Source organism: Sandarakinorhabdus sp. FBCC-B8862, assembly GCF_059745315.1.
The window spans coordinates 3,035,371-3,149,438 of sequence record NZ_CM185574.1; the positions used below are offsets into that span (position 1 = coordinate 3,035,371).

The 114,068-nt window shown below is 66.6% G+C and carries 96 protein-coding genes and 2 tRNA genes (2 of these 98 only partly in view); 56 read left to right on the plus strand and 42 right to left on the minus strand.

The window, feature by feature from the left end:
* The 3 genes in view from AC6BOR_RS14570 to rpmF are tightly spaced (at most 32 nt apart) and all read right to left on the minus strand, a layout consistent with a single transcriptional unit that may run on beyond the window.
* Positions 1–10 carry the 5' portion of a beta-ketoacyl-ACP synthase III gene (locus AC6BOR_RS14570; protein WP_498059084.1) on the minus strand. Its footprint begins 980 nt before the window's first position, so only the first 10 of its 990 coding nucleotides appear in the window; its start codon is at positions 8–10; its stop codon lies beyond the left edge, outside the window.
* Positions 7–1,077 carry a phosphate acyltransferase PlsX gene (gene plsX / locus AC6BOR_RS14575; protein WP_086117515.1) on the minus strand — a complete coding sequence of 357 codons (1,071 nt, stop codon included), beginning with the start codon at positions 1,075–1,077 and terminating at the stop codon, positions 7–9. Before plsX ends, AC6BOR_RS14570 begins: the two co-directional genes overlap by 4 nt.
* 32 nt (positions 1,078–1,109) lie before the next feature.
* Positions 1,110–1,289 (minus strand): 50S ribosomal protein L32, encoded by a 180-nt coding sequence (gene rpmF, locus AC6BOR_RS14580; RefSeq protein WP_086117514.1) that lies wholly within the window; start codon positions 1,287–1,289, stop codon positions 1,110–1,112.
* Positions 1,290–1,538: 249 nt separating this feature from the next.
* On the opposite strand from rpmF, the gene recN reads away from it, so the two are divergent.
* From recN to AC6BOR_RS14600, 4 genes are all read left to right on the plus strand, one after another.
* Positions 1,539–3,191 (plus strand): DNA repair protein RecN, encoded by a 1,653-nt coding sequence (gene recN, locus AC6BOR_RS14585; protein ID WP_498059085.1) that lies wholly within the window; start codon positions 1,539–1,541, stop codon positions 3,189–3,191.
* Positions 3,192–3,271: 80 nt separating this feature from the next.
* Complete coding sequence (locus AC6BOR_RS14590; RefSeq protein ID WP_498059086.1) at positions 3,272–4,519, plus strand: serine hydrolase domain-containing protein; 1,248 nt, start codon at positions 3,272–3,274, stop codon at positions 4,517–4,519.
* Positions 4,509–4,916: a DoxX family protein gene (locus AC6BOR_RS14595; protein WP_498060670.1), complete on the plus strand. Its 408-nt coding sequence runs from the start codon at positions 4,509–4,511 to the stop codon at positions 4,914–4,916. Before AC6BOR_RS14590 ends, AC6BOR_RS14595 begins: the two co-directional genes overlap by 11 nt.
* On the plus strand, positions 4,916–5,554 hold the full coding sequence (locus tag AC6BOR_RS14600) for a hypothetical protein (RefSeq protein ID WP_498059087.1): 639 nt from the start codon (positions 4,916–4,918) through the stop codon (positions 5,552–5,554). The genes AC6BOR_RS14595 and AC6BOR_RS14600 overlap by 1 nt, the downstream gene beginning before the upstream one ends.
* On the opposite strand, the gene AC6BOR_RS14605 is transcribed toward AC6BOR_RS14600, so the two are convergent.
* Complete coding sequence (locus tag AC6BOR_RS14605; RefSeq protein ID WP_498059088.1) at positions 5,551–6,153, minus strand: TetR/AcrR family transcriptional regulator; 603 nt, start codon at positions 6,151–6,153, stop codon at positions 5,551–5,553. The two genes, AC6BOR_RS14600 and AC6BOR_RS14605, sit on opposite strands and share 4 nt — an antisense overlap.
* A 142-nt stretch (positions 6,154–6,295) precedes the next feature.
* On the opposite strand from AC6BOR_RS14605, the gene AC6BOR_RS14610 reads away from it, so the two are divergent.
* The gene (locus AC6BOR_RS14610) at positions 6,296–8,656 is read left to right on the plus strand and encodes a TonB-dependent receptor (RefSeq protein ID WP_498059089.1); all 2,361 of its coding nucleotides are present in this window, start codon (positions 6,296–6,298) and stop codon (positions 8,654–8,656) included.
* Positions 8,657–8,989: 333 nt separating this feature from the next.
* On the opposite strand, the gene pgmG is transcribed toward AC6BOR_RS14610, so the two are convergent.
* From pgmG to AC6BOR_RS14625, 3 genes are read right to left on the minus strand one after another with little or no spacing between them, the layout of a single operon-like run.
* Positions 8,990–10,357 carry a phosphoglucomutase/phosphomannomutase PgmG gene (pgmG, locus tag AC6BOR_RS14615; protein WP_498059090.1) on the minus strand — a complete coding sequence of 456 codons (1,368 nt, stop codon included), beginning with the start codon at positions 10,355–10,357 and terminating at the stop codon, positions 8,990–8,992.
* A gap of 8 nt (positions 10,358–10,365) precedes the next feature.
* Complete coding sequence (locus tag AC6BOR_RS14620; RefSeq protein ID WP_498059091.1) at positions 10,366–10,776, minus strand: hypothetical protein; 411 nt, start codon at positions 10,774–10,776, stop codon at positions 10,366–10,368.
* A complete protein-coding gene (locus AC6BOR_RS14625; RefSeq protein ID WP_498060671.1) occupies positions 10,776–11,561 on the minus strand; it encodes a division plane positioning ATPase MipZ in 786 nt (261 codons plus the stop codon). Before AC6BOR_RS14625 ends, AC6BOR_RS14620 begins: the two co-directional genes overlap by 1 nt.
* 73 nt (positions 11,562–11,634) lie before the next feature.
* Between AC6BOR_RS14625 and panC the strand changes: the two genes are divergently transcribed.
* The gene (gene panC / locus AC6BOR_RS14630; protein ID WP_498059092.1) at positions 11,635–12,483 is read left to right on the plus strand and encodes a pantoate--beta-alanine ligase; all 849 of its coding nucleotides are present in this window, start codon (positions 11,635–11,637) and stop codon (positions 12,481–12,483) included.
* A gap of 6 nt (positions 12,484–12,489) precedes the next feature.
* On the opposite strand, the gene AC6BOR_RS14635 is transcribed toward panC, so the two are convergent.
* From AC6BOR_RS14635 to AC6BOR_RS14655, 5 genes are read right to left on the minus strand one after another with little or no spacing between them, the layout of a single operon-like run.
* Complete coding sequence (locus AC6BOR_RS14635; protein ID WP_498059093.1) at positions 12,490–13,041, minus strand: hypothetical protein; 552 nt, start codon at positions 13,039–13,041, stop codon at positions 12,490–12,492.
* Positions 13,042–14,193 (minus strand): GNAT family N-acetyltransferase, encoded by a 1,152-nt coding sequence (locus AC6BOR_RS14640; RefSeq protein WP_498059094.1) that lies wholly within the window; start codon positions 14,191–14,193, stop codon positions 13,042–13,044. It abuts the gene before it with no gap.
* Positions 14,193–14,651: a RidA family protein gene (locus AC6BOR_RS14645; protein ID WP_498059095.1), complete on the minus strand. Its 459-nt coding sequence runs from the start codon at positions 14,649–14,651 to the stop codon at positions 14,193–14,195. Before AC6BOR_RS14645 ends, AC6BOR_RS14640 begins: the two co-directional genes overlap by 1 nt.
* 4 nt (positions 14,652–14,655) lie before the next feature.
* Positions 14,656–15,267: an HAD family hydrolase gene (locus AC6BOR_RS14650; protein WP_498059096.1), complete on the minus strand. Its 612-nt coding sequence runs from the start codon at positions 15,265–15,267 to the stop codon at positions 14,656–14,658.
* On the minus strand, positions 15,264–15,545 hold the full coding sequence (locus AC6BOR_RS14655) for a DUF3572 domain-containing protein (protein WP_498059097.1): 282 nt from the start codon (positions 15,543–15,545) through the stop codon (positions 15,264–15,266). Before AC6BOR_RS14655 ends, AC6BOR_RS14650 begins: the two co-directional genes overlap by 4 nt.
* A 156-nt stretch (positions 15,546–15,701) precedes the next feature.
* Here AC6BOR_RS14655 and AC6BOR_RS14660 point away from each other — a divergent pair, with 156 nt between their 5' ends.
* Positions 15,702–16,691, plus strand: coding sequence for a glutathione S-transferase (locus AC6BOR_RS14660; protein ID WP_498059098.1), 990 nt, complete (start codon positions 15,702–15,704; stop codon positions 16,689–16,691).
* A 64-nt stretch (positions 16,692–16,755) separates the two neighbouring features.
* Here AC6BOR_RS14660 and rpmG read toward each other — a convergent pair whose 3' ends face one another.
* Entirely contained in the window at positions 16,756–16,923 is a 168-nt protein-coding gene (rpmG, locus tag AC6BOR_RS14665) for a 50S ribosomal protein L33 (RefSeq protein ID WP_086117499.1), read from the minus strand.
* 171 nt (positions 16,924–17,094) lie between these two features.
* Between rpmG and ygfZ the strand changes: the two genes are divergently transcribed.
* From ygfZ to AC6BOR_RS14690, 5 genes are all read left to right on the plus strand, one after another.
* Entirely contained in the window at positions 17,095–17,877 is a 783-nt protein-coding gene (ygfZ, locus tag AC6BOR_RS14670) for a CAF17-like 4Fe-4S cluster assembly/insertion protein YgfZ (protein WP_498059099.1), read from the plus strand.
* On the plus strand, positions 17,877–19,040 hold the full coding sequence (locus AC6BOR_RS14675) for a mechanosensitive ion channel family protein (protein ID WP_498059100.1): 1,164 nt from the start codon (positions 17,877–17,879) through the stop codon (positions 19,038–19,040). The genes ygfZ and AC6BOR_RS14675 overlap by 1 nt, the downstream gene beginning before the upstream one ends.
* A gap of 29 nt (positions 19,041–19,069) precedes the next feature.
* Entirely contained in the window at positions 19,070–19,534 is a 465-nt protein-coding gene (locus AC6BOR_RS14680) for a MaoC family dehydratase (RefSeq protein ID WP_498059101.1), read from the plus strand.
* Between the two features lie 30 nt (positions 19,535–19,564).
* The gene (locus AC6BOR_RS14685) at positions 19,565–20,740 is read left to right on the plus strand and encodes an acetyl-CoA C-acyltransferase (RefSeq protein ID WP_498059102.1); all 1,176 of its coding nucleotides are present in this window, start codon (positions 19,565–19,567) and stop codon (positions 20,738–20,740) included.
* A gap of 106 nt (positions 20,741–20,846) precedes the next feature.
* Entirely contained in the window at positions 20,847–22,553 is a 1,707-nt protein-coding gene (locus AC6BOR_RS14690) for a DEAD/DEAH box helicase (RefSeq protein ID WP_498059103.1), read from the plus strand.
* Positions 22,554–22,739: 186 nt separating this feature from the next.
* Here AC6BOR_RS14690 and AC6BOR_RS14695 read toward each other — a convergent pair whose 3' ends face one another.
* The 4 genes from AC6BOR_RS14695 to AC6BOR_RS14710 are packed head-to-tail and all read right to left on the minus strand — an operon-like array spanning position 22,740 to position 28,898.
* Complete coding sequence (locus tag AC6BOR_RS14695; RefSeq protein WP_498059104.1) at positions 22,740–23,729, minus strand: DUF2891 domain-containing protein; 990 nt, start codon at positions 23,727–23,729, stop codon at positions 22,740–22,742.
* Entirely contained in the window at positions 23,726–24,667 is a 942-nt protein-coding gene (locus AC6BOR_RS14700; RefSeq protein ID WP_498059105.1) for a DUF979 domain-containing protein, read from the minus strand. Before AC6BOR_RS14700 ends, AC6BOR_RS14695 begins: the two co-directional genes overlap by 4 nt.
* A complete protein-coding gene (locus tag AC6BOR_RS14705) occupies positions 24,664–25,311 on the minus strand; it encodes a DUF969 domain-containing protein (protein WP_498060672.1) in 648 nt (215 codons plus the stop codon). The genes AC6BOR_RS14700 and AC6BOR_RS14705 overlap by 4 nt, the downstream gene beginning before the upstream one ends.
* Positions 25,312–25,325: 14 nt before the next feature.
* Positions 25,326–28,898: a hydantoinase B/oxoprolinase family protein gene (locus AC6BOR_RS14710; protein ID WP_498059106.1), complete on the minus strand. Its 3,573-nt coding sequence runs from the start codon at positions 28,896–28,898 to the stop codon at positions 25,326–25,328.
* A 94-nt stretch (positions 28,899–28,992) separates the two neighbouring features.
* Between AC6BOR_RS14710 and AC6BOR_RS14715 the strand changes: the two genes are divergently transcribed.
* The gene (locus AC6BOR_RS14715; protein ID WP_498059107.1) at positions 28,993–29,967 is read left to right on the plus strand and encodes a glycoside hydrolase family 16 protein; all 975 of its coding nucleotides are present in this window, start codon (positions 28,993–28,995) and stop codon (positions 29,965–29,967) included.
* Positions 29,968–30,032: 65 nt separating this feature from the next.
* Here the strand turns inward: AC6BOR_RS14715 and mutS are convergent, their stop codons facing one another.
* Positions 30,033–32,684 carry a DNA mismatch repair protein MutS gene (gene mutS, locus AC6BOR_RS14720; RefSeq protein WP_498060673.1) on the minus strand — a complete coding sequence of 884 codons (2,652 nt, stop codon included), beginning with the start codon at positions 32,682–32,684 and terminating at the stop codon, positions 30,033–30,035.
* Positions 32,685–32,808: 124 nt separating this feature from the next.
* On the opposite strand from mutS, the gene AC6BOR_RS14725 reads away from it, so the two are divergent.
* The 6 genes from AC6BOR_RS14725 to AC6BOR_RS14750 all read left to right on the plus strand — a co-directional run bounded on the left by AC6BOR_RS14725 (position 32,809) and on the right by AC6BOR_RS14750 (position 40,506).
* On the plus strand, positions 32,809–35,070 hold the full coding sequence (locus AC6BOR_RS14725; RefSeq protein WP_498059108.1) for an NADP-dependent malic enzyme: 2,262 nt from the start codon (positions 32,809–32,811) through the stop codon (positions 35,068–35,070).
* Complete coding sequence (locus tag AC6BOR_RS14730; protein ID WP_498059109.1) at positions 35,064–35,831, plus strand: alpha/beta hydrolase; 768 nt, start codon at positions 35,064–35,066, stop codon at positions 35,829–35,831. Before AC6BOR_RS14725 ends, AC6BOR_RS14730 begins: the two co-directional genes overlap by 7 nt.
* Positions 35,810–36,856, plus strand: a complete 1,047-nt coding sequence (gene queG / locus AC6BOR_RS14735) for a tRNA epoxyqueuosine(34) reductase QueG (protein WP_498059110.1) — start codon at positions 35,810–35,812, stop codon at positions 36,854–36,856. The genes AC6BOR_RS14730 and queG overlap by 22 nt, the downstream gene beginning before the upstream one ends.
* The gene (locus AC6BOR_RS14740; RefSeq protein ID WP_498059111.1) at positions 36,853–37,773 is read left to right on the plus strand and encodes a carbon-nitrogen hydrolase family protein; all 921 of its coding nucleotides are present in this window, start codon (positions 36,853–36,855) and stop codon (positions 37,771–37,773) included. Before queG ends, AC6BOR_RS14740 begins: the two co-directional genes overlap by 4 nt.
* A 24-nt stretch (positions 37,774–37,797) precedes the next feature.
* The gene (locus tag AC6BOR_RS14745) at positions 37,798–39,357 is read left to right on the plus strand and encodes a helicase HerA-like domain-containing protein (RefSeq protein WP_498059112.1); all 1,560 of its coding nucleotides are present in this window, start codon (positions 37,798–37,800) and stop codon (positions 39,355–39,357) included.
* A 138-nt stretch (positions 39,358–39,495) separates the two neighbouring features.
* Positions 39,496–40,506 carry an NADP-dependent oxidoreductase gene (locus AC6BOR_RS14750; RefSeq protein WP_498059113.1) on the plus strand — a complete coding sequence of 337 codons (1,011 nt, stop codon included), beginning with the start codon at positions 39,496–39,498 and terminating at the stop codon, positions 40,504–40,506.
* A 71-nt stretch (positions 40,507–40,577) separates the two neighbouring features.
* Here AC6BOR_RS14750 and AC6BOR_RS14755 read toward each other — a convergent pair whose 3' ends face one another.
* The gene (locus tag AC6BOR_RS14755; protein ID WP_498059114.1) at positions 40,578–42,029 is read right to left on the minus strand and encodes a S41 family peptidase; all 1,452 of its coding nucleotides are present in this window, start codon (positions 42,027–42,029) and stop codon (positions 40,578–40,580) included.
* A 189-nt stretch (positions 42,030–42,218) separates the two neighbouring features.
* Between AC6BOR_RS14755 and groES the strand changes: the two genes are divergently transcribed.
* Both groES and groL read left to right on the plus strand, forming a co-directional pair.
* Complete coding sequence (groES, locus tag AC6BOR_RS14760) at positions 42,219–42,506, plus strand: co-chaperone GroES (protein WP_086117485.1); 288 nt, start codon at positions 42,219–42,221, stop codon at positions 42,504–42,506.
* 52 nt (positions 42,507–42,558) lie between these two features.
* Positions 42,559–44,205 carry a chaperonin GroEL gene (gene groL / locus AC6BOR_RS14765; protein ID WP_094472220.1) on the plus strand — a complete coding sequence of 549 codons (1,647 nt, stop codon included), beginning with the start codon at positions 42,559–42,561 and terminating at the stop codon, positions 44,203–44,205.
* 315 nt (positions 44,206–44,520) lie between these two features.
* Here the strand turns inward: groL and AC6BOR_RS14770 are convergent, their stop codons facing one another.
* On the minus strand, positions 44,521–44,658 hold the full coding sequence (locus AC6BOR_RS14770; RefSeq protein ID WP_498059115.1) for a hypothetical protein: 138 nt from the start codon (positions 44,656–44,658) through the stop codon (positions 44,521–44,523).
* Between the two features lie 56 nt (positions 44,659–44,714).
* Here AC6BOR_RS14770 and AC6BOR_RS14775 point away from each other — a divergent pair, with 56 nt between their 5' ends.
* Positions 44,715–45,344, plus strand: a complete 630-nt coding sequence (locus AC6BOR_RS14775; protein ID WP_498059116.1) for a class I SAM-dependent methyltransferase — start codon at positions 44,715–44,717, stop codon at positions 45,342–45,344.
* Here AC6BOR_RS14775 and AC6BOR_RS14780 read toward each other — a convergent pair.
* Positions 45,334–46,125: an MlaA family lipoprotein gene (locus tag AC6BOR_RS14780; RefSeq protein WP_498059117.1), complete on the minus strand. Its 792-nt coding sequence runs from the start codon at positions 46,123–46,125 to the stop codon at positions 45,334–45,336. The genes AC6BOR_RS14775 and AC6BOR_RS14780 overlap by 11 nt on opposite strands.
* 77 nt (positions 46,126–46,202) lie before the next feature.
* On the opposite strand from AC6BOR_RS14780, the gene AC6BOR_RS14785 reads away from it, so the two are divergent.
* The 5 genes from AC6BOR_RS14785 to AC6BOR_RS14805 are packed head-to-tail and all read left to right on the plus strand — an operon-like array spanning position 46,203 to position 52,475.
* A complete protein-coding gene (locus AC6BOR_RS14785) occupies positions 46,203–47,144 on the plus strand; it encodes an ArsR/SmtB family transcription factor (protein WP_498059118.1) in 942 nt (313 codons plus the stop codon).
* On the plus strand, positions 47,138–48,064 hold the full coding sequence (metF, locus tag AC6BOR_RS14790) for a methylenetetrahydrofolate reductase [NAD(P)H] (RefSeq protein WP_498059119.1): 927 nt from the start codon (positions 47,138–47,140) through the stop codon (positions 48,062–48,064). Before AC6BOR_RS14785 ends, metF begins: the two co-directional genes overlap by 7 nt.
* Positions 48,061–49,110, plus strand: a complete 1,050-nt coding sequence (locus tag AC6BOR_RS14795; RefSeq protein WP_498059120.1) for a homocysteine S-methyltransferase family protein — start codon at positions 48,061–48,063, stop codon at positions 49,108–49,110. Before metF ends, AC6BOR_RS14795 begins: the two co-directional genes overlap by 4 nt.
* Positions 49,107–51,716 (plus strand): methionine synthase, encoded by a 2,610-nt coding sequence (gene metH / locus AC6BOR_RS14800; protein WP_498059121.1) that lies wholly within the window; start codon positions 49,107–49,109, stop codon positions 51,714–51,716. Before AC6BOR_RS14795 ends, metH begins: the two co-directional genes overlap by 4 nt.
* Positions 51,717–51,758: 42 nt before the next feature.
* Positions 51,759–52,475 (plus strand): hypothetical protein, encoded by a 717-nt coding sequence (locus AC6BOR_RS14805; RefSeq protein WP_498059122.1) that lies wholly within the window; start codon positions 51,759–51,761, stop codon positions 52,473–52,475.
* Positions 52,476–52,480: 5 nt separating this feature from the next.
* On the opposite strand, the gene AC6BOR_RS14810 is transcribed toward AC6BOR_RS14805, so the two are convergent.
* Positions 52,481–52,903 carry a PaaI family thioesterase gene (locus AC6BOR_RS14810; RefSeq protein WP_498059123.1) on the minus strand — a complete coding sequence of 141 codons (423 nt, stop codon included), beginning with the start codon at positions 52,901–52,903 and terminating at the stop codon, positions 52,481–52,483.
* Between the two features lie 65 nt (positions 52,904–52,968).
* Positions 52,969–53,835 (minus strand): glutathione-dependent disulfide-bond oxidoreductase, encoded by an 867-nt coding sequence (yghU, locus tag AC6BOR_RS14815; protein ID WP_498059124.1) that lies wholly within the window; start codon positions 53,833–53,835, stop codon positions 52,969–52,971.
* A 112-nt stretch (positions 53,836–53,947) separates the two neighbouring features.
* On the opposite strand from yghU, the gene AC6BOR_RS14820 reads away from it, so the two are divergent.
* Positions 53,948–54,253, plus strand: coding sequence for a GNAT family N-acetyltransferase (locus tag AC6BOR_RS14820; RefSeq protein WP_498059125.1), 306 nt, complete (start codon positions 53,948–53,950; stop codon positions 54,251–54,253).
* A gap of 3 nt (positions 54,254–54,256) precedes the next feature.
* On the opposite strand, the gene AC6BOR_RS14825 is transcribed toward AC6BOR_RS14820, so the two are convergent.
* Together AC6BOR_RS14825 and AC6BOR_RS14830 are read right to left on the minus strand one after the other, a co-directional pair.
* Entirely contained in the window at positions 54,257–55,477 is a 1,221-nt protein-coding gene (locus AC6BOR_RS14825; protein WP_498059126.1) for an RNA polymerase sigma factor, read from the minus strand.
* Positions 55,478–55,831 carry a YciI family protein gene (locus AC6BOR_RS14830; RefSeq protein ID WP_086117237.1) on the minus strand — a complete coding sequence of 118 codons (354 nt, stop codon included), beginning with the start codon at positions 55,829–55,831 and terminating at the stop codon, positions 55,478–55,480.
* Positions 55,832–55,991: 160 nt separating this feature from the next.
* Between AC6BOR_RS14830 and AC6BOR_RS14835 the strand changes: the two genes are divergently transcribed.
* Both AC6BOR_RS14835 and AC6BOR_RS14840 read left to right on the plus strand, forming a co-directional pair.
* Complete coding sequence (locus AC6BOR_RS14835) at positions 55,992–57,452, plus strand: DUF4139 domain-containing protein (protein WP_498059127.1); 1,461 nt, start codon at positions 55,992–55,994, stop codon at positions 57,450–57,452.
* Positions 57,452–59,083, plus strand: coding sequence for a DUF4139 domain-containing protein (locus AC6BOR_RS14840; RefSeq protein ID WP_498059128.1), 1,632 nt, complete (start codon positions 57,452–57,454; stop codon positions 59,081–59,083). Before AC6BOR_RS14835 ends, AC6BOR_RS14840 begins: the two co-directional genes overlap by 1 nt.
* Positions 59,084–59,218: 135 nt before the next feature.
* On the opposite strand, the gene AC6BOR_RS14845 is transcribed toward AC6BOR_RS14840, so the two are convergent.
* The 3 genes from AC6BOR_RS14845 to AC6BOR_RS14855 are packed head-to-tail and all read right to left on the minus strand — an operon-like array spanning position 59,219 to position 62,164.
* Positions 59,219–60,433, minus strand: coding sequence for a serine hydrolase domain-containing protein (locus AC6BOR_RS14845; protein ID WP_498059129.1), 1,215 nt, complete (start codon positions 60,431–60,433; stop codon positions 59,219–59,221).
* A 20-nt stretch (positions 60,434–60,453) separates the two neighbouring features.
* Complete coding sequence (locus AC6BOR_RS14850; protein WP_498059130.1) at positions 60,454–60,675, minus strand: DUF6356 family protein; 222 nt, start codon at positions 60,673–60,675, stop codon at positions 60,454–60,456.
* Positions 60,676–60,700: 25 nt separating this feature from the next.
* Positions 60,701–62,164: an SLC5 family protein gene (locus AC6BOR_RS14855; protein ID WP_498059131.1), complete on the minus strand. Its 1,464-nt coding sequence runs from the start codon at positions 62,162–62,164 to the stop codon at positions 60,701–60,703.
* A gap of 58 nt (positions 62,165–62,222) precedes the next feature.
* Here AC6BOR_RS14855 and AC6BOR_RS14860 point away from each other — a divergent pair.
* The 8 genes from AC6BOR_RS14860 to AC6BOR_RS14895 all read left to right on the plus strand — a co-directional run bounded on the left by AC6BOR_RS14860 (position 62,223) and on the right by AC6BOR_RS14895 (position 73,624).
* Positions 62,223–62,294 (plus strand) — tRNA-Val (locus AC6BOR_RS14860).
* A gap of 585 nt (positions 62,295–62,879) precedes the next feature.
* Positions 62,880–66,134 carry a TonB-dependent receptor gene (locus tag AC6BOR_RS14865; protein WP_498059132.1) on the plus strand — a complete coding sequence of 1,085 codons (3,255 nt, stop codon included), beginning with the start codon at positions 62,880–62,882 and terminating at the stop codon, positions 66,132–66,134.
* Positions 66,135–66,203: 69 nt separating this feature from the next.
* The gene (galE, locus tag AC6BOR_RS14870; protein WP_498059133.1) at positions 66,204–67,247 is read left to right on the plus strand and encodes a UDP-glucose 4-epimerase GalE; all 1,044 of its coding nucleotides are present in this window, start codon (positions 66,204–66,206) and stop codon (positions 67,245–67,247) included.
* Positions 67,248–67,309: 62 nt separating this feature from the next.
* Positions 67,310–68,242: a UDP-2,3-diacylglucosamine diphosphatase gene (locus AC6BOR_RS14875; protein ID WP_498059134.1), complete on the plus strand. Its 933-nt coding sequence runs from the start codon at positions 67,310–67,312 to the stop codon at positions 68,240–68,242.
* Positions 68,243–68,254: 12 nt separating this feature from the next.
* Positions 68,255–69,343, plus strand: coding sequence for a glycosyltransferase family 4 protein (locus AC6BOR_RS14880; protein WP_498059135.1), 1,089 nt, complete (start codon positions 68,255–68,257; stop codon positions 69,341–69,343).
* A gap of 60 nt (positions 69,344–69,403) precedes the next feature.
* Positions 69,404–70,672, plus strand: coding sequence for a Xaa-Pro dipeptidase (locus AC6BOR_RS14885; protein WP_498059136.1), 1,269 nt, complete (start codon positions 69,404–69,406; stop codon positions 70,670–70,672).
* Entirely contained in the window at positions 70,672–72,720 is a 2,049-nt protein-coding gene (locus tag AC6BOR_RS14890; protein WP_498059137.1) for a penicillin acylase family protein, read from the plus strand. The genes AC6BOR_RS14885 and AC6BOR_RS14890 overlap by 1 nt, the downstream gene beginning before the upstream one ends.
* A gap of 37 nt (positions 72,721–72,757) precedes the next feature.
* Positions 72,758–73,624: a MurR/RpiR family transcriptional regulator gene (locus AC6BOR_RS14895; RefSeq protein ID WP_498059138.1), complete on the plus strand. Its 867-nt coding sequence runs from the start codon at positions 72,758–72,760 to the stop codon at positions 73,622–73,624.
* On the opposite strand, the gene AC6BOR_RS14900 is transcribed toward AC6BOR_RS14895, so the two are convergent.
* Entirely contained in the window at positions 73,563–74,225 is a 663-nt protein-coding gene (locus AC6BOR_RS14900; RefSeq protein ID WP_498059139.1) for an RluA family pseudouridine synthase, read from the minus strand. The two genes, AC6BOR_RS14895 and AC6BOR_RS14900, sit on opposite strands and share 62 nt — an antisense overlap.
* 81 nt (positions 74,226–74,306) lie before the next feature.
* On the opposite strand from AC6BOR_RS14900, the gene AC6BOR_RS14905 reads away from it, so the two are divergent.
* The 3 genes from AC6BOR_RS14905 (at position 74,307) to AC6BOR_RS14915 (ending at position 77,898) form a co-directional block, all read left to right on the plus strand.
* Complete coding sequence (locus tag AC6BOR_RS14905; protein WP_498059140.1) at positions 74,307–76,499, plus strand: flagellin N-terminal helical domain-containing protein; 2,193 nt, start codon at positions 74,307–74,309, stop codon at positions 76,497–76,499.
* Between the two features lie 124 nt (positions 76,500–76,623).
* A tRNA-Ser gene (locus tag AC6BOR_RS14910) sits at positions 76,624–76,714 on the plus strand.
* 197 nt (positions 76,715–76,911) lie between these two features.
* Complete coding sequence (locus AC6BOR_RS14915) at positions 76,912–77,898, plus strand: alpha/beta fold hydrolase (RefSeq protein ID WP_498059141.1); 987 nt, start codon at positions 76,912–76,914, stop codon at positions 77,896–77,898.
* A gap of 10 nt (positions 77,899–77,908) precedes the next feature.
* On the opposite strand, the gene AC6BOR_RS14920 is transcribed toward AC6BOR_RS14915, so the two are convergent.
* On the minus strand, positions 77,909–78,697 hold the full coding sequence (locus AC6BOR_RS14920) for an SDR family oxidoreductase (protein WP_498059142.1): 789 nt from the start codon (positions 78,695–78,697) through the stop codon (positions 77,909–77,911).
* A gap of 41 nt (positions 78,698–78,738) precedes the next feature.
* Positions 78,739–79,983, minus strand: coding sequence for an acyl-CoA dehydrogenase family protein (locus AC6BOR_RS14925; protein WP_207759245.1), 1,245 nt, complete (start codon positions 79,981–79,983; stop codon positions 78,739–78,741).
* 658 nt (positions 79,984–80,641) lie between these two features.
* On the opposite strand from AC6BOR_RS14925, the gene AC6BOR_RS14930 reads away from it, so the two are divergent.
* The 9 genes from AC6BOR_RS14930 (at position 80,642) to AC6BOR_RS14970 (ending at position 95,980) form a co-directional block, all read left to right on the plus strand.
* Positions 80,642–82,396: an amidohydrolase gene (locus AC6BOR_RS14930; RefSeq protein ID WP_498059143.1), complete on the plus strand. Its 1,755-nt coding sequence runs from the start codon at positions 80,642–80,644 to the stop codon at positions 82,394–82,396.
* 241 nt (positions 82,397–82,637) lie between these two features.
* Positions 82,638–85,058 (plus strand): glycogen/starch/alpha-glucan phosphorylase, encoded by a 2,421-nt coding sequence (locus AC6BOR_RS14935; protein WP_498059144.1) that lies wholly within the window; start codon positions 82,638–82,640, stop codon positions 85,056–85,058.
* Positions 85,055–87,217 carry a 1,4-alpha-glucan branching protein GlgB gene (gene glgB, locus AC6BOR_RS14940; RefSeq protein ID WP_498059145.1) on the plus strand — a complete coding sequence of 721 codons (2,163 nt, stop codon included), beginning with the start codon at positions 85,055–85,057 and terminating at the stop codon, positions 87,215–87,217. The genes AC6BOR_RS14935 and glgB overlap by 4 nt, the downstream gene beginning before the upstream one ends.
* A gap of 27 nt (positions 87,218–87,244) precedes the next feature.
* Entirely contained in the window at positions 87,245–88,507 is a 1,263-nt protein-coding gene (gene glgC / locus AC6BOR_RS14945; protein ID WP_498059146.1) for a glucose-1-phosphate adenylyltransferase, read from the plus strand.
* On the plus strand, positions 88,507–89,937 hold the full coding sequence (gene glgA, locus AC6BOR_RS14950; RefSeq protein WP_498059147.1) for a glycogen synthase GlgA: 1,431 nt from the start codon (positions 88,507–88,509) through the stop codon (positions 89,935–89,937). The genes glgC and glgA overlap by 1 nt, the downstream gene beginning before the upstream one ends.
* Positions 89,934–91,565, plus strand: a complete 1,632-nt coding sequence (locus AC6BOR_RS14955; protein ID WP_498059148.1) for an alpha-D-glucose phosphate-specific phosphoglucomutase — start codon at positions 89,934–89,936, stop codon at positions 91,563–91,565. Before glgA ends, AC6BOR_RS14955 begins: the two co-directional genes overlap by 4 nt.
* Entirely contained in the window at positions 91,565–93,334 is a 1,770-nt protein-coding gene (gene glgX / locus AC6BOR_RS14960) for a glycogen debranching protein GlgX (RefSeq protein WP_498059149.1), read from the plus strand. The genes AC6BOR_RS14955 and glgX overlap by 1 nt, the downstream gene beginning before the upstream one ends.
* A gap of 79 nt (positions 93,335–93,413) precedes the next feature.
* The gene (locus AC6BOR_RS14965) at positions 93,414–95,126 is read left to right on the plus strand and encodes an alpha/beta fold hydrolase (RefSeq protein ID WP_498059150.1); all 1,713 of its coding nucleotides are present in this window, start codon (positions 93,414–93,416) and stop codon (positions 95,124–95,126) included.
* An 11-nt stretch (positions 95,127–95,137) separates the two neighbouring features.
* Positions 95,138–95,980, plus strand: coding sequence for an alpha/beta fold hydrolase (locus AC6BOR_RS14970; RefSeq protein WP_498059151.1), 843 nt, complete (start codon positions 95,138–95,140; stop codon positions 95,978–95,980).
* Positions 95,981–96,063: 83 nt separating this feature from the next.
* Here AC6BOR_RS14970 and AC6BOR_RS14975 read toward each other — a convergent pair whose 3' ends face one another.
* The 3 genes from AC6BOR_RS14975 to AC6BOR_RS14985 are packed head-to-tail and all read right to left on the minus strand — an operon-like array spanning position 96,064 to position 97,654.
* Positions 96,064–96,837 carry a sulfite exporter TauE/SafE family protein gene (locus AC6BOR_RS14975; RefSeq protein ID WP_498059152.1) on the minus strand — a complete coding sequence of 258 codons (774 nt, stop codon included), beginning with the start codon at positions 96,835–96,837 and terminating at the stop codon, positions 96,064–96,066.
* On the minus strand, positions 96,816–97,349 hold the full coding sequence (locus AC6BOR_RS14980) for a rhodanese family protein (RefSeq protein WP_498059153.1): 534 nt from the start codon (positions 97,347–97,349) through the stop codon (positions 96,816–96,818). Before AC6BOR_RS14980 ends, AC6BOR_RS14975 begins: the two co-directional genes overlap by 22 nt.
* The gene (locus tag AC6BOR_RS14985; protein WP_498059154.1) at positions 97,346–97,654 is read right to left on the minus strand and encodes an ArsR/SmtB family transcription factor; all 309 of its coding nucleotides are present in this window, start codon (positions 97,652–97,654) and stop codon (positions 97,346–97,348) included. Before AC6BOR_RS14985 ends, AC6BOR_RS14980 begins: the two co-directional genes overlap by 4 nt.
* A 64-nt stretch (positions 97,655–97,718) precedes the next feature.
* Between AC6BOR_RS14985 and AC6BOR_RS14990 the strand changes: the two genes are divergently transcribed.
* Entirely contained in the window at positions 97,719–98,582 is an 864-nt protein-coding gene (locus AC6BOR_RS14990; protein ID WP_498059155.1) for an MBL fold metallo-hydrolase, read from the plus strand.
* A gap of 56 nt (positions 98,583–98,638) precedes the next feature.
* On the plus strand, positions 98,639–101,857 hold the full coding sequence (locus tag AC6BOR_RS14995) for a glycosyl hydrolase (protein WP_498059156.1): 3,219 nt from the start codon (positions 98,639–98,641) through the stop codon (positions 101,855–101,857).
* A gap of 118 nt (positions 101,858–101,975) precedes the next feature.
* On the opposite strand, the gene AC6BOR_RS15000 is transcribed toward AC6BOR_RS14995, so the two are convergent.
* From AC6BOR_RS15000 to AC6BOR_RS15010, 3 genes are all read right to left on the minus strand, one after another.
* Entirely contained in the window at positions 101,976–102,434 is a 459-nt protein-coding gene (locus tag AC6BOR_RS15000) for an Lrp/AsnC family transcriptional regulator (RefSeq protein ID WP_498059157.1), read from the minus strand.
* Positions 102,435–102,532: 98 nt separating this feature from the next.
* Entirely contained in the window at positions 102,533–102,814 is a 282-nt protein-coding gene (locus AC6BOR_RS15005; protein ID WP_498059158.1) for a hypothetical protein, read from the minus strand.
* A gap of 107 nt (positions 102,815–102,921) precedes the next feature.
* Complete coding sequence (locus AC6BOR_RS15010; protein WP_498059159.1) at positions 102,922–104,883, minus strand: TIR domain-containing protein; 1,962 nt, start codon at positions 104,881–104,883, stop codon at positions 102,922–102,924.
* Positions 104,884–105,098: 215 nt separating this feature from the next.
* Here AC6BOR_RS15010 and hppD point away from each other — a divergent pair, with 215 nt between their 5' ends.
* A complete protein-coding gene (gene hppD, locus AC6BOR_RS15015; protein ID WP_498060674.1) occupies positions 105,099–106,193 on the plus strand; it encodes a 4-hydroxyphenylpyruvate dioxygenase in 1,095 nt (364 codons plus the stop codon).
* Positions 106,190–106,729 carry a VOC family protein gene (locus AC6BOR_RS15020; protein WP_498059160.1) on the plus strand — a complete coding sequence of 180 codons (540 nt, stop codon included), beginning with the start codon at positions 106,190–106,192 and terminating at the stop codon, positions 106,727–106,729. Before hppD ends, AC6BOR_RS15020 begins: the two co-directional genes overlap by 4 nt.
* Positions 106,730–106,895: 166 nt before the next feature.
* On the opposite strand, the gene AC6BOR_RS15025 is transcribed toward AC6BOR_RS15020, so the two are convergent.
* Genes AC6BOR_RS15025 through AC6BOR_RS15035 form a run of 3 tightly spaced genes read right to left on the minus strand, consistent with a single transcriptional unit; the run spans position 106,896 to position 108,942 of the window.
* Positions 106,896–107,360 carry a YybH family protein gene (locus AC6BOR_RS15025; RefSeq protein WP_498059161.1) on the minus strand — a complete coding sequence of 155 codons (465 nt, stop codon included), beginning with the start codon at positions 107,358–107,360 and terminating at the stop codon, positions 106,896–106,898.
* Positions 107,361–107,374: 14 nt separating this feature from the next.
* Positions 107,375–108,352, minus strand: coding sequence for a quinone oxidoreductase family protein (locus AC6BOR_RS15030; RefSeq protein WP_498059162.1), 978 nt, complete (start codon positions 108,350–108,352; stop codon positions 107,375–107,377).
* Complete coding sequence (locus AC6BOR_RS15035; protein ID WP_498059163.1) at positions 108,349–108,942, minus strand: hypothetical protein; 594 nt, start codon at positions 108,940–108,942, stop codon at positions 108,349–108,351. Before AC6BOR_RS15035 ends, AC6BOR_RS15030 begins: the two co-directional genes overlap by 4 nt.
* 80 nt (positions 108,943–109,022) lie before the next feature.
* Here AC6BOR_RS15035 and AC6BOR_RS15040 point away from each other — a divergent pair, with 80 nt between their 5' ends.
* Complete coding sequence (locus AC6BOR_RS15040; RefSeq protein ID WP_498059164.1) at positions 109,023–109,757, plus strand: hypothetical protein; 735 nt, start codon at positions 109,023–109,025, stop codon at positions 109,755–109,757.
* Complete coding sequence (locus AC6BOR_RS15045) at positions 109,754–110,044, plus strand: DUF1330 domain-containing protein (protein ID WP_498059165.1); 291 nt, start codon at positions 109,754–109,756, stop codon at positions 110,042–110,044. Before AC6BOR_RS15040 ends, AC6BOR_RS15045 begins: the two co-directional genes overlap by 4 nt.
* Positions 110,045–110,053: 9 nt before the next feature.
* Here the strand turns inward: AC6BOR_RS15045 and AC6BOR_RS15050 are convergent, their stop codons facing one another.
* Positions 110,054–112,132: a penicillin acylase family protein gene (locus AC6BOR_RS15050; RefSeq protein WP_498059166.1), complete on the minus strand. Its 2,079-nt coding sequence runs from the start codon at positions 112,130–112,132 to the stop codon at positions 110,054–110,056.
* A 7-nt stretch (positions 112,133–112,139) separates the two neighbouring features.
* Positions 112,140–114,068 carry the 3' portion of a S9 family peptidase gene (locus tag AC6BOR_RS15055; protein WP_498059167.1) on the minus strand. It continues 105 nt past the right edge of the window, so the window shows 1,929 of its 2,034 coding nt (coding positions 106–2,034); its start codon lies off the right edge, out of view; it ends in the stop codon at positions 112,140–112,142.

Here is a 114,068-nt window from a genome sequence, read left to right on the forward strand (position 1 = left end):
GGCTGGTCATGCGGCGTCGGGTTCCGTCGTGGAGTCGCCAATGGTCGGGCCCATGCTGATGCCGGCCAGATCGGCGCTGATGCGGCGGCCCACATCATCGCGAACCAGATCATGCGCCACCCCGATGGCATTGGCCAGTCCGCGCGCGTTGGCACTGCCGTGGCTTTTCACCACCAGGCCATTGAGACCGAGGAATACCGCACCGTTGTGGGCGTTGGGATCGAGATGGTTGCGCAGCGACTGCAGGGCGCTGCGGGCGATGAAATAGCCGAGCTTGCCCCAGATGGAGGAGCGGAAGGCGTTGCCGAGCAGGCCGGTGACGAGCCGGCTGGTGCCTTCGGCGGTTTTCAGCGCGATGTTGCCGGAGAAGCCATCGGTGACGACGACATCGACATCTCCGGTGCCGATCTTGTCCCCCTCGACAAAGCCAACGAAGTCCATTGGCAGCTGGGCAGATTTGAGGATGGTGGCGGCGGTGCGCAGCTCCTCGGTGCCCTTCAGTTCTTCCTCGCCGATGTTGAGTAGGCCAAGCCGCGGGCGTTCGAGGCCGAGCACGGTGCGCGCAAAGGCCGCGCCCATCACGGCGAACTGCACCAGGTTGGTGGCATCGCATTCGGTGTTGGCGCCCAGATCGAGCATAACCGATTCGGATTTCAGCGTAGGCAGGATCGCGGCCAGCGCCGGTCGATCAATGCCCTTCATGGTGCGCAGGGCAAATAGCGCAATGGCCATCAGGGCGCCGGTGTTGCCGGCGGACACGGCGGCGTGCGCCTCGCCCTGCTTCACGGCATCGATGGCCATGCCCATGGAGGTGGTGCGGGCGCGGCGCAGCACCTGGCTGGGCTTGTCGCGCATGGACACCACATCATCACTGTTGATGATGCGGGCGCGGCCGGCCAGGCGCGGGTGGCGCGCCAGCTCAGGGGCGATGGCTGCTTCCTGCCCGAACAGCAGGAACGACAGGCGCGGATAGCGTTCCGCCGCAATATCGGCGGCGGCAACGGCTTCGGCCACACCGGATTCGCCGCTCATCACATCGAGGGCGATGATCGGGCCCGCAGGCGGCGTGGCGGTCATGATGCGCGGGCCAAACCGGCGTTGGCCAGCAATCAGGCTTCGACGGCGACGACTTCGCGGCCGTTGTAGAAACCGCAAGCGCCGCACACATTGTGGGGCAGCTTCAGTTCACCGCAGTTCGGGCATTCCTGGAACTGGGTGGCGGTGAGCGCATGATGGCTGCGACGCATGTTGCGGCGGGAAGGCGAGGTCTTGCGCTTGGGAACGGCCATGGGGCACCTGTATCAATCAATCTGGTTCGGCGAATTTCCGGGAACCGATGCGAACCATGGCCAGCTTGCGCAGCGGCCATGCGAAATGGCCGGGCCGGTTCATCCCGGAACAACGGAAGAAGCACGCGCCTATATTCGATTTTCGCCGGCATGCAAGCGGGAATGGCGCAGGCCGCGGTTGCGAGGCGGCGCGGCGGGCCCTGAAAATGCCTCTCGCTTGGGGTGTGGGCAATCGGCTAACAGGGCCAGGTGCTGACCGGGCTTGCCATACAGAATATCGTGCTGATCGAGGCGCTGGCGCTGGATCTGGCGCCGGGGCTGGTCGTGCTGACCGGCGAAACCGGGGCCGGCAAGTCCATCCTGCTGGATGCGCTGGGGCTCGTGCTGGGCAATCGTGCCGATGCCGGGCTGGTGCGCGCGGGCTGCGAAGCGGCGCGGGTGGTGGCCGAATTCGAGGTTGCGGCGGACCACCCGGTGCGGGCGCTGCTGGCCGAGCATGAGCTGGATGGTGATGGCCCGATCATCCTGCGCCGCCAGTTGAAGGCCGATGGCGGCAGCCGGGCCTTTGTGAACGACCAGCCGGTCTCGGCGGCGCTGCTGCGCGAACTGGGCGGCGCGCTGGTTGAAATCCATGGCCAGCATGACGAGCGCGGCCTGTTGAGCCCCAAGGGCCATCGCGCGCTGCTGGACCAGTTTGGCGGGCTGGCAGACGTGCTGGCGGCCTGCAGGGCGGCCTGGGCGGCGTGGAAGGCCGCCGATGCCGAGGCACATGCCGCGCGGGACCGGCTGGCGGCAGACCAGCGCGACCGTGAATGGCTGGAGCATGCGGTGGCCGAGGTGCAGGCGCTGGCGGCCCAGCCGGGTGAGGAGGCGGAACTGGCGCTGGCCCGCGCCGCCATGCAGAAGGGCGCACGCATCGCCGATGATCTGGGCGCCGTGGCCGGCCAATTGGCCAGCGGCAGCGCGACCTTGGCCCAGGCGGCCCGACGGCTGGACCGGATCAGTGGGGAGCATGACCTGCTGGCCGAGGCGCTGGCAGCGCTGGACCGGGCGCTGGTGGAGGCCGGCGAGGCCGAAACCCGCCTTGCCGAGGCGACGCAGGCGCTCGATGCCGATCCGGCCCGGCTGGAGCAGGTCGAAGCACGGCTGTTCGAGCTGCGGGCGATGGCGCGCAAGCACAAGGTGGAGGCCGATGCGCTGCCGGCTTTGGCCGAAGCGTTGCAGGCAAGGGCCGCGGCGCTGGTGGCAGGCGAAGCGAGCCTGGTTGCGCTGGAGGCGGCAGTAGAGCAGGCACAGGCGGCCTATTTGGCAGCGGCGGCTGTCGTGTCAAAGGCGCGGGCGGCGGCTGCGGTGCGGCTGGACGCGGCGGTTGCCGGCGAACTGGCCCCGCTGAAGCTGGATGCTGCCCGGTTCCGCACCGCGTTGGCGGCCCTGCCAGCGAACGACTGGGGGCCGGAGGGGCAGGAACGCGTGGAGTTCGAAATTGCCACCAACCCCGGTGCCGACTTCGCGCCGCTGATGAAGATCGCTTCGGGCGGGGAATTGTCCCGCTTCATTCTGGCGCTGAAGGTGGCGCTGGCCAGCACGGGCAGCGCCGGCACGATGATCTTTGACGAGATTGACCGTGGGGTTGGCGGTGCGGTCGCTTCGGCCATCGGGGACCGCCTGGCGCGGCTGGCGGGCCAAGCCCAGGTGCTGGTGGTGACCCACAGCCCACAGGTGGCAGCGCGCGGCGACAGCCATTGGCGGATCGAAAAGGCCAGTGACGGCGGCCTGGCGCGGACCAGCCTGACGCGGCTTGACCCGGCCGCCCGGCAGGAAGAGATTGCCCGCATGCTGTCGGGCGCGGATGTGACGCCGGAAGCCCGGGCCCAGGCCCGCCGCCTGCTGGAAGGGGATTGATGATGCACGCGTTTGACCGTCGCCAGATGTTGCAGGCCATTGCCATTGCGGCAGCGGGAACAGGTGCAGCCGGCCGCGCCATGGCCAAGGTTGGTGATGGGGCATTGCCGCCGTTGCGCCATGATGCAGTGCAATCCCTGATTGATGCCTATGTCGCGCAGGGCCGGGTGCCGGGGGCCGTGGTGGCGCTGGTGGAGCCTGGCAAGCACAAGCCGGTATTTGTGTCGTCAGGCGTCACGGCCTTTGGCGGCAGCACCAAGGTGACTCCCGACACGCTGTGGCGGGTCTATTCCATGTCAAAGCCGATCACGGCGATGGCGGTGATGCAGCGGGTGGCGACGGGCGAGTTGAAGCTGGACCAGCCGATTGCCGACATCATGCCGGAATTTCGCGACATGCGGGTGCTGGTTGATCCGGCCGCCGGGCTGGAATCGCGGCCGGCGACGCGGGCGATCACGGTGCGCCACCTTTTGACCCACACGGCCGGGTTTTCCTATTCGATCAATGGCAACGGCCCGCTGGAGCGCGAGTACAAGCGGATGGGCATCCAGCCGGGCAGCGTGCCGGCCTTTCTGCAACCGGGCGAGGGGCCGCTGCCCGACCTGCAGGTGATGGCGACCGCTTTGGCCGGGCTGCCGCTGGCACTGGAACCGGGGACGGCGTGGAAATATTCGGTGGGCCTGGATGTGGCCGGCGCCCTGCTGGAGCGGCTGACCAGCATGACGTTTGACAAGGTGCTGCAGCAGCAGATCCTGGGCCCGCTGGGGATGGCGGACACGGGATTCTGGGCGCAGGACAAGGCGCGGCTGGCGGCGAATTATCTGTGGACGGCGCCCGGCACCACCAAGCGGCTGGACAAGCCGATCCCGATATCGGTGCTGGAAAAGGATGGCTTCACCACCCGGCCCAAGCTGCTTTCGGGCGGCGGCGGGCTGGTGAGTTCGGCGCGCGATTATGCAAAATTCGCACAAATGGTTCTGAACGAAGGGCAATTTGAAGGCCGTACCATCCTGCCGCGCGGCACCGCCCGGCTGGCGACCAGCAATCTGATGCCACCGGGCGTGTTTTTCGATGGCACCAACGGCTTTGGCGCCGGCGGCCGGGTGACCCTGTTTGATAGCCGTGCTGGTGGGGCCGCGGCGGCGTCCGCCTGGGGTGGCAGCACCGCCGATGCCTATGGCTGGGGCGGGGCGGCCGGCACCTTGTTCATGGCGGACCGGGTGCGGCAGTTTGGCGTGGTGCTGATGCTGCAGACCATGGGGGATTCGACCCTGCCGCGCGACAGGGATCTGGCTGCGGCGCTGGCGCGGGATGCGGATGGGCGCTGAGGCGCCTGCCCGCAGGATTGCACGGGCCGTGCTGGCCATCGCTTATGCGGCGGTTGGTGTTATCCATTTGAAAAGCCCGGATGGTTTTCTGCCGATCATGCCGGATTGGGTGCCATATCCGCGCGGCGTGGTGCTGGCGACGGGGGTGGCGGAAATTGCCGGCGCGATTGGCCTGTTGATCCCGCGCCTGCGGGTAGCGGCGGCCTGGGGGCTGGCAGCCTATGCGGTGTGCGTGTTCCCGGCCAATATCAAGCATGCCGTGGAAGGCATTGCGATCAATGGGCAAATATTGGGTTGGGGTTATCATGGTCCGCGGTTGCTGGCCCAGCCCATCATCGTCTGGTGGGCGTTGTGGGCGGGCGGCGTCACCAACTGGCCGTTCAGGGGCAAGCGCTGATGTTCATCGGGCATTTCGCGGCATCGGTGGCGGTGAAGACGGTGCGGCCGCAGCTGCCGTTCTGGGCCTGTGTGGGGGCGGCGCAGCTGATGGACATTGGCTGGGCCGGGCTGGTCTGGGCCGGGGTGGAGAAGTTGCGGGTGGTGCCCGGCCTGCCCGGATCGCCGCTTGATCTCTATCACATGCCCTGGACGCACAGTCTTTTGGCGGCGATTCTGTGGTCGCTGGCGGCGGTTGCGGTGACCGCGCGCTGGTATGGCGTGACCGCAATGTGGCTGGGCGTGGCGGTTTTCTCGCACTGGGTGGCCGATTTCGTCGTGCACCGGCCTGATCTGTTGCTGTGGCCGGGCGGCACGCTGAAACTGGGCCTGGGGCTGTGGAATCTGCCGGCGCTGGAGATGCTGGTGGAGGTGGGCCTGCTTGGCTTGGCGGTGGCCTGGTGGGTGGGCCGGCGTGCGTCGGCGGGGCAGGCGGCGCGACCGGCGCTGGGCTGGTTCTTTGGCTTGCTGGTGCTGGGCGCGGTCAATGCCGTGCCGGGCGAACCGCCGAGCCCGGCCGGCATGGCGGCACTGGCGTTGATGGGCTATGCCGTCGCCATCGGATTGGGCTGGCTGGTGGACCGCGCTGATCGCGCCTAGCGCGGGGCGATGCCGTCGCTGATCAGGGCGTGGGCGGCGGCGGCGATGTCGGCGGTTGAGCGGCTTTCATCCCAGACGCCGAATTTCAGGCCCAGGAACACGTTCATGCCCATGATGGCCCAGGCGCGCACCTGCCAGTCGCCGTCTGATACCTCACCCTTGCCGAACGCCTGTTCCAGGCTGGTGGCATAGCCTTCGGCGACGCTGACATAATGGGCGCGATAGGCGTCTTCGGCGACGAAAGCGCTTTCATCGATGATGCGATAGAGCGCCTTGTGGGTGCGGACGAATTCGAGAAAGGCGGCAAGGCCGGCGCGTTCGCCGGACAGGCGATCGGGCGCCGCCAATATGTGCGGCACGACATGCTCGCGCACCTGGCGGCTCATGTCCGCCACCAGGGCGCGGAACACGGCCTCTTTCGAATCGAACCAGGTGTAGAAGCTGCCGATGGCCACGCCGGCGCGCTGGGCGATGCGGGCGATGCTGCCGTCGTGATAGCCGCGCTCACCAAATTCGGCGGCGGCGGCATCCAGGATGATGCGCACGGTGCGCTGGCCGCGGGCGGTGCGCGGGGTCTTGTCGGCGGCGGCCGCCGGCAAGGGGGGCGCTTGTTGCTGCAAAGTCACATCCTCAGCCAATCCTGCCCCCTGATAGCCGCATTCTGCCGGCCTGTCTTGTTCCAGAGTTGAATCCTGGTTCAGGTTTCAGTATTCCATTGCCCAAGCAGAAACAAGCCCGGCCATGAGAAGCGGCCTGGCCCTGATGGGGAGAGCGATGATGACGATGCACATGCGCATGCTGCTGTTGGCCGGAGCCAGCCTGATGAGCGCGCTGCCGGTGGCGGCGCAGGCCGATCAGGCTGCGGCGACCGTGGCGGCAGACGACAGTGTTGAGTCGGCCGAAATCGTGGTGTCGGCACGCCGCCGCGAGGAAAAGCTGATCGACGTGCCGGTGGCGGTCACCGCCTTTGGTCAGGCCGATCTGCAGAAATTCCAGGCGGTTGACCTGTCGGGCCTGCAGGGTGCGGCGCCCAACCTCAACCTGGTGCAGGGCCGTGGTTCGGCGGCCAGCGCCAATATCTTCATCCGCGGCCTGGGCCAGCCGGATGCGCTGCAAACCTTTGATCCGGCCGTGGGCATCTATGTCGATGGCGTCTATCTGTCCCGCATCCAGGGCGCGCTGCTCAATCTGTTTGACGTGGAGCGGATCGAGGTGCTGCGCGGGCCGCAGGGCACGCTCTATGGCAAGAACACCACGGGCGGCGCCATTTCCATCGTCAGCCGCAAGCCCAGCTTCACCGACACGCGCGCCGAAGCCTCGGTGCAATATGGCAGCTACAACCAGTGGGTGCTGAACGGCTATGTCTCTGCCCCGCTGGCGGGTGACAAGGTGGCGCTGAGTGTGGCGGGCCAGTGGGACAAGCGCGATGGCCTGGTGACTGATCCGCGCACGGGCCGCAAATACAACGACCGCGACAGCCTGACCTTCCGTTCGATCCTGCGCGCCCAGCCGACCGATACACTCGAGATCCTGATGTCGGGTGATTACAACCGGCAGCGCAATGCGCTGACCCTGGGCTATCCCACCGCGCCGCTGATCCAGACCAGCCTGTTCCCGGCCGGGGTGACAACGGTGGTGCCGGCCGAACCCTATGGCCGCTATGATTTCAAGGCCTCCACCAGCTTCCGCGGCAACGAGGGCCAGAAGCTGGATCACTGGGGCGCCAACATCACCGCCAACTGGACGTTGAGCGACGCCATCACGCTGACCAGCATCACCAGCTGGCGCAAGCTGGACCCGGACCTGTATATCGATATCGATGCCGCCCAGACCGAGATGGGCGATGTGTTCGTGGGCATTGACCAGCGCCAGTTCAGCCAGGAAGTGCAGCTGAAGTGGAACACGGAGAGATTCTCCGGCGTGTTCGGGCTGTTTTACCTGAACGAGCGGGTGCGCTCGCACCAGGAAGCCTATGCCGATGACCTGTTCACCTTCCTCGGTGGCCCGGTGACGTTCACCCGCTTCATCGATGATGCCCAGCGCACGAAGAGCTATGCCGCCTTTGGCCAGGCGACCTACAAGTTCACCGATGCGCTGAGCTTCACGGCCGGCCTGCGCTACACGAAGGAGGAGCGGACCTACAATCGCTTTACCACCACGGCATCGAACCAGGCGTTCCTGAACAATGTCGCGTTCCGCTTCCCGGACAATCTGCCGGCGCCGCTGAACCTCGACAACAAGGCGGACTATGGCGCGTGGACGCCCAGTTTCACCCTGTCGTACAAGCCGGGGGACGACAGCCTGCTCTATGTTTCGGCCAGCCGGGGCTTCAAGTCGGGCGGGTTCAACGGCCGCGCCAACAGCCTGAATGATCTGACGCTGGTGGTGAACGGCACGCCGACGCTGGTGACGCGCTTCAACCCGGAGACGGTGTGGACCTATGAGGGCGGCGCCAAGGGCAGTTTTGCCGATGGCAAGCTGTTTGTCGCGGCCAGCCTGTTCTACAGCGATTTCCGCGATTTCCAGGCGCGCGTGGGCGGCGGCACCGTGGGCTCGACCGGGGTGTTCCCGGTGCTGAACGCCGGCAAGATGTCCATCTGGGGCTTTGAACTTGAGGCGACGGCCAAGCCGACCAAATATTGGACCCTGCGCGGCAGCCTTGGCTATCTCGATGCCAAATATGATGTGTTCAACGACGGCCGCCGGGTGCCGCCGCAAAGCTTCAGCTGCAACCCGACCGGCAATGCCGTGACCTGCGAGCCGGCCTTTGCGCCGCCGGTGACGCTGAACCTGGCCACCGATTATCGCATCCCGGTGGGCGAGGGCAGCATCACGCTGGGCGTGGATGCCCGCCATGTTGGCAAGCATTTCCTGAGCGTGGACAACCGTCCGGGCCTGACCGAGCCGGGGTACTGGCTGGCCAATGCGCTGGTGCGTTATGATGCGGCTGGCGGGCGCTGGTATGGCCAGGCCGGCGTGAAGAATCTGTTTGACCGGCTGTACCGGACGGACGGGCAGGAGTTCAGCTCGGTGGGGAATATCCAGACGGTTTATTATGGTGACCCGCGCACGTTCAGCGTGATGGTTGGGGTCAGGTTCTAAGCGCAGCGCGGCGTGTGGCTATCGCAACGCGATAGCCACCGACTCGCGCAAGCTCGGGCAGCGAGCGAAACGGGCGGCCCTCAGGCCGCCCTTTTTGACTCGTCTGACGGCGCGGCTCTGCCGCGCTCTTTTCTGTCTTTCCTTTCCATGTTCAGCGGACTCGGCGGCTTTGCCGCCGGCCGCGCGGCCTTTGGGCCAACCAAGTGGCAAAGGCGCGGCCCCCTCCGCCCTGCGGGCACCTCCCCCAAGAGGGGGAGGATCGGGGTAGCGGACCCCTCCGTCGCCTGCGGCGCCACCTCCCCAAACACGTTTGGGGAGGACCTGACGCCCACCTCAGCCCCAATCCACGCCGGACAGTGCCAGCTGCGCCGCCAGCTCTGCCTGCAGCCGGGCGAGCGCGGCGGCGTCGCGGGCTTCGACGCGGGCGGTGACGGCTGCTTGGGTGTTGGAGGCGCGCAGCAGCCACCAGCCGTCGTCGCGCATGACGCGGGCGCCGTCGGTTTCATTGATGCGCGCGTTGGTGGCGCGCAAACGGGCCAGCACCTCGGCGACCACGGCGAATTTGCGATTCTCGGGGCAGGGGATGCGCAGTTCGGGCGTGTTGACCATCACCGGCATGGCGGATTTCAGCGCGGTGAGGCTGGTGCCGGCGGCGCTGACGGCCTCCATCAGGCGCAGCGCGGCCAAAATGCCGTCATCCACACCGTACCAGCGGTGGCCAAAGATGATGTGGCCGCCCATTTCGCCGGCCAGCGGCGCATCCAGCGCCTGCAACCGGGCCTTGACCAGGCTGTGGCCGGATTTCCACATGTCGGGCCGGCCGCCCAGGGCGGCGATGCGATCGAACAGGGCCTGGCTGGCCTTCACATCAGCGATGATGGCAGCGCCTGGCTGGGCCTTGAGCACCGGTTCGGCCAGGATGGCCAGCAGTTCATCGCCCCCCAACATGCGCCCCTGGCCATCGACAGCGCCGATCCGATCGGCGTCGCCATCGAAGGCGACTCCAAAATCGCAGCCGCGGTCGATCACCAGCCGTTTCAGATCGGCCAGATTGGCTTCGATGGTGGGATCAGGTTCGTGATTGGGGAAGCGGCCGTCAACTTCGCTGTGCAGCAGATGGTGGGTGCCGGGCAGCAGGCGGATCAGCCGCTCCACCACCGGGCCGGCGGCGCCGTTGCTGCAATCCCAGGCGATGGTGAAGGCACCGCCCTGATAATCGCCGGCCAGCCGGGCGACATAGCGATCGATCATGGGGGCATGGCTGAGCCTGCCGGCGCCGCTTTCCCAGTTGCCGGCGGCCGAGATCGCGCCCAGTTCCGCGATATCCGCGCCATAGAAGGGGCGATGGCGCAGGATAAGCTTGATGCCATTCCATTCCGGTGGGTTGTGGCTGGCGGTGATCATCAGCCCGGCATCGGCGCCGGTGTCGAACACGCTGAAGTAGAGCATGGGTGACGGGGCAAGGCCGATGTCGGTGACATCGCAGCCGCTGGCCAGGAGGCCCTTGGTGGCGGCAGCGGCGAGTTCGGGCGAGGTGAGACGGCCATCCCGGCCCAGCATGACGCGGCTGCCGCCATAGCGCCTGACCATGGTGCCGAAACTGCGGGCGGCGGCTTCGACATCAGCGGCATCGAGATCGGTGCCGACGACACCACGGATATCATATTCGCGCAAAGCGACGGGGTTCAGGCGGTGGGCCATGGCTGGGCTCAATCCCGGCTGTCGCGGCGCTTTTCGGCGGCGCTGATCAGCAGGTCGCGCGCGGCGGTAAGGGACTGTGCCTGATCATCGCTGCCGCCGGCATCGGGGTGGGCGCTGGCCATTTTCTGCCGCCAGGCCTGCCAGATCACCTCGGCCGGCGCGTCGCTGGCGATGCCGAGCAGACGGGCGGCGCTGGTGAGGCGTTGGTCGGCACTCTCGCTCTTGCTGTGCCAGACCCACCAGCCAAAGGCGATGGCTGCAGCCAGGGCGGCCATCAGGATGCGGCCGCTGGTGAGGAAACGCACGGCGAGCAGCCCGGCTGCGCCGGTGCCGCCCAACCGGATGAGATTGGGCAGCAGCAGGCCTTCGCGGTGCAGCCACCAGGCCAGCGCGGCGACGGCAAGGATCGCCAGCAGCATCAGGCGGCCAGTTCAACGCCGCCGGGCAGGTTGAGGCCGGCGATGAGCGCGCGCAGTTCGTTGCGGGCGGCGACGTGGGACAGCGAGAAATCGGTGAGGGCGGCGCGATCCAGCAGCGTGAGGCCGCGCGGGAAGAATTCGCGGTAGATCACGCGTTCGGTCAGCCCGGGCAGCACGCGGAAGCCGATGCGTTTGGCGAGGCCATCAAGGGCGGCGCCCACGCGCTGCTTGTTGCGGGCATCAAGGGCGGAGAGGCGGTTGCGCAGGACCACCCAATCCATCTGCTTGCCCTGTTCGCGGGCACGCCGGGTGCGGGCTTCCCAGACGAGTTCGGCGTAGAAGCTGGGTTTCTTGACCGCAAATGTCTCGCCATCGACTTCGCCGATCAGGTCGAAATCGACGAAACTGTCGTTGATCGGGGTGACCAGCGTGTCAGCGCGGGCCATGGCGGCGCGGGCCAGGGCCGAATCGCGGCCGGGGGAATCCACCACGATGAAATCGAGCACGCTGGCCTGGGAAAAGCGCAGCGCCAGCTCATCGACGGCGCCATCCCCGTCGGCGACCACGGCCACATCGGGCGCGGGCAGGGTGAGGCCGTGACGCTGGGCATGGTGCCAGCGGTTTTCGAGATAGCGGGTGGAGGTGCGCTGCCGGCTGTCGAGATCGATCAGCGCGGTGCGATGGCCGGTGAGCGCCAGCGCGACGCCGATATGGACGGCGGTGGTGGATTTGCCGGTGCCGCCCTTTTCATTGGCGAGCACGATCACATGTGCGGTCACGTTGATCCCTTGTTGTGGCTTGCAACTGGCGCTCGTATCGCCCACAGCCGGGCGCGCAAGTCAACCGCGTGAAGTGTTTATGACCAACCCGCTGCCCATCGTGCGAACCCCCGCCGCGCTGCGCGCCCAGGTGCGGGCCTGGCAGCAGGCGGGCAAGCGTGTGGCGTTTGTGCCGACCATGGGCGCGCTGCACGCCGGGCATCTGGCGCTGGTGGGCAAGGGGCTGGAACAGGCCGATGTGGTGGCCGCGTCGATTTTCGTGAACCCCAAGCAGTTTGGCCCCGGCGAGGATCTTGACCGTTATCCGCGTGACGAGGCCGGCGATGCCGCCAAGCTGGCGGGGGCGGGGTGCAGCCTTTTGTATGCGCCGGATGTGGCGACCATGTATCCGCCGGGCTTTGCCAGTTTCGTGCGGGTGTCGGGCCTGCCCGATCTGTTGTGCGGGCGGGTGCGGCCGGGGCATTTCGATGGTGTGGCGACCGTGGTGGCCAAGCTGCTGAGTGCCGCTGGCGCCGATGTGGCGGTGTTTGGCGAGAAGGACTGGCAGCAGCTGGCGATCATCCGGCGCATGGCGGCCGATCTCGACATTGCGACGCGGATCATCGGTTGTGCCATCGTGCGCGATGCGGACGGGTTGGCGCTTTCGAGCCGCAATGCCTATCTGTCGGCCGATGAACGGGCCCGCGCGCTGGCGCTGCCCCGGGCGCTGGTGGCGACGCGCGATGCGATATTGGCTGGCATGCCGGTGGCCGCCGCACTGGCCGCCGGGGAGCGGACGATCAAGGCCGCCGGATTCGTGCGGCTGGATTATCTGGAGCTGGTCGACGGCGAGAGCCTGCACAGCCTGGGCGTGGCCCAGCCCGGCGCGCGGCTGATGGGGGCCGGGGTGATCGGCACGACGCGGTTGATCGACAATATCGCGTTGTAGGGCGGATTAGCGCCAGCGGCGGTGCGGGCGGCCAAACCCGCCAATCATGCCGCTTCCGAGGCCATAGCCGAAGCGGCCATAGCCGGGCGGCGCCAGGCCGAACGGGCCATAGCCGCCAAAGCCGTTGTAGCCGATGTCGGCGGTGAAATTGCGCTGGGCATCGCCGGTGGCAAAGCCGAAGCCAAAGCCGCTGATGTTGCCGAAACGGCTGGTGCCCTGGGTGATGGAAACGGCGGCGGTGCTGCTTTCGCCGACCGGGATGATGGCGGTGCCGGAAAAGCCGGCGGTGCCGCCGCTGCCGGCAAACATGGTCATTTCGCCATGCACCTTGCGATCGGCCGCGGGCGCAGCCCCGCCGGGGGCGAAGAATTCGGGATAGAGCGAGCGGTCGAGGACCGATTGGCGCTGGGCCTGTTCGGGGGTGACGACCAGCGGCTTTTCCGGACCGTTGGCAGCCGCCGCGATCACCGCGTCACGCTGCGCATCCGTCAATCGCACCACATCGGTGGCGGCGGCTGGTGCAGCGATCAGGGCGAGGATCAGGGCATAACGCATCATTCAGCCTTGCGCTTCCTTTGCTTGCACTTGCCTGAACGGGCCGTGGCTGTCGAGATATTCAATCTCTTCAATCATCGCCCGGGTTTCGCGGGCGAGATAATCGGCAACGGCCTGGCGGAAGCCGGCATTGGCGATGAAATGTGCCGAAATCACCGGGGTGGGGCGATAACCGCGCGCCAGCTTGTGCTGACCTTGCGCGCCGGCCTCCACGCGGGCGCGGCCATTGGCGATGGCCCATTCGATGGCCTGGTAATAGCAGAGCTCGAAATGCAGGAAGGGCACATCCTGGGTGCAGCCCCAATAGCGGCCATAGAGGCATTCATCGCCGATGAAGTTGAGGGCGCCGGCAATCGGCTGGCCGGCGCGGGCCGCGAACATCAGCAGGATGCGATCCCCCATCGTCTCGCCGATCTGGCTGAAAAAGCGGCGGGTGAGATAGGGCTGGCCCCATTTGCGCGCACCGGTGTCCTGATAGAAGGTCCAGAACGCGTCCCAATGGCTTTCCGTGATCTCGGCGCCGGTCAGGTGGATGATGTCGAGGCCGGCGACCGCGCGCTCCCGCTCCTTGCGGATCATCTTGCGGCGGGAGGAGGAGAGGGCGGCCAGAAAATCGCCGAAATCGCGGTAATTGTCGTTCTGCCAGTGGAATTGCTCGCCCATGCGGATCAGCCAGCCGGCATCGCGGAACAGTGCCTGTTGTTCGGGCGTAATGAAGGTGGCGTGGGCGCTGGAGAAATTGTTGGCCGCCGTGATCTGTTCGGCCGCCGCGATCAGGGCCGGGGCACAAGCCGCGTCGCGCAGCAGCAACCGTGGCCCGGTGGCCGGCGTGAAGGGAAAGGCCGCCTGCAGCTTGGGATAATAGCGGCCCCCGGCGCGTTCCAGCGCATCGGCCCAGGCATGATCGAAGACATATTCGCCCTGGCTGTGGGTTTTCAGATAGCAGGGCAGGATGCCGGCCGGGCGGCCATCCTCACCGTCGGCGACCAGATGCACGGGTTGCCAGCCGGTGCGCGCCGTGGCGCTGCCCGAATCCTCCAGCGCGCGGAAAAATTCACCTTGCGCAAAGGGATGGCCATTGCCGGCGCAGGTGTTCCAATCGGCCAGCGCGATCTCGCTGGCCTTGCCCACCACACGCACCTGCCATTCGGCCATCAGGCGATCTCGATCACCGCATCCACTTCCACCGCGACCCCACGCGGCAGCACGGCGACGCCAACGGCCGAGCGGGCGTGGCGGCCGGCATCGCCAAACACCTCGACCATCAGGTTGGAGGCGCCGTTGCCCACCTCGGGCTGATCGGTGAAATCGGGGTGGCTGGCGACGAACACGCCCAGCTTCACGATGCGCTTCACCCGGCCCAGATCACCGAGCGCCGCCTTCATCTGGGCAATCAGGCCCACGGCGCAGCGGCGGGCGGCGGCCTGCCCAAAGGCGACATCCACCGTATCCCCCAGCCGGCCCTTCATCAGGCTGCCATCCTCGGCAAAGGGGATCTGGCCGCTGATGTGCATCAGCTGGCCAGCGGTGACGGTGGGCACATAATTGGCGGCCGGGGCGGCGGCATTGGGCAGGGTGATGCCGAGTTCGGCGAGCTTTTGTTCCGGGGTCATGGGATCAGCCTTTCAGGATGGTTTCGATGTGGGACAGCATCGCCGGCCAATCATCATGGCGGGCGTGGGCATCGGGGCTCATCGGGATCAGGTGGCGCACTTCCGGTTCGGCCACCATGTGCAGGCGGTGCACATGGGGCACATGCGCCTTCACCGATGTGTGGTTGGGCGGCAGATCATCGATGAAGATGGTTTCCGTCGGCTGGAATTCGTCGAGCAGCTTCTTCAGCGGCGCGCCCTTGCCGCCCTGGTTGCCGATGACGCGATAGGGCATGCCGAGCCGGGCCAACTCGGTGGTGCGCCGCGCGGCGTGATGATCAGCGATGTTGGTGAGCACCACCACATCGCAATCCTTGGCCAGCTGGCCCAGCGCATCGGCGGCGCCAATGATCGGGTGCTGGTTGTGCATCCAGTCGGCAAAGAAGCCGTTCAGGAGCGGCGGGAAGTCCTGCGCCGGCACGGCGGTGCCGTCGGGGCGCTTCACATTGCCGGTCAGCGCGAAGGTGTCGAGGCTGAGGGTGAGGCCGTGCACGGCGCGCAGATAATCGATGAACGGCGCGATGAAGTGCAGCAGCACGCCATCGCAATCGGAAACGATGAGCGGCCGTTGTTTCACCAGTCAGTCCCTCCCAGCTGGCGGGCGGCGCCGGCCAGGGTTTCGGGCTTCACGCCCAGCGCCTCGGCCGTGGCGAGCAGATCAGGCTCGTTGGCCATCAGATAATCCATCAGCGCAATCAGCGTGGCGGGTTCGCCGGCGTGCGCGCGCAGTTCCGCCACGTCCATGCCGGTCAAGGCCAGGAAGCGCGGGCCCATTGCCTCGTCACCGGCGACATGGGCCAGCGCCTGCAGCGCCAGCACGGCCGGATCGGTGGAGGAGGGGCGGTCACGCAGCACGCAGCAAGCCCTACCGGCTGGCGCGGGCGCTGCCAAGCGGACAGCGATGGTTGTGATGGTCGCGGCCAGGGCGGCATGGCGAAATCTGGGAGTGGTCGTGGCCGCCAACCGGGCCTAGCCTTTGCCGCAGATCAGCCCGGGCAGAGGGAGTGGCGGATGTACAGGCTTCATGGCGCGTTGGCGTCCCCCTATTCGATGAAGATGCGGGCCGTGTTGCGGGCGCGGCGCATTCCCCATGTCTGGGTGCATGGCCGCGAAACCCACCAGGCCGCGACCAGCAAGGTGAAGGCGCCGGTGATCCCGGTGCTGGAATATCCCGAGGGCCATTTTGCCAATGATTCGACGCCGCTGATCCATGATCTGGAAGCGCGTCATCCCGAGCGGTCGATCGTGCCCGATGATCCGGGTCACGCCTTCCTTGCGCATCTGGTCGAGGATTTTGCCGATGAATGGCTGACCAAGGCGATGTTTGGCTATCGCTGGCTGGAGGCGGTGGACCAATTGCAGATGAGCCGCTGGCTGGCCTTTGATGCCTTCAAGGGTGGCGGCGAGCAGGCCGAACAATTTGCGGCGCAATTCCGCGAACGGCAGGTGGGGCGGATGGCGCTGGTAGGGTGCACGCGTACCAATTTCCCGTTGATCGAAGCATCCACGCGCCGCGTGCTGGCGGCGCTGGAACAGCATGTGGTGAACACGCACTGGCTGTTCGGATCACGGCCGTCGCTGGCGGAGTTCGGCCTTTATGGGCAATTGTCGCAACTGGGGGTGGACCCGACTCCCCAGGCGATGATGCGGGCCGATTATCCGGGCGTCTATCGCTGGCTGCTGCATGTGGATGATGCATCGGGCATCGAGGGCGAATGGCAGGCGGCCGATGCGCCACTGGCGCCGGTGGTGACCAGCCTGCTGGCCGAAATTGGCCGTGTCTATGGCCCGTTCCTGCTGGCCAATGCCGCCGCCGCAGCGGCCGGTGAGCCGATGTTCCGCATCAGCGTCGATGGCTTGCCCTATGAACAGGGGGTGTTCAAATATCAGGTGAAATGCCTGGCCGATCTGCGGGCGCGCCATGCTGCGCTGCCGGCGGCCGTGCGGCAACGGCTTGATCCGGCGCTGGACGCGGCGGGCTGCCTGGCGTTCCTGGCGTGAGCGGACATGCAAAAAGGGCCGGCGTTGCCGCCAGCCCTCTTGTTCGTTCAGCGCTGCGGGGCGCTTACTTGATCTTGGCTTCCTTGAAGTCCACGTGCTTGCGGGCGACCGGGTCGTACTTGCGGAACGACAGCTTCTCGGTCTTGGTGCGCGGGTTCTTCTTGGTGACATAGAAATAGCCGGTGTCGGCGGTGGACACGAGCTTGATCTTGATGGTCGTCGGCTTGGCCATGGTTCCGTTTCCGCGTAAATCAGTTGCTGCGCGGGAGGCATGGCCACCGCGACGAAGGCGGCCCCAATGCGAGAAATGGGCGGCAGAGTCAAGCAGGCAGCGTGGCGCTTTTCGCCCATGCCGGCAGCACGGCCATTGGCAGGGCCCGGCCAAGCCCTTATCTGACGTTGCATGACCCCCTTCATCCTTGAAAATCGCGCTGTTCTGTCTGTCACCGGCGCCGATGCTGCCAGTTTTCTGCAGGGCATGATCACCCATGATGTTGGGCTGCTCGGCCCCGGCCGGCCGGTCTTTGCCGGGCTGCTGAGCCCGCAGGGCAAGGCGCTGTTTGATTTCCACCTTCACGCCGGTGACGATGGAGACATCTTCATCGATGTGGCGGCAGAGCGGGCAGAGGCGCTTTTGAAGCGGCTTTCGATGTACAAGCTGCGCAAGGCCGTGGTGCTGGCGCGGCGGGATGATCTGGCGGTGCTGGCCAGCTGGCCTGGCGGCGAACCGGCCGATGCCCGGCTGCCGGCGCTGGGCGCGCGCTGGATCGGGCCGGCCGGCAGTGCGGCCAACGGCGCCGATGCCTATGACGCGCACCGCCACGCCGTGGGCGTGCCCGACAGTGCGGACATCGGGCAGGACGAGCTGCTGTGGCTGGAAACCGGGGCGGACCTGTTGAACGGGGTGAGCTTCACCAAGGGCTGTTATGTCGGCCAGGAAAACACCGCGCGCATGCACCACCGGGACAAGGTGCGGCGGCGGCTGGTGCCGGTGACCATCCTGGGCGATGCCGGTGAGGCGGTGGAGGTGAAGGACGCCGAGGGCCGCGCCTGTGGCAAGCTGCGCAGCCGGCGGGGCGACAATGCCATCGTGCATCTGCGGCTGGAGGCGGCCGCCGGGCCGTTGTTCCTGGGCGATGCCAGCGTGACGGTGCGGCAGCCGGCCTGGTTGGACGGCTGCTGGTGATGAACGATCCCATCGGCCGCGCCGGCGCCCGCATCGAGGCGACACTGGGCGACAGCTGGCGCTGGGTGACGCAGGACAGCGGCGAGGCGCTGTTTGGTGCCGGCGTTGCGTTGGCGATCTTTGTGGGGCTGGAAGGCCTGCTGCTGCTGGCGCGGCGGTTGCTGCCGGTGGGCGCGGACGGCTGGCGGGGTATCGCCCGCGGCCTTGTTGATCGCACGCTGACCATTTTCCTGATCGCGGTGGCGCTGGATGGGGCCACCCATGCGGTGGCACCGCCGGGGCCGTTGCTGCGGCTGGTGGACAATCTGTTCACCATCGCAGTGGCGGTGCAGGGCGCGCTGTGGCTGCGCGAGCTGGTGCTGGGCCTGGTGCGCCGCCGGGCCGATGCTAGCCCGGACGATGCCCGCGCGCTGGGCAGCGCCATGGGCGTGATCAGCGTGCTGGTGAATGTGGTGGTCTGGCTGCTGGCGGCGATCCTGATCCTCGACAATCTGGGCGTGAACGTGACTGCGCTGGTGGCCGGCCTGGGCGTGGGCGGCATTGCCATTGGTCTGGCCGCCCAGGGCATATTTTCCGATCTGTTCGCCGCGCTCGCCATCTTGTTTGACCGGCCGTTCCGGGTGGGGGACGTGATCAGCTATGGCACCTCGACCGGCACGGTGGAGCATATCGGGCTGAAGACCACGCGCATCCGGGCGCTGTCGGGCGAGCAGTTGGTGATGGCCAACACCAAGCTGCTGGAGCAGCAGGTGGCGAACCTCAGGCGCATCGAGGAACGGCGCGTGGTGCTGCAGTTCGGCATCATCTATCAGACGCCGCCGGCCGTGCTGGAGGCGCTGCCGGGCGAACTGCAGCGGCTGGTGGAGGCGGTGGCCGACACGCGCTTTGACCGGGCGGTGTTCACCGGCTTTGGCGCATCCAGCCTGGATTTCGAGCTGGTGTTCTTTGTGACAGTGCCCGATCTGGCGGCGATGCTGGCCGCGCGCCAGGCGGTGGGCTTTGCCATGGTGCGGCGCTTTGCCGAGCTGGGCGTGGATTTCGCCTATCCCACCCAGACCAGCTTCACCGCCGCGCCCGATGGCCGGCTGGTGGACCCGACGCAGATCAGCGAGCGGCGACCGGGTTCAGGGCGCGGGTTGACGCAAACGGAAAGCGAGGCCTAGGGTTGCGCAAACATGTTGGGGAGAGAGTCATGGCCGGAAAATCGCTGACGCTGGACGAATATCGCGCCCTGGTGGGCCAGGAAGTGGGCGTTTCGGATTGGGTAGACGTGCCGCAATCCAAGATCGACGCCTTTGCCGAAGTGACCGGCGATCATCAGTTCATCCACGTGAACCCGGAACTGGCGGCGCAGACGCCGTTTGGCACCACCATCGCCCATGGCTATCTCACGCTCAGCCTGTTGTCGGTTATGGCCTATCAGGCGATGCCGGGCATCAAGGGCACGCGCATGGGCGTGAACTATGGCCTGAACAAGGTGCGTTTCATGGCGCCGGTGAAATCGGGCAAGCGCGTGCGCGGCCGCTTCACCATTGCCGACGTGACCCAGCGCCCGGATGGCGCCTGGCAGACCACGGTGAATGTGAGTGTCGAGATTGACGGTGAAACCAAGCCGGCGCTGGCCGCCGAATGGATCACCCTGGCGTTTGTTGGCTGAGCCGCCAAATTTTCCTGAAAGGACCTTCCGATGCGTGAAGCCGTTATCGTTTCCACCGCCCGCACCCCGATTGGCCGTGCCTATCGCGGGGCGTTCAACGCCACCCCGTCGCCGACGCTCGCCGGCCATGCCATTGCCCACGCCGTGAAGCGCGCCGGGATCGAGGGCGCCGAGGTGGATGATGTGGTGATGGGCTGCGCCCTGCAGCAGGGTGTGCAGGGTGGCAACATCGCCCGCCTGTCGCTGCTGCGTGCTGGCCTGCCGGTGACGGTGTCGGGCCAGTCGATGGATCGGCAATGCTCGTCGGGCGTGATGTCGATCGCCACGGCGGCCAAGCAGATCATCATCGATGGCATGCAGATCTGCGTTGGTGGCGGTGTCGACAGCATCTCGATGGTGCAGAACGACAAGATGCGTGTGGGGTCCGATCCCAGCCTGGTGGCCATGCATCCCAATATCCACATGCCGATGCTGCAGACCGCCGAAGTGGTGGCCAGGCGTTACAACGTCAGCCGCGACCGGCAGGATGAATATGGCTATCAGAGCCAGATGCGCACCGCCGCCGCCCAGGCTGCTGGCAAGTTTGACGATGAAATCGTGCCGATGACCGCGCAGATGGCGATGGTGAACAAGGAGACCAAGGAGGTCACCACCCACGAGATCACCCTGACCAAGGATGAAGGCAACCGCCCGGAAACCACGCTGGAAGGGCTGAAGGGCCTGAAGCCGGTGATCGAAGGCGGCTGCATCACTGCCGGCAACGCCAGCCAGCTTTCGGATGGCGCCTCGGCCAGCGTGCTGATGGAAGCCAAGGAAGCCGCCCGCCGCGGCCTGACCCCGCTGGGCGCCTATCGCGGCATGGCGGTGGCCGGCCTGGAGCCGGACGAGATGGGCATTGGCCCCATCTATGCCATTCCCAAGCTGCTGAAGGCCAATGGCCTGACCATGAACGACATCGGCCTGTGGGAGCTGAACGAGGCGTTCGCGGTTCAGGTGCTGCACTGCGCCGACGTGCTGGGCATTGATCCCGACCTGCTCAACGTCAACGGCGGCTCGATCTCGATCGGCCACCCCTATGGCATGACCGGCGCGCGCTGCACCGGCCACGCCCTCATCGAAGGCAAGCGCCGTGGCGCCAAATATGTGGTCGTCACCATGTGCGTGGGCGGCGGCATGGGCGCGGCGGGCCTGTTTGAAGTCTACTGAGACAAGCCACAAACAGGAAGTGCAGGCGGCTGGGTGACCAGCCGCCTGTGCTTTGTTTAATGCCGGGCGATTCGCCTTTTGGCGCCAGTTGCGCCATAGGCCGCCGATGACAATGGAATCACTCCCTGCGCCGCTGGCCCAGGCGATTGCCGCGCGCGGCTATGAAGAACTCACCCCCGTCCAGTCTGCCGTGATCGCTGATGAAGCGCGCGGCCGCGATTTGCTGGTTTCGGCCCAGACCGGTTCGGGCAAGACGGTGGCCTTTGGCCTGGCCATGGCCGATGAACTGCTGGGCGGCGGCGATGTGCTGCCGCCGGCTGGCCGGCCGCTGGCGCTGGTCGTGGCGCCAACGCGCGAGCTGGCGCTGCAGGTCGCCAAGGAATTGACCTGGCTTTATGGCCCGGCGCGCGGTCGCATCGCCACCTGCGTGGGCGGCATGAACCAGCAGGTGGAACGGCGCGCGCTGGCCGCCGGCGCCCACATCGTGGTTGGCACCCCCGGCCGCCTGCGCGACCATCTGGAGCGCGGCGCCCTGATGCTGGACCAGGCCCGCGCCGTGGTGCTGGATGAGGCCGACGAAATGCTCGACATGGGCTTTCGCGAGGATCTGGAAGAAATCTTGGATGCCGCAGCGCCCACCCGGCGCACGCTGCTGTTTTCCGCCACCATGCCCAAGGGGATTGCCGAACTGGCGCGCGATTATCAGAAGGATGCGCTGCGCCTCGCCACCGCCGGGCGGGCGGCGGCGCATGCCGATATCGCCTATCAGTGCGTGACGGTGGCGCCGGCCGATATCGAGGCGGCGGTGGTCAACCTGCTGCGCTTCCACGAGGCGCCGACGGCGATGCTGTTCTGCGCCACGCGTGACAATGTCCGCCGGCTGCACGCGTCGCTGGTGGAGCGCGGTTTTGCCGCCGTGGCGCTTTCGGGTGAGCACAGCCAGTCCGAGCGCAACCAGGCGCTGCAGGCGCTGCGTGACCGGCGAGCTCGGCTGTGCGTGGCAACCGATGTCGCGGCGCGCGGCATCGATCTGCCGGGGTTGAACCTTGTCATCCATGTCGAGCTGCCGCGCGATCCGGAAACGCTGCAACACCGGTCAGGCCGCACCGGCCGGGCGGGCTCGAAGGGCACGGCCGTTCTCGTGGTACCCTATCCGGCGCGGCGGCGGGTGGAGCGCATGCTGCACAGCGCCGGGGTGAAGCCGGAATGGCTGCCGGTGCCCTCGCTCGAGGCCATTGCCGCGCAAGACCGGGTGCGGCTGCTGGAATCCATCGGCGAAGGCATTGGCGGGTTGGACGATGAGGACAAGCGGCTGGGCGAGGAACTGCTGACCCGGCATGGCGTGGACGAGATTGCCGCCGCGCTGGTGCGCATGCACCGGGCCCGGCTGCCGCAGGCGGAAGAGCTGGTGGATGCCGGGCCGCTGCAGCGGCCAGAACGGCGTGACCGGCGTGAGAGCAATGACGCCGGCCGTGGGCCCGATCGCGGCCGCGGCGGCGAAGGTGTGTGGTTCCGCCTGGATGTTGGCCGGCGTGACAGCGCCGATCCGCGCTGGATCATCCCGCTGCTGTGCCGGCGTGGCGGCGTGACCAAGCCTGATATCGGCGCCATCCGCATTTTCCCGGCGGAAACGCTGGTGGAAATCGCGCCCGACATGGCGGAACGCTTCATGGTGGCGCTGAAACGGCATGCGACCCGCAAGGGCAACAGCGCCGAGGATCAGATTGCGATCATTCCGGCCGGTGGACCGCCGCGCCCGCCGGAGCGGCGCGGACCGCCGCCACAACGCCGGGGCCCGCCGCCGCGCCGTTAGAGCGGTTTCCGACCAATCTGAACCACCGTCATCGCCCTTGCGGGCGCCCCCTTGCGGGGCGGGCCGATTTTGGCCCGGTGCAGCGTCGCTGCGTCGGTTGCAATGCGCTGCATTGCGCCCTCCTTGCTTCTTGCGCCGAACCAAAATCGGCTCCGTGCCGGCGATCCAGATGGGTGGGAAACCGCTCTAGGCCATCAGGGCCAGTAGCGCGAAGCTGGCCAGCCAATGTTCGCCGGCATAATCGCCGGCGATGTGGGGCAGGGCGGCGGCCAGATGGTTGTCGGCCGCTGCGCGCAGCACGGGCGTCGTGGTTTCATCAGGCCCCAGCGCTGCCGCGATGCGCCGGAAGGCCCAGGCGCGCGACAGGTTGAGGCCATCCAGATGGGCGATCTTGCCGTCGCTGCGATCAGAGACCGTGGCCGGCGTGAAGATGCTGGCCGGCAGCTGCTGGCCGGCGTGGGGCAGGAAGGACTTGAACCAGCGGCGGAACTCGTTTGCCGGCAGCAAGGTCGCCATGGCCAGCGCTTCGGTGAGGGTGGGGGAGAGGAAGGCATCGCCGTCTGGCTCCCAGGCCTGGGCGTACGTGTCGTTGCCGAACCAGGCGCAGGCGCGGGACTGCATCAGGCCCAGCAACGGCCGGTCGTGATCGGCGGCCCAATCGGCGATCAGCGTCAGGGCAAAGGCGGTGTTGGCGTGGGAGCCGGTGCGGATGGGATAGGTGAGCAGCGGCAGATGGGCGGCCCAGGCGGCGGCGAAATCATCGGCGAGCGGTTTGAACATGGCGGCCAAGGGGTTGGCAGCGCCGGATAACTCCGCCTGCAGCATCAGGATCCAGGCCCAGCCATAGGGGCGTTCAAAGCCCTTTGCGGTCGGCCGGGCGAAATAGGCGCGTTCGGCGGCGACATTTTCGGGCGTGAAGATGGTGGCGGCGAGCGCCCGTGTGTCTGCGGCGCGGGCATGGCCGGGGAACAGGTGGAGCAGCCGGAACAGCAGCCACCAGCCGTGCACGCAGCTGTGCCAATCAAAGCTGCCAAAGAACATCGGGTGCAGCGCGCGCGGGCCCAGCGCATCGGCATCGCTGGTCAAGACATGATCCAGCTTGTGCGGATATTCGCGGGTGACATGGCCCAAGGCGATGCCGGCCATGCGGGCGGCCTGTGGTTCATCAAGGATCATCGAAAGGCGAATCCCCAGATCAGCGCGGTGTTGAACAGCCACAACGCCACAGCCGTGGGCCATTGCGCGCGGATCACGGCGTAACGGTCGGGCAGGCCCAGCAAGGCCGCCGGCACGATGTTGAAATTGGCCGCCATTGGCGACAGCAGGGTGCCGCAGAAGCCGGCGAGCATGCCAACGGCGCCGATCACCACCGGATCGCCGCCCAGGCCGTGCACCAGCACCGGCAGGCCGATGCCGCCCATCAGCACCGGGAAGGCGGCAAAGGCATTGCCCATCAATATGGTGAACAGCGCCATGCCGCCGGTGAAGGCCAGCACGGCGGCCAGCCGGCTGCCTTCGGGGATGGCGAGCGGGGCGACGGCGCCGACGATATCGCCCACGCCGGCCAGGCCGAACACCATGCCCAGGCTGGCCAGCAGTTGCGGCAGGATCATCGCCCAGCCGACCCCTTCGGCCAGCCGGCGCCCTTCCTGCACCGCGGCGCTGGCCGGCGGGCGCAGCCAGGCCAGCAGCACGGCGACCGCGATGATGGCGCCGAGCCCGAGGCAGATCAAAGTCACCTGCTTTGGATCGACCAGATCGCCGAGGCGCGGCAGCGCCAATGTGCCGGCCAGCGCCACCATCGGCACGATCAGGGCGGGCAGGAACAGGCGGTTGCCGCGCGCCGCCGCACTGGCCTGACGATCAGCCGTGCTGGTGGTGGCCGGCTGGCCCTTGCCGGGGGCGCCGGCCAGGGCGAGGCTAACGAGGGCCAGCACGATCAGGCCATTGTGAATGTCGCTCAACACATCGCCGGCCAGAAATTCCAGCGAAATCAGCGCCCAGAAGGCGGAACCGCGCAACCTGGCCATGTGCCGGCGATCCAGCAGCGTGGCGATGGCCCAGCCGGCAAACACCAGCCCGGCCAGCAGATAGAGCTGCGGCAGGCCGATCATCGCCGGCCCATCCGCCACAGCCGCAGCCCGTGCACGGCAAAGGCGGCCAGCGCTGTGGGGATGGCCCAGACCGACAGTTGCAGCGGCTCCACAAGGATGCCGGCGCCTTCGAGGAAGCCCTTGATCAGCAGGATCGAGGCGATGGCGAGGAAGATATCCTCGCCAAAGAAGATGCCGACATTGTCGGTGGCCGCGGCCATGGCCTTGGCGCGGTTGCGGCCGCCTTCATCGATGGCGGGATCATCGCGCACCACGGCGGCTTCGACCATGGGGGCGATCAGCGGGCGGACGCTTTGGGCATGGCCGGCGATCTGGGTGAGGCCAAGCGCGGCGGTGATCTGGCGAAACGCAAGATAGATCAGCAGGATGCGCGAGGCGGTGGCGCTGCGGGTGCGCTGGATGAGGGCGGTTGCCGCTTCGCCGAGGCCGCCGCGCTCCATCAGGCCGATGACCGGCAGCAGCAGCCAAGGCACCGAGACATAGCGGTTCTGGTGGAAGGCCTTGCCCAGCGCGGCGATGATGTCGGGCACGGCCATGCCGGCGCCAAGGCCGGAGCCAAAGGCGGCAGCCACCACCACGGCCAGCGGATTGGCGCGGATGGCAAAGCCGGCGACGACGATGGCGATGCCGATCAGCGGCCACAGGCTGGGCAGGGTGGTCATGCGCCGAAGCCGCCGCCGCCGGGGGTCTCGATGATGATGGCATCGCCGGCGGCAAGCTCGACGCGGGCGCAGGGGCCGAGGATTTCGCTTGTGCCGTCAATGCGTTGCACGCGGGCGTTGCCGGGCAGGGCCGGGCCACCGCCGGCAAGGCCGAATGGCACGGTGGCGCGGCGGCCGGAAAGGAGTGAGGCGGTCATCGCAGTGCAGGCGGTGATGTGGCGGATGACGCCATCGCCGCCCGGCCAGCGCCCGGCGCCGCCGGAGCCGTGGCGGACGGCAAAGCGGGTGACGAGCACCGGGAAGCGGCTTTCCAGCACTTCGGGATCGGTGAGGCGGCTGTTGGTCATGTGCGTCTGCACGGCGCTGGCGCCGGCGAAGCCCCCCCCCGAACTATCGACGCCGGCGCCGGCACCGCCGCAGATGGTTTCATAATATTGGAAATCCTTGTTTCCAAACGTGAAATTGTTCATCGTGCCCTGTGATGCCGCCAGTTTGCCGACGGCGCCGAACAGGGCATCGGTGATGATCTGGCTGGTTTCGACGTTGCCCGCGACCACGGCGGCGGGCGGGGCCGGGCGCAGCAGACAGCCATCGGGGACGATGAGGGTGAGCGGGCGCATGCAGCCATCGTTCATCGGCAGATCATTGCCGGCCAGACAGCGGAAGACATAGAGCACGGCGGCCTGGGCAACGGCATAGGGCGCGTTGAAATTGCTGGGCAATTGCGCCGAGGTGCCGGTGAAATCGATGGTGGCGGTGCCAGCGGCGTGATCGATACGGACGGCGACGCGGATGGTGCCGCCATTGTCCATGGCGACGCTGCATTCGCCGTCGGTCAACCCGGAAATGGCTGTGCGAACAGCGGCTTCGGCATCATCCTGCACATGGGCCATGAAGGCGGCGACGGTCTTAGCGCCTTCGCTGGCGCACAGGGCCTTGAGTGCGGAGGCACCCCGGGCGCAGGCGGCGGCCTGGGCCTTGAGATCGCCCAAGCAACGGGCCGGATCGCGCGCCGGCCAGGGGCCGGAGGCCAGCAGCGCCAGCATCTCGGCCTCAAGGAAGTTGCCCTGATCGATCAACAACTTGTTGTCGATCATGACGCCTTCCTGTGCAATGTCGGTGCTGTCGGGCGGCATGGAACCGGGTGTGATGCCGCCGATATCGGCCTGGTGGCCGCGCGCCGCCACCCAGAAGGCGGGGCCGGCCGCGCCATCGAGAAAAACCGGTGCAACCACAGTGACATCGGGCAGATGGGTGCCGCCGGCATAAGGGTTGTTGAGCACGAACATGTCGCCCGTGCGAATCCCGCGCGGGCTGGTCTGCCAGCCCTGCATCACGGTGCGCACGCTGTCGCCCATACTGCCGAGATGCACCGGCATGTGTGGCGCGTTGGCCACGAGATGGCCGGCGGCATCAAAGATGGCGCAGGAAAAATCCAGCCTTTCCTTGATGTTGACTGACCATGCGGTGGTCTTCAGCGCCTCGCCCATATCCTCGGCGATGGCCATGAAGCGGTTGGCGAACAGCTCCAGCCGGATCGGATCGACGGTGGTGGCGCTGGCCGGGCGGGCGAGTGGCGTGGTGCGGGTGAGGAGGAGATTGTGGGCGGCATCAACGCCGAGAGTCCAGCCCGGTTCGACGAGGGTGGTGGCGCTGTCATCGAGGATCAGGGCAGGGCCGGGCAGGGTGCAGTCGGGCGCAAGATCGTGGCGGTGGAAGATTGGCGTTTCGGCTGCGCCCGTGGCGAAAAAGAGGGGCCGCGTGGCCGCCGGTGGCGGCGCGGTGACCGCAGATGGGCCGGTGGTGACCGCATCCGATGCGATGGTGACAAGTTCAGGGCTGTGGCCAACGGCTTCGGCAATCAGCGTATCCACCACCAGATCGGCATCGTCGACCACGAAGCCGAAGCGGCGCGATTGAACGTCGGCAAAGGCGGCGGCCATGGTGTCGGCACTGGCCAGCGGCAGTTCGATCCCGCTGTCGGACCCGGCATAGCGAACGAGGGCGGAGAGGCGGACATCGGCCACGGCCTCCCCTTGGGCGGCCAGCACGGCGCGGGCTTCGGCGGCCAGCGCTGCGGCTTCGGCGGCCAGATCCTGGCCCAGCGGCCAGTTGAGGCTGCGCTGCCGCACGGCGCGGTTTTCAGCCAGGCCAATGCCGAAGGCGGAGAGCACGCCGGCGAGCGGGTGGATGAGCACGCGGGTCATGCCCAGCGCATCGGCCACCTTGCAGGCGTGCTGGCCGCCGGCGCCGCCGAAGCAGGCGAGGGCATAGCGGGTGACATCATGGCCGCGCGCGATCGAGATGCGGGCGATGGCCTGGGCCATGGTTTCAACCGCGATGGCGAGCGCGCCCTGGGCTGCGGCTTCGGGAGTGCAGCCGAGTTCGCGGCCCAGCGCGGCGAATTTTTCCCGCACCGCATCGGCATCCAAAGGCTGGTTCCCATCAGGGCCGAACAGCGCCGGGAAATAATCCGGTTGCAGCACGCCGAGCATGACATTGGCATCGGTGACGGTGAGCGGCCCGCCGCGACGGTAGCAGGCCGGGCCGGGCACGGCGCCGGCGCTTTCGGGGCCGACCTTCAACCGGCCGCCGACCACCGAGATGATGGAGCCGCCACCGGCGGCCACCGTGTCGATCTTGAGCATCGGCACGCGCATCGGCACACCGGCGATCATCACCTCCTCCGCGCGTTCGAACTGGCCATCAAACAGCGAGACATCGGTGGAGGTGCCGCCCATGTCGAACCCGATCAGGCGGGTTTCCCCGGCGCTGCGCCCGGCGGCGGCCATGCCGACAATGCCGCCGGCCGGGCCGGACAATATGGCATCGCGGCCACGGAAATGGCCGGCGCGGGTAAGGCCGCCGTTGGACTGCATGAAATCCAGCCGCACGCCATTCAGCCCGGCCGCGACCTGGTTCACATAGGCGGCGAGCGGCGGCGACAGATAGGCATCGACCACGGCGGTGTTGGCGCGCGGCACGAGGCGGATGACGGCGCCGACATCATGGCTGCAGGTGATCTGGGTGAAGCCAAGGCTGCGCGCGATGTCGGCCACCTGCCGTTCGTGGGCCGGGTGGGCATGGCCGTGCAGGCAGGCGATGGCGATGCTGCGCCAGCCATCGGCGAAGGCCTGTTGGAGCCGGGCGGTGGTCGCCGCCGCATCAAGGGGCTGCAGCACCGCGCCATCGGCCGCCACCCGTTCGGGGATTTCGACCACGGCGCCATAGAGCGGCGCGGGCTTTTCGATATTGAGGGCAAAGATGCGCGGCCGGGCCTGGTGGCCGATGATGAGGGCATCGGCATGGCCGGCGGTGATGGCGAGCAATGTGGGCTCGCCCTTGCGTTCGAGAAGCGCGTTGGTGGCAACCGTGGTGCCCATGCGCACGGCGGCAATGGGGGCGGGATCGCTCCCACGCAGCCGGGCAATGCCTTCCAATGCGGCATCCTGGTAGCGATCGGGCGCGTTGGACAGCAATTTGGCGGTGACCAGCCGGCCATCGGGGCGCAGCGCCACGATATCGGTGAAGGTGCCGCCACGGTCGATCCAGAATTGCCAGCCTGCCATGGCCGTGTGGTGGCGGCATGGGCCCTGTCGGTCAAGCGTGAAGCGTGGGGAGTGAGGCTTGCCCTTTGCGGCCAAGCGGCCTAGCGTTGGATAAATGCGAACGTTCACATGGCGCGGGGAGGGTGCGATGCGCAGACGACTGGGCGTGACGTCGGTGGTGGCGCTGGCCTTGCTGGCGGGGTGTGGCGGCGGCGGGGCCGGTGGCGCGGTGGCGGCCATCCCGGCGCCAAGCCCGGCACCAGCGCCCGCGCCCGCGCCAGCGCCAACCCCGACCCCAAGCCCGGCACCAACCAGCCGCCTGATCTTTGCCGATGAATTCAACGCCGGCACGCTGGATCGCAGCCGCTGGAATGTCGAAGGGCCGGCCCTGTGGGTGAACAACGAGCTGCAGGCCTATGTCGACAGCCCGGAAACGATCAGCTTTGCCAATGTGGCCGGGGCCGATGGCGGCGCGCTGGTGCTGAAACCGGTGCGGCGCGCGGGGTTTGTGACGCCCAGTGGCCGGCGCACCGATTATGTTTCGGGCCGGATCAACACCGCCGACAAGGTGGATGTGACCTATGGCAAGGTGGAGGCGCGTATCCGCCTGCCTGATGCCGTGGGCGTGTGGCCGGCCTTCTGGTTGCTGGGCTATGGCAGTTGGCCCGACAGTGGCGAGATCGACATCATGGAGAACGTGGGGGACAAGGCGTGGACCAACGCCGCCATCCACGGCCCCGGTTATTCCGGCGACACGCCGCTGCTGCAGCGCTTCGTCTTTCCGGCCGGTGAAGATGTGACCGGCTGGCATGTCTATGGCGTGGAGCGCACCGCCGATGCGGTGATCTTCACAGTGGATGGCCGGGAATATTATCGTGTCAGCCGGGCGATGGTGGAAACCTATGGCGCCTGGCGGTTTGACCGGAAGCAGTTTTTGATCCTGAATTTTGCCCTTGGCGGCGTGTATCCGGCCAAGGTGAACGGCGTGACATCGCCCTGGCCCGGCCTGCCGCAGACAACGTTGGACAGCATCGACCGCGGCGAAGTGGCAATGGCGGTGGATTGGGTGCGCGTCTGGACGGCGAATTGAGGGCGTGATGCTGCAAGCCATGCGGCGAGCTGGGGCTGCGCGCCTGCCCGCGCAGGCGCTTCCTCCTACCCCTTCTGTGACGCCAACGCCTTCAGATCCGCCAGCAGGTCGAGTGCTTCGCGGGGCGTGATGTTGTCGGGATCGATGGACCCGAGTTTTTCGCGCAGCTCGTCGGTGGTGGCGGCGGCGGTGGGGGCGGCGAAGAGGGGCAGGCTGTCCACCCCGGCGGCGATGCCGCCCGTCTGCTCGCGGCGGGATTCAAGCCGGGCGAGGATGGCGCGGGCGCGGGTGAGGACGGGCGCGGGGATGCCGGCGAGGCGGGCGACGGCGAGGCCATAGCTCTTGTCGGCAGCGCCGGGTGCGACCTGGTGCAGGAAGACGAGATCGCCTTTCCACTCCCGCACCTTCACCGTGACGCTGGCGAGGCTGGTGAGCTTGGCCGTCAACGGCACGAGTTCGTGATAATGGGTGGCGAACAGGCAGCGGCACTGGAGATCATCGTGCACGGCTTCGAGCACGGCCCAGGCGATGGCGAGGCCATCATAGGTGGAGGTGCCGCGCCCGACCTCATCCAGGATGACGAGGCTGCGGTTTGTGGCGCCGCTGAGGATGGCGGCGGTTTCGACCATTTCGACCATGAAGGTGGAGCGGCCTTCGGCCAGATCATCGGCGGCGCCGACCCGGCTGTAGAGCCGGTCCACCACGCCGATATGGGCGGACGCCGCGGGCACGTAACTGCCGGCCTGGGCGAGCACGGCGATCAGCGCATTTTGGCGCAGGAAGGTGGATTTGCCGGCCATGTTGGGGCCGGTGACCAGCCAGACGCGGGCATCAGCCGACAAATCACAATCATTGGGGGTGAAGCGGGCGCCGCCCTTGTTGACGGCAAGCTCGACGACCGGGTGGCGGCCGGCTTCGATGTGGAAGGCGGTGGTCGCGTCCACAATTGGCCGGCACCAGTTTTCGGACGCCGCCAGATCGGCGAGCGCGGCCGCCACATCGATGCGGGCCAGGGCGGCGGCGGTTTCCGAAATGGCGTGGGCTTGCGTGAGGACGGCGGCGCGCAGCTCTTCGAGATGGGCGGCTTCGGCGGCGAGCGCATGATCGGCGGCCGAGAGGATGCGGGTGGCGAGGCTGGCGAGTTCCGGCGAGCTGAAGCGGACGGCGCCGGCCATGGTCTGGCGGTGGATGAAGCCCGAGTCCGGCCGGAGAAGGGGATCGGCGCGGCCGGCCGGCACCTCGATATGATAGCCGAGCACATTGTTGTGGCGGATCTTCAAGGCGGTGATGCCGGTATCGGCCTTCAAGCGGCTTTCCATGGCAACGATGGCGCTGCGGCCGTCGCGCGCCGTTTCGCGCAGATCATCCAATGCGGCATCAAAGCCGGGGCGGATGGCGCCGGGCAGCTCGATCGGTGGTTCATCGACGAGGGTGCGGGCCATTTGCTCGACAAGGCTGCCGATCTGGCCGGTGCCGATCTGGGCGAGGAGGTTGGCGAGCAGGCTGGGGAGGGCCCCTCCACCGCCGTTCCGGCGGTCCCCCTCCCCATCCAGAGAATGGGGAGGAGCTTTCACGGCGGCCTTCAGCGCCAGCGCGCCGCTGAGGCCGGCGGCCAATTGGCCGAGATCGCGCGGGGACCAGCGGCCGATGCTGATGCGGGCCAGGGCGCGCGCCATGTCGGGCAGGGCGGCCAGGGCGTCGCGGGTGGCCGTGCGGGTGAGGGGATCGGCGATGAACCAGCCGACGAGATCGAGCCGGGCGGTGATGGCGGCGACATCGGTGAGGGGCGCAGCGAGATCGCCGGCCAGCGCGCGGGCGCCGGCGGCGGTGACGGTGCGATCAATGGCGGCTTCAAGGCTGTGGCGGCTGTGGCTGCGCTGCAGTTCGAGGCTGGCGCGGGTGGCGGCATCGATGGCCATGTGGTTGCCGGGCAGTTCCTGCCGGGGCGGCAGGATCAGGGGGGCGGCAGCGCGGGCGGTTTCGGCGACATAGGCGAGAAGCGCGCCGGCCGCAGCCAGTTCGGCGCGGGTGAACTGGCCCCAGCCATCCAATGTGGCGACGCCGAAGCGGGATTTGAGCGCGGTTTCGGCGCGGGCAGCGGAAAAATCGGCGGCGGGGCGCGGCGTGTAGGGAAGTTCGGACCCTGCGGGCACCAGGGTTTCGGCAGGCGCAAGGGCAGCGCGGATGGCCTTGATTTCGGCGAGGCTGCCAGCGGTGGTGTGGAAGGCGCCGGTGGAGAGATCGAGCCAGGCGAGGGCAGCGGTTGGGGCGGCGGCTCCTCCACCGTGCTGCGCACGGTCCCCCTCCCCAGGCGCAGCCTGGGGAGGAACGAGCGCGGCCAGCCAGTTGGCGCGGCGGGGTTCGAGCAGGCCGGCTTCGGTGACGGTGCCGGGGGTGACGATGCGGGTGATGGCGCGGGCGACGACGGACTTGCTGCCGCGCTTCTTGGCTTCGGCCGGGTCTTCCACCTGTTCGGCGATGGCGACGCGGTGGCCGGCGCGGATCAGGCGGGCGAGATAGGCTTCGTGGGCATGGGCCGGCACGCCGCACATCGGGATCGGCTGGCCGGCGTGTTCGCCGCGTTTGGTCAGCGCGATGTCGAGCGCGGCGGCGGCGGTGGCGGCATCATCGAAGAACAGCTCATAGAAATCGCCCATGCGGAAGAACAGCAGGGCATCGGCGGCCTGCGCCTTCAGCGCCAGATATTGCGCGATCATGGGGGATGCGGCGGTCACCGCGACGGGATAGCGCGCCGCAGGATTGGCGGAAAGGGGCAGCAAGCCACTTGCCGCGATGCTGCCACAATTCTATCCAGTTGCGACGAACGGAAAGCGACGGGCGATGAGCAGCACCACGGATCAGGATTTTGGCGACCGCGAGGCGCTGGTTTACCACCGCACCGGCAAGCCGGGGAAGATCGACATTGTCGCTTCGAAGCCGATGGCGACGCAGCGCGACCTGAGCCTCGCCTATTCGCCCGGCGTGGCTGCCCCGGTGCGCGCCATCGCCGCCGATCCCGACAGCGCCTATGACTATACCATCAAGGGCAATCTGGTCGCCGTTATCTCCAACGGCACCGCCATCCTGGGTCTGGGCAATCTGGGCGCGCTGGCGTCCAAGCCGGTGATGGAAGGCAAGGCGGTGCTGTTCAAGCGCTTTGCCGACATTGATTCCATCGACCTGGAGGTGGCGACCGAGGACGTCGAGAAGTTCATCGCCTGCGTGGAGCTGCTGGAGCCGTCGTTCGGCGGCATCAACCTTGAGGATATCAAGGCGCCGGAGTGTTTCATCATCGAGACGACCCTGAAGGAGCGGATGAACATTCCGGTCTTTCACGATGACCAGCATGGCACCGCCATCGTGGCGGCGGCCGGCATGATCAACGCCATGCATCTGACGGGCCGCAAGCCGGAGGATGTGAAGCTGGTGGTGAATGGCGCCGGCGCGGCGGCCATTGCCTGCACCGAGCTGATCAAGCTGTATGGCGTCAAGAATGTCATCATGTGTGACACCTCGGGCGTCATCTACAAGGGCCGCGAGAAGGGCATGAACCAGTGGAAATCGGCGCATGCCGCCGCCACCGATGCCCGCAGCCTGGAAGAGGCGATGGTGGGCGCCGATGTGTTCATGGGCCTGTCGCAGAAAGGCGCGGTGACGCCGGAGATGGTGGCCAGCATGGCGGCCAATCCGATCATCTTTGCCATGGCCAACCCCGATCCGGAAATCACGCCGGAGGAGGTGCACAAGGTGCGCGACGATGCCATCGTGGCCACCGGGCGCAGCGATTATCCCAACCAGGTCAACAATGTGCTGTGCTTCCCCTATCTGTTCCGGGGCGCGCTGGATGTGCGGGCGACCGCCATCAACGAGGAGATGAAGCTGGCCGCGGCCAACGCCATCGCCAGCCTGGCGCGCATGCCGGTGCCCGATGAGGTGGCGGCAGCCTATGGCGGCAAGGCGCGGGTGTTTGGCCCGGAATATATCATTCCGGCGCCGTTTGATCCGCGCCTGATCGAGCATGTGCCGACGGCGGTGGCCAAGGCGGCGATGGCATCGGGCGTGGCGAAGAAGCCGTTCTTTGATGAGGACGCCTATGCCCAGGAGCTGCGCGGGCGGCTGAACCCGACCACGTCGATCCTGCAGGGCGCCATCGAAAGCGCGCAGCTGCGCCCGCGCCGGGCGGTGTTTGCCGAAGCCGAGCAGGAGGTGGTGCTGCGCGCGGCGGTGAACTGGAAGAATAGCGGCTATGGCACGCCGGTGCTGGTCGGCCGGGAGGAGCCGGTGCGCGAAGGCCTGGCGCGGCTGGGCGTGACCGATATCGACAGTTTCGAGATCCACAACAGCGCCATTTCCCCGCTGGTGCCGCGCATGGTTGATCATCTTTATGCCCGGCTGCAGCGGCGCGGCATGCTGCACCGCGATGTGCAGCGCATGGTGAACCACGAGCGCAACGTGTTTGGCGCGCTGCTGGTGGCGCTGGGCGAGGCGGACCTGATGCTGACCGGGGTGACGCGCAATTTCGCCACCACCTATCGCCAGGTGCGCCAGGTGATTGATCCGGTGCCGGGGCACCGGCCGTTCGGCATCCATATGCTGGTGGGCAAGAAGCAGACCATCTTCATCGCCGACACGACGGTGACAGAGCGGCCGACGGCGGAAACGCTGGCCAGCATCGCAGTGGAAACCGCAGCCGTGGCGCGCCGGCTGGGCCAGGAGCCGCGCGTGGCCTTCCTGTCTTATTCCAACTTCGGCAATCCGCGCGGCGAGTTTGTCGACAATGTGCGCGGCGCGGTGAAGCTGCTCGACAGCCGGCAGGTCGGCTTTGAATATGAAGGCGAAATGTCGGCCGATGTGGCGCTCAATCCGATCATGCGGGCGCAATATCCGTTCAACCGCCTGTCGGGCCCGGCCAATGTGCTGATCATGCCCGGCCTGCACAGCGCCAACATCGCCGCCAAGCTGATCAAGGAAGTGGCCAATCTGCGCGTGGTTGGCCCGATGCTGGTGAACATGAGCAAGCCGGTGCAGATCGTGCCGATGAACAGCAGCGCCAGCGATATCGTCACCCTGGGCGTGCTGGCGTCGACCGGAGTGGTGTGCTGAAGCCGCCCGTCCTCCTCATCCACGGCATGTGGTCCACCCCGGCCACGTTTGACCGGGTGCGCGCCGCGTTGGAGGCGGCGGGGCATGAGACGCACGCGCCCTGCCTGTTGTTTCACGACCGGCCGGTGAGCCTGCCGCCGGCGCCGGGGCTGCGCCAGTTGCCGGTGCGCGCCTATGTTGACCAGCTGGAGGCGGAGGCGCTGAAGCTTGCCGCACCTCCAATCATCCTGGGCCATTCGATGGGCAGCCTGTTGGCGCAATTGCTGGCGCAGCGCATCGATCATGCCGGGCTGGTGCTGCTGTCGCCGGCGGCGGCAGCCAACAGCCAGAGTTTCAGCCTGGATCCGGCGCGCACGCTGAAGAATGTCATCCTGAAATGGGGCTGGTGGGATGAGCCGACCCTGTGTGACGAAGAGGGCGCGCGCTGGGGCATTTTCAACGGCGTGCCCGAGGATGTGACCAAGGCCGAAATCGCCGCGCTGGTGTGGGATTCAGGCCATGTGCTGGCCGAAATGGCGCTGCCGCCCCTGTTCGGCAACACGACGCGGGTGGATTATGCCCGGCTGAACCGGCCAGCCCTGGTGCTGGTGGGGACGGAGGATCGCATCACCCCGCCCGGCATCGCCCGGGCAACGGCGCGCAATCTTTCGGGCACGGTGGATTATCACGAGCTGCCGGGCGCCCCGCACTGGCTGTTCTGGGGCGCACTGGAACAGCAAGTGGCTGGCATGGTGGTGGAGTGGCTGGCGGGCCTGAATTGATTGCGGCGCTGAAGGCCGAGGCGCTCGCGCTGGGCTTTGCCGATATCGGCATCTGCGCGGCGGACGCGGTGCCGGAAGCCGGCAAACGGCTGCGGGCCTGGCTGGATGATGGCTGCCATGGTGACATGATCTGGATGGCGGGCCGCAGCCGAGAGCGGGCCAGCCCGCAGGGCCTGTGGCCCGAGGTGAAGAGCGTGATCATGTTGGGAACAAGCTATGCCCCGGCGCTCGATCCGCTGCGGCTGGCCGGGCAGGGCGATACGGGCGTGATTTCGGTTTATGCCTGGAACCGGGATTATCATGATCTGATCAAGAAGCGGCTGAAGGCGCTGGCGCGCTGGCTGGTGGCGCAGCGGCCGGAGGCCGGGGTGAAGCTGTTTGTCGACACCGCCCCGGTGATGGAAAAGCCGCTGGCTGCAGCGGCCGGGTTGGGGTGGCAGGGCAAGCACACCAACCTTGTCTCCCGCCAGCATGGTTCGTGGCTGTTCCTGGGCGCGATCTACACCACACTGGAATTGCCGGCCGATGCGCCGCATACGGACCGCTGTGGCAGCTGCACCCGCTGCCAGACGGCCTGCCCGACGCAGGCCTTTCCGGCGCCCTATCGCCTCGACGCGCGGCGCTGCCTGGCGTACCTGACCATCGAACATGCCGGGCCGATCCCGGAGGAATTCCGCGCACCCATGGCCAACCGCATCTATGGCTGCGATGATTGCCTGTCGGTCTGCCCGTGGAACCGCTTTGCGCACGCCACCGAGGAGCCGGCCTTCCAGCCGCGCGCCGAATTGACCGCGCCGAAACTGGCCGAATTGCTGGCGCTGGATGATGCGGCGTTCCGGGCGCTGTTTTCCGGCAGCGCCATCAAGCGGATCGGGGTGAAGCGGTTCTTGCGCAATTGCCTTTATGCCGCCGGCAACAGCGGCGATGCCAGTTTGCGCGGGCCCGTGGCGGCGCATCTGGGGCATGAGGATGCGGTGGTGGCCGAGGCGGCGGCCTGGGCGATGAGCCGATTGGAGGCAGCATGACGATCCCGACAGGCACGGCCCGGCTGGCCGCCTTGCAACTGGGCAGCCGGGCGACGACGGCAGAGACGCTGGACGTGCTGATGGGCTGGCGCAGGCAACTGGCGGAGGCGCGGCCCGATCTGCTGGTGCTGCCCGAGGCGCTGTTTGGCGGCTATCCCAAGGGGCAGGATTTTGGCGTGCGCCTGGGCTATCGCACGCCGGCCGGGCGCGATGCGTTCAAACGCTATTGGGAGCAGGCGATCGAAATCGATGGGCCGGAGGTGGCGGCGCTGGCCGGGCTGGCGGGCGACTTGAAGGCGACCATCGTCACCGGCGCCATTGTGCGCGAAGGCGCCACCCTGCAATGCGCGGCGCTGCAATTCACCCCCGATGGCCAGTTTGCCGGCCATCGCCGCAAGTTGATGCCCACCGCGGCCGAACGGCTGGTGTGGGGGCAGGGCGGCCCACAGGATGTGCGGGTGTTTGACAGCCCCATCGGCCGCATCGGGCCGGTGATCTGCTGGGAGAATTACATGCCGCTGCTGCGCGCCGCGCTCTATGATCAGGGCATCAGCCTGTGGGCGGCGCCGACGGTGGACGAGCGGCCGCAATGGGAAATCAGCATGCGCCACATTGCGGTGGAAAGCCGCTGTTTCCTGGTGTCGGCCTGCCAATGGCAGGGGCCGGCAACGACGGCGCTGGGCGATGACATTTCCCTGCGCGACCGGGCCGAGGATGCGCCGATGATCGGCGGCGGCAGCCTCATCGTCTCCCCGCTCGGCGAGGTGCTGGCCGGGCCGCTCCGGGGCGGCGAGGGATTGATCACGGCGGAGGTTGACCTCGCCGATGTGGTGCGCGCCCGCTTCGATTTCGATGCCGCCGGCCATTATGCAAGGCCCGACATCTTCCGGCTGGACGTGACGCACCCGCCGCGCTGAAACTGGCAGGCGAAGGAGACCTCTGTGACCGATTCCCTGTTCATCGGCCTTTCGGATCAGGACCAGCCGCAAAGCCTGGTGCTGAAGCGCGCCAACCGCCACGGCCTGATCGCGGGCGCCACCGGCACCGGCAAGACGGTGACGCTGCAGGGCCTGGCCGAAGGCTTTTCGCGGGCTGGCGTGCCGGTGTTCCTCGCGGATGTGAAGGGCGATATCGCCGGCATGGCCAGGGCCGGCAGCGAGGCGGCGGCCTGGACCGGCAAGCGCGCGCTGGAACTGAAGATCGAGGATTATGACTGGGAAGCCATGCCGGTCGTGTTCTGGGATTTGTTCGGCGAGCAGGGCCACCCGATCCGCACCACCATTTCGGAAATGGGCCCGTTGCTGCTCAGCCGGCTGATGGGTTTGAACGACACGCAGGAAGGGGTGATGACCATCGCCTTCCGCTATGCCGACGACAACGACATGCTGCTGCTGGATCTGGAGGATCTGCAGGCGATGCTGGCCTGGGTGGCCGAAAATGCGGACGAGCTTTCGGCCAAATATGGCAATGTGACCAAGGCCAGTGTGGGCAGCATCCAGCGCCAGCTGCTGACGCTGGAAAGCCAGGGCGGCGCGGCCTTCTTTGGCGAGCCGGCGTTCGAGATCAGCGATTTCATCGCGCTGGATGGCAAGGGCCGGGGCCGGGTGAACATATTGGCGGCGGACAAGCTGATGCAGTCCCCCCGGCTTTATGCGACCTTCCTGTTGTGGCTGCTGTCGGAACTGTTTGAAACGCTTCCCGAGGTGGGTGATCCGGACAAACCCAAGCTGGTGTTCTTCTTTGACGAGGCGCATCTGCTGTTTGACGAGGCGCCCGATGCCTTGATGGACAAGGTGGAGCAGGTGGTGCGCCTGATCCGGTCGAAGGGTGTGGGCGTTTATTTCGTGACGCAGAACCCGATCGACATTCCGGAAAAGGTGGCCAGCCAATTGGGCAACCGGGTGCAGCATGCATTGAGGGCCTTCACGCCGCGCGACGCAAGGGCGATCAAGAGCGCATCGGAAACCTTCCGGCCCAATCCGCGACTGGATGTGGCGGCCGTGATCACCGAGATGAAGGTGGGCGAGGCGCTGGTTTCGACCCTGATGCCCGATGGCGCGCCGAGCCCGGTGGAGCGCACGCGCATCGCGCCGCCGCGCAGCCGGGTGGGGCCGCTGACACCGGGGGAGCGCATGGACGTGATCAACGCCTCGCCCTTTGCCGGCAAATATGAGGAGCGGGTGGACCGCGAATCGGCCGCCGAACTGCTGGTGATGAAGCGCGAGGAGAGCGCGGCCCAGGCCGAGGCGGAGAAGGCGGCGGCGCTGCAGGCCAAGCTCGACGCGCAGGCAGCCAAGGAGCAGGCGAAATTGCAGGCGCAGCGCGAACGGGAGGCGGCGCGGCTGGAAGTGGCGCGGGCCCGCGCTGCGGCCAAGCCGACGGCGACGCAGAAGGCCATCGAGGCGGCGGCCCGTTCGGCGGCCAGCACGATTGGCCGGCAGGTGGCCGGGAGTTTGGGCAAGAGCCTGGTGCGCGGGATTTTGGGGAGTTTGTTCAAGTAGAAATTCCCATTCGTCATGCTGAACTTGTTTCAGCATCCATGGGAGTGCGCCCCGAGAGGCGCGCACGTGGCGGCGATTGGACCATGGATGCTGAAACAAGTTCAGCATGACGGACGTTTTGACTGGGGAGAAACACACATGACCACCACCCGCCGCTGGCTGTTGCAATCGCGCCCGAACGGGCCGTTGAAGGACAGTGATTTCGAACTGGTGACGGTGCCGATGCCCGAGATCGCTGACGGCGAGTTTCTGGTGCGGTTGACCTATTTTTCGTTCGATCCCACCCAGCGCGGCTGGCTGGGTGGCGATACCTATCTGCCGGCGGTGCCGATTGGCGGCGTGGTGCGAGCTGGCGGCATTGGTGAGGTGGTGGCGAGCAAGCACCCCGGCTTTGCGGTTGGCGATGTGGTGCAGGGTGCCTTTGGCTGGCAGGAACATGCCGTTTCAAACGGCATGACCGAGGCTGGCCCGGTGACCAAGGTGCGCGCCGGCATCACGCCGGAACAGGCGCTGGGCGTGTTTGGCACCACCGGGCTGACCGCCTGGTTTGGCCTGACCGAGATTGGCCAGCCCAAGGAAGGCGATACCATCCTGGTCTCGGGCGCGGCCGGCGCGACGGGCAGTGTGGTGGTGCAGATCGGCAAGGCGCTGGGCTGCACGGTGATCGGCATTGCCGGCGGGCCGGACAAGTGCCGCTGGGTGGTGGAAACCGCCGGGGCCGATGCCTGCATCGATTATCGCACCGGCAATGTTGGCCGCCAGATCCGCGAACATGCCAGGAAGGGCGTGAACGTGGTGTTTGAAAATGTCGGCGGCGAGATATTGGATGCGGCGCTGGCCAATCTGGCGCTGAATGCCCGGGTGGTGCTGTGCGGCGGCATTTCCAGTTACAACGACACGGCGGAAGACCGGCAGCCGGGCCTGCGGAATTACATGAACCTGACGGTGATGCGCGGGCGCATGGAAGGCTTCATCGTGCTCGATTTCGCCAAGCGTTATGGCGAGGGCGTGGCGGAGCTGGCCAAGCTGATGCAGGCCGGCAAGCTTAAGACCGCCGAGGATGTGGCGCACGGGTTTGAAAACTGCCCGGCAACGCTGCGGCGCCTGTTCGAGGGCAAGAATTTCGGCAAGCAGTTGCTGAAGGTCTGATCCGGTTGGGGCCGGTGCTGCCGGCCCCCTCCGCCTCCCGTTGGTCGGCACCTCCCCCAGAGGGGGAGGATCTAGAACAGGCCCGGCACTTCGCGTTGGGCGGCGGTGGGGGCGGTGACGGTGAGCAGGCCGCGGCCGACCGATTGTTCGGCCAGCGTATCGGCCGTGCCGGCGATGGCGCCACAGCTTTCGCCGCGCAGCGACAGGATGGCGCGCTGGGTGGAGGCTTCGGTGGGGGCGCCCATCTGGCGGCTGAAATCATCGGCGGCAGCGCAGGTGCGGCCGCCGCGCGCGGCAAACACCGGGGCGAGGCCGTTGTAATAATCGCCCTGGCGGTCGGCATTTTCGGTGGCGAAGGCCACGATGCGCAGGCGGTCGTCACAGGCGGCGCGGTCGATGGCGATCTGGCCCACCGGTTTGCCGCTGGTGTTGGCGCCCACCAGGGTGATGTTGCCGCGGGTGTAGGGCAGCATGGCATTGGCGACGAGTTCGCTGGCCGATGCCGAGGCGCCGGTGGTGATGAAGGCCAGATCGGTGGGCGCGATGCTTTCGGCGGCGCTGCGGAACAGGCGGGTGGCGTTTTCGGAGGATTTGGATGCCCGGAAGGTGGTGAAGCTGAACACCTCGCTCGCCGTGCGGTTGCGGCCCATCAGGTCGCCCATCAACTCGGCAATGCGCACCAGGCCGCCGCCGTTGTAGCGGAAATCGATGGCAACCCGGGTGATGCCTTCGCTGCGGAACCGCGCGAAGGCGGTGCGCAGCGGCGTTTCGGCGGTGGAGATGAAGCTGCGCAGGTTGACATAGCCGACGCGGCCGCCGTTGCCATCGGGCAGCACCTGGATGCCAAACCGGTCTGACACCGGCGGGATGTTGAATTCGGTCTTGGTGATGGTGGCGGTGCGGGTGTCGCCATTGAGGCGATACTGGATGGTGCGGGTGACGCCGGCGGTGCCGGGCCCCAGCGCGTCGGACACGGCGGTGGCGCCGCCGCGCGCGAACAGGTCGCTGACGGTGACGAGGCTGGTGGGCGTGTCGCCGATGGCGAGCAGTTCGGCGCTGCGATCAAGGCCGGCGGCAAAGGCCGGGCCGGTTTCGAAGGCGTCGATCACCGTGGCGCGGCGGGCGGTGCTGTCATAGCTGATGCGGATGCCGAAGGCGGCGGTTTGCCCGGAGGAGAAGAAGGCATTCTCCTCGGCGATCGAGGTGATGTAGGTGAAGAAGCGATCCTTGTTGGCGGCACGCGCATTGGCGGTGAGGGCATCGATATAGGCCTGCACCGTGGTGTAGGGTGCCGGATCCAGGCTGGCCGGCAGATCGGCCGGGAACAGATACCATTCGCGGATCTGGGCTTCGGCCCACAATTGCCGGTCGCGCAGCGAGCAGGTGGGCGTTGGTGTCGGCGTTGGGGTGGGTGTGGGCGACAGGCTGGGGGCGGAGCCACCACCGCCGCCGCAGGAGACCAGCGACAGGCACAGGGCGGCCAAGATGGCGCGGGAGGCGGTGGCGCGCAGGGAAGCGATCATTCCGCCTGTCTGGCAAGGGTGGCGCGGCCTGTCCAGAGCGGCGCGGGGACGGGAAAATTTTGCCGCACCGCCTGCCCCCGAGCCTTGACGGGCCGTGCCGGCCCACCCATATGGCGGTCACTGCTGGCACTCGCCCCGGTTGAGTGCCAACAGACGACATATTCACACGAAACAGGAAGAGGCAAAGCAATGGCATTCCGTCCGCTGCATGACCGCGTGCTCGTGCGCCGCGTTGAAGCCGAAGCGAAGACCGCTGGCGGCATCATCATCCCCGATAGCGCCAAGGAAAAGCCGCAGGAAGGCGAAGTGGTCGCCGTTGGCACCGGCGCGCGCGCCGACAATGGCACCGTCACCCCGCTGGAAGTGAAGGCTGGTGACAAGATCCTGTTCGGCAAGTGGTCGGGCACCGAAGTCAAGCTGAACGGCGAAGACCTGCTGATCATGAAGGAAAGCGACATTCTGGGGATCATCGGCTGAAGCCGAGCCCCAAGTCGCTGAAACCAAACCAAGAGATTAGGGAGCAAGACACATGGCTGCCAAGGACGTGAAGTTCGGCCGCGACGCGCGTGAGCGCATCATCCGCGGCGTTGATATCCTCGCCGATGCCGTGAAGGTGACGCTGGGCCCCAAGGGCCGCAACGTCGTCATCGAAAAGTCGTTCGGCGCCCCGCGCATCACCAAGGACGGTGTGTCGGTGGCCAAGGAAATCGAACTGAAGGACAAGTTCGAGAATCTGGGCGCCCAGATGGTGCGCGAAGTCGCCTCGAAGACCAACGACGCCGCCGGTGACGGCACCACCACGGCCACCGTGCTGGCCCAGGCCATCGTGCGCGAAGGCATGAAGTCGGTCGCTGCCGGCATGAACCCGATGGACCTGAAGCGCGGCATCGATCTGGCCGTGTCCAAGGTTGTGGAAGACCTGAAGGGCCGTTCCAAGCCGGTTGCCGGTTCGAGCGAGATCGCCCAGGTTGGCACCATCTCGGCCAATGGCGAGAAGGAAATTGGCGACATGATCGCCAAGGCCATGGAAAAGGTCGGCAAGGAAGGCGTCATCACGGTTGAAGAAGCCAAGGGCATGGACAGCGAGCTGGACGTGGTCGAAGGCATGCAGTTCGACCGTGGCTATCTGTCGCCGTACTTCATCACCAACGCCGAAAAGATGCAGGTGGAACTCGACAACCCCTACATCCTGATCCACGAAAAGAAGCTTTCGAACCTGCAGGCGATGCTGCCGGTGCTGGAAGCGGTGGTGCAGTCGGGCCGTCCGCTGCTGATCATCGCCGAAGACGTGGAAGGCGAAGCGCTGGCCACCCTGGTGGTCAACAAGCTGCGCGGTGGCCTGAAGGTTGCCGCCGTCAAGGCCCCGGGCTTTGGCGACCGCCGCAAGGCCATGCTGGAAGACATCGCCATCCTGACCGCCGGCGAGATGATCAGCGAAGATCTGGGCATCAAGCTGGAAAACGTCACCCTGCCGATGCTGGGCAAGGCCAAGCGCGTGACCATCGACAAGGACAACACCACCATCGTTGATGGTGAAGGTTCGGCCGATGCGATCAAGGCCCGCGTGGAACAGATCCGCGCCCAGATCGAAGTGACCACCAGCGATTATGACCGCGAAAAGCTGCAGGAACGTCTGGCCAAGCTGGCTGGCGGTGTGGCCGTGCTGAAGGTGGGCGGTTCGACGGAAGTCGAAGTGAAGGAGCGCAAGGACCGCGTTGATGACGCGCTGCACGCCACCCGCGCTGCCGTGGAAGAAGGCATTGTTCCGGGCGGCGGCACGGCGCTGCTCTATGCCACCAAGGCGCTGGAAGGCCTGAAGGGCGCCAACGAAGACCAGACCCGCGGCATCGACATCGTGCGCCGCGCGATCACCGCCCCGGTGCGCCAGATCGCTGCCAACGCCGGCCATGATGGCGGCGTGGTGGCTGGCAAGCTGCTGGAAGGTGGCGACACCACGGTTGGCTTCAACGCCCAGACCGAAACCTATGAAAACCTGGTTGCGGCTGGCGTGATCGACCCGACCAAGGTGGTGCGCACCGCGCTGCAGGATGCGGCCTCGGTTGCCTCGCTGCTGATTACCACCGAAGCGGCCATCACCGACCTGCCGGCCGATGACAAGCCGGCTGGTGGCGGCATGCCGGGTGGCATGGGCGGCATGGGCGGCATGGATTTCTGATTGCGTTGGCTGGCGGCAGCGCAAGCTGCCGCCAGACTCAACGAAATCCGGCCAGCGAACGAAAAGGGGCGGCCCCAAAGCCGCCCCTTTTTGATTCGTCTGACGGCGTGGCTCCGCCACGCTCTTTTCTTTCTTTTTCTTCCGCGCGTTGAGCGGACTCGGCGGCTCTGCCGCCGGCCGCGGCCGATGCGGGCGGCCCTGCCAGGCACGGGCGCGGCCCCCTCCGCCCTGCGGGCACCTCCTCCAGAGGCGGAGGATCTGGGCGGCCCCTCCGTCGGCTTCGCCGCCACCTCCCCAAACAAGTTTGGGGAGGATCTATTTCGCCGCCGCCGCTTCCGCTGCCTTCACATCGGCATCGGCCTTGTCGATCACGGCCTGTTCATTGCCGGCCGGGGCCGCTGCCTCCTTGGAGCAGGCGGAGAGCAACAGAAACAGGGGCAGGAACCAGCGCATGCCCTGACGATAACCAGCGCTGGCCGCCCCGCCAAGCCCGTGCCACCATTGCGGCCATGGGCCTTTATTCCGAAACCATCTTCCCCTGGCTGCTCGACAAGGCGTTGGGCCACCCCAACATCATGCGGCGGCGGCAGGCGCTGGTGGGGCAGGCGGCGGGTGACGTGCTGGAGATCGGCTTTGGGTCAGGGGCAACCCTGCCGTTCTATGACCCGGCGAAGGTGACCAGCCTGACGGTGGTGGAGCCATCCGACGGCATGAACCGGCGGGCGGCGGCGCATCTGGCGGCGTCGCCGGTGCCGGTCAAGTCCGTGCCCGGTGCCGGTGAGCAGTTGCCGTTTGCCGATGCCCGTTTCGACACGGTGGTGTGCTGCCTCACCCTGTGCAGCGTGGCTGACGTGGGCCAGGTGCTGGCCGAGGTGAAGCGGGTGCTGAAGCCGGGCGGGGCGTTCCTGTTCATGGAGCATGTGCTGTCGGACGATCCGCAGCGGCAGCGCTGGCAGCAGCGACTGAACCCGGTGCAGCGCGTGGTGGGCGTGGGCTGCAACCTCAACCGTGCGTCAGCCGAGCTGGTGAAGGCAGCCGGGTTCCGGCTGGACCCGATGCCGGTTCAGGAGGAGGAGCGGGCGTTTGGCGCGCTGAAGACGCTCACGCCGCTGGTGATGGGCTGCGCCATCAAGGCTTAGGCTGACCGGCAGCAGCGGGCGGCGGAGGTGGCGCGTCGTCGGCCGGATCGGCAAAGGGATCGGCTTCGGCCGGCAGATTGCCATCGAACAATTGCAGACGCCGCCGCTGCAGATAGGCGGAGCGGGCGAGGGCATAATCATCCAGACTGTCGGCCAGCAGCTTGTCAGCCCCGGTTTCGATCAGCGTGTTGCGGAAATTGATGATGCGCCCGGCCGACATGGCGATGCGCACATCCCAGCCGGGCCGCAGCCAGGCATTGCGGGTGAAATCGGCGGGATCGACGAAGAAATCCACCGGCGTCATCAGGCCATCGCGCAGGGTGGAGGGGCCGAACAGCGGCAGCACCAGATAGGGACCGGATTTCACCCCCCAGCGTGCCAGCGTCTGGCCAAAATCCTCCGGCTCTTTCGGGCGGCCGAGATCGGTGGCGACATCGGCGACGCCGCCGACGCCCAGCGTGGTGTTGAGGATGAAGCGATCAACCGTGCGGAAGGCCTGGGCGATCTTGCCCTGCAAAAGACTGTTGGCGAAATTGGCCGGCTCGCCATAGTTGCCATAGGCGTTGGCAACGGCGGTGCGTGCCGGCTTGGGCACCACGGTTCGATAACCGGTGGCAATGGGTTTGACCACCCAGCGGTCCAGCCGCTTGTTGAAGGCAAAGACCCGGCGGTTGGATTTTTCCCAGGGGTCCGCCTCTGCCCGCGACAGATCGGTGCTGCCGGTGGTGGCGCAACCGGCGAGCAGGAGCAGCAGCAACGCGGGGGCGGCGATGCGGATCATGGCCCCTGCTTGGCATGGGCTTGACCGGGCGGCAACCGGCTTGACGGATATAAAGATAACTTTATATGCCATGGGCCATGGATACGCTCCTCGCCATTTTCCGTGCCCTGGGGGATCCCAGCCGGCTGCGCATCCTGATGCTGGTGCGCGGGCTGGATCTGGCGGTTGGGGAGATTGCCCGCGTGCTGCAGCAGAGCCAGCCGCGTGTTTCCCGCCATTTGCGCATCCTGGCCGAAGCCGGGCTGGTTGAGCGGGTGAAGGAAGGCGCCTGGGTGTTCGTGCGCCTGGGCCCGGCGGCGGTGACGGCGCCGGTGCTGACGGCGGTGGATGCGCTGGCCGGCGCCGATGTGGCGGCGAGCGACCGCGAACGGCTGGCGGTGGTGCGGGCCGAACGGCGCGCCGCGGTGGAGGCCTGGTTCAACGAACATGCCGATGGCTGGGAGCAGGAGCGTTCGCTGTTCAGCCGGGAAGCCGGTGTGGAGGCGGCGATTGTCGCGGCGCTGGGCGGCGCTGCGGCGCGGCTGGGCGATCTGGTGGATGTGGGCACCGGCACCGGGCGTATGATCGAGTTGCTGGGCGGGCAGGCGGCGAGTGCGCTGGGGCTGGACCGGTCCCCGGAAATGCTGCGCATTGCCCGCAGCCGGCTGGAGGCGGCCGGGCTGGCCCAGGCCCGGGTGCAGGCCGGAGACATGTATGCGCTGCCGCTGGGCGATGCCGCGGCCGATACGATCGTGCTGCACCAGGTGCTGCATTTTGCCGATGATCCCGCCGCCGTGCTGGCCGAAGCCGCGCGGGTGCTGCGCCCCGGTGGCCGCTTGCTGGTGGTGGATCTGATGCCGCACGACCGCGAGGCGCTGCGCGACGAGCGCCGGCATGTGCGCCTGGGCTTTGCCGACGAGGCGGTGCTGGGCTGGCTGGCGGCGGCGGGCTGTGACGCTGCGGTGGCGCAGCGGCTGCCGGCCGATGTGGCGGGACAATTGGGGGTGACCCTGTGGCTGGGAACCAGATTGCCATGTTGACCTTGAACCAGATGCAGGAAGCGGCGCGCGCCATTGGTGGCCCGCTCTATGCCGATCTGCCGGGCGATCTGGCGGTGAGCTTTGAATTTTTCCCGCCCAAGACACCGGCCATGCAGGACAGCCTGTGGCAGGCGGTGGAAACCCTGGTGCCGCTTGGCCCGCGTTTCTTCTCGGTCACCTATGGCGCCGGCGGTTCGACGCGGGAGCGCACCCATGCCACCGTGGCGCGCATTGTGGCCGAAACGCCGGTGGCTGCCGCCGCGCATCTGACCTGCGTGAACGCCACCGCGGCCGAGCTGGACGCGATTGCCGATGATTATTGGGCGGCCGGCGTGCGCCATATCGTGGCGCTGCGTGGTGACCCGCCGGGCGGGCAGGCGCGCTTTGAACCGGTGCCGGGCGGCCATGCCAGCGCCGCCGAACTGGTGAAGGCGTTGAAGCGCCGGCATGATTTCGAGGTTTCGGTGAGCTGTTACCCGGAGGTGCACCCGGAAGCGGCGAGCCCGGCGGCCGATCTGGAGGCGCTGAAGGCCAAGATCGATGCCGGGGCGAGCCGGGCGATCAGCCAGTTCTTCTTCGAGCCGGACACCTATTTCCGCTTCCGCGACGCCGTGGCGGCGGCGGGCCTCAAGGTGGAGCTGGTGCCGGGCATCCTGCCGGTGAGCAATTTTGCCAATCTGCAGAAAATGGCTGCCAGTTGCGGCACCCATCTGCCCGACTGGATGGGCCGGCTGTTTGCCGGGCTGGACGACAAGCCGGCCGCGCGCCAGCTGGTGGCTGCCACCGTGGCCGCCGAAATGGCCCGCCGGCTGTATGCGGGGGGTGTGCGGCATTTCCATTTCTACACGCTCAATCGCGCCGAATTGTCCTACGCCATTTGCCATTTGCTGGGCGTGCGGCCGGTGCTGGAGGCCCAATGACCAACCCTGCCGAAACCCTGCGCGCGGCCGCTGCCAGCCGCATATTGGTGAAGGATGGCCCCTATGGCACCGCCATCCAGGCCCTGGGGCTGACCGCGGCCGATTATGCCGGCGGCATCGCCAGCAACCATGATCAGAAGGGCAACAACGACCTGTTGAACCTGACCCAGCCCACGGCGATCGCCGGCATCTGCGATGCCTATATCGCGGCGGGCGCTGATCTTCTGGCCACCAACACGTTCAACGCCAACCGCATCAGCCAGGCCGATTATGGCATGGAAGACAAGGTGCGCGAGATCAACCTGGCCGCCGCCCGCGTGATCCGGGAACGGGTGGACGCAGCGACTGCGCTGGATGGCCGCCCACGCTGGGTGGCGGGCAGCCTGGGGCCGACCAACAAGACGCTCTCCCTCAGCCCCCGCGTGTCGGACCCCGGTTATCGCGAGGTCACGTTCGATGGCGTGAAGGACGTGTATCGCGAGCAGATCGAGGCGCTGCGCGATGGCGGGGTGGACTTCATCCTGATCGAGACCGTGTTCGACACGCTGAACGCCAAGGCCGCCGCCTTTGCCGCTGCCGAGGCTGGTGATGCCCGTGGCCGCGATGTGCCGGTGATGCTGTCCATGACGCTGACCGACCTTTCCGGCCGCAACCTGTCGGGGCAGACGGTGGAGGCCTTCTGGCATTCGATCCGCCATGTGAAGCCGGTGGCGGTGGGGCTGAATTGTTCCTTTGGCGCCACCGAACTGCGCAGCCATGTGCAGGCGTTGGCGCGGGTGGCCGACACGCTGATCATGACCTATCCCAACGCCGGCCTGCCCAATGATCTGGGCGCCTATGACGAACAGCCGGAGATGACGGCGGGCTTCATCCGCGGCTGGGCCGAGGAAGGCCTGGTGAACATCGTGGGCGGCTGTTGTGGCAACACGCCGGCGCACATCGCCGCGATGGCGCGCCAGGTGGCCGGGCTGCCGGCGCGGGTGGTGCCGGCGGTGGCGCCGGCGCTGCGGCTTTCGGGCTTAGAAGCGCACAGGTTTGCCGCATGACAACGGCCAGTTTCATCAACATCGGGGAACGCACCAACGTCACCGGTTCGGCGGCGTTCAAGAAGCTGATCCTGAACGGCGATTACACCGCTGCGGTCGAGGTCGCGCGCCAACAGGTGGAAAACGGCGCCCAGATCATCGATGTGAACATGGATGAAGGCCTGCTCGACAGCGAGGCGGCCATGGTCACCTTCCTCAACCTGATCGCCGCCGAGCCGGACATTGCCCGCGTGCCGGTGATGGTCGATTCATCGAAATGGAGCGTGATCGAGGCGGGGCTGAAGTGCCTCGCTGGCAAGGGCATCGTCAATTCGATCAGCATGAAGGAAGGTGAGGCGCCGTTCCTGGAGCAGGCGCGCCTGTGCCTGCGTTATGGCGCGGCGGTGGTGGTGATGGCCTTTGACGAGCTGGGCCAGGCCGACACGGCGGCGCGCAAGGTGGAGATTTGCGAGCGGGCCTACAGGCTGCTCACCGGCATCGGCTTTCCGCCGGAAGACATCATCTTTGATCCCAATATCTTCGCGGTGGCCACCGGCATCGAGGAGCACAACAATTACGGCGTCGATTTCATCGAGGCCACACGGGAAATCAGGCGGCGCTGCCCGCACGCGCATGTGAGTGGCGGGGTGTCGAACCTGTCGTTCAGCTTCCGCGGCAACGAGCCGGTGCGCCGGGCGATGCATTCGGTGTTCCTCTATCACGCCATCGCCGCCGGCATGGACATGGGCATCGTCAACGCCGGGCAACTGGATGTGTATGACGCCATTGATCCGAACCTGCGCGAGCTGTGTGAGGATGTGGTGCTCAACCGCCGGGCGGATGCGACCGACCGGCTGCTGGCCGCCGCCGACAGGTTCAAGGGCGGCCCGGCCAAGGCGGCTGACCCGGCCGCCGAGGAGTGGCGCGGCTGGCCGGTGGAAAAGCGGCTGGAACATGCGCTGGTCAAGGGCATCGACGCCTTTGTCGAGGCTGACACGGAAGAAGCGCGCCTCACCGTCGCGCGGCCCATCGAGGTGATCGAAGGCCCGTTGATGGCCGGCATGAACGTGGTGGGGGACCTGTTCGGCGCCGGCAAGATGTTCCTGCCGCAGGTGGTGAAATCGGCCCGCGTGATGAAGAAGGCGGTGGCCGTGCTGCTGCCTTATATCGAGGCGGAAAAACAGGTCGGCAGTTCGACCAAGGGCCGCATCATCATGGCGACCGTGAAGGGCGATGTGCACGATATCGGCAAGAACATCGTGGGCGTCGTCCTCCAGTGCAACAATTTCGAGGTGATTGATCTGGGCGTGATGGTGCCGGCGCAGATCATCCTGGATGCCGCCCGCCAGCACCAGGCCGACATGATCGGGCTGTCTGGCCTGATCACGCCCAGCCTGGACGAGATGGTGCATGTGGCGAGCGAGATGCAGCGCATCGGCATGACCATGCCGCTGTTGATCGGCGGGGCGACGACCAGCCGGGTGCACACCGCGCTCCGGATCGCGCCGGCCTATGACGGCCCGGTGGTGCATGTGCTGGATGCCAGCCGCGCCGTGGGCGTGGCGGGCACACTGGTTTCGGACACGCTGCGCGATGAGTTCGTGGCCGAAACGGCGGCGGACTATGAGAAGATCCGCGTGGCGCGCGCCGGATCGGGCCAATCGGCGCTGGTTCCGCTGGAGCAGGCCCGGGCCAATGGCTTTGTGCCGGATTTCGCCGCCCATCCGCCGGTGCAGCCCAATTTCACCGGCACGATGACCATCGATGATGTGACGGTCGACACGCTGATCCCCTATATCGACTGGACGCCGTTTTTCCGGGCCTGGGAACTGCACGGCAATTATCCGGCGATCTTGACCGACGCCGTGGTGGGGGCCAGCGCCACCAGCCTGTTTGCCGATGCCCAAGCGATGCTGAAGACCATCGCGGCGGAAAAATGGCTGCAGCCCAAGGGCGTGGTCGCGATCTGGCCGGTGCGGCGGGATGGCGATGATGTCGTGCTGTTTGCCGATGCCGGCCGCAGCGCCGAAATCGCCCGCCTGCCGTTCTTGCGCCAGCAGATTGCCAAGCGGGACGGCCGGGCCAACATGTGCCTTGCCGATTTCATCCATCCGGAGGCCGATTGGCTGGGCGGTTTTGCCGTGCAGGCCGGCGACGGCATTGATGCGCAGTTGGCGCGCTTCAAGGCGGCGCATGATGATTACAACGACATCTTGCTGAAGGCGCTGGCCGACCGGCTGGCCGAGGCCTTTGCCGAATATCTCCACGAGCGGGTGCGCCGCGAGATCTGGGGGCACGAGCAGGGCAGCCGGATGTCGAACGAGGATCTGATCCGCGAGCGTTACACCGGCATCCGCCCGGCGCCCGGCTATCCGGCCTGCCCGGAGCATAGCCTGAAGCGGCGGCTGTTCGATCTGATGCAGGTGGAGACCCGGGCCGGCATCACGCTGACCGACAGTTTCGCCATGCTGCCGACGGCCGCCGTTTCCGGATTCTATTTCGCGCATCCCGAAAGCGCCTATTTCGGCGTGGCGCGCGTGGGCGAGGACCAGCTGGCGGATTATGCGCAGCGGCTGGGCGTGAGCCGCGAACGCGCCGTGCAGCTGCTGCGGCCAAATCTGGACTAGGCAGCGGGCAGGGGGCCATTTATCGGAAGCCCCCGACCCCCCGTGACGACTGCCACCGCCTCCTTCCTTGCCCCCACCGGCCTGTGGCCGGATCGCCGGCGTGTGCCGGTGCTGGGCGTGGTCATCGCGCTGCACGTGCTGCTGCTGCTGTTGCTGCTGTGGCTGGCGCCGCCGCAACCCAAGGGCAAGCCGGGTTCGGGATCGATGGTGGCGGTGAACATCGCCGCGCCGACGCCCGAGCGCGCCCGGCCCAAGGTGCAGCCGCAGGTGCGCCCGCCCACCCCGCGCGCCGCACCGCAGCCCGAAGCCATCGTGAAGGCGCCCGATCAGGCCCCGGCGAAGTGGAGCTTTGGCGACCCGGCGCTGCTGGGCTTTGACCTTCGGAAGACCGAGCGGGCCGAACCGGAGGCGCAGCAGGTTGCCGGCGCCAATCTGCCCAACACGCCGGTGGTGGGCGTGGCGCCCGATGGATCAAAACTCTATGCCGCCGAATGGCAGCGCGAGCCGACCGATGCCGAGCTGGCCTTCTATATCCGCGGCAAGGGCCGCCCCGGCGCCTATGGCCTGATCGCCTGCCGCACCGCCCCGCGCTTCCGGGTGGAGGATTGCAAGGCCATCGGCGAGACGCCGGGCAGCGGCCTGGGCTATGCCATTCAGGAAGCCGCCTGGCAGTTCCGGGTGAAGCCGCCCCGGGTGGACGGGGAATATCTGGTTGGCACCTGGGTGAGCATCAGGATCGACCTGCGCGGCAGCGAATAGGCCCCTCACACCATCGTTGCGCGCACCTTGGCGGCATCGATCAGGCTGATCGTGCTTGATGCCTTGGCGAGGATCTTGCCGTCGAGCGTGGTCAGCTTGCCTTCGGCGAAGATGGTGCGGCCGCCGGCCTTTTCGATCCAGGCTTCGGCGAGCACGCGGCCGGGATTGGCCGGCGCGAAGAAGCTCACCTTCAGTTCCAGGCTGATCGGCACCCGGTCGAAACCGAACTTGGCCATCACCGCATGGGCCATGGCGGCATCGATCCAGCCCGATACGAAGCCGCCCTGGGCGACGCCGCCCGAATGGCACATGGCGGGCAGCACTTCATATTCGATCACGGCATGGCCGGGATCAAAGCGGACGATGCGGCGCTGGGCAAGGCTATGGCCCAATGTGCCTTCGGCATGGGTGTCGGGCGGCTGGCGCAAGCCCTCACCCGGCTCGCTGCGCGAGTCCGACCTCTCCCCCAAGGGGCGAGGTGACGATTGGTTGGTCATGCGCCCTGGCCGATCTTGTCTTGCGTTTTCGTGTCGAAATCGGATGCGTCGTGGCGTTCGTGCAACTGGCTCGACGGCTCGCCGAACACGCGGTTGACCATGCGGCCGCGCTTCACCGCCGGGCGCTCGCCGATCTGCTTCGTCCAGCGGATGACGTTGGTATAGCCCGCCACCTCGAGGAATTCGCCGGCCTCATAAAGCAGACCCAGACTCAGCGCGCCATACCAGGGCCAGATCGCCATGTCGGCAATGCTGTAGTCCGCGCCGGCCATATATTCGTGGGTGGCCAGGTGCCGGTCCAGCACGTCCAGCTGCCGCTTCACCTCCATGGCATAGCGGTTGATCGGATATTCCTGCTTGGTGGGGGCATAGGCATAGAAATGGCCGAAGCCGCCGCCCAGGATCGGGGCCGAGCCCATCTGCCAGAACAGCCAGCACAGCGCCTCGGTGCGGGCATGATGGTCGGTTGGCAGGAAGGCGCCGAATTTTTCGGCGAGATACAGCAGCATGGCACCGCTTTCGAACAGCCGGGTCGGCGGGTTGGTCGAATGATCGACCATCGCCGGGATCTTGCTGTTGGGGTTCACATCGACAAAGCCGGAACCAAACTGGTCCCCGGTGCCGATGTTGATCAGCCAGGCATCATATTCGGCCCCGCCGTGGCCAGCGGCGAGCAGTTCTTCCAGCATCACCGTCACCTTGACGCCGTTGGGCGTGCCCAGGCTGTACAGCTGGAAGGGATGCTTGCCGACCGGCAGTTCCTTGTCGTGGGTGGCGCCGGCGATGGGACGGTTGATGTTGGCGAAGCGGCCGCCAAAGCCCTTGTCCCACGTCCACACCTTGGGGGGCACATAATCGGTCATGCGGGTTCTCCTTTGCCGGCCTTTGTGGGCCGGGTGCGGCGGCTTGCCAAGCCATCAGCATGGGGAGAAAATCTTGGTTGCAGACAATATGGAGTGTGCGGCGATGGCGGACGTGACTGTAACCCGGGAGGATGGGCCGCGCCGTGGCCGCTATGTGGCGCGGATGGCCGGCATCGCTGCCGAGGCCGAGCTGGTCTACACCCACCGCGGCCCCGGCCTGATCAGCGCCGATCACACTGAAGCCCCGGACGCGCTGCGCGGCACCGGGGCGGCGCGGGCGCTGGTCGATGCGCTGATTGCGGACGCGCGGGCAACGCCGTTCCACATCATCCCGATCTGCCCCTATGTGCGGGCGCAATATGCGAAAAATCCGGACTGGCAGGATGTGATGACGCTGGCGCCGGGGGAAGCGCCCTGAGGCTCAGCCGGTGTGGCGGCCAGCCAGGAAGGCGCGTTCGGCCGGATCGGTGGAGAGGCCGGCGGCGCGCACGGCCGCTTCCCGCGCCCCGGCGGCATCGCCCAGGGCGGCGAGCGCATCGGCCCGCGTCGCCCACCAGGGCTGATGATCGCGGCATCGTTCGGCCAGATCATCGAGCGCAGCCAGCGCGACCGGGGCGGCGCCAGCAGCGGTGAGGGCGGCGGCGCGGGCGATGGCGGCGCCGATGCTGGGGGCAAGCGCCAGCAGATGATCATAGAGGCCGATCAGCGGCGCTGACAGATCGGCGCCGGTGAAACGCTGTTGGTTGTGCAGCGACTGGATGGCGGCTTCGAGCTGGAAGCGGCCGGGTTGGCCGAGCGCGGCGGCCCGGCGCAGCGTCGCCTCGCCTTCGCGGATGAGGGCTTCATCCCACAGCGCCACATCCTGCCGGCCGAGCGGGACATAGGCGCCATCCGCATCGCGCCGGGCCGGCCGCCGCGCCTCGCACAGGGCGATGAGGGCGAGGAGGCCGGCGGCTTCGGCATCATCGGGGGCGAGGCCGGTGACCAGCCGGGCCAGAAACAGCGCCTCGGCGGCCAGATCATTGCCGGCGGGCGCAGCATCGCCCCAGCCGGCGCCATAGGCGGCATAGATGGCGGTGCGGATGGCGGCGAGGCGGGCTGGGCGCTGTTCCGGCGGCGGCACGGCAAAGGCGATCCCGGCATCGCGGATGCGCGCCTTGGCCCTGACCAGCGCCTGGCCCATGGCAGCGGGCGACACCAGGAAGGCGGCGGCAATGCGGGCGGCATCCAGGCCCAGCACCACCTGCAGCATCAGCGGCGCCTGCACCCGCGCCGCAATGGCCGGGTGGGTGCAGACGAACAGCAGCTTCAGCCGCTCATCGGGCAGGTCGGCCGCGGGCGCATCGGCGCGTTCATCATCCAGCAGGGCCAGCGCCGGTTCGGCCGCCAGCGCGGTGGCAGCACGGGCGCGGCCATGGCCGAGTTCGCGGCGCGCCACGGTGAGCAGCCAGGCGTCGGGATTGGCCGGCACGCCGTCATCAGGCCAGCGCGCCAGCGCCCGGGCCAGCGCAGTGGCCAATGCATCCTCGGCCGCGGCGATATCGCGGCTGTCGCGCGCCAACAGGGCGACCAGCCGGCCATAGGCCGTGCGCGCCGCCGCTTCGGCCGCACGATGGGCAGCGGAAGCGGCGGGCGTCATCATTCAGGCCGCGGGCGGCGACAGGGTTGGGCGCACCTCCACCGAGCCGGCCCCGGCGCAGGGGGCACGGGCCGCCCACGCCAGCGCGGCATCGAGATCGGCCACCTCGATCACCACAAAGCCGCCCAACTGCTCCTTGGTGTCGGCGAAGGGCCCATCTTCCACCTGCCATTCGCCGCCGGCGATGCGCAGGGTGGTGGCGGTGGTGGGCGGCAGCAACCCGGCGCCGCCGCGCATGATGCCGGCGGCGCCCATGGCGCCCATATAGGCATCCCAGGCGCCCCAATAGGCGGCGGTGTCACTGTCACGCCGGGCCAGTTCGGCAGCGGTTTCATGATAGATCAGGGCATATTGCATCGGTTTTGCTCCATCGGCGAACGCAGGCCGTGATGGCCGGTTCGCCCTGATGAGCCGCGAGCATCGCCGAAACAGACAGGCGGCGACAGATTTTTTTGCGTGCGCCGCTTGTGCCGGGCTGGCGATGTGGCATCCTCCCAAAAAACAGAGGGGGTGGACGATGCGGCAAGCATGGGCGGCGATGGCGTTGGCGCTGTGGCCGGTGGGCGCGGCGGCACAGTCTGCATCAGGGCAGGGGGATGTGCGCATCACCGTCTATGCCGATCAGGCGTTGGTGGAGGATCGCCGCAGCCTCAATCTGCCGGCGGGGATCAGCCGGCAGGAATTTCCCGATGTGTCGGCCACCATCCGCCCGGAGACGGTGACGCTGGGCGGGGCCGGCATCGACGTGGTGGAACAGAATTTCGATTATGATCTGCTCAGCCCTGACAGCCTGATGCGCAAGGCCGAAGGGCAGAGCATCACGCTGGTGCGCACCAACCAGGCCACCGGCGCCGAGACGAAGGACAGCGCCAAGGTGTTGGCGGTGAACGGCGGCGTCGTGCTGGAAAGCGGCGGCCATGTGGAAATCCTGCGCGATGATGGCCTGCCGGTGCGGGTGATCTTTGATCGCATTCCGCCCAATCTGCGCGCGCGGCCCACCCTGTCGGTCACGCTGGAGGCCGAGAAGGCCGGGGTCCAGCCGGTGACGTTGAGTTACCTGACCAGCGGGCTGGCGTGGAAGGCGGATTATGTCGGCCTGTTTGACGAGGCGGCGGGCCGCATGGACCTGCAGGGCTGGGTGACTTTGACCAACAGCACCGGCACCGAGTTCCGCGACGCGCAGCTGACACTGGCGGCCGGCGATCTGATGAAGCTGCAGCAGCCGCGCCGGCGCAACGCCAATCAATATGGCGCGTCGCGCCCCGGCGATGGCGAGAGCAATGAGCAGGCGGTGGGTGATCTCTATCTCTATCCGATTGCGGCGCGCACCACCGTGGCCAGCAACCAGAAGAAGCAGGTGAGCTTCCTTGATGCCTCGGGCGTGGCGGCCAAGCGGCTCTATCGCTTTGAATGTGACTGGCTGTGCGAGGCGGACGAGGCGCAGGCGGTGACCAGCATCCTGAACTTCGGCACCGGATCGAAGGGCGGATTGGGCCGGGCGCTGCCGGCCGGGATCGTGCGGGTCTATATGCGCGATGCCGGCGGCAAGACGCGCTTTGTGGGCGAGAACCGCATCGAGCACACCACGGCGGGATCGGATGTGGAGCTGCCCACCGCCCTGGCCTTTGATGTGAAGCTGCGGCCGGTGGTGGTGAAGCGTGAACGCATCACCGCCCAGGACTGGGAAAATGCCGCCCGCTATCGCATCGTGGAAAATGGCGCGGTGCAGACGGTGACGGTGCAGCGCCAGCGCGAGTTTTATCGCACCCAGATGAAGTTCATCGTCACCAACGCGCGGCCGCAGGCGGTGACGGTGGCGCTGCGCCAGACCGGGCTGCAGGGCTGGCGCGAGGCGACCCGCATAACCGAGGAAAGCATCAAGGGCAGCCAGGACCGCAGCGACGTGCGCGAATGGCAGGTGCCGGTGCCGGCGCGCGGCACGGCGGAACTGAACGTCACCTATCTCACGGCATTCTGATGCCGCTGGGCCTTGCCCTGATGCTGGCGGCGGCGCCCATCGTCGTGTCAGCCGCGCCGGTGGACACGGCGATCAGCTTCTATCGCGATCCGGAGCGCGGCGCCGGATCGGTGATGGACATGGACCCCAACAGCGAGGAGCCGCTGAACGGCTTTGCCGTTCTGGAAGAGGTGCGCGAGGTGACCGTGCCGGCCGGCCGGGTGACGCTGCGGCTGGAAGGGGTGGCGGGCAGCATCGCGCCGCAGAGCGCGCTGCTCTATGACATCACGGCGGGGGAGAAGAATTTCGATGCCCGGCTGCTGTCTCAGCGCGGCCTGATCGATGGCTTTGCCGGGCAGCTGGTGACGGTCCGCCGCGCCGATCCGGTGACCGGCAAGCCGGTGGAGGAAGCCGGCATCATTCTGTCGGGCGCGGATGCGCTGGTGCTGAAGACGGCTCATGGGGTGGAGGCGGTGCAGTGCGAAGGCAGCCTCAACACATTGCTCTTCCCTGGCCGGCCGGTGGACCTGACGGCGAAGCCGACGCTGTCGGTGGAATTGCCGGAGAGCAACAAGGGCGGCAAGCTGCGGTTGCGGCTGGTGTATCTGGCCGGGAATTTTGACTGGCAGGCCGATTATGTCGGCACCTTCTCCGCCGATGGTCGCACGCTGTCGCTGTCGTCCTGGCTCACGCTGGGCAGCCGTGATCGCACGCGCTTTGAACGGGCGCAGGTGAGTGCCATTGCCGGCGTGATCAACCGGGTCGAGCCAACCGACGAGGAGACCGAGGCCGCCGAAGCCGAGCAGGAGGCCGATCCCTATGCGCCCGACAATATCGCGGTCGCGGCCGGCTGCTGGCCGCTGGGCCGCACCGCGGCGGCGCGGGTGAATGTGCCGCTGTTCACCCCGGGGCCCTATGGCACGCTCGAAGCGCCGATCGCGCTGCGGATGAGCGGCGGTGGCGGCGGCTGGGGCATGGCCAGCGAATGCGGTGAGGACGAGGATGGCGAAAGCAGCTGCGATGACATCGTGGTCACCGCCATGCGCCGTGCCGATCAGAGCGATGTTGGCGATGCCAAGCTCTATACCCTGCGGCATCGCAGCGACATCGGCGCACGCAGCATCAAGCAGGTGCGTTTTCTGGATGACCGGGTGCTGAAGGGCGAGTTTCTGCACCGTGCCGTCTATCGCGGCGATTATTTCGAAGACACGAAATATAGTTACCGTCTGATCAACGACAAGGCGAGCGGGCTGGGCGAACCGCTGCCGCGCGGCCGCATCGCGCTGTTCCAGGAGACGCCGCTGGGCCGCCATCCGATCGGCGAGGTGCCGGTGAAGGAAAAGGCGGTGGGCGAACGGCTGGACATCGATCTGCCTGATACCAACATCGATGATGTGGATTTTGACCAGGATGAGGATGACGGGCCCGACGGTTCGAACTGGAGCCGCATCACGCTGACGATCACCAACGATGGCGATGCGCCGATCACCGCCGAGGTGGAATTCGCCGACACCGCCGAATTCACGCTTGGGCGTTTTTCCCGGCCGCTGGAACAGCGCGATGGCCGGCCGGTGTGGCGGGTGGTGGTGCCGCCGGAAAAGGAACGCAAGATCCGCTTCCGCCGCACCGAGTTACCGGAGCGGGAGGATTAGGGTCGATTGCGCTTTGCTGGAATCCCAAACCCGCTCATGCCGAGCTTGTCGAGGCACCGACCGCACTTGGAGCGTGCCTCGACAAGCTCGGCATGAGCGGATCAATCAAACTGCAATCCAGTCTCGTAAGCGCACTCAATCATCCAGCGCGGCATAGACCATGGTGCGCATTTCGCGGCGCACGGGCCAGGTGCTCGAGGGAATGAGCTGGGTCATGAAGATGCCGATCAGATCTTCTTCCGGGTCCACCCAGAAGAAGGTGCTGGCAGCGCCGCCCCAGAAATAGTCGCGGTTGCTGCCGGGCATCAGCGTTTTGGCGGCCGACATGGTGGTGGCAAAGCCAAGGCCGAAGCCGACGCCATCATAGGCCGCTTCGGAGAAGAGGCTGCGGCTCATCGCCGAGATGGCGGCATCGCCGGGCAGATGGTTGGCGGTCATCAGATCCAGCGTCTTGCGGCTGATGATGCGGGTGCCGCCCAGCGTGCCGCCATTGGCCAGCATGCGGCAGAACTGCAGATAGTCGGCCGCGGTGGAGACCAGCCCGCCGCCGCCGGACACAAAGCTGGGCGGCTTCAGATAGGAGGAGGTGGCGGGATCATCCTGCAGGGCAATGCTGCCGTCGCGGCTGGGTTGGTAGCAGGCGGCGAAGCGATGGGCCTGACCTTCGCGGACGTGGAAGCCGGTATCGACCATGTTCAGCGGCCGGAAGATTTCCTCGGCCAGAAATTCGTCGAACGGCCGGCCGGAGACGACCTGCACCAGCCAACCCAGCACATCGGTCGCCACCGAATAATTCCAGGCCTCGCCGGGCGAGAATTCCAGCGGCAGTTTCGCCAGCGCCTGGATCATGGATTCCAGCGTGCCGGCCTTTTCGATCTCGCCAATCTTCTCGCGGCGATAGGCTTCATCGACATTGGTTCGGAGCTGGAAGCCATAGGTGAGGCCGGAGGTGTGGCGGAACAGATCGACCACCTGCATCGGGCGGGACACCGGGCGCGTCTGGAAGCCCAGCTTGTGGGTGCCGGCCACGTACACGCCGAGGTTTTTCCATTCCGGGATATATTTGTGCACCGGATCGTCGAGCGCGATCTTGCCCTGTTCGACCAGCATCATCAGCGCCACCGAGGTGATCGGCTTGGTCATCGAATAGATGCGGAAAATCGTGTCTTCCCGGGCCGGGATGCCCCGTTCGACATCGGCCAGGCCCTGCACGCCCATATGGGCAATCTCGCCATGGCGGGCAACGAGGGTGAGGGTGCAGGGCAGGCGCCGCGGCTGCACATATTTTTCGGCGAGGAATTGATCCAGCCGCGCCAGACGATTGGGGCAGAAGCCCAGCGTGTCGGTCATCCTATCCCCCTTGCAGCCGTTCAGAACGTTGGCTGATCATATTTGCGCGGTGCGATTTCCTTGTGGAGCGCGACAATCGCATCGGACCCGGCCGTCTTGTAGAGGCCGGGGATCAGCCCGTGGATGAAGCATTTCAGGCTGGCGACGAACATGCGGCTGCCCACGCCAAAGGCGGCGCCCATATGCTCGCCGTAGGTTTCGTTCACACAGCGCGGGTGTTCGAGGAACAGGCGGGCAAACATGGATGGACGCTCCGTTTCCAGTGATTCATTGCCCGGCCATATTGGCCGTTGCTGCCCGCCCCCGCAACCGTGCCGTGCCGCCCAGCGCACGATTGCTGGCCAGCGCCACCGAAATCGTCGCCAGCAAGGTCACCAGCATCAGGTGGATATAATGCGCCGGGGTCCACACCCAGGTGAACACCGCATAAAGGCCGACGCCGAACAACAGGGCCAGCATGACGGCGCGGGCGTGGATGCCGGTGAAGACCAGCCCGCAGATGAAGGCGGCGAGGATCGGCATGGAGAGCAGGCCGTTCAATTGCTGCACCAGGTTGATGATGGAGGCCGCGCCATCATAGACCGGCACCAGCGCGATGGAGAGGGCGACAAAGACGATGGAGATCAGCCGGTTCAGCCGGCCGACATCGGGGCGGGCGTTGATATAGGCCTCGTGAATGTCGCACACCCACAGCGTTGTCGAGCTGTTGAGGATGGAGGTGTAGTGCGTAAGGACGGCCGCGGCCATGAAGGCGGCGAACGCGCCCGAGGCCCAGCTGGGCATCACCTCGGCGACGATGCGGCCATAGGCGGTGTCGCCCAAAGGGCCGAACAATTTGTAGCTGGCGATGCCGGGCAGCACGACAATGGCCGGCACGATCATCAGGCGAATGATGCCCGCAGCGAACACGCCGCGCTGGCCTTCGCGCAGGCTGGGCGCGGCCATGGCGCGCTGGGTGATGTTCTGGTTGGTGGACCAATAGAACATCTGGATGAAGATCATGCCGGTGAACAGGGTGGGGAAGGGGATCGGGCTTTCGGGCCCGCCGATCAGGGTGAGGCGCTCCGCCGGCACGCCGGAAAAATCAAAGCCGATGGCCGACAGCGCCAGCCAGACGATGGCCAGCGCCGACCCCAGCACGCCAACGCCGGCAATCGTGTCATAAACCGCAACCGCGCGCAGGCCGCCCAATATGGCATAGAGCGAGCCGGTGACGCCCAGCACGGCCGCCAGCGGCAGCAGCGGCAGATCAGCGCCCGACACGGTGCGCAGGAACAGCGCGCCGGTGTAGAGCGTGATCGGCAGATAGATGAAGAGATTGCCGGCCAGGAACAGCGCCGAGACGAGGGCGCGCAGGCCCGGCGAATTGTAGCGCTTCTGCAGCAGTTCGGTGGTGGTGGTGCAGCCCTCGCGATAATAGACCGGCAGGAAGACCAGCGCCAGGATGGCGAGCCCGGCCACCGCCGACAATTCCCACCAGGCCAGCAGCAGCATCTGCTGGCCGTTCATACCGACGAGCTGATCGGTGGACAGGTTGGTGAGGGTGATCGAGCCGGCGATGAACGGCCAGGTGAGGCCGCCGCCGGCGAGGAAATATTCGCGGTTGCTGTTGGCGGCCGAGCGGGCGCCCTGTTTCGCCGCCATGCGCCGCACCTGCCAGATGGTGGCGAGCGCCATGGCAATGGTCAGCGCGATGAAGACGGCGCTTTGCGTGGTGTCGAGGCTGGTCATGGCCGGCACGGTTGCACGAAGCGTGGCCTGCCGCTAGGGGCATGCGCCTGACGGCGTGGGGCGGTTAGCTCAGTGGTAGAGCGGCTTCTTTACACGGAGCGGGTCGGGGGTTCGAACCCCTCACCGCCCACGCCGCAGCCGGGCGACACGATAACGCGCAGCGTTATTGTGCGACTCCGGCAAGGCCGGCCGGCGACCAAAAATGCCGACCCTCAGGTCGGCATTTTCGTGTGTCGTCCGACGGCGCGGCTCCGCCGCGCTCTTTCTTTGCCTTTCTATCACCAGAAACGGACTTGGCGGCCTCGCCGCCGGCCGTGACCGGCGGGCGTGCTGGTGGTTTCAGAAGCCTGCCCGCATCCCCGCAGCCGGCGGCAAAGCCGCCGAGTCTGCTGAAAGTGCAAGAAGAACGACAAGAAAAGCGCGGCAGAGCCGCGTCGTCGAACGACACACGAAAACGGCGGCCTGTCGGGGCCGCCGTTTTTGGTCGCCGGCCGACCTTGCGCGAGTCCGCGCGCGGCACGCGCGCTGGCCGCGCTGCGGTGTTGCCGCACCGCAACACTCACCGTGCGAATCCACCAATCATGAACCCGCCATGAAGCTGTAACAGAAGTGTCACAAAACCCCGGCAATGGCCGCTGCAGTTGTCCCGCCTGGAAGTGATTCCCGGCGGGCCAAGCGTTCAGCCCGTCCGCTCCAGCCCCAGGGGGTATTTCAAATGCGTCATCTTCGTCTTGGCGTCGCGCTTGCCGCGCTTGCCGTTCCGGCCATCGTGTCGGCCCAGGAAACCACCTCGTCGATCCGCGGCGCCATCGTCAACGAACAGTCCAAGCCGATTGCCGGCGCGACCGTGACGATCATCCACACCCCGTCGGGCACCCGCCAGGTGCTGACCTCGGGCGCCAATGGCGAATTCAACGCCACCGGCCTGCGTCTGGGCGGTCCGTTCAGCGTCACCGTCGAAGCGCCGGGCTATGATGCCGCCACCGACACGCTGGATGGCCTGGTTGCCGGCAACCCGCAGCGCATCGAAGTGATGCTGGCCAGCCAGGGCAAGACCATCACCGTTACCGCCACCCGCCAGCGCAGCGCCATCACCATCGCCTCGGGCGCCGCCACCGTGCTGACCGCCCGCCAGATCGCCGGCGTTTCGAACGTCAACCGTGACATCCGCAACCTCGCTGCCCGCGACCCGCTGGTGACGCTGGACCCGACCAACGGCGGCGCCATCTCGATCGCCGGCCAGAACAACCGCTTCAACCGCTTCACCGTGGACGGCGTGGCCTTCGGCGACCCGTTCGGCCTGGAAGCCGGCGGCCTGGTCTCTACCCGCGGCCCGGTGCCGCTGGATGCCATCGGCGAATTCTCGGTGGAAGTGGCTCCGGTTGATATCCAGCAGGGCTTCTTCCAGGGCGGCACCATCAACACCCAGCTGAAGTCGGGTGGCAACCGCTTCACCGCGCTGGGCGGTGCCTATTACAGCGACGACAAGCTGCGCGGGAAGAACGCCCGCGGTGTGACCCGCACCGGTGCCTTTGAATCGCAGATCTACACCGCTCAGGTCACCGGTCCGATCATCAAGGACAAGCTGTTCTTCGCCATCACCTATGAGCGGCTGCGCGACACCGTGCCGGCCGCCATCAGCCCGGCCTCGCTGGGCATCACCGATGCGCAGCTCAGCCAGATCACCGATATCGCCAAGACTGCCTACAGCTTCGACACCCAGGGCGTTGCCACGGCCGTGCCCGAGAAGGACGACAAGCTGGTCGCCAAGATCGACTGGAACATCGCCGACGGTCACCGCGCCGCCTTCACCTATATCTACAACGAAGGCAATGTGCTGGCCGGCCAGACCGGCGTGGGCGAACTCAACGCCACCAACCCGACCTTCTCCTACAAGTCGAACAACTACAACCAGGGTGCCATCAACCATTTCGGCATCTTCCAGCTGAACGACCAGTGGAGCGACAATTTCTCCACCCAGCTGCGCGTCTCCTATGCGGACTATGTCCGTCTGCAGCAGCCGTTTGGCACTGCCAGCTTTGGCCAGTTCCAGACCTGCCTTGATGCCGCCAGCAGCGCCCCGCCGCTGACCTGCCCGGCCGGCGTGCGCCGCCTGCAGTTCGGTCCGGACATCAGCCGCCAGGCCAACGAACTCGACTCGCAGTCGCTGAACGTCGAATTCCAGGCGACGCTGAAGATGGGCAACCACACGGTGAAGGGCATCGTGGAGCGCCGCACCCAGAATATCCGCAACCTGTTCGCGCAGCGCGTGTCGGGTGCGTGGTATTTCGACTCGATCGCCGATCTGCAGGCCCGCCGCGCCAACGAAGTCGATATCGCCGTGCCGCTGCGCGGTGGCATCGACACGGTGACCGCACTGTTCGACAACAACAGCTGGACCTTCGGTATCCAGGACACCATCGATCTGGGTGGCAATTTCACCCTGACCGCCGGCATGCGCTATGATCTGTTCGACACGAACGATGCGCCGTTCCTGAACAATGATTTCATCACCCGCACCGGCTTTGCCAACAATGCCACGCTGAATGGCCGTGGCCTGTTCCAGCCGCGTCTGGGCTACAGCTGGAAGGTGACCGACCGTCTGAGCCTGCGCGGTTCGGCCGGCCTGTTCGGCGGCGGCAGCCCGAACGTGTGGATTTCCAACAACTATTCCAACCCGGGCCCGACGCTGGGCCGCGTGCAGGTGCGCCGCAACGCCGATGGCACCTTCACCATCGCTGGCATCACCGGCCTGACCACCACCCAGGTGCAGACCATTGGCGCTGCCACGCTGAACAACGTCACCGGCGGCACCGGCATCCCGCAGGCGCTGGTGGACGCCATCCGCACCACCGGCACCGCCACCTCGCCGACCAACGCGCTGGACCCGAACTTCCAGGTGCCGTCGCAGTGGCGCGTGTCGAACAGCGTCGAATACAACGCCAACCTGGGCTTCCTGGGTGACGATTGGCGCTTTGGCCTCGACGTGGTGTGGAGCCGCGTGAAGAACGGCCTGACCTGGGTTGACCTGCGCTCGGTGCCGAATGGCGTGCTGCCCGATGGCCGCACACGCTATCAGCTGCTGCCGGGCCAGGGCACCACGGTGAACCAGGACCTGCTGCTGACCAACACCAACAAGGGTTACAGCTGGAACATCGCCGCCAAGGTGAACAAGCGCTGGAGCAACGGCCTCTACACCCAGGCGTCGTACACCTTCCAGCGCGCCCGCGACTTCAACTCGGGCACCTCGTCGGTTGCGGCCTCCAACTATGGCAACGCAGCTGCCGGTCTCGACAGCAACAACGCTGCCTATGGCATCTCCAACTATCAGCGCGACGATGCCTATCGCCTGCTGGTTGGCTATGACTTCAACCTGTTTGGTGACAACAACACCCGCGTCGAGCTGTTCTTCAACTCGCTGTCGGGCCAGCGCTACAGCTACACCATGGCTGACCAGGCGTCGGGCTCCAACCGTTCGGCGGTGTTCGGCGTGGCCGGCACCAACAACCGTTACCTGATGTATGTGCCGAACGTCAGCTCGGCCACGGCCGATCCGCGTGTCACCTATGCCACCGGCTTCGACTTCGCCGGCTTCCAGAGCTTCATCCAGAACTCGGAACTGAACAAGTATCAGGGCAGCATCGCGCCGAAGAACATCGGCCGCACGCCGCGCTACAACAAGCTCGACCTGTCGATCCGTCAGGAAGTGCCGTTCGTGTTCGGTGGCAAGATCGAACTGCTGGCCGACATCGAAAACGTTCTGAACCTGCTGAACAGCAACTGGGGCACCATCCGCCAGGTGGCCTTCCCCTATTATGGCACGCTGGTGAACGTGACCTGCGCCACCACGGCCTGCACGCAGTACACGTTCAACAACCGCTCGGGCACCACGTTCGCCGCCCCCACCCAGGGCGTGAACCTGAACGGCTCGCTGTGGTCGGTCCGCTTCGGCGCCCGCGTCAAGTTCTGATCGCGGCCATCGGCAACAACAGGAAGGGCGGCCCTTTTGGGCCGCCCTTTTTGTTTGTATGGGTGGGCCATGAGCCTGTTGCCCCTGATCCCCGCCACCGAACTGCCGCCTGTGCTGGTCACCGGTGGTGCCGGCTATATCGGCAGCAATGCCGCCCTGGCCCTGCTCGACATGGGGGTGAAGGTGGTGGTGCTCGACGATCTGTCGCTGGGCAACCGTGGCCTGGTGCCGGATGGCGCGATCTTTGTTGAAGGGCGCGCCGGCGATCAGGCGTTGGTGGGCCGCCTGATTGCCGAGCATGGCATTGGCGCCATCCTGCATTTTGCCGCGCGGATTTCGGTGGCGGAAAGCGTCGAGCAGCCGGCGCTTTATTATGCCGAGAATTTCGGCGAGACGCTCAGGCTGGCCGAGGCGGCGCTGGCCGGCGGAGTGGGGGCGTTCGTCATGTCCTCCACCGCCGCCGTCTATGGCAATGGTCCGGGCGGCAACGCGCCACTGCCGGTCTCTGCCCCGGTGGCGCCGATCAATCCCTATGGCTGGTCCAAGGCCTTTGCCGAACGCATGCTGGCCGATCTTGTCGCGGCCAACCGCGGCTTTTCGGTGGCCTGCCCGCGCTATTTCAACGTGGCCGGCGCCGATCCGCAGCTGCGGTCGGGCCAGGCCAGCCGGCACCCGCACCATCTGATCGAGCTGGCCTGCCATGTGCTGACCGGCCAGCGGGAACGGTTCACCATCTTTGGCGATGATTATCCCACGCGCGATGGCACCGGGGTGCGCGATTATATCCACGTCACCGATCTGGCCGATGCGCATGTGCTGCTGTTGCGCGCCTGCCTGGCCGATCCCGGCCAATATCATGTGATGAACCTGGGTTATGGCACCGGGGCTTCGGTGACCGAGGTGTTGGACGCGCTGGAGCGGGTGGCCGGCCAGCCGATCCCGCGCCACATCGGCCCGCGCCGGGCGGGTGATCCGGCCACGCTGGTGGCGGCATCCGATGCGGCGGCACTCTTGGGCTGGCAGCCGCGCTTTGCCGATCTGGAACAGATTGTCGGCCACGCGCTGGCCTGGGAGCGCCAGCGCCTGTCTGCAACAGGATTGCAACCGGGCTGACACACCAGGGTCATGGCAGCGCCTTAGAGGGTCCGGGCAAGGACTGGTGAAAGGCCCTTGCCATGGCGACCCTGCCGCTTGCCGAACTGCCCCCCCAATGGCGTGAACCGCTGCTGCCCGGCATGCTCAAACCCGTGGCCAGCGGCCCCGCCTTCCTGCACGAGCCGGAGGAGGAGCCGGCCGGCAAGCTGAAGCACCGCACGGTCTGGATCTCCGATGTCCACCTCGGCACGCCGGGCTGCAACGCCGAACTGCTGCTGGATTTCCTCAAGGCCATTCAGCCCGAGACGCTCTATCTGGTCGGCGACATCATCGATGGCTGGAAGCTGAAGCGCGGCTGGTACTGGCCGCAGCGCCACAATGATATCGTGCGCCGGGTGCTGAAGCTGGCGGCGCGCGGCACCCGCGTCGTCTATATCCCCGGCAATCATGACGAGGCGTTCCGGCCCTATGCTGGCCTCAGCCTCGGCGGGGTGGAAATCGCGCTGGAGGCCATCCACACCACCGCCGATGGCCGCCGCCTGCTGGTGTGCCACGGCGACGAATTTGATGCCGTGGTGCTCTATCACCGCTGGCTCGCCTGGGCCGGGGATGTGGGTTACGAGGCGCTGCTGAAATTGAATGTCTGGTTCAACCGGGCGCGGCGGCAGTTTGGCCTGCCCTATTGGTCGATCTCCGCCCATATCAAGAAGCGGGTGAAGAATGCCGTCGCCTTCATCGGCCGCTTCGAACAGGCGGTGGCCGATGCGGCGCGGCTGCGCGGGCTGGACGGCGTGGTGTGCGGCCATATCCATTCGGCCGAGATTCGCGATTTCGGCGGCATCACCTATCTGAACGATGGTGACTGGGTGGAAAGCTGCACCGCGCTGGCCGAGCATGCCGATGGCCGCATCGAGATCATCGACTGGGCGCAACAGAGCCGAGAACGGGCGCGGAAGGCATCGAGTGGTCAGGCGGCGGGCGTTCAGGCGCGCGCCGTTGCCATGGCCGCCTGAGGAGGAATGCCCATGAAGCTGACATTGGTGACCGATGCCTGGGAACCCCAGGTCAATGGCGTGGTCCGCACATTGTCCACCACGGTGCGGCTGCTGAACGCACGCGGGGTCAGGGTACAGGTGATTTCGCCCGATCAGTTCTGGTCGGTGCCGATGCCATCCTATCCCGAAATCCGCCTGGCGATGACGACCCGGCGGCGGATCGCCAAGCTGATCAACGGTTTTGGCCCCGATGCCCTGCACATCGCCACCGAAGGGCCATTGGGCTGGCTGGCGCGCGGTTGGGCTCTGCGCCGCGGCTTTGCCTTCACCACCAGTTTCCACACCCGCTTTCCCGATTATGTGCAGGCGCGCATCGGCCTGAAGCCGGACCGGGTGTGGCGGGTGCTGCGGCGTTTCCACGGGCCGGCCCATGCCGTGATGGTGGCGACGCCGCGCCTGGCGGCCGAGTTGAACAGCCATGGCCTGACCCAGACCCGGCTGTGGGCGCGCGGCGTGGATGTGGAGCAGTTCCGCCCCGATGTGGCCCCGCATCCGGCGGCGGCTGGCCTGAAGCGGCCGCTGGCCCTGCATGTCGGCCGGGTGGCGGTGGAGAAGAATATCGAGGCGTTTCTGGCCGCGCCCTGGCCGGGGGACCGGCTGGTGGTGGGCGATGGCCCGGCGCTGGATGGCCTGCAGCGCAAGTTTCCGCACGTCCATTTCACCGGGGCGCTGCACGGCGCGGCGCTGGCCAGCGCCTATGCCGCGGCTGATGTGCTGGCCTTTCCCAGCCGCACCGACACGTTCGGGCTGGTGATGATCGAGGCGCTGGCCAGCGGCACGCCGGTCGCTGGCTATCCGGTGCCGGGCCCGCTGGATGTGGTGGGCGCTGGCGGCTTTGGCCCGGATGGCCGGGCGCCGGGCCGGATTGGCGCGGTGGCGCATGATCTGGGGGAGGCGATGCACAAGGCTTTGGTCGCCCGCCGGGCCGACTGCGTTGCCTATGGCCGGCGCTTTGGCTGGGATGCCTGTGTGGACCAGTTTCTGGCGGCTCTCGTCACCGGCGACGGCCACACGGTGCCGCCGCTGCCGGCGCCCTTCATGCTGCCGCAGGTGGCCTGAGCCCGGTTGCCCTCTCCCGCTCGCGGCCCTATCCTTGTGGCCAACAGGGGAGATGAAGTGATGAAATATCTGTTGCTTGCCGCCGCCGCGCTGCTGGCCGGCACCACCGCGCGTGCAGAAACCGTGGTGATCACCGCGGCGCGCATGCTGGACGTGGCCAGCGGCAAGCTGGTCGAAAAGCCGATCATCGTCGCGGAAAATGGCCGTATCACCAAGGTGGGCCGGCAGGGCGAACTGGTGGTGACCGACGGCAAGCGCATCGATCTGGGTGACCTGACGCTGGTGCCCGGCCTGATCGACATGCATGTGCATCTGACCAGCGATCCCGCCCTGGGTTTCGAGGCGGATCTGCGCCATGCCCGGCCGTTTTTCACCGCTGTGGGTGTTGCCAATGCGGCGCGCACGCTGGCCGCAGGCTTCACCACGGTGCGCAATGTCGGCTCGGCGGATTTTGCCGATGTCGGCCTCAAGCAGGCGATTGATGAAGGCGTGGTCCGCGGCCCGCGCATCGTGCCGGCGGCCTATGCCCTGGGGGCGACTGGCGGCCATTGTGACGACAACCGATTCCCGGCCGGCATGCAGGTGGACCGCTCCGGCGTCACCTCCGGCCCGCAGGGCTTTCGCGAGAAGGTGCGGGAAATGCACAAATATGGCGCCGACGTGATCAAGTTCTGCGCCACCGGCGGGGTGTTTTCCGCCCGTGACACGGTGGACGGCCAGCAATTGACCCAGGAGGAGATGGACGCGCTGGTGGACGAGGCGCATCGGCTGCGCATGAAGGTGGCGGTGCACGCCCACGGCACCGATGGCATCAAGGCCGCCATCCGCGCCGGGGCCGACACGATCGAACATGCCAGCCTGGCCGATGCCGAAGCCTTTGCCCTGGCCAAGGCCAAGGGCACCGCCTTTTCCATGGATATCTACAATGATGATTATATCCTGGCCGAAGGCGCGAAGAATGGCGTGCCGGAAGAAAGCCTGGCCAAGGAACGCGCCATCGGCCTGAAACAGCGGCAGACCTTCCAGGCGGCGTGGAAGGCCGGGGTGACCATGGTGTTCGGCAGCGATGCCGGCGTTTATCCCCATGGCGACAATGCCCGCCAGTTTGCCAAGATGGTGGAGTGGGGGATGACGCCCATCGATGCCATCCGCGCCGCCACCGTGAAGGCCGCCGAGGCGCTGGGCCGCGCCAATGATGTGGGCCAGATCGCGCCGGGCCTCTATGCCGACATGGTGGCCGTGGCCGGTGACCCCACCCGCGATGTGACCGTGCTGCAAGGCGTGAAGGCGGTGGTGAAGGGCGGTGAGCTGGTGAAGGACGCTCGCTGATGCCGCGCTGGTTCACAGCCCTGTTCTGGTCCAGCATTGCCGCCGGTGCGCTGGTGGTCGGGCTTTCCAGTTGGGATGCGCTGATCGCCAGCCCGCCCGATCCCGATCCGGTGCGCCCATGCGCCGTGACGATCACGCGTGACCAATGGGGCGTGCCGCACATCCATGGCCGCACCGATGCCGATGTCGCCTATGGCATCGCCATTGCCCATGCCGAGGATGATTTCCGCAACCTGGAAGAGGTGCTGGCCGCCGTGCGTGGCCGCGCCGGGGCGATCATGGGCGAAGATGGCGCCAAGCTGGATTTCGCCGGCCATCTGCTCGATGCGCGCGCCGTTGCTGATCGCGGCTATGCCAGCCTGTCCCCGGCCACCCGCGCGCTGGTCGAAGCCTATGCGCAAGGGTTGAATGACTATGCCGGCCGTCACGGCCATGAGCAGCGGCTGCAGGGCCTGTTCCCGGTGACGGGTCGCGATATCGTCGCCGGCTTCGTGCTGCGGTCCCCGTTCTTTTTCGGGATGGACCGGGTGCTGGGCCCGCTGGTGGAGGGCAAGCTGCCGCCGCGCGATGCCGGGCCGGCCGATGAGCGCGGCAGCAACGCCTTTGCCGTGAGCGCCAGTCGTTCGGATGATGCCACGACCCGCCTGATCATCAACAGCCACCAGCCGTGGGAAGGCGGCGTGACCTGGTGGGAACTGGTGGTGCATTCGGATGAAGGCTGGGATTTCGCCGGCGCCAATTTCCCCGGCGCGCCGTTCCCGCTGCTGGGCCACAACAAGCATCTGGGCTGGGCCAACACGGTCAACCGGATGGACCTGATCGATGTCTACAAGCTGGAGCTGAATGCTGACCGCAGCCAGTATCGGCTCGACGGGCAGTGGCTGCCGCTGGAAGCGAAGCGCGTGTGGCTGCGGGTGAAATACGGCCCGTTCGTGCTGCCGGTGCCGCGCACCGTCTATCGCAGCCGGCATGGCGCCGTGATCCTGAACGAGAAGGGCGGCTTTGCCATCCGCCACGCCGGCATCGGCGAGGTGGGGCAGGTGGAGCAATATTATCGGCTGAACAAGGCGCGCGATTTCAACGAATGGCGCCAGATCATGGCCATGCAGAAGGTGCCGGCAACCAATTTCGTTTATGCCGATGCGCAGGGCCATATCGGCATGTTCTACAACGCGCTGTTCCCGGCGCGCAGCGCCGGCTTTGACTGGAAGGGCGTCCTGCCCGGCAACACATCGAAAACCCTGTGGACCAGCTATCTGCCGTGGAGCGCCGATCCGATGGTGGTCGATCCCCGCGCCGGCTGGGTCGCCAATGCCAACAACACGCCCACCGTGGCGACCGCGCCGGACGAAAATCTGAAGGCGGCAGACTTTGCCCCCGAAATGGGCGTGGAGACCTTCACCACCAACCGCATGCACCGCTTTGCCGAGCTGTTTGCCGGGGTGAACGGCCCGATCAGCCGCGAGACGCTGCTGCGCATCAAGTTCGACAAGGCCTATAGCAAGGCCTCGCCGGCCGGGCGCTGGATGGCGGCGGTGTTGGCGGTGGACACATCGCGCGATCCCGAACTGGCGAAGGCCCAGGCCTTGTTGCGCCAGTGGGACTGGACGGCCGATGGTGTTGGCCCGGCGGACAGCCTGGCGGTCGCCGTGCTCGCCAGTGTCGGCCGCGAAGTCTATCGCGGCGATGCGCTGCCGCCGGCGGCGCCCAAGCTGCACGCGGCGGTGGATTGGCTGCAGGGCACATTCGGCCGGCTGGATGTGCCGCTGGGCGAATTCCAGCGCCTGCGCCATGGCAAGGCCGATCTGCCGGTGTTTGGCGGGCCCGACACGCTGCGCGCCATTTATGCCGACCGGGCCGCCGATGGCCGGCGGGTGGGCAATAATGGCGATGGTTTCATCATGCTGGTGGAATGGCCGGCCGGCGGCGCGGTGCGATCGCAATCGGTGCACCAATTCGGTGCTGCCACCACCCGGCGGGCCTCCCAGCACTATGCCGATCAGGCGCCGCTGTTTGCGACCGAACGCTGGAAAAACGTGCAATTTTGACCGTTGCGCCCTGTTGGCGTGATGTTATCGAAATCACATGAGCACCCGCGTCGCCCAGCGGCTGGCAGAACGTTATGACCGGCTGACCGTTTCGGAACGGATGATTGCCGGCTGGATGGCCGACAATCTGGCGCAACTGCCGTTCGAAACCGCTGCCTCCATCGGCCAGCGCGTCGGCGTTTCGGCGATGACGGTGGCGCGCCTCGTCAAGAGCCTGGGCTATGACAATCTGGCGGCCCTGAAGGATGAGCTGCGTGGGCAAGCCCGCGATGCGCCCTGGCTGCTCACCCGCCCGGCGCCCAGTGCCGATGCCCGGCTGCAGGCCGAAACCGCGGCCATTGCCGGGGTTTATGCCCAGGCCGAAACGCCGGAATGGGCCGCCGTGGTGGCACTGCTGGCCACCGCACCCCAGGTGCGCGTTGCCGGCTTCCAGACCGAGGCCGGGCTGGCCGCCGGCTTTGCCCGGCATCTGTCCTATGTGCGGCCACAGGTGGCCAGCATCGACATCGCCGCCGGCATTCACGAGGAGCTGGTGGACGCCGGGCCGCATGATCTGTTCCTGCTCGTCGATGTCCGCCGCTATTCCCGGCATTTCCGCCTGCTGGCGGAACGGGTCGCCGCCGCCGGCCGGCCGCTGGTGGTGATCACCGATCCCTATTGCCCATGGGCGCGCGATGTCACGCCGCACATCCTCACCGCCGAGGTGGCGCTGGGCCATTTCTGGGACATGAACACCGCGCTCGCCTCGCTGCTCAACCTGCTGGTCGATGGTGTGGTGCAGAAGATCGGGCCGGACCTGGTGCACCAGCGCCTGGCCAAGTTGGCCGAAAACTATAGCGATTTCATTGGCTTTCAGGGCCGGTCCCGCCAGGCCAGCCTGGCGGTGGATCCGCCAGCGCCGTGATCAGTTGCCCATCGGGCAGGGTGATGGCGAGGCGGCGGGCATGCAGCCGCATCGGGCCCGATCCGTCGCCATAAACCGGATCGCCGGCAATCGGCGCACCCAGCCGCGCGGCATGCACCCTGATCTGGTGGGTGCGGCCGGTTTCGGGGCGGAACTCCACCAGCCGGGTCGCCGCATCCAGCACCCGCCAATGGGTGCGCGCTGGCTTGCCGGCCGGATCGACCACCATGCGCCAGCCGGCCGCCGCGCTGGAAATCTTCGCCAGTGGTGCATCCACAAGGCCGGAAGGCTGCGCCGGCAGGACGGACAGGATCGCCCAATAGAGTTTCTCCGCGCCGCCGCCGGCAAAGGCCGCGCTCAGCCATTTCGCCCCGCGCCGGCTGCGGGCGATGGCGAGACATCCCGACGTGTCGCGATCCAGCCGGTGCGCGGCGACCGGGCGGAACCCGCCGATGGCCAGCACCGGTAGCAGATCTTCCAGGCTGTCCGGCGTTTTCGGCCCCGGATGCACGGCAAGGCCCGGCGGCTTGTTGATCACCACGACGTCGCGGCTGGCGTGGATGATCTCCAACCCGTTCAGATCATTGGCTGCGTGCATCATGTTTAAGAAAATTTCGCCCTATGCCGTTTCCAGTGCAGCGCCCCGCAACCCCTGCGGCGGCGGGAAGCGGGAGTATCCCAGATGACCGTGATCAACACCAACATCAACGCGCTGACCGCCCAGAATGCGCAGCGCACCGCCAACAATGCAATGGGCACCGCCATGCAGCGGCTTTCGACCGGCATGCGCATCAACAGCGCCAAGGACGATGCCGCCGGCCTCGCGATCAGCCAGAAGATGACCGCCGACGTGCGCGGCCTGGCGGTGGCCATGCGCAACGCCAATGATGGCATCAGCATGGCCCAGACGGCGGAAAGCGCCATGGGCGAGGTGACCAACATGCTGCAGCGCATGCGCGAACTGGCCGTGCAATCGGCCAACGGCACGCTGACCGGCACCGACCGCAGCGCCCTACAGGCCGAAGTGAAGCAGCTGGTCGGCGAAATCGACAATATCGGCGTGCGCACCAACTTCAACGGCCAGAAGCTGCTCGATGGATCGGCCCGGTCGGTCAAGCTGCAAACCGGCAGCCGCGCCGGCGAAACCGTGTCGATGAGCCTCAGCTCGGCCCGGGCCCGTGATCTGGGCCTGGGCTCCAGCCCGGCGCTCACCGCCACGGGCGCCTTTGAAGGCACTGCTGCCAACCTCACCACCAATCATGCCCTGCAGGGCGGTGACCTCACCATCAACGGCGTGCAGATCGGTTCGTCCTCGGCGGATGATGACAATGTCTCGTCCACCAACAAGTCGGCCTCCGCGCTGGCCAAGGCCGCTGCCATCAACCGCGCGACCGCGCAGACCGGCGTGCGCGCCGTGGTCGGCCAGACGGTGATGACCGGCTCGGCGATGACCGCCAACGCCAACACCGGTTCGGTGACGATCAACGGCATCACCACCGCCTCGATCACCACCACCGCCAACGCCTCTGACAGCCGCCGCATCGTGCGCGATGCCATCAACGCCATTTCGGGCCAGACCGGCGTGCGCGCCGTCGACACCGGCGACAACAACGCCGGCCTGCGCCTGGAGGCCGATGATGGCCGCAACATCGAGGTGAGCCTGACGACGCTGACCGCGGCCGAAACCGGCCTGAAGGCGGGCGCCCAGTCCGGCTCGTTCAGCCTGGAAAGCCTGAATGGCCAGGCCATCGAGGTGGGATCGACCAACTCGACCACGGCGCGGCTCACTCGCTCGGGCCTCTCGGCCGGCAGCTTTGATCGCGGCGTCTCCACCGTCTCCAGCGATGTGCGCGCCGTCGCCACTGGCGCTGCCAACGCCCGCACGCTGAACAGCGGTGACCTGTCGATCAACGGCGTCGCCATCCGCGCCGCCACCGCCAATGACGACACGTTCAGCAGCACGGCGGCCCTGTCGAGTGTGAAGGCCGGCAGCGCCATCGCGATTGCCAACGCCATCAATGCCGCCAGCGACCAGACCGGCGTGACCGCCAAGGCCAACAGCCAGACCATCCAGTCCACCACCACCACGGTGATCGGCACGACGGCAACCGCCACGCTGGGCATCAATGGCACCCAGATCGACATCACGCTGGACCAGAACCACACCGCCCAGCAAACGCGGGACAATGTGGCCAAGGAAATCAACAAGTTCAGCGGCCTGACCGGCGTGACCGCCAAGGACAACGGCCTGGGCGGACTTGATCTCACCGCGGCCGACGGACGCAACATCAGCGTCTATTTCGACAGCGATGAAGCGGCGGCAGCCAACTTCGGCCTGGGCGGCGCAACCATCAAGGGCACCGGCACCAGCTACACCGTGGTGGGCGTCACCGATCCGGCTGATCCGACCACGGCCGCGGTGCAGACCGCCTATTCCACCGTGCGGCTGGAATCGGCAAAGACCATTGATGTCCGCGCCGGCAGCCTGGCCTTTGGCAGCACGTCGAACTTCGGCAATCTCGGCTTTGAGGAAAATGCCTATGGCAGCAGCAAGGGCGGCTTGCGCATCTCCGAAGTCGATGTGTCGAGCGTGGAAGGCGCCACCGCTGCGCTGGATGCCATCGACGAGGCGCTGACCAGCGTGAACCTCAACCGCGCCAACATCGGTGCCGTGCAGAACCGGCTGGAAGCGGCGGTGAACAACCTGTCGTCGAACAGCACCAACCTGCAGGCCTCGCGCAGCCGCATCCAGGATACGGACTTCGCCCAGGAATCGACCAACCTGTCGAAGAACCAGGTGCTGGGCCAGGCGGCGCAGGCGATGCTGGCCCGGGCCAACCAGTCGGCCCAGCAGGTTACCCAGCTGCTGCAGTAAGGCCCAACGCATCAGGCCCGAACGGGCCGGCCATGGGGCGGTGCATCAGGCACCGCCCCATTTTTTTGTGCGCAGCGGTTGCCGCCGGGCCCCGCCCTTGCTATCGCCGCCGCTTCCAGAGCGCGGAGCGGTGGCCGAGTGGTCGAAGGCGCACGCCTGGAAAGTGTGTATGGGTCAAAAGCTCATCGAGGGTTCGAATCCCTCCCGCTCCGCCATTTTCCAGCCTGTGCTGCGAACCCTCGACCATTTGACTGGCGTGTGCCACGCCGGGGGTTCGAATCCCTCCCGCTCCGCCATTTCCAGCCTGTGCTGGCCACTTCGTCCCCGTCACCGTCAAACCTGCAGCATGTCAGGGCTTTGTCCTTGCGTGAAAGCGCCCCACAGTGCGGGCGGATGGCAAGGAGGCTCAGGCGTGGACGCAACGGATGACATTGACCCGCTGTGGGCGCCGGAGCCCGATGCGCTGCCCGGCTGGTTTCATGATGCCTTGGCCGTGCCGCGGGAGGAGGGGTTCGTTGATGTGGCGGGCACGCGCATCCATTATTTCCGCTGGGGCAATCCTGCGCACCCGCCGATCCTGATGACGCATGGCTTTCTGGCGCATGCCCGCTGCTTTGCGTTCATCGCGCCGTTTCTGGCGGGGGAGCATCATGTCATCGCCTATGATCTGTCGGGCATGGGCGACAGCGCGCACCGGCCCGGGAACAATGCGCAGGCGCGCGGCGCCGAGATGGTTGGGGTTGCCGAGGCGCTGGGGCTGTTCGATGGGCCGGCCAAGCCCGTGATCATCGCGCACAGCTTTGGCGCGTCGGTCGGCCTCACCGCGATGGCGTTGGCTGCCGAGCGTTTCGCCGGCCTGATCCTGTGCGACATGATGGTGCTGCGGCCCGAGGTGCTGGAAGAGCGCAACCGGCGGGGCAGCGGGCGGCCGGGTTCGGGCGATCCCGACAAGCCGCAACGCCGCTATCCCGATTATCCCACCGCCCGCAGCCGCTATGTGCTGTCGCCGCCGCAGCCGGTTGGGGAGCCGTTTCTGATGGATTACATGGCCTTCCACTCGCTGCGGCGGGCCGGCGCGGACTGGACCTGGAAATTTGATCCTGAAGTTTTCCGCCAGAGTGACGCGGAACCGGGATGGCACGAAATGGGCAAGCGCGTCGTGGCCACGCCCGGCCGCAAGGCCATCGTCTATGGCGCGGAAAGCCAGTTGTTCACCCCGGACTCGGCGGATTATGTCCGCGAACTGGGGGGCACCGACATCCCGATCATCGCGGTGCCCTATGCGCGTCACCACCTGATGCTCGATCAGCCGCTGGCGTTTATCACGGCGCTCAGGGCCATCCTCGCGCTGTGGCAGACCAGCGACCAACCCGCGGCCGAGCGGGGGCAAGCCGCCTGAGCCGCCGTCCTCAATCGGCGGGGCCGGCGCCGGTGCTGGCGTGGGCGACGCCGCCATCCACGGTGATCGTTTCCCCAACCACATAATCGCCGGCCCGGCTCGCCAGATAGATGGCGGCGCCGGCCATGTCCTCGTCCACGCCGATGCGGCGGGACGGGATGAATTTGGCGATCGCGTCGCCATGATCGCGCGCCACCCGGTTCATCTCGCTGGCAAAGGCGCCCGGCGCGATGGAGGTGACGTTGATGCCATCCTTCACCAGCCGCGCCGCCATGCGCCGGGTGAGATAGATCAGCGCCGATTTGGAGGCGTGGTAGCTGTAGGTTTCCTGCGGGTTGAGGCGGATGCCGTCGATCGAGGTGATGTTGATCACCTTGGCCGGCCGCGCGTGGCTGCCCGATGCCTGCAACAGGCCGTGCAGCGCCTGGGTGAGGAAGAAGGGCGATTTGACGTTCAGGTTCATCACCTTGTCCCAACCGCTCTCCGGAAACTCCTCGAATGCGGCACCCCAGGCGGCGCCGGCATTGTTGACCAGAATGTCGAGCCTCGTCTCATGCGCCGCCAGCTGGGCGGCCAGCGCCTCGCAGCCCGCCACGGTCGAGACATCCTGCGGCAGGGGGATGCAGTTCGGCCCCAGTTCGGCCGCCGTCTCGAAACAGGCCGGCGCCTTGCGCGAGGAGATATAGACCTTGGCGCCCTGGGCGATGAAGCCGGCAGCGATCATCTTGCCGATGCCGCGGCTGCCCCCGGTGACAAGCGCGACGCGGCCATCGAGGCGGAACAGGCTGCTGGTGTCCATGATCATATGTCCTTGAATCGAGGCCGCTGGAACTTGGGCGATCAGTGCAGCCCGGTCTCATGCCGGCCGACCACCATATGGTGCACCTCGTCCGGACCATCGGCAAAGCGCAGGTGGCGCACATCGGCATAAAGTTCGGCCAGCGGAGTCCATTGTGAAATGCCGGCAGCGCCGTGGATCTGGATGGCCTGATCGATGATCTGGCAGGTCTTTTCCGGCACCATCGCCTTCACCATGCTCACCCACACCCGCGCCTCGCGGTTGCCCAGCACATCCATCGCCTTGGCGGCCTTCAGCACCATCAGGCGCATCGCCTCGATCTCGATGCGGGCGCGGGCGATGAGTTCCAGATTCTTGCCCAGCATGATCAGCGGGCGGCCAAAGGCCTCGCGGCTGTTGCCGCGCTTCACCATGTAATCCAGCGCGATCTCGGCCTTGCCGATGGTGCGCATGCAGTGGTGGATGCGCCCCGGCCCCAGACGCACCTGCGAAATTTCAAAGCCGCGGCCTTCGCCGAGCAGGATATTCTCATAAGGCACCCGCACATTTTCAAAGCGCAGATGCATGTGGCCGCGCGGCGCATGATCCTCGCTGAACACGTGCATCGGCCCCAGGATCTTCACGCCGGGTGTGTCCATCGGCACCAGGATCTGGGATTGCTGGCTGCTCGCCGGGCCATCATCGCTGGTGCGCACCATCACGATCATCACCTTGCAGCGCGGATCACCGGCGCCCGAGATGTAGAATTTCTCGCCGTTGATCACCCAATCCTTGCCGTCACGCACGGCGCGGGTCCGGATATTCTTGGCATCAGACGAGGCCACATCAGGCTCGGTCATGGCATAGGCGGAACGGATTTCACCGGCCAGCAGCGGCTCCAGCCAGCGCTTCTTCTGCTCGGGCGTGCCAACCCGTTCCAGCACTTCCATGTTGCCGGTGTCGGGCGCCGAGCAGTTCAGCGATTCCGATGCCAGCGGCACCTTGCCCAGTTCGGCGGCGATATAGGCATAATCGAGGTTGCTTAAGCCTTCGCCGGTTTCGGCATTGGGCAGGAAGAAATTCCACAGGCCCGCGGCCTTGGCCTTGTCTTTCGCCGTCTGCAGCAATTCCAGCTGCCCCGGCGCCCAGCTCCAGCGATCGGCCCGGCCCTTGCCCAGCTCCTCGAACTTTTCCGAGATCGGCACGACATTCTCGTTGATGTGGCGGACAACGGCATCGAACAGCGGCCGCGCCTTTTCCGACATGCGCAGATCGTTCATCTCGGGATTGGTGAAGATATTGGTCATCGTCTCAGGTCCTCTTGTCCGCCCACATGCTTGCCGCCACGCCACGGGCGCGCAAGCCCATCATTTGGTGATGGTCCTAGGACGTAGCCGCATAAAGCCGCGCGGCTGCTCTCGCCCCCTTGCGAATGTTCGACTGCGCCTGCATGTTGTTCCGATGATGGTTATATTGCTGGCAATCATCGGCGTCGTTGCAAGTGTTCTCCTGATTGCGGGTGCAATCGCAGGTATTTGTCGTCTTGTAACAAACAGCAGCGCGTTATCGCTAGCAGTGGGAACGCTCGCAATACCAGCTCTGGTCTTCGCCTCGTTGGTCTACTGGCTACTGACGATGGAGGTCGACGATGCTCCACCCGGGATGGTCATCATCGGGAACTTAGCGGCCATTACGATGATAACGCCTCTTGCGTTCTTTGCCAGTCGTCTTGTTACGAGGCATCTTGATCGTCGTGCCTCGCGGAACGACTGCTAACCACCCCATTGCGGACGTTCCCGCTTAAGAGGTCACGCCCTAAGGCCGATTTTCCGTGTGACTGTATCGACCTTCAGCGCTTGCAACACCGCAAGATCGCCCCCTAACATCAACGATGAGGCCGACACATTGCCAATCTGCGCCGCCAGCTCTCTCAAATGATCTGACGACGACCATGCCGGGGAGCAAATGGATATGAAGACGGGTCTGTTCGCGCGCGTGATCGGGGTCGTCCTCGTCTCCGCCAGTGCTGCCCCATCCATAGCCAAGGCCGGTTCCGGTGGGGCGGATCTGATCCTGACCGATGCCCGGGTCTACACGCTGCGCTGGGGCGAGCCGGGGCTGGATGGCAAGCCGGCGCCAGATGCGCCCATCAGCAACGGCAGCTGGCACCCCGATGCCGCAGCGGTGGTGATCCGGGGCGGCAGGATCGCCTATGTCGGCAGCGAGAAGGGCGCGCTGGCCTTGCGCGGCAAGCAGACCAAGGTGATCGATCTCAACGGCGCGACCATCATCCCCGGGCTGGTCGATTCCCACACCCATTTCGTCGAACTCGGCGCCAAGCTGGAATCGGTCGACCTGACCGATGTGGCCACCGAAGCCGAGGCGGTCGCCAAGGTGGCCGAACGGGCGAAGACCGTCCCCAAGGGCGAATGGATTTTCGGCGCCGGGTGGGACGAGGGGGCCTGGGCCAACCGCTATCCCGACAAGCAGATGTTGAGCGCGGCGGTGCCCGATCATCCGGTGGTGCTGCGCAGCCTGCACGGTTTTGCCATCTGGACCAACCAGGCCGCGCTCGATGCCGGCAAGATCACCAGCGCCAGCCCGGTGCCGGTGGGCGGCGAGATGCGGCTGGGTGCAGATGGCCAGCCAAATGGCCTGTTCCTGAACCGCGCGGCGACCATGGTGGACGCGGTGGTGCCGCCGGAGCCGCCGGCGGTGGTCGCGCGCCATGCGCTGAAGGGCCTCACCCAGATGGCTGCAGACGGTTATGTGATGGTGCACGAGGCCGGTGTGCCCACCCAGGCAATGGCCGCACTCCAGAACCTTGAGGACGAGCAGCGCCTGCCGATCCGGGTCTATGCCATGCTCTCGCTGCGCGACCCGCCGCTGATGCGCCAGTGGATCGCCAAGGGGCCGGACCGGGACAATGACAGCATGTTCGTCACCCGCGCGGTCAAGGCCTATTACGATGGCGCGCTGGGATCGCGCGGGGCGCGCCTGCTCGCCGACTATGAGGACAGGCCGGGCCACCGCGGGATCAGTGGCAGCGGCTATGGCTTTGACCGTGATCTGGCCAAGGCGGCGATGAAAGCCGGCTTCCAGATCGGGTTCCACGCCATCGGCGATGCCGGCAACCGCGAAGTGCTGGATTTCCTGGAAGGGGAGTTCAAGGCCGATCCGAGCACCGCCGGCAACCGTCACCGGATTGAACATGCCCAGGTCGTCGCTCCGCAAGACCAGCCGCGCTTTGCCCGGCTGGGCGTGATCGCATCGATGGAGCCGCCGCACGCGGTGGAGGACAAGGGCTGGGCCGAAGCCCGCCTCGGCCCGCAGCGCATCCTTGGCGCCTATGCCTGGCGCTCGCTGCGCCGCCAGGGCGCGCGGCTGACCTTCAATGCCGACAATCCGGGCTCTGACCACAGCATCTTCTATGGCCTGCATTCGGCGATCACCCGCCAGGACAAGCAGGGGCAGCCCCCCGGCGGCTGGTATCCGGCCGAGCGGCTGACCATCGAGGAGGCGATCCGGGCCTATACCAGCTGGTCGGCCTATGCCGCTTTTCGCGAAGGCCAGACCGGGATCATCGCCAAGGGGCGCTGGGCTGATCTGACCGTCATGGATATTGATCCCTTCGCCCTTGCCGCCACCGCGCCGGAAAAAATCCTCGCCGGCCAGATCCGGGCAACCATCGTCAATGGCAAGCTGGTGTATCAGCGATAGGCGGTTGGGTGGTTTTTCCGTTGATGTTCTGCAGTCCGGGCGGAACTCCTGCCGCTATCAGGGCGCCAGGACGGCCATTTCCCGTCATGAATACGAATCCGTGGGCCATTCACCGGTTGCGGCCGGCGCGTGTGCCGTCATAGTCAGCGCGGGGAGACAGACGGGAAAAATGCAAGTTCGCCATGGCTTGCGGGCCGGTGCCTGTGTTAGGTGAACGTTCACATTCAGGAGACAGCGGCGCATGCCACCCACACCCGATCCCAAGGCCGAAGCGCTGGCAGCGCGCATCGCGGATGTGCTGCGCCACCGGGTGGGCAAGGATGAACGCTCGGCCAAGCGGCATGACTGGTTCACCGCGGCCGTGCTGGCGCTGCGCGATGATGTGATTGACCGCTGGATGGAAAGCACCCAGCGCACCCATGCCGCCGGCGCCAAGCGGGTCTATTATCTCAGCCTCGAATTCCTGATCGGCCGGCTGCTGCGCGATGCGATCAGCAATATGGGGATGCTGCGCGAGATGGAGCAGGCGCTGCGCCTGCACGGCATTGATCTTGGCGATCTGGGCGAGTTGGAACCGGATGCGGCGCTGGGCAATGGCGGGCTGGGCCGGCTGGCCGCCTGCTTCATGGAAAGCCTCGCCAGCCTTGATATCCCGGCCTATGGCTATGGCATCCGTTATGTGAACGGCATGTTCCGCCAGCGCATCGATGATGGCTGGCAGGTGGAGCTGCCGGAAACCTGGCTGGCGCATGGCAACCCGTGGGAGTTTGACCGGCGCGAAAGCTGCTACCGCATCGGCTATGGCGGGGAGGTGATTGCCAACGGCGATGCCGTCGAATGGCGGCCGTCGGAGCTGGTGGAGGCCTCGGCCTTTGACACGCCGGTGGTGGGCTGGCGCGGCCGCCGGGTCAACACGCTGCGGCTGTGGACGGCCCATGCCCTCGATCCCATCCGGCTCGATGCGTTCAACGCTGGCGACCATTTTGGCGCGCTGGCCGATCAGCTGCGGGCCGACAGCCTGGTGCGGGTGCTTTACCCGGCCGATTCCAGCCCGGCCGGCCAGGAATTGCGGCTGCGCCAGGAATATTTCTTCACCGCCGCAAGTCTGCAGGACATCGTGCGCCGCCACATCCAATATCACGGCGATGTGCGCAGCCTGCCCGCCAAGGTGGCGATCCAGCTGAATGACACCCACCCGGCGGTGGCCGTCGCCGAACTGATGCGGCTGCTGGTCGATGATCATGGCCTGGAGTTTGACGAGGCCTTTGCCCTCACTCAGGGCACCATCGCCTACACCAACCACACGCTGCTGCCCGAGGCGCTGGAAAGCTGGCCGCTGCCGCTGTTCGAACGGCTGCTGCCGCGTCACATGCAGATCATCTATGCCATCAACAGCCGCATCCTGCGCGATGCCCGGCGGCAGGGCATGAGCGATGCCGATGTGGCGGCGATCTCGCTGATCGATGAACATGGGGAGCGCCGGGTGCGCATGGCCAATCTGGCCTTTGCCGGCGCCCACAGTGTCAACGGCGTGGCGGCGCTGCACACCGAATTGATGAAATCCACCGTGTTCTCGGCACTGCACCGGCTCTACCCGCACAAAATCAACAACAAGACCAACGGCGTCACGCCGCGGCGATGGCTGCAGCAGTGCAACCCTGCGCTCACCGGCATCATCCGCGATGCTATCGGCGATGCCTTCCTTGATGATGCCGAAGTCTTGTCGGCCCTCAACGCACTGGCCGGCGATGCCGCGCTGGGGGAGCGGGTGGCCGAGGTGAAGCGCGCCAACAAGGTGGCGCTGGCCGCCCATCTGAAGGAGCTGACCGGCATCCGCCTCAACCCCGATGCACTGTTCGATGTGCAGATCAAGCGCATCCATGAATATAAGCGTCAGCTGCTCAACCTCGTCGAGACGGTGGCGCTCTATGACCAGATCCGCAGCCACCCTGAGCGGGACTGGGTGCCGCGCGTGAAGATCTTCGGCGGAAAGGCCGCGTCGAGCTATCACAACGCCAAGCTGATCATCAAACTGGCGGGCGACATCGCCCGGCGCATCAACAGCGATCCCTCGGTGGGCGGGCTGCTCAAGGTCGTCTTCGTGCCCAACTACAATGTGTCGCTGGCCGAACGGATCATTCCGGCGGCCGATCTTTCGGAGCAGATTTCCACCGCCGGCATGGAAGCATCGGGCACCGGCAACATGAAGTTTGCCCTCAACGGCGCGCTCACCATCGGCACCCTTGATGGCGCCAATGTCGAGATCAAGGACCGGGTGGGGGACGCGCATATCGTCATCTTCGGCCTCACCGCCGACGAGGTCGCCCAGCGCCGCGCCGAAGGCTACAACCCGCGCGCCATCATCGAAGGCTCACGCGAGCTGCACCAGGCGGTGGAGGCAATTGCCAGCGGCGTGTTCTCGCCCGACGATCCCGGGCGCTATCGCGGCCTGATGGACGGGCTGTACGGGCATGACTGGTTCATGGTCGCCGCCGATTTCGACAGCTATGCCGCTGCCCAGCGTGCCGTTGATGCCCGCTGGCACAATCCGGCCGGCTGGCGCCGCAGCGCCATCCACAATATCGCCAATGTCGGCTGGTTCTCGTCTGATCGCACCATCGGCGAATATGCCCGCGATATCTGGCAGGTCACGCCAACGTGAAGCCGCCAGCCGCCGCCATCACCGCCTTGCTGGACGGCACCCACGCCGATCCGTTCGCCCTGTTGGGCGTCCACGCCGGGCCCGGCGGCAGCTTTGCCCGCGCCATCCTGCCGGGGGCCGAAACGGCGCAGGCGCACAGCCTGGCGGGGGCGGCGCTGGGGGCGCTGGCACGTGTTGATGATCGCGGCCTGTTCGAAGGGCCGATTGCCGGCCCGCCGCAGCCGCTGCGCTATCACTGCCAGGGGGGCGGGCACGAATGGTGGGTGGCCGATCCCTACAGCTTCGGCCCGGTGCTGGGGCCGATGGACGATTATCTGATCGGCGAGGGCACGCACTTGCGCCTGTTCGACAAGCTGGGTGCGCATCTGATCCACCACGAGGGCGCCGATGGCGTGCATTTCGCGGTGTGGGCGCCCAACGCCCGCTTCGTCAGCGTGGTCGGCGATTTCAACGGCTGGGACCATCGCCGCCACCTGATGCGCCGCCGGCTCGACACCGGGGTGTGGGAAATCTTTGTGCCCGACATCGGTGCAGGCCAGGCCTATAAATTCCGGATTGTCGGCGCCGATGGCAGCGTGCAGCCGCTGAAGGCCGATCCCTATGCCGTGGCCGCCGAACTGCGGCCGGCCACCGCCTCCATCACCGCGCGGCCCGCCAAGCCCGATTGGGGCGATGCCGAACACCGGGCGCATTGGGCCAGTGTTGATCCGCGCCGGGTGCCGATGGCGATCTATGAAGTCCATCCCGGTTCATGGCGGCGCGATGGTGACGGCTGGTTCCAGACCTGGGATGCCATGGCCGAAAGCCTGATCCCCTATGCGGTGGAGATGGGCTTTACCCATATCGAATTCCTGCCGGTGTCCGAACATCCCTATGATCCCAGCTGGGGCTATCAGACGACCGGCCTTTATGCCCCTTCGGCCCGCTTTGGCGATCCGGCCGGCTTTGCCCGCTTTGTCGATGGCGCCCACCGTGCCGGCATCAGCGTGCTGATCGATTGGGTGCCGGCGCATTTCCCCACTGATGCCCATGGCCTGGCCCGTTTTGACGGCACCGCGCTCTATGAACATGAAGACCCGCGGCTGGGCTTCCACCCCGATTGGAACACCGCCATTTATAATTTCGGCCGGCGCGAGGTGTTGGCGTTCCTCGTCAACAACGCCTTGTTCTGGGCCGAGAAATATCATGTTGATGGCCTGCGCGTCGATGCCGTCGCCTCGATGCTCTACCGCGATTACAGCCGCAAGGCCGGCGAATGGATCCCCAACAAGGACGGCGGCCGCGAGAATTGGGAGGCGGTGGAATTCCTGCGCGCCATGAACAAGGCGCTCTATGCCAGCCACGCCGGCATCGTGACGATTGCCGAGGAATCAACCAGCTGGCCCGGCGTCTCGAGGCCGGCACACGAAGGCGGGCTCGGTTTTGGCTTCAAATGGAACATGGGCTTCATGCACGACACGCTCAAATATATGGCGCGTGATCCGGTGCACCGTCGCTATCACCACGACGAGATCACCTTTGGCTTGATGTATGCCTTTGCCGAAAATTTCGTGCTGCCGTTGAGCCATGACGAGGTGGTGCACGGCAAGGGCTCGCTGCTCACCAAGATGGCCGGCGATGATTGGCAGAAATTCGCCAACCTCAGGGCCTATTATGGCCTGATGTGGGGCTATCCCGGCAAGAAGCTGTTGTTCATGGGCCAGGAATTCGCCCAGCGCCGCGAATGGAGCGAGGCGCGCGCGCTGGATTGGGAACTGCTGGATGCGCCGGCTCATGCCGGTGTGCAGCGGCTGGTCCGCGATCTCAATCATCTCTATCGCGACACGCCGGCCCTGCACGCCCGCGATTGCGAGGCCGAAGGCTTTGAATGGCTGGTGGTGGATGATGCCCAGGCCAGTGTCTTTGCTTGGGCCCGCAAGGCCCCCGGCGCGCCGCCCGTTGCGGTGGTGAGCAACATGACACCCACGCGCCACGGCCATTATCGTCTGCCGCTGCCGCATGATGGTGTGTGGCGCGAAGTGCTGAATAGCGATGCCAGCCTCTATGGCGGCAGTGGCGACGGCAATCTGGGCGCGATCCAGGCCCGCGATGGCGCGGCATTTGTGGTGTTGCCACCATTGTCCACAATGATGTTCATTTTCGAAGGGAACGGGCCATAAGGGCCATGCTTGGGGAGGCATGAGGGGATGACAGTGAAACGACAGGCGCCACTGGCGCGCGATGCCATGGCCTATGTGCTGGCCGGCGGGCGGGGCAGCCGGCTGATGGAGCTGACCGACCGCCGCGCCAAGCCCGCGGTCTATTTCGGCGGCAAGACACGCATCATCGATTTCGCGCTGTCAAACGCGCTGAACAGCGGCATCCGCCGCATCGGCGTTGCCACCCAGTACAAGGCGCACTCGCTGATCCGCCACCTGCAGATGGGCTGGAACTTCCTGCGTCCGGAACGCAACGAAAGCTTTGATATCCTGCCCGCATCGCAGCGCGTGTCGGAAACCCAATGGTATGAAGGCACCGCCGACGCGGTCTATCAGAATATCGACATCATCGAAGGCCACCGCCCGGAATATCTCGTCATCCTGGCCGGCGATCATATCTACAAGATGGATTACGAGCTGATGTTGCAGCAGCACGTGAACCAGGGCGCGGATGTGACCGTGGGCTGCATGGAGGTGCCGCGGGCCGAGGCCAGCGGCTTTGGCGTGATGGCGGTGGATGGGCAGGACCGCATCATCGAATTCGTCGAAAAGCCCGCCGATCCGCCTGCCATGCCCGGCAAACCTGATGTGTCGCTGGCCTCAATGGGCATTTACGTGTTTTCCACGCGCTTTCTGTTCGAACAATTGCGCCGCGATGCCGCCGATCCGGCCAGCAGCCGCGATTTCGGCAAGGACATCATCCCCTATCTGGTCAAGCACGGCAAAGCCGTGGCCCACCGCTTTTCGGAAAGCTGCGTGCGCGGCAAGGATGAAGGCGGCGTCTATTGGCGCGATGTCGGCACGGTCGACGCCTATTGGGAAGCCAATGTCGATCTCACCCAGATCATCCCGCAGCTTGACCTTTATGACCGTGACTGGCCGATCTGGTCCCACGCCGAAATGCTGCCGCCGGCCAAGTTCGTGCACGACGAAGTGGGCCGGCGCGGCGAGGCGGTGTCGAGCCTGGTGTCGGGCAACTGCATCATTTCCGGCGCCCACGTGAACCACAGCCTGTTGTTCACCAGCGTGCTCGCCCGGTCGTGGTCGCGCGTCGAGGAATCGGTGATCCTGCCCTGGTGCGACATTGGTCGCGGCGCCCGCCTGAAGAAAGTGGTGCTCGATCGCGGCGTCAAGATCCCGCCCGGCCTGGTGGTGGGCGAAGACCCAATCCTTGACGCCAAGCGCTTCCGCCGGACCGAAAAGGGCGTCTGCCTGATCACCCAGCCGATGATCGACAAGCTCGACCTGTGATGCGGGTCCTGTCGGTCGCGTCCGAGGCGGTGCCGCTGGTGAAAACCGGCGGGCTCGCCGATGTGGCCGGCGCGCTGCCGGCCGCGCTGGCCCCGCACGGGGTGGCGATGACGACGCTGCTGCCCGGCTATCCCGCCGTGCTGAAGGCGGTGGGGAAGGGCAAGCCCGTCCACAGCTGGCCCGATCTCCTGGGTCACAAGGCGCGCGTGCTCGCCGCCAGTCTCGGCGGCCAGCCGCTGCTGGTGCTCGACATCCCGGCGCTGTTTGACCGGGCCGGCGGCCCTTATGGCGATGCCAACGGCCAGGATTGGCCCGACAATTGGCAGCGCTTTGCCGCGCTTGGCCGGGCGGCGGCGGATCTGGCGGTGGGGCAGGGCTTTGATTTGCTCCACGCCCATGATTGGCAGGCCGGCCTGGCGCCCGCCTATCTGCGCTTCCTGCATGCCGGCAAGGCGCCACCATCGGTGATGACCATCCACAACATGGCGTTTCAGGGCCATTATGGGCGGGAGATTTTCCCCAAACTGGGCCTGCCCGATGCCGCCTGGTCGATCACTGGCGTCGAATATCATGGCGGCGTCGGCTATCTGAAGGCGGGGATGGAGGCGGCAAGCCTCATCACCACCGTCAGCCCCACCTATGCCCGCGAGATCCGCTTGCCCGAATTCGGCATGGGTCTGGAAGGCCTGATCGCCAGCCGGGGCACGCAGGTGCGCGGCATCGTCAACGGCATTGATCCGGCCGAATGGAACCCGGCCACGGATGCCCATGCCCCGGCCCGCTACAGCGCCGCCAGCCTCGCCCGCCGCCGCACCAACAAGCGCGCGCTCGAAGCCGAATTTGGCCTGGAGCCGGGCGACAGCCCGTTGTTCATCATCGTCAGCCGCCTGACCTGGCAAAAGGGCATGGACGTGATGGTGGAGGTGCTTGACCATCTCGTCGGCAGCGGCGGCCGGCTGGCGCTGCTGGGCAGCGGCGATGCCGGGCTGGTTGCTGGCTTTTCCGCCGCCGCCGCCCGCCATCCCGGCCGCATCGGCCTCAAGATCGGCTATGACGAGGCGCTGTCGCACCGCATGCAGTCGGGTGGGGATGCGATCCTGGTGCCCAGCCGCTTCGAACCCTGCGGCCTCACCCAGCTTTATGGCCTCACCTATGGCTGCGTGCCGGTGGTGGCGCGCACCGGCGGCCTCGCAGACACGGTGATTGATGCCAATCTTGCCGCGCTCGGCGCTGGGGCGGCGACCGGCATCGTCTTCACCGCTGTCACGCCCGCGTCACTCGCCGATGCCATCACCCGCACCATCGGGCTTTACCGGCAGCCGGCGCTGTGGAAAAGCCTGCAACGCGCCGGCATGAAGGCGGATTTCAGCTGGGCGGCCAGCGGCGCCGCTTATGCCAAAACATATCAAGAACTTGTGAGACCGGCATGACCATCATCACCCACGCCACCACGCCGTTTGACGGGCAGAAGCCCGGCACCTCGGGCCTGCGCAAGAAGGTGCGGGTGTTTGCGCAAGCCGGCTATGCCGAGAATTTCATCCAGTCGGTGTTCGATGTCGTGGAGCGCGGGGCTGGCGCGACGCTGGTCATCGGCGGCGATGGCCGTTTCCACAACCGCGTGGTGATCGCCCGGGCCATCCGCATGGCGGCGGCCAATGGCTATGCCCGCGTGCTGGTGGGGCAGGGCGGCATCCTCTCCACCCCGGCGGCCAGCCATGTCATCCGCAAATATGGCGCCAGCGGCGGCCTGATCCTGTCGGCCAGCCACAACCCGGCCGGGCCGGACGAGGATTTCGGCATCAAATACAATATCGGCAATGGCGGCCCGGCGCCCGAAGCCGTGACCGACGCTATCTTCGCCCGCACCAAGGTCATCGACCGCTGGCTGGAAGAGGATGCCGGCAGCTTTGATCTCGATGCCATCGGCACCAGCATGGTCGGCGGGATGACGGTGCAGGTGATTGATCCGGTCGCCGATTATGCCGATCTGATGGAAAGCCTGTTCGATTTTCCTGCCATCCGCGCCGCGGTGGCCGGCGGCTTCCGCATGATCTTCGATGCGATGAGCGCGGTGACCGGGCCCTATGCCAGCGAAATCCTTGAGCGGCGGCTGGGCTTTCCGTCCGGCACGGTGCGGAACGGCACCCCGCTGGAGGATTTTGGCGGCCACCACCCCGATCCCAACCTGGTCCATGCCCGCGAGCTCTATTATGCGATGATGGCCGACGATGCGCCGGATTTCGGCGCGGCCTCCGATGGTGATGGCGATCGCAACCTGATCATCGGGCGCGGCCGTTTCATCACCCCGTCGGACTCGCTCGCCATGCTTGCCGCCAACGCCCATCTCGCCCCGGCCTATGCCAGCGGCCTGAAGGGCATTGCCCGCTCGATGCCCACCAGCGCCGCGGCAGACAGGGTGGCAGAAGCGCTGGGCATCCCCAGCTTTGAAACGCCCACCGGCTGGAAATTCTTCGGCAATCTGCTCGACGCCGGGATGGCCACCATCTGCGGCGAGGAAAGCGCCGGCACCGGTTCCGACCATGTCCGCGAGAAGGATGGGCTGTGGGCCGTGCTGCTTTGGCTCAACATCCTCGCCGTGCGCGGCATCAGCGTCGATGCGCTGGCCCGCGAACATTGGGCCCGCTTTGGCCGCAACTATTATGCCCGCCATGATTATGAGGCGGTGGACAGCGCCGCTGCCAACGCCCTGATGGCCGAGCTTAGCGCTGCGCTGCCCGGCCTGCCGGGCCGCACGTTTGGCTCCCTTATCGTGGCTGCGGCCGACAGTTTCACCTATGCCGATCCGGTCGATGGCTCGGTCAGCGCCAACCAGGGCGTGCGCATCCTGTTCGAGGGCGGCGCGCGCGTGGTGTTCCGCCTGTCGGGCACCGGCACCGAAGGGGCGACGCTGCGCGTCTATCTCGAACGTTATGAGCCGGCCGCTGGCGCCATCGCTGCCGAAACCCCGGCCATGCTCGCCGATCTGATCCTGGCGGCCGACCAGATTGCCGGCATCGGCCGCCACACCGGCCGCACCCGCCCGGATGTGGTGACCTGATGCCGCCCCATGGCGCCACGGTCAGCGGTGGCGCCACCCATTTCCGTGTGCGCAGCCCGCGCGCCACAGCGCTGTGGCTGTGCCTGGGCGATGCCCGCATTGCCATGCAGCGCGATGGCGATGATTGGCTGGCCAGCGTGGCCGGCGACCTGGCGGGCCAGGCCTATGGCTATCGCGCCGACGGCCAATGGCAGCCGGAAGCCGGCCTGTGGTTCGATCCCGCCAAGCTGCTCGTCGATCCTTATGCCATCGAACTGGATCGCCGCCTCGTCCAGCATCCTGATCTGGCCCGCTATGGTGCCGACACCGCCGCCATCGTGCCGCGCGCGCTGGTGCCCGGCCCTTTGCCGGTCGTGCCCCACGCGCCGCCGCACTTCACGCCCGGCGACCTCATCTATGAAATCAACGTGCGCGGCTTTTCCATGCTGCACCCTGATGTGCCGGCAGCACAGCGCGGCACGGTGGCGGCGCTGGCCCACCCGGCGGTGATTGCGCATTTGCAAAAGATCGGCGTTGGCGCCGTGGAGCTGATGCCCATCACCGCCTGGATTGACGAGCGCCACCTGCCGCCCCTGGGGCTGCGCAACGCCTGGGGCTACAACCCGGTCGCCATAATGGCGCTCGATCCCGGCCTCTGCCCCGGCGGCGTGGCCGAACTGCGCAACACGGTGGCGGCGCTGCACGCGGCCGGCATCGGCGTCATCCTTGATCTGGTGTTCAACCACACGGGCGAAAGCGATGTGCACGGCGGCGTGCTTTCCTTGCGCGGGCTCGACAATGATGCCTATGCCCACGCCCCCGATGGCCGCCTGATCAACGATAGCGGCTGCGGCAACACGCTGGATTTTGCGAACCCAGCCGTGCGCGCGCTCACCCTTGATGCCCTGCGCCACTTCGTGCGCCATTGCGGGGTTGATGGCTTCCGCTTCGATCTCGCCCCAGTGCTGGCGCGCGGGCCGGGCTTTGCCGCCGATGCGCCGATCTTTGCCGAAATCGCCGGCGATCCTTGCCTCAATGACCGGGTGCTGATCGCCGAACCCTGGGATATCGGCCCCGGCGGCTATCAACTCGGCCGGTTTCCGCCGGGCTGGCTGGAATGGAACGACCGTTTCCGCGACGATGTCCGCCGCTTCTGGCGCGGGGACGTCACATTGGGGCAACTGGCCACGCGGCTCGCCGGTTCGTCCGACATTTTCGGCCCCACCTGCCGCAGCGTCAATTTCCTTGCCGCCCATGATGGCTTCACCCTGGCCGACACGGTTGCCTATGCCGGCCGCCACAACCACGCCAATGGCGAGGACAATCGCGACGGCCATCACGAGAACTGGTCATGGAACCACGGCGTCGAAGGGCCCAGCGCTGATCCCACCATCATCGCCGCCCGCGCCGCCGATCTGCGCGCCCTGCTGGCAACGCTGTTCGCGTCGACGGGCTCGATAATGCTCACCGCCGGCGACGAGTTCGGCCGCAGCCAGCGCGGCAACAACAACGCCTATGCCCAGGACAATGACCTGACCTGGATCGATTGGGCCGGCCGCGACCGCGCGCTGGAGGATCATGTCGCCCGCCTCGCCGCCGCCCGCGCCGCCCGCCGCGCCTTTGCCAACCGTTTCCCCGAACCCGGCCAATGGCGCCGCCCCGATGGCGCGCCGATGACCGTCGCCGATTGGGAAGCGGCCGATGGCGACGCGCTGAGCTACACCCCCGAAGACGCCGCCGCCGGCACCCTCCACATCGCCCGCCACCAGCGGCATTTGGGCTGGCGTTGACCGGCTGCGCAAAACCGGACAAGAGTTTGCGCTTCACGGCCCGTTTGGGAGAGCGGGCAGGGTTTTCGGGGGATGGCAGATGGCGAAGAAGCCGGCAGGCAAGAAGGGCGTTGATCTGGGTGGTGCCGATGATCTGGGCGTGAAGGCCGGGGCCGGCCTCAACCCCATCGTGGGCATCGCACGCGAGGATATCCTGGGCGCCGTCACCATGATGCTGCGCGAAACCGCCGGCAATCCCGCCAACAGTTTCAAGCATATGAAGGCCTTTGCCGGCGATGTGGCCAACATCGTTTCCCTGAAGTCCGACATTGCGCCCGACCCCAAGGACAAGCGCTTTGCCGATCCGGCCTGGAACGCCAACCCGCTGTTCCGCATGAGCATGCAATATTATCTGGCCAGCCAGAAGCATGTGAAGAATTGGGTCGCCGAAATGCAGGTGGACGAGCTGGAGCGCAGCCGCGCCAATTTCGTCTCGGCGATGATCATGGACTCGCTGGCGCCGTCCAACACGCTGGCCGGCAACCCCTCGGCCATCAAGAAGGCGATCGAAACCGGCGGCCAGTCGCTGATCAAGGGCCTGAAGAACGCCTATGACGATATCGTCCACAATGATGGCATCGTCAGCCAGGTGGACAAGAAGCCGTTCAAGATCGGCGAGAATATCGCCATCCAGCCCGGCGCCGTGATCCACCGGACGGAGATGATGGAGCTGATCCAGTATCAGCCGACCACCGAAAAGGTGCACGAGATCCCGCTGCTGGTGATCCCGCCGCAGATCAACAAGGCCTATCTGAACGACCTAACGCCGGACAAGAGCATGATCCGGTTCCAGCTCTCCCAGGGTCTGCAGCCCTTCCTGATCAGCTGGCGCAACCCCACGATCGAGCACAAAGCCTGGGGCCTGAATGATTATGTGAACGAGATCATCGCCGCCATCGATGTGGTGTGCGCCATCACCGGCAGCGACAAGGTCAATCTGTCCGGCGGCTGTTCGGGCGGCATCACCATGTCCACCCTGCTGTCAAAGCTCAAGGCAATGGGCGATGACCGGGTGAATTCGGCCACGCTGATGGTGTGCGTGCTGCATCCCAAGCGCGACGACAGCGAGGTGGGCGCGCTGGTGTCGGACCACGGCATCAAGCTGGCGCGCGAACGCTCGGCCAAGAAGGGCATATTGGAAGGCACTTCGCTCAGCCGCATGTTCGCCTGGCTCCGGCCCAATGATCTGGTCTGGAACTATGTCGTGAACAATTATCTGCACGGCGAAGACCCGCCGGCCTTCGACATCCTGTTCTGGAACAACGACAGCACCAATCTCACCGCGGCGCTGCATTCCGATTATCTGCGGATTTACGAGGAACAGCCGTTCGTCAACCACGGCCAGTCCAACCTTGCCGATCACCAGCTTGATGTCAGCAAGGTCGATTGCGACCTGTTCATGCTGGCCGGTGTCACCGATCATATCACGCCGTGGAAGGCCTGTTACCGCTCCACCCAGTTGTTCGGATCGAAGAACATCGATTTCGTGCTCTCCCACTCCGGCCATATCCAGGCGATCGTCAATCCGCCCGGCAACCCCAAGGCCAAATATTATCGCAGCCCCGGCAAGGCGCCGCCGGCCACGCCGGAACAATGGCTGAAGCAGGCCGAGGAATTTGCCGGCAGCTGGTGGCCGATGTGGGCCGGCTGGCTGAAGGAGCGTTCGGGCGCTGAAAAGCCGGCGCCGGCCGAACTGGGCAATCCGGCCCATCCGCCCGGCGCCAAGGCCCCCGGCACCTATGTGTTCGACTGAAAGGTGAAAGCATGACTGCCAACCACCAACCGGAATTTGAACTGAAACAGGTGGATGGCCGCACATTGCGGGTGGCGCGCTGGCGACCGAAGGGGAAAGCGCGGCACCGCCCGCTGCTGTTCTTCAACGGCATCGGCGCCAATATCGAGATCATGTCGCCGCTGCCCGAACGGCTGGACGACCGCGAGGTCATCACCTTCGACATGCCGGGCGTGGGCGGTTCGCCCGATCCGGTGCTGCCCTATCGCCCGTGGATGATCGCCCGCATCGCCGAGCGCATCATCACCGATTATGGCCACACCCAAGTCGATGTGATGGGCGTGAGCTGGGGCGGCGGCATGGCCCAGCAATTTGCCCTGCAATATGGTAATCGCACCGGCCAGCTGATCCTGGCCGCCACCTCGGCCGGCATGCTGATGGTGCCGGGCAAGCTGGCAGCGCTGTCGAAAATGGCCGATCCGCGCCGCTATATCGACCCCGATTACATGCTGAAGAATTTCCAGACGCTCTATGGCGGGGCCGAAGGCGGCGCCAGCGACGGTGCGAAGGGCCACGCCAGCCGCATCAAGCCGCCCAGCATGATGGGCTATTTCAACCAGCTGTTTGCCATGGCCGGCTGGACGAGCGCGCCCTTCCTGCCGTTCCTTGCCACGCCGACACTGATCATCATGGGCGATGATGATCAGATCGTGCCGCTGGCCAACGGCCATATCCTGAAAACCCTGATCCCCAACGCCGAACTGGCGGTGATCAAGGGCGGCGGCCATCTGTTCCTGGTCCACCAGGCCGATGAGACGATGGCACTGATCCGCGATTTCCTGGGCGGGGCCAAGCCGCTGCGCGCCGTGGCCTAGGTCCAGTCGTTCATTGGTTTGATCCCAAACTCGCTCATGCCGAGCTTGTCGAGGCACCGAACGCCCTTGCCACCTGCCGTCGCCTAAGCCAGCGCCCGCCAGCCGACATAAAGCGCCGTCACCACCACCATGGCCGCGAACAGCCGCCGCGCCAGCGCCGCATGGGCGGCCAGGCGCGGCACCAGCGGCCGGGCCACCGCCACGCCCAGCACCCCGCCCACGGCCAGCGCCAATAGCACCGGGCCATCCACCCGGCCGGCCATGGCATAGGTGCTGGCCGTTGCCACGCCAAACAACAGCACCGACAACAGGGAGGAGGCAGCGGCATTGGCCATCGTCATCCCAGTCGCCGCCATCAGGCCCGGCACGATCAGGAAACCGCCGCCAATGCCGAAAAAGCCGGCGGCAAAGCCCACCACCAGGCCGGCTGGCGCCAGTTTCAGCATCATCGGTCCATCCAGCCGCACGCCGGGATCGCCGCCGCTGGCCGCCGGGCGCAGCATCGCCAGCCCGACTGCCAGCATGGCCAGCGCAAAGCCGCCAAGCAGCGCCTGGCCGTCCACCCGCTGCGCCAGCGCGGCCCCGGCAAGCGAACCGGCCAGCCCCGCCACGGCAAACAGCGTCGCGCACGGCCATTTCACCGTGCCAGCCCGCGCCTGCACCGCCAGATTGGCCGCGGCGTTCAGCGCGACCGCCGCCGCCCCGGTGCCGATGGCGACATGGGGATCGCTGATGCCCACGCCATAGAGCAGCAGCGGCGTCGCCAGCACGGAACCGCCGCCGCCGAACAGGCCCAGCAGCAGCGCGATCAGCGCCCCGCCGGCCGCCGCGATGATCAGGCCGCCTGCCGGTTCCATGGCATCACCGCCAGCACACGCGCCATGCCGCACCAACCGCTGATGCCGGCAAAGCTGAGCCCGGCACCAACAAAGCCGGCAAGGCCGAACCAGCCCGGCGCGACGGCAAAGCCCAGCACCACACCGGTGAGCACCAGCAGACCCGCCACGATCTGCACCTGGCGCATCAGGGGCAGGGGCGCCGCCGCGCGGGCCCCGGCCAGCGGCAGCCCGGCCCGGGCCCAGCCATTCAGCCCACCGTCCAGCACCATTCCCATGCCGGCCGGCACTTGGCCCGCCAACCGCGCCGCATTGGCGCCCGTGCGCTGGCCCGACTGGCAGGTGAAAATCACCGGCACGGCGCGCCCGCAGGCCAGCGGCCCGGCATCGGGCAGTGACAGCGGGTGAGACAGCGCCCCGCCCACATGGGCTGCGGCAAATTCATCGGCTTCGCGCACATCGACCAGCAGTGCATGACCATCGGCCAAAAGGCGGGCGGCAGCCTCGGGGGCAATCGGTTGCAACATGGTCATTCTCCTTCCGGCGGGCAGAAAATCGCTGCCAGCGTTTCGATCACCCGCTGCACCGCCGGATCGGCGATGCGATAGAAAATCGCCTGGCCCTCGCGCCGCGTCGCCACCAGGCCATCGCTGCGCAGCCGGGCGAGATGCTGTGACAGGGCGGATTGCGACAGCCGGCTGGCGATCTGCCCGGCCTGCAACTCCCCGCCCACCAGTTGGCACAGCACCAACAGCCGGCCATCATGCGCCATCGCCTTCAAGAGCTGGCTGGCGCTGGCGGCGGCGGATTCGAATCGGGCCAGTTCATCGGGGCTCATGGCTGCAATATATGAGTTGATTCTAATTTAGCAATGGCTAATATGTGTCATGAGGAGTCGTCCGATGACCAAGCCCGATGTGTTCGCCCAATTCGATACCGCCACCAACAGCTGGACCTATCTGGTCAGCGATCCCGAAAGCGGGGAGGCGGCGATCATCGATCCGGTGCTGGATTATGAACCCAAGGGCGCGGTGGTCAGCCACGCCGGGCTTGACCGGCTGCTGGCCGAGGTGGCCCAAAAGAAGCTCAAGCTGCGCTGGATCATGGACACGCATGTCCACGCCGATCATCTGTCGGGCGGGGATTGGCTGCGCGCGCAGCTTGGCGTGCCGCTGGTGATCGGGTCCCGCATCGCCGATGTGCAACGCGAATTCGCGCCGCGCTTTGGCATGGATGATCTGCCCACCGATGGCCGCCAGTTCGATGTGCTGGCCGGCGATGGTGCCACCCTGGCGCTGGGCGCCATGCCCATCCGCGTCATCCACACGCCCGGCCACACCCCGGCCTGCGTCACCTATGTCATCGGTGATGCCGCCTTTGTGGGCGATACGTTGTTCATGCCGGATTATGGCACCGCCCGCTGCGATTTCCCCGGTGGCGATGCCGCCATGCTCCATGCCTCCATCCAGCGCATATTGGCGCTGCCGCCTGACACCCGCATCTTTGTCGGCCATGATTATCTGCCCGCCGGGCGCAGCGAATTTGCCTGTGAAACCAGCGTGGCGGCGCAGAAGGCCGGCAATATCCACGTGCATGATGGCGTTTCCGAAGCCGATTTCGTGGCAATGCGCCGCGCCCGCGATGCCACGCTGGCACCGCCGCTGCTGATCCTGCCCAGCCTGCAGGTCAACATCGCTGCCGGCCGGCTGCCGCCTGCCGATGCGGCCGGCCGCCGCTTCCTGAAATTGCCGCTCACCCGATCCTGATCGGCTTGCCGTCCGCGCCCCGCCTGCTATCCAACAGGCAAAAGGGGAGTGACGTGATGCGTGCATATGTCTGGGCAGCCAGCCTGATCGCCATGGCAGCGAGCGGTGCCGGTGCTGTGGAAGCGGCCAAACCTGCCGGGGTTGAATCCCTGTTGTCCGGCCTGAAATGGCGCAACATCGGCCCGGCGCGCGGTGGCCGCTCCATTTCGGCTGCCGGCAGCGTGGCGCGGCCCAACGAATATTGGTTTGCCGCCACCGGCGGTGGCCTGTGGAAAACCATTGATGGCGGCATCAGCTGGCAGCCGATGACCGACGGCAAGGTGGATACCGCCGCCTTCGGCGGGGTCGCCGTGTGCGAAGCCAACCCCGACATCGTCTATGCCACCACCGGCGAAACCCAGCTGCGCGGCAACATCCTGCCCGGCAACGGCGTGTGGAAAACCAGCGACGGCGGCAAGACCTGGGCCAAGATCGGCCTCGCCAACGTCCACAATTTCAGCCGCGTGCGCATCCATCCGAAAAATTGCGACACGGTGCTGGTTGGCGGCTTTGGCCATTATGGGGCGCCCAATGCCGATCGCGGCGTCTATCGCACCACCGATGGCGGCAAGAACTGGACGAAAACGCTCTATCGCGACGAGAAATCCGGCGCCGTCGATATCAGCATCGATCCGGCCAACCCCGATATCGTCTACGCCGCCCTGTGGGAGGCGTGGCGCAAGCCCTGGGGCATGTCATCCGGCGGGCCGGGTTCGGGCCTGTTCAAGAGCATGGATGGCGGTGCCACCTGGGCCGAGATCACCCGCGCCCCCGGCCTGCCCAAGGATGGCCTGATCGGCAAGATCGGTGTCAGCGTCTCCCCGGTCGATTCAAACCGCGTCTACGCCATCATCGAGCATGAGGCCGAAGGCGGCGTCTATGCCAGCAACGATGCCGGCAAGACCTGGGAAAAGCGCAACGACACCCGCGACCTGCGCCAGCGCGCCTTTTACTACACCCGCATTGTCGCCGATCCGAAGGACAAGGATCGCGTCTATGTCCTCAACGTCAATTTCCACCGCTCCGATGATGGCGGCAAGACCTTCCCCAAGAAGATCCGCGTGCCCCACGGCGACAATCATGATCTGTGGATCGCGGCCGACAACAACAACCGCATGGTTCAGGCCAACGACGGCGGCGCCAATGTCAGCGTGAACGGCGGCACCAGCTGGACCCGGCAGGATTTCTCCACCGCGCAAATCTATCGCCTGTCGCTGACTGCGCATCAGCCCTGGTATGCCTGCGGCGGCCAGCAGGACAATTCGACCATCTGCGTGCCCTCGCGCGCCTGGGGCCACAAGAATGTGTTGGGCGGCGCCTATGGCATTGCGGTTGGCGGCGGCGAAAGCGGCTATGTCGCGCCCGATCCCAAAAATCCCGACATCTTCTACGCCGGCAGCTATGGCGGCCTGCTCACGCGCTATGATCATGCCACCGGCAAATCGCGGGTGATCAACGTGCGGCCCGACAATCCGATGGGCTACAGCGCCGGCGACATTGCCGAGCGCTTCCAGTGGACCTTCCCGATCGTCTTTGATCCGCACGATCCGCAGACGCTCTATGTCACCTCCCAGCATGTCTGGAAAAGCCGCGACGAAGGCCAGAGTTGGACGAAGATCAGCCCTGACTTGACGCTGGCCGATCCCGCCACCCTGGGCCCGTCGGGCGGGCCGATCACCCGCGATCAGACCGGCGTTGAAACCTATGCCACCATCTTCGCGCTTGCCCCGTCGCGAAAGGAACCCGGCGTGATCTGGGCCGGCAGCGATGATGGCCTGGTGCACATCACCCGCGATGGTGGCGCCAGCTGGGCCAACATCACCCCGCCGGCCATGCCGAAATATGCCAAGATCACCACTGTCGAGGATTCACCCCACAGCCCCGGCACCGCCTATGTCGTCGCGCACCGCTTCCTGCTCGATGATTTTGCCCCCATCGCCTTCAAGACCAGCGATTACGGCAAGACATGGACGGCGATCACGACGGGCCTGGCGGCGGACGAGATGGTGCGGTCCATCCGCGAGGATGTCAGCCGGCCCGGCCTGTTGTTCCTTGGCACCGAACGCGGCGTGAAGCTCAGCCTGGATGGCGGCACCAGCTGGACGGCGCTGCAGGCCAACCTGCCCTCCGTCGAGGTCGCCGATCTGGCGGTGAAGGACAATGATCTGGTCATCGCCACCCACGGCCGCGGCTTCTGGGTGATGGAGAATATCAGCATCCTGCGCCAGCTGCAGCCGGGCACGGCGGCCGAAACCCGCCTGTTCCAGCCTGCCGCCGCCATCCGCGGTGTCGATGCCGGGGTGGCCATCGATTATCATCTGGCCGCCGCACCCAAAGCGCTGGCGCTGGAAATCCTCGGCCCCGATGGCGCGCTCATCCAGCGCTTTGAAGGCAAGGCCGAGGAGAAGGACAAGGACGCTGACAAAGGGAGGGACAAGAAACCCGAAGCCGGCGGCGACGACGATGATGATTTCGGCGGCCGCGCCCCTGCGGCGCCCACCGCCGCGATGAAGCCGGGCATGAACCGCTTCGTCTGGAACATGCGGCACAAGGGCTACACCGGCTTTGAAGGCATGGTGCTGTGGGCCGGCGCCAACCGAGGCATCCTGGCCGTGCCCGGCAGCTATCGCGCCCGCCTGATCATCGATGGCAAGCCGCAGGAGCAGGGCTTCGCCATCAAGGCCGATCCGCGTCTCAGCGTCTCGCAGGCCGATCTTCAGGCCCGCTTCGATCTGGCCTCGCAGGTCTCGGCCAAGGTCTCCGCCGCCAACGAGGCGATGCTGCTGATCCGCGGCATCCGCGCCCAGGCGGAGAGCCAGGCCAAGGCCAAGCCGCTACCAGCCGCCGTCACCGCCATGCTCGGCAAACTCGCCACCGTTGAGGGCGAGCTTTACCAGGTGAAGAACCGCAGCAGCCAGGACCCGCTCAACTATCCGATCAAGCTCAACAACAAGCTGGCGGCATTGCTGAACGTCGTCGAAGGCGGGGAGGCGGCCCCCACCGAGGGCGCCCGCCTGGTGTTCGCCGATCTGTCGGCCAAACTCGCCGCGCAACTGGCCGCGCTCGAGGCCGCGCTCGCCGATCTGCCCGCTGCCAACGCCGCGCTGAAGGCCGCCGGCCTCAAGCCGCTGGAACGGAAACCCCTGGCCGCCGCCGCCGCCAAGCCCGCGGCTGGCGACGATGATGCCGACGGCGGCGAGGAAGAAGAGGAAGAGGCCGAAAACCGCCGCTGGTAAAATCCTCCCCCTCTGGGGGAGGTGCCGAGCACCGCGAGGCGCAAGGGGCCGGCCACGACCATGCCGGGCTATCCCATCCGCCCTGCGGGCATGTTCCGCAGCTGGGCGAGGAATATCCTCACCCGATCGGCAGCGCCGTCGTGCTCTTCACCTCATCCAGGATGATGGACGATCGCGCCGTTGCCACCTCCGGCGCGGCCAGGATGCGGTGGCTCAGCAGCTGGTTGAAGCTGGCCAGATCGCGGGTGGCAACCTTCAGGATGATGTCCGCCTCCCCGGTCAGCTTCTGGCATTCCAGCACCTCGTCCAGCGCCAGGATGCGGCTGCGAAAGGCGTCGGCGGCCTCGGGCGCATGGCTTTTCATGGTGATCAGCACATAGGCCATCAGGCCGATGCCCAGCGACGCCGGGTTCAGCCGGGCATGAAAGCCGCGCACATGGCCGTCGCGCTTCAACGCCGCCATGCGGCGCGAACATTGCGAGGCCGAAAGCGCAATGGCATCGCTCATCTCCACCGGGCCGATGTCGCCGCGCTGTTGCCACACGGCCAGGATCTTCAGGTCATAGGCGTCAAGCATGCACGGGCCGTAGGGCAGGGGGCGCTGCAGCGCAACGACTGCGCATGAAAAAGGCGGCGGCCGCACGGGCAGCCGCCGCCTTCCTCATGTTGCAGGCCTTATTGGCGGCCGCCGCGGCTCACCGGGTTGGTGCGGTCGTCGCCGGCTGCCGGGGCAGCGGCGGCCGGGGCGGCAGCGGCGTCAGCAGCCGGCGCGGCGGCAGCGTCTGCCGCCGGGGCCATGGCGTCAGCGGCCGGGGCCATGGCATCGGCCGCCGGCGCCGCCTCAGCGGCCGGGGCTTCAGCCGCCGGGGCTTCGGCCGGGGCCTCTTCCTTCTTGTTGCAGCCAGCAAGGGTGAGAGCAGCCAGCGCAGCGCCAGCAAGCAGCAGTTTGTTCGACATGGTCATTCCCCAATTTGCGCCAGCGCCATGGGCCGGACCCATGGGGCGGGTGAAGTCATCGAATCAGCCCGTCCCCCGACGGGCTGCGGTGAGCATGCGGCAAAGCGTCAGACCTGTCCAACCGCCTGCGGCGCCCCGATCTGGCGCAGCACGGCCTGGAAGCGCGGATCGGCGCGCACCGGATCGAGCATCGGATCATGGGCGGCCAGGATCAGGCCGGAATCACGCTGCTGCAACGCCGCTTCCAGGCTGGCCAGTGCGCCGGCCCGGTCACCCCATTGCGCCAGCACCTCGGCCCGCTGAAAGGCCACCGCCTCGCCAAATTCCGCCGTCAGCCGCGCCAGATGCACTTCGCCGGCGGCCCGACCCGCTGTGCGGCCATCGATGATCGCCAGGCTGCGCAGCCGGCTCACCGGCCCCTGTTCGGCGCTGTAATGCCGCCGTGCGCCCGCCAGATCGCCCTGCGCCAGCGCCATGTCGCCCATCAGGCTGTGCACCGTGTCCATATCCGGCTGCAGCCGCAGCGCCGCGCCAAAGGCCGAAGCCGCCTCGGCCCAGGCGCGGGCGCCATATTCGATCACGCCCTTGCTGCGGAACACCCGCGGGTTGAGCGGATCGAGCAGCGTGGCCCGCGCCACAGCAGTGCGGGCGGTGGCGAAATCGCCCATCTGGCCCAGAAATTCGGCGCAGCCGGCCAGGATCGGGGCATTGCCCAGCCCCAATTCCAGCGCCCGGCGATAGGGATCGCGCGCGGCGGCCAGATCAAGCTGGCTCGACAGCAGATAGCCCAGCGCGGCATGGCCCTCCGCCATGTCGGGCGCCAGCGCGATGGCCTGCCGTGCCGAGACCAGCGCCTGCGCCCGCAGCGTGGCGGCCCTGGCACCATCATTGCTGTTGTTGGCAATCGTCACCAGGCAGCGTGACCGGGCGGCATGGGCCGCGCCATAGCGGCGATCGGCGGCAATGGCGGCATCATATTCGGCCAGGGCGGCCCGGTCGCTGGCATCGCTGGCCGCCGATTGATACAGCGCTTGGCCCTTCAGATAATGATCAAAGGCGGCGCTGCTGCGCGTGGCGCCCGGCCGCCGCGCCTGCCAGCCATCATCGCGGGCCAGGCTGGTAATCAGCGCGTCTGCGACCGTGGTGGCAATTTCCGCCTGCACCGCCAGCACATCGGCCAGGCTGCGGTCAAAACTCTGGCTCCAGCGTTCAAGGCCGCTGCTGCCATCCACCAGCCGCGCCGAAATGCGCACCCGCCCCGCCGCCGGCCGCACCGTGCCCATCAACAGGCTGGACACGCCCAGCGCCTTGGCAATCTGGCGCGGATCGGCATCACTTTGCCTGAACCCACCGGCCGATGCCGCGCCCGACACCAGCAGCTGGCGGTTCAGCGCCAGGGTGGTGCGCAATTCCTCGGCCAGGCCTTCGGCGAAATAATCATCGCTGGCCACACCCGACAGGTTGCGGAACGGCAGCACCGCAATGCTGCCCTGCGCCTGCGCCGGCTGTGGCCGCAGCAGGGCCCAGCCACCCGCCGCCGCCGCGACCAGCCCCGCTGCCCCGCCCAGCAGCCAGCGCCGGTCCACGCCGCGTCTGGCGCCGGCGCCGGCGACCTTCTTCGCCATGGCCGGTTGCGGCGCGCGCCCGCTGACAGCAGCCACAGCGGCCAGCACCTGTGGGAAGGGGGCGGCATCGGCCTTGCCGCTCCAGCCGCTCAGATCGATCACATGCAATTGCCGGAAACCCAGCGGCGGCAGGCCGCCATCCAGGCTCAAAGGCACCAGCCGGCCGCGGTCGCGCCCCACGGCGGCTTCGTCGCGCACCCAATGGCTGTCGTTTGCCGCCGCGCTCCACAGCACGACCACAGCATCCACCCGGTGCAGCGCCGCCTCGATGCTGGATTGAAACGCCTCGCCCCCGTGCAGCATGCCATCCCACCACACGTCGCAGCCGCTGGTCTGCAGCGCCGCCACCAGCCGCCGCGCCGCATCCGCATCGGCACTGGCATGGCTGACAAACAGGCTGGGCGCCGTGCCGCCGCCGTCCGTCTGGCCCGTCTGTTGGTTCACCCTGCAACCCCTCGCATGGCCGCCAGCCTAGCGGCTTTGCCGGCCAAAACCCAGCCCCGAAGCATTGGGCACGAATTTGGGCACGGATATTGGGCAAACCGCCACCAGCGCGCGAAAAGCGTGCACCGTCTGGGCCAAAGCGGGCACAGATTGCATGCCCCTTGCCACGATTTCGCGTTATCATTCGGCCATTGCCGGCAACCGGGGTTTTGATGATGGCCGATCTGTTTGACAATCCGCTGGGCCTTGATGGCTTTGAATTCATCGAATTCTGCGCGCCGGAAAAGGGCGTGCTGGAACCGGTGTTCGCTGCCATGGGCTTCACCCTTGTCGCCCGCCACCGTTCCAAGGATGTGCAGCTGTGGCGGCAAGGCGGCATCAACCTCATTGCCAATTATGAAAAACACAGCCCGGCCTGGTATTTCGCCGCCGAACATGGGCCATCCGCCTGCGGCATGGCCTGGCGGGTGAAGGATGCGCGCGCCGCCTATGCCGAGGCTTTGGAACGCGGCGCCGAGCCGGTCGAAAGCCGCACCGGGCCGATGGAACTGCGCCTGCCCGGTTTTCGCGGCATCGGCGGTTCGATCATCTATCTCATCGATCGCTATGGCCCGGAGCTTTCGATCTATGACATTGATTTCGTGTATGAACCGGGCGTTGACCGCAACCCGGTTGGGGCGGGCCTCAAGATCATCGATCACCTCACCCACAATGTCTATGGCGGCCGCATGGCGCACTGGGCGGCCTTTTACGAGCGCATCGCCAATTTCCGCGAGATCCGCTTCTTCGACATCAAGGGCGAATATACCGGCCTCACCAGCAAGGCGATGACCGCGCCCGACGGCAAGATCCGCATCCCGCTGAACGAGGAAGCCAAGGGCGGCAATGGCCAGATCGACGAATTCCTGCGCGCCTATAATGGCGAGGGCATCCAGCACATCGCCTTTGCCTGCGATGATCTGGTGGCCGTGTGGGATCGGCTGCGCGCGCTCGGCGTCAACTTCATGACGCCGCCGCCCGCCACCTATTACGCGATGCTCGACGAACGCCTGCCCGGCCATGGTGAGCCGGTGGCCGATCTGATGGCGCGCGGCATCCTGCTCGATGGCACGACCAACGGCCAGGATCAGGGGTCTAGGCGCCTGTTGCTGCAGATTTTTTCGGAAACCGTGGTCGGCCCGGTGTTCTTCGAATTCATCCAGCGCAAGGGCGACGAAGGCTTTGGCGAAGGCAATTTCAAGGCGCTGTTCGAAAGCATCGAGCGTGACCAGATCGCCCGCGGCGTGCTGGCGGTGGAGCCGGCGCAATGACGGTTCCGACCCTCAAGCGCATCCACCACGTCGCCTATCGCTGCCGCGACGCAGCCGAAACCGTGGCCTGGTATGAACGGGTGCTGGGCATGACCTACACCACCGCCTTTGCCGAGGATCATGTGCCCTCCACCGGCGCCTATGATCCCTATATGCACGTCTTCCTCGATTGCGGCGGTGGCAACGTGCTGGCGTTCTTCGAACTGCCGAACCAGCCGGAAATGGGCAAGGACCCTAACACCCCGGCCTGGGTGCAGCATCTGGCCTTTGAGGTTGAAAACGAAGCCGAACTGCTCGCCGCCAAGGTGCATCTCGAAGAGCAGGGGATCGATGTGCTGGGCCCGACCTGGCACGGCATCTTCAAGTCGATCTATTTCTTCGATCCCAACGGCCATAGGCTGGAGCTGGCCTGCAACATCGGCACGGCGCAGCAATATGCCGAGCTGAAGACGGTCGCCCCGCTGATGCTGGCGGAATGGCGCCAGACCAAGAAGGCCCCCAAGCACGCCGCCTGGCTGCATCAGCCGCCGGAATAAGCCTGTCCTACAGAGCGGCAATCTGTCATAGTCGGCAATTACCGCTCTGTCTCAATTGTAAAATACTGGCACCCCCAACGTGTAAACTTGGGCCGGGAATTACCGCGTTTTCAATCCTCATTCCCGGCAATTGTGTCAACTTTGTCAACTTAACAATTGCCGTTGGTCACGGCGTCACATCCGGCGTCGTGTTGTCCATGTCGCGCCACAGCTTCCAGTCACCCTTCTGCCATTTGTAGATGAGGATGGACCGGCCGGCCGTTCGGATCGGCGGGGCGCCCCCGGGCAGCTGCGCCGTCATCCAATAGCGGGCGATCACGAAGCCAAAGGGCTTTTTCGCCTGCACATCCTCGGGCTCGAAGCGGAAGGTCACGGTGGCGCCGCGATCCTTGAAGCGCCTGAGATAGGCAATGATCGCGTCTGCCCCCTTGGCGGCCGGGGCCTTGTCGGTCATCAGCCAGGCGTCATCGGCATAAAGCGCCCGGAGCGCTGTCCAGTCACCAGCGCTGTAGGCGGCGTTCCAGCGGTCTCCATGGCCGCGCAGCGCGTCTTCCGCCGGGCCGGCCACAACGGGGGCCGCAGCGATCAGGGCCGCAGCGAGCAGGGTTGGGGTGATCAGGGCAGTTTTCACGACAGGCGCTCCGTTCAGGGGATGAGCAGGCTGGAACCGGTGGTGGCCCGGCCTTCCAGCGCGACATGGGCCGCCGCCGCTTCGCCCAGCCGCCAGCGCTGGCCGATGCTGATGGCGATCTGCCGCGACGCGATCATGTCCCACACGCGGGCGGCCCCGGCGGCGCGCTCCTCTGGCGTGGTGTAATAATCAAACAGGGTCGGCCGGGTGTTCACCAGGCTGCCCTTTTGCGCCAGCACGGCCAGTTCCACCGGCCCCACCGCCGCATCGGCATTGCCATAATTGACGATCAGGCCGCGCCGGCCGGTGGCATCAAGGCTGGCCGCCCAGGTGGAGCGGCCAACGCCGTCATAGGTCACCCGCACGCCGGCGCCATTGGTCAATGCCCGCACTGCCGGCGCCACCTCGGTTTCGGCATAGTTGATGACATGGTCACAGCCCGCGCCCCGAGCCGCTTCGGCCTTGGCTGCGCTCGAAACCGTGCCGATCACGATCGCGCCCACCGATTTCAGCCATTGCACCAGGATCAGGCCAACACCGCCGGCCGCCGCATGCACCAGCACCGGCCAGCCGGCCTCCACCCGGGCGCAGCGTTCGACCAGGAATTCCGCCGTGGCCGCCTTCAGGAAGCCGGCCGCCGCAGTGTCGTCGTCAATCGCGTCGGGCAGGGCAAACAGGCTGGCGGCCGCAATATTGCGGTGGCTGGCATAGGCGCCGCGTTCGGGGCCAAAGCTCACCACCCGGTCGCCTTCGCGCCACTGGGTCACGCCCGGCCCCACCGCCACGACCACGCCGGCTGCTTCCAGCCCCAGGCCGCCGGGCAGGGGCATGGGATAGATGCCACGCCGATAATAAGTGTCGATGAAATTGATGCCGATGCTGCGGTGCTGCACCATGACCGCGCCGGGCCCGGGCGGCGGCAGCACTTCCTCCTCCCATGTGATCACCTCCGGCCCGCCGGTCTGGCGGACGATGGCCCGGGTCGCCTTCATCGTGCCCCCCGCGTGCAGCTGCCCTGCACCCAGCGCAGGTTGATGCCGATCAGTTTCGCGGCGGGATCGGCCCAGCTGTAGCTGACGGCCCGGTTGGGTTGATCCGGCGTGTGGACATAAAGCACCAGCGACGGCCGGTTCTGGCTGGGCGGCGGCCACACCACGTTGCGCAGCCGCAGCTCCACCGCCGGGGCGCTGTCCACCGCGCTCACCACCCGGCCACCAGCATCGTGGGTGACCAGATTGGCAGCAAACGTCCAATCATCCTTGCCGTCGGGCTTTTTCGCGGTCTTGAGGGTGGAAATCCAGCAGGTGAAGGTCTCGCCCTTCTTCACCACGGTGGCTTGCCCGCTGGCGCTGTGCAGGCTGATGCGGCCATCGCCCTGGGCAAGGCCGGGCGGGTCGCCGGCGGCCCAATCAGTCAGCGCCTTGCCGTGCCAGTCGATCCGGCGCCAGCGGCCATCGGCGGCCACCTCCACCCCCGTCCAGGCCGGGATCGCCGGATCATTCCGTTCCCGCGCGAAATAATGGTCATCCTCGTTGGTATAGACCCCAGGGGCGAGGGCGGCAGCGAGGAGCAGGGCAAGCATGCGCCCGAGTATTGCCAATTTGTCCGGACAAATCCATAGTCGAAATGCGGGAGGTGATGATGCTTTCGATCATGCTTTTGATGGCTGCAGCCACGGTGGAAGCCGAAACCCCGCGCGCCATCATCGAACGCGCGGTGGCGGTGGCCGGCGGCGAACGCTGGCTGAACCCGGAAACCCTGGTGCTGGAAGGCAGCGCCGATTTCTACAGCCCCACCGTTGCCGGCCCGGTGCGCCATGTTGATGATTATCGCATGTGGCGGGCGATGGATGCGGGCCGCACCGCCGCCCATGCCGCCGATGGCAAGGTGCGGATCACCGCAAAGATCAACGGCAAGTTGCTGTTCGAGGTGGGGTTTGACGGCGCCACCACCTGGAATGACAAGGGGATCGTGCCCAAGGCCGAGGCCGACCGATATTGGGCGGAGAATTTCGGCTTCGGCATCATCCGCCAGGCGCTGAAACAGGGCTTCACGCTGGAACGTGCGCCCGATCGCGACATTGGCGGCCACGCGCTGAAGATGGTGCGGGTGATCGATCCGGCCGGCGTCGCCACCCTGTTCGGCATCGACGCCCGGCACCATTTCATCCGCTACATGGGCTTTGCCACGCCGCGCGGCTGGCACGAGCGGGTCTATGATGATTTCGTGGTGGGCAGGAACCCGCGCTGGCTGCAGGCGCGCGAGGTGACGCTGTTCTACAACGGCGTGCGCCAAAACACGGTGCACTGGCAACGCTTTGTCGTCGGCCAACCCATCCCCGACCGCCAGTTCGCCCCGCCGCCTGAGCTGACCAACATCGCAGGAGCCGCCAAATGACCGCCTGGCTGGTGATCACCGCCCGCATCCACGACCGGGAGAAGTTCATCACCGGCTATGGCCCCGCCGCCGCCAAATTGGTTGCGCAATTCGGCGGCCGCTACGTCATCCGCGCCCCGGGCGCCGTCCGCCTGGAAGGGGACGGCATGGACGGCGCCTCGGTCGTCGTCTCCGAATGGCCCGACCGCGCAGCCGCGCTGGCCTTCTGGAATTCGCCCGAATATGCCGAGGTGAAGAAATTGCGCGACGGGCTGGCCGAGGTGCAGGTCATGCTGGTCGGGGATTGAACCCGGCGCTCAATACACGTCCCGCCGCTCCAGGTTCCGCTCCACCTCGTCCCGCGTCAGCCACAATTGCCGGAAGCGCTTCTCGCCCATGGCCTCCAGTTGGTCGCTGCGGTGGGGGGTGCCGGGCTGGCTGCTGTTGCCATAGCTCATGGTGGCAATCGCCTTCATCGGCGTCGAGAACTGGATCAAATTCACCCAGGTTTCGCCCGCCACCGGCACGCGCGTGCCGTCTTTCCAGGGCCCCCAGCTGATGGTGCGGAACAGGCCCAGCGGCCCGGCACCACCATGGCCGGGCACCGAGAGGGCCTCCCCTGCGACAAAGCGCGAGACATCGCCATAGCGCGGATCGATGCGGCCATGGCGCGCCTTCACCGCCTGCGCCGCGGCGGCGAGCATGGCGGTCGCCTGGGCATCGTCGCGGATGCCGGACGGGGTGTTCAGCGGATCATCGAGCGTCCATGGCTTGATGTAATTGCCTTCGTCCGACAGGCCGGGCCCGGCAAAGCGCCGCGCCCATTCCTCGAACAATATGGCGGCGCGACTGTCCGCCTCGAAGCGATTGTCCCACCCGGCCAGCAGGTCACGCGCGGCGCGGACATCGGGATCGGCGCTGCCGGCGCTGGCGGCGAGCAATGGGCCTTTCAGCCGCTCGGCCATCAGGCTGGTGGTCGTCAGCTTGCGGCGCTGGAATTCGGCAAAGCTCAATCGGTCATCGCCCATCAGCAGCCGGGCCGACATTTGGGCGCGCAGGCTCATCGGCTCGGTCGCCGCCACATGCGCCGCGAAATCCGCCGGCTTCAACACGCGCGGCACGGTGTTCACCCAGGGCACGTCATTGGCGTTCTGCACAAAGCCGCCGGGCGGATCGAGCGCCTTGGGCAGGCTTTCATAGGGCTCGATCTCGGTCGAGATCAGCTCGCTGCGATCGCCGGGCACCAGGCCAGACCAATACTCATGGCTGCCGCCCGTCTTGTGGCGGGGCAATATGCCGTTGGAAATATGGAAGACATGGCCGGCCCGGTCGGCATAGACGATGTTGAAGCTGGGGATCTGCAACCGCTTCAAGGCGCTTTCAAAGCCATTGAAATCCTTGGCGTTGCCCATGTCGAGATAGGCCTGCAGCACGCCGGGCCGGTCCAGCCCCGCGACGCGCACCGCCACCGGCTTGCCCTCCACCTCGAACACCGGGCCGTGAGCACTGTGCCGCTGCGCCCAGGTTTCGCGCTTCAAACTGCCATCGGGCTGGCGGATCAGCATCGCCTTCTTCACCATGCGATAGGCCAGCCGCTTGCCATCCAGACGATAACCATCGCCATCGACCACCAACGCATAGCGGGTGGCCCCCAGCATGTTGTTGACCGTGTTGGTGAAGCCCAGCTCGTTGTTGAAGGCAAAGCGCAGCACCGGCAGGCCGACCTGGGTGGCGCCATAGACCGTGTAGCCCGGCGCCGTGATCTGCGCCTCGTAATAGGTAAGCGGGGAGGGCGCCCACGGCAGGTGCGGATTGGCCAGCAGCATCGCCGCGCCCTCCACCGTGCGCCGGGGCGCCACCGCCCAGCCGTTGGAGCCGCCATCATCGCCAAGGCCGGTCGGGCCGGGCCTTGACGGCGGGGAGAGCATCCGCCCCATCGGCGCCACATAAAGAAACTGCATCAGCCGATGGGCGTGGGCCATCACGTCCACCCCGGTGATCGGCAGCACGCGCTTCAATTCGGCCGGCACATGATCCGGATGGGCCGCAAGATAGGCGTTGATGCCGGCGGCGAACGCATCAAGATTGGCGCGCATCTGCGGTGTCTGCGCCTTGTACCAGGCGATGCTGCGTTCCGGCACATCATGGGCGATCAGATAGCGGTCAAGCGCGGCATGGTCCGGCCCCCAATATTCCGCCGCCCGCGCCCGGCTCTCGCCATACATCCTGAGCAGGATATTGCCGTGGCTCGCTGCCTGCGCCCAGCCAAAGCCCTTGAAGGCGCCGGCCTCGCTGTCGGCGATGATGTGGGGCACGCCATGGCGATCCCACAGCACTTCATCGGCGATGGCCGGGGCGGCACTGGCCAGCAGCAGGGCGAACAGGGCGAGTTTCATGGGCGCCTCACTTCTTCAGGAAACGATTGTACCAGTCGATCACGGCCAGATTGGATTGCAGCCACTGGCTGGGCCGCCCCATGCCGTGATTGGCTTCGGGCAGGCGCACCATCATCGCCGGCACGCCGCGCGTCAGCAGGGCCTGATAATAGGCCTCGGTCTGGGCGATGGGCGTGCGGTAATCGGCTTCACCTGTGATCAGGATGGTGGGGGTCTTCACATTGCCCACCAGGCTGAAGGTCGATCGCCGCCAATAAAGCTCGCGATTGTCCCACGGATTGCCCACCACCCAGTTTGACATGGTGAGCGCGGTCAGGTCGCTGGTCAGCCCCTGGATGGTCCAGTCCGTCACCGGGCGCAGCGCCGCGGCGGCATTGAACCGGTCGGTCTTGCCGATGGCGAAGGTGGTGAGCACACCGCCGCCCGAACCGCCGCCGATGAACTGGTTGCGGGCATCGGCCCACGGCCGCTTCAGCACCTCGTCCACGCCGGCCATCAGATCATCATGGTCCGGCCCGGGATACTCGCCACCATATTCGGGGCTGATGCCATTGGCGAACTTCTCGCCATAACCGGTGGACCCGCGCGGGTTGGACCACAGCACGACATAGCCAGCCGCCGCATAAAGCTGGTGGGTGATCGAGAAATAGGGGCCATAATCGCCATTGGGCCCGCCGTGGATTTCCAGCGCGACCGGGTATTTCTTCGCCGGATCGAAATTGGGCGGATACTGGATCCAGCCTTCGATGGTCAGGCCATCGGGTGCTTTCCAAGTCAGCCTTTCCATGGCGCCGATCTGCTTGTCGGCCCGCCAGGCGGTGTTGAAATCGATCTTGCCGATCAATTTGCCGGCCTTCATCACGCCCAACCCGGCCGGGCGGTCTGCCTCCACCGTGGTGAAGGCGTGCACGTCGCTGCCTTCACTCCAGTCCCCGCCCGAGGACGGCAGGTAGAGACGCGTGCCGCCAATGGCCGGCACGATGATCTTGGCCGGTCCACCCGTCACCGGGATCGTGGCCACCCGCGTCAGGCCAACATCGCCATAGGCAATCATCAGCGACTTGCCGTCCTTCGCCCAAGAAAAATCACTCACCGGCCGGTCAAGGCTGGCGGTCACGGGCACCGCTTCGCCGCCGGCCAGCCGCTTCACCCACAAGCCGGGCTGGCTGTAGAATTTGCTCGTCTTCGGCTGGCCGATCCACGCCAGCCACTGCCCATCGGGGGACAGGCTGGCATTGGCTTCCACGCCGGCAATCGCCGTCAGCCGTTCCGGGGTGCCGCCATTGGCGCTGAGGCGATAGACATCGACGCCATCAAAGCCCCGGCGTTCGGCGGCCGGCCGGCTGTCGGCACTGTAAATCAGGCTCTGGCCGTCGGGTGCCCACTTGGCCTGGCCGCTGATCTGATCCGCCTCGCCCTTGGTCAACTGGGTCGGGCTGCCGCCTGTTGCCGGAACCACGAACAGATGATCGGCACCGGCCTTCAGATAGCCGGCCTCGTTGGTGCGATATTGCGAGGCGGTGATCACCCGCGGATCGGGTGCCCAGCTGGCACCGGCCGGCTTTTCCGGCATGCCGGGCACCTTGGCGCTGGCGGCGTCCACCCGGCCGGTAAAGGCGATGCGCGCGCCATCCGGGCTCCAGGCCAGGCTGCGCGCCGCCAGAGCGCCGCTGGTGATCGGCCGGCCGATGCCCTCGGCCACATCCATCACCCAGATCTGCGGCTTGCCCAGATAAGGCGCAACATAGGCGATGCGCTTGCCATCCGGCGCCCACACCGCGCCCCCGGCCCCCACCTGGCCGGGGATCAGCAGCCTTTTGTCCAGCCCGGTCTTCTCAACCTTGGCCAGCCACCATTCGGTCACGCGCCGGTCGGTCTGGATGTCGAACTGCATCCGCGTGAACAGCACATGGGCCCCATCCGGGCTGACCTCGAC

What these genes read in the sequence shown, in the direction of transcription:
- pgmG (WP_498059090.1), bottom strand. Translation starts at nt 10,357, where the DNA reads ATGGCCCACCGCCTGAACCCCGTCGCTTTGCGCGAATATGATATCCGT.
- AC6BOR_RS14600 (WP_498059087.1), top strand. Translation starts at nt 4,916, where the DNA reads ATGTTCATCGGGCATTTCGCGGCATCGGTGGCGGTGAAGACGGTGCGG.
- AC6BOR_RS14925 (WP_207759245.1), bottom strand. Translation starts at nt 79,983, where the DNA reads ATGACCAATATCTTCACCAATCCCGAGATGAACGATCTGCGCATGTCG.
- AC6BOR_RS14795 (WP_498059120.1), top strand. Translation starts at nt 48,061, where the DNA reads ATGACCAACCCTGCCGAAACCCTGCGCGCGGCCGCTGCCAGCCGCATA.
- AC6BOR_RS14660 (WP_498059098.1), top strand. Translation starts at nt 15,702, where the DNA reads ATGTACAGGCTTCATGGCGCGTTGGCGTCCCCCTATTCGATGAAGATG.
- AC6BOR_RS14825 (WP_498059126.1), bottom strand. Translation starts at nt 55,477, where the DNA reads ATGATGACGCCCGCCGCTTCCGCTGCCCATCGTGCGGCCGAAGCGGCG.
- AC6BOR_RS14875 (WP_498059134.1), top strand. Translation starts at nt 67,310, where the DNA reads ATGGCGACCCTGCCGCTTGCCGAACTGCCCCCCCAATGGCGTGAACCG.
- AC6BOR_RS14675 (WP_498059100.1), top strand. Translation starts at nt 17,877, where the DNA reads ATGAACGATCCCATCGGCCGCGCCGGCGCCCGCATCGAGGCGACACTG.
- AC6BOR_RS14835 (WP_498059127.1), top strand. Translation starts at nt 55,992, where the DNA reads ATGCGGCAAGCATGGGCGGCGATGGCGTTGGCGCTGTGGCCGGTGGGC.
- AC6BOR_RS14920 (WP_498059142.1), bottom strand. Translation starts at nt 78,697, where the DNA reads ATGGACACCAGCAGCCTGTTCCGCCTCGATGGCCGCGTCGCGCTTGTC.
- AC6BOR_RS14900 (WP_498059139.1), bottom strand. Translation starts at nt 74,225, where the DNA reads ATGATGCACGCAGCCAATGATCTGAACGGGTTGGAGATCATCCACGCC.
- AC6BOR_RS14690 (WP_498059103.1), top strand. Translation starts at nt 20,847, where the DNA reads ATGACAATGGAATCACTCCCTGCGCCGCTGGCCCAGGCGATTGCCGCG.
- AC6BOR_RS14855 (WP_498059131.1), bottom strand. Translation starts at nt 62,164, where the DNA reads ATGACCAGCCTCGACACCACGCAAAGCGCCGTCTTCATCGCGCTGACC.
- yghU (WP_498059124.1), bottom strand. Translation starts at nt 53,835, where the DNA reads ATGACCGATTATGTGCCCCCCAAGGTGTGGACGTGGGACAAGGGCTTT.
- AC6BOR_RS15000 (WP_498059157.1), bottom strand. Translation starts at nt 102,434, where the DNA reads ATGCTTGACGCCTATGACCTGAAGATCCTGGCCGTGTGGCAACAGCGC.
- groL (WP_094472220.1), top strand. Translation starts at nt 42,559, where the DNA reads ATGGCTGCCAAGGACGTGAAGTTCGGCCGCGACGCGCGTGAGCGCATC.
- AC6BOR_RS14590 (WP_498059086.1), top strand. Translation starts at nt 3,272, where the DNA reads ATGGCCAAGGTTGGTGATGGGGCATTGCCGCCGTTGCGCCATGATGCA.
- AC6BOR_RS14750 (WP_498059113.1), top strand. Translation starts at nt 39,496, where the DNA reads ATGACCACCACCCGCCGCTGGCTGTTGCAATCGCGCCCGAACGGGCCG.
- AC6BOR_RS14710 (WP_498059106.1), bottom strand. Translation starts at nt 28,898, where the DNA reads ATGGCAGGCTGGCAATTCTGGATCGACCGTGGCGGCACCTTCACCGAT.
- AC6BOR_RS14685 (WP_498059102.1), top strand. Translation starts at nt 19,565, where the DNA reads ATGCGTGAAGCCGTTATCGTTTCCACCGCCCGCACCCCGATTGGCCGT.
- AC6BOR_RS14980 (WP_498059153.1), bottom strand. Translation starts at nt 97,349, where the DNA reads ATGACCATGTTGCAACCGATTGCCCCCGAGGCTGCCGCCCGCCTTTTG.
- AC6BOR_RS14680 (WP_498059101.1), top strand. Translation starts at nt 19,070, where the DNA reads ATGGCCGGAAAATCGCTGACGCTGGACGAATATCGCGCCCTGGTGGGC.
- AC6BOR_RS14775 (WP_498059116.1), top strand. Translation starts at nt 44,715, where the DNA reads ATGGGCCTTTATTCCGAAACCATCTTCCCCTGGCTGCTCGACAAGGCG.
- AC6BOR_RS14595 (WP_498060670.1), top strand. Translation starts at nt 4,509, where the DNA reads ATGGGCGCTGAGGCGCCTGCCCGCAGGATTGCACGGGCCGTGCTGGCC.
- AC6BOR_RS14695 (WP_498059104.1), bottom strand. Translation starts at nt 23,729, where the DNA reads ATGATCCTTGATGAACCACAGGCCGCCCGCATGGCCGGCATCGCCTTG.
- AC6BOR_RS14740 (WP_498059111.1), top strand. Translation starts at nt 36,853, where the DNA reads ATGACGATCCCGACAGGCACGGCCCGGCTGGCCGCCTTGCAACTGGGC.
- AC6BOR_RS14850 (WP_498059130.1), bottom strand. Translation starts at nt 60,675, where the DNA reads ATGTTTGCCCGCCTGTTCCTCGAACACCCGCGCTGTGTGAACGAAACC.
- AC6BOR_RS14785 (WP_498059118.1), top strand. Translation starts at nt 46,203, where the DNA reads ATGGATACGCTCCTCGCCATTTTCCGTGCCCTGGGGGATCCCAGCCGG.
- metF (WP_498059119.1), top strand. Translation starts at nt 47,138, where the DNA reads ATGTTGACCTTGAACCAGATGCAGGAAGCGGCGCGCGCCATTGGTGGC.
- AC6BOR_RS14700 (WP_498059105.1), bottom strand. Translation starts at nt 24,667, where the DNA reads ATGATCGGCCTGCCGCAGCTCTATCTGCTGGCCGGGCTGGTGTTTGCC.
- glgC (WP_498059146.1), top strand. Translation starts at nt 87,245, where the DNA reads ATGACAGTGAAACGACAGGCGCCACTGGCGCGCGATGCCATGGCCTAT.
- AC6BOR_RS14930 (WP_498059143.1), top strand. Translation starts at nt 80,642, where the DNA reads ATGGATATGAAGACGGGTCTGTTCGCGCGCGTGATCGGGGTCGTCCTC.
- galE (WP_498059133.1), top strand. Translation starts at nt 66,204, where the DNA reads ATGAGCCTGTTGCCCCTGATCCCCGCCACCGAACTGCCGCCTGTGCTG.
- AC6BOR_RS14865 (WP_498059132.1), top strand. Translation starts at nt 62,880, where the DNA reads ATGCGTCATCTTCGTCTTGGCGTCGCGCTTGCCGCGCTTGCCGTTCCG.
- AC6BOR_RS14990 (WP_498059155.1), top strand. Translation starts at nt 97,719, where the DNA reads ATGACCAAGCCCGATGTGTTCGCCCAATTCGATACCGCCACCAACAGC.
- glgA (WP_498059147.1), top strand. Translation starts at nt 88,507, where the DNA reads ATGCGGGTCCTGTCGGTCGCGTCCGAGGCGGTGCCGCTGGTGAAAACC.
- AC6BOR_RS14640 (WP_498059094.1), bottom strand. Translation starts at nt 14,193, where the DNA reads ATGGCCGAATGGCAGGTGCGTGTGGTGGGCAAGGCCAGCGAGATCGCG.
- AC6BOR_RS14935 (WP_498059144.1), top strand. Translation starts at nt 82,638, where the DNA reads ATGCCACCCACACCCGATCCCAAGGCCGAAGCGCTGGCAGCGCGCATC.
- AC6BOR_RS15020 (WP_498059160.1), top strand. Translation starts at nt 106,190, where the DNA reads ATGACGGTTCCGACCCTCAAGCGCATCCACCACGTCGCCTATCGCTGC.
- AC6BOR_RS14955 (WP_498059148.1), top strand. Translation starts at nt 89,934, where the DNA reads ATGACCATCATCACCCACGCCACCACGCCGTTTGACGGGCAGAAGCCC.
- metH (WP_498059121.1), top strand. Translation starts at nt 49,107, where the DNA reads ATGACAACGGCCAGTTTCATCAACATCGGGGAACGCACCAACGTCACC.
- AC6BOR_RS15005 (WP_498059158.1), bottom strand. Translation starts at nt 102,814, where the DNA reads ATGTCGAACAAACTGCTGCTTGCTGGCGCTGCGCTGGCTGCTCTCACC.
- AC6BOR_RS14885 (WP_498059136.1), top strand. Translation starts at nt 69,404, where the DNA reads ATGAAATATCTGTTGCTTGCCGCCGCCGCGCTGCTGGCCGGCACCACC.
- AC6BOR_RS14620 (WP_498059091.1), bottom strand. Translation starts at nt 10,776, where the DNA reads ATGCTGCTGGCGATCCTTGCCGTCGCCGCGCTGGCCTGGTGGCTGCAC.
- AC6BOR_RS14780 (WP_498059117.1), bottom strand. Translation starts at nt 46,125, where the DNA reads ATGATCCGCATCGCCGCCCCCGCGTTGCTGCTGCTCCTGCTCGCCGGT.
- AC6BOR_RS14725 (WP_498059108.1), top strand. Translation starts at nt 32,809, where the DNA reads ATGAGCAGCACCACGGATCAGGATTTTGGCGACCGCGAGGCGCTGGTT.
- AC6BOR_RS14755 (WP_498059114.1), bottom strand. Translation starts at nt 42,029, where the DNA reads ATGATCGCTTCCCTGCGCGCCACCGCCTCCCGCGCCATCTTGGCCGCC.
- AC6BOR_RS14995 (WP_498059156.1), top strand. Translation starts at nt 98,639, where the DNA reads ATGCGTGCATATGTCTGGGCAGCCAGCCTGATCGCCATGGCAGCGAGC.
- hppD (WP_498060674.1), top strand. Translation starts at nt 105,099, where the DNA reads ATGGCCGATCTGTTTGACAATCCGCTGGGCCTTGATGGCTTTGAATTC.
- AC6BOR_RS14770 (WP_498059115.1), bottom strand. Translation starts at nt 44,658, where the DNA reads ATGCGCTGGTTCCTGCCCCTGTTTCTGTTGCTCTCCGCCTGCTCCAAG.
- AC6BOR_RS15030 (WP_498059162.1), bottom strand. Translation starts at nt 108,352, where the DNA reads ATGAAGGCGACCCGGGCCATCGTCCGCCAGACCGGCGGGCCGGAGGTG.
- AC6BOR_RS14840 (WP_498059128.1), top strand. Translation starts at nt 57,452, where the DNA reads ATGCCGCTGGGCCTTGCCCTGATGCTGGCGGCGGCGCCCATCGTCGTG.
- rpmF (WP_086117514.1), bottom strand. Translation starts at nt 1,289, where the DNA reads ATGGCCGTTCCCAAGCGCAAGACCTCGCCTTCCCGCCGCAACATGCGT.
- groES (WP_086117485.1), top strand. Translation starts at nt 42,219, where the DNA reads ATGGCATTCCGTCCGCTGCATGACCGCGTGCTCGTGCGCCGCGTTGAA.
- plsX (WP_086117515.1), bottom strand. Translation starts at nt 1,077, where the DNA reads ATGACCGCCACGCCGCCTGCGGGCCCGATCATCGCCCTCGATGTGATG.
- AC6BOR_RS14890 (WP_498059137.1), top strand. Translation starts at nt 70,672, where the DNA reads ATGCCGCGCTGGTTCACAGCCCTGTTCTGGTCCAGCATTGCCGCCGGT.
- AC6BOR_RS14975 (WP_498059152.1), bottom strand. Translation starts at nt 96,837, where the DNA reads ATGGAACCGGCAGGCGGCCTGATCATCGCGGCGGCCGGCGGGGCGCTG.
- AC6BOR_RS14880 (WP_498059135.1), top strand. Translation starts at nt 68,255, where the DNA reads ATGAAGCTGACATTGGTGACCGATGCCTGGGAACCCCAGGTCAATGGC.
- AC6BOR_RS14715 (WP_498059107.1), top strand. Translation starts at nt 28,993, where the DNA reads ATGCGAACGTTCACATGGCGCGGGGAGGGTGCGATGCGCAGACGACTG.
- AC6BOR_RS14970 (WP_498059151.1), top strand. Translation starts at nt 95,138, where the DNA reads ATGACTGCCAACCACCAACCGGAATTTGAACTGAAACAGGTGGATGGC.
- AC6BOR_RS14895 (WP_498059138.1), top strand. Translation starts at nt 72,758, where the DNA reads ATGAGCACCCGCGTCGCCCAGCGGCTGGCAGAACGTTATGACCGGCTG.
- AC6BOR_RS15040 (WP_498059164.1), top strand. Translation starts at nt 109,023, where the DNA reads ATGGCTGCAGCCACGGTGGAAGCCGAAACCCCGCGCGCCATCATCGAA.
- AC6BOR_RS15045 (WP_498059165.1), top strand. Translation starts at nt 109,754, where the DNA reads ATGACCGCCTGGCTGGTGATCACCGCCCGCATCCACGACCGGGAGAAG.
- glgX (WP_498059149.1), top strand. Translation starts at nt 91,565, where the DNA reads ATGCCGCCCCATGGCGCCACGGTCAGCGGTGGCGCCACCCATTTCCGT.
- ygfZ (WP_498059099.1), top strand. Translation starts at nt 17,095, where the DNA reads ATGACCCCCTTCATCCTTGAAAATCGCGCTGTTCTGTCTGTCACCGGC.
- rpmG (WP_086117499.1), bottom strand. Translation starts at nt 16,923, where the DNA reads ATGGCCAAGCCGACGACCATCAAGATCAAGCTCGTGTCCACCGCCGAC.
- AC6BOR_RS14830 (WP_086117237.1), bottom strand. Translation starts at nt 55,831, where the DNA reads ATGCAATATGCCCTGATCTATCATGAAACCGCTGCCGAACTGGCCCGG.
- AC6BOR_RS14610 (WP_498059089.1), top strand. Translation starts at nt 6,296, where the DNA reads ATGAGAAGCGGCCTGGCCCTGATGGGGAGAGCGATGATGACGATGCAC.
- panC (WP_498059092.1), top strand. Translation starts at nt 11,635, where the DNA reads ATGACCAACCCGCTGCCCATCGTGCGAACCCCCGCCGCGCTGCGCGCC.
- AC6BOR_RS14965 (WP_498059150.1), top strand. Translation starts at nt 93,414, where the DNA reads ATGGCGAAGAAGCCGGCAGGCAAGAAGGGCGTTGATCTGGGTGGTGCC.
- AC6BOR_RS14635 (WP_498059093.1), bottom strand. Translation starts at nt 13,041, where the DNA reads ATGATGCGTTATGCCCTGATCCTCGCCCTGATCGCTGCACCAGCCGCC.
- AC6BOR_RS14905 (WP_498059140.1), top strand. Translation starts at nt 74,307, where the DNA reads ATGACCGTGATCAACACCAACATCAACGCGCTGACCGCCCAGAATGCG.
- AC6BOR_RS14645 (WP_498059095.1), bottom strand. Translation starts at nt 14,651, where the DNA reads ATGACCCCGGAACAAAAGCTCGCCGAACTCGGCATCACCCTGCCCAAT.
- AC6BOR_RS15050 (WP_498059166.1), bottom strand. Translation starts at nt 112,132, where the DNA reads ATGAAACTCGCCCTGTTCGCCCTGCTGCTGGCCAGTGCCGCCCCGGCC.
- mutS (WP_498060673.1), bottom strand. Translation starts at nt 32,684, where the DNA reads ATGATCGCGCAATATCTGGCGCTGAAGGCGCAGGCCGCCGATGCCCTG.
- AC6BOR_RS14985 (WP_498059154.1), bottom strand. Translation starts at nt 97,654, where the DNA reads ATGAGCCCCGATGAACTGGCCCGATTCGAATCCGCCGCCGCCAGCGCC.
- AC6BOR_RS14845 (WP_498059129.1), bottom strand. Translation starts at nt 60,433, where the DNA reads ATGACCGACACGCTGGGCTTCTGCCCCAATCGTCTGGCGCGGCTGGAT.
- AC6BOR_RS15035 (WP_498059163.1), bottom strand. Translation starts at nt 108,942, where the DNA reads ATGCTTGCCCTGCTCCTCGCTGCCGCCCTCGCCCCTGGGGTCTATACC.